The sequence below is a fragment of the Streptomyces sp. NPDC091416 genome (assembly GCF_044756845.1).
Lineage (GTDB): Bacteria > Actinomycetota > Actinomycetes > Streptomycetales > Streptomycetaceae > Streptomyces.
The window spans coordinates 302,501-414,563 of sequence record NZ_JBIVTU010000008.1 but is presented as its reverse complement, the minus strand read 5'-3'; the positions used below and the strand labels follow the sequence as shown (position 1 = coordinate 414,563).

Sequence of the window (112,063 nt, the reverse complement as noted above, 5' to 3'; positions counted from 1 at the left end):
GCGAGTGGCACACCGCCACGGCCTCGTCGCCGTCCACCGTGATGTGCGGCGGGCCCACGACATGGGCGCAGCCCTGCCGGATCCACCCCTGGTGCGCGGGGGAGCGGACCATCTCACGGACGCGCTCCCGGCCCGCGAGGAAGATCTCGTCGATGTCGTACACCCCGTCCGGCGCCCACAGCGCCGCGACACCGTCCGCGTCGCCCCCGTCCACCAGCGGGCCGTACGAGGCCATCGCGCGGGCGATGTCACGCTCGTCCTCCAGTGCCCCGAGCCGTGCTTCGAGCGCGGCGAGCCGGTCCTCGCTCATGCCCGTGCCTCCGCGCCCGCAGTGAGGCCCGCGATCGCGGCGAGGGCCTCCAGCTGCTCGGCGTAATGGCTCGCCGACCCGGCCGTCAGCGAGACACCGGCCAGGGTGGCCCCGGCCTCGGACACCTTCCGCAACGCCTCGGCCGCGCCGTCCGGATCGCCCGACGGATCGAGCGGGCGGCCCGCGCTCAGCACCACCTCGAAGCCGTCGGGCAGCGAGGCGGCCCGGACCATCTCGCCCAGCCGCTCCAGCGGCAGCCCGAACGGTACCCAGCCGTCCCCGAACGCCACCGCCCGGCGCAGCGAACGCGGGGTGCGGCCACCGATCCACAGCGGTACCCGGTCCTGCACGGCGTGCGGCTCCACGACGAGGCCCGCGTAGTCGAAGTGCTCGCCGTGGTAGGCGGGTTCCCGCCGGGACAGGGACGCCCGCAGAGCCGCGAGGGCGTCGTCCGCGACCGCGCCCCGGCCCTCGAACGCGGCCCCGAGCAGCCGGAACTCCTCCTCCAGACTGCCCACACCGAGCCCCAGGACGACCCGGCCGCCACAGAGGCGGTCCAGCGTGCCGTAGCGCTTCGCGATCTCCAGCGGATGGTGGTAGCCGAGGACCAGGACCTGGGTGGCGAACCGGATACGTTCGGTCCGGGCCGCCAGATAGCCGAACGTGGAGAGCGGGTCCCAGTACGTGCCGCCGCGCTGCCCGGCGATGTCCGTGGGCACCGCGACATGCTCCGAACAGGTCAGATGGTCGAAGCCGAGCCGGTCCGCGGCCTCGGCGACCGCTCCCAGCTCCTCGATGCCGGCCGTGCGCTCCCACGGGGAATGGACACCGGGAACGGCCGTGACGACGGGACTGTTGATGCCGAGCCGCATAGGGGTACCTCTCTGGAGCGGAACGTGACGGGACGGAACGCGAGAGTTCATCCAAGTCCGCAGCCCCGACGCGCGCAGGCCCCGTCCCGCTGGGCGGGAAGCGCCTCGGACCAGGGGCTGCCGCCCGGTCCCACTCAACGGAACGGGACCCACCGGCCCCGCGCGCCGCACGGGAACATCGGCGGCCGGCGGAAGGACGTCAGCACCGTGCCCCGAACGAACTGCGAGAGAACCCCCGCGCACCCCCGCTCGCCCAAGCAGCGCCAGCGCTACGCCGGCATCCTGCGTTCCGCGGCGCACCTCGGAGCCGTACACGGCCTCGAAGGCGTGCAGATGCACGACGTGGCCCGGCGGTCCGGCGTCGCGATCGCCACCCTGTACCGCTACTTCCCGTCCAAGACCCACCTGTTCGCCGCCGTGCTGCACGACCAGGTGCGGCGGCTCGATGACGGAACCCCGCCGCCACCGCCCGGCACCGGCCCGGTGGAGGCGGTGAGCGAACTGCTCACGGGCGCGAGCCGGCAGCTCTTCGAACAGCCGCTGCTGGCCCTGGCGATGATCCAGTCGAACAACGTCTCCCACAGCGCCGACGGCGGTACCGGCCGCCACACGGACGAGATCATCGCGGACCTGGTCCTGCGCACGGCGGGGGTGTCCGACCCCTGTGACCAGGACCGGCGCGTGGTCCGCATCCTGGAACAGGCCTGGTACGGCCTGCTCACCACCGTCCTGTACGAGCGTTCCTCGGCCGAGGCGGCGCAGGACGGCATCAGGCTGGCCTGCCGCCTGCTCCTCGGCCCGGTCCTCGCCGAACGGCGCGCCTGACGGCCGGGGCCGCCCGGTCAGCGGGACGACGGCAGACGGTGCCGCGCCGGACCTCCTACGGTGCCGGGGCCAGTAGTCCCGACCCACCCGAGGAGTACTCATGCCGCGCAACGTCGTCGTCACCGGATCCGGTTCCGGGATCGGTGCCGCCCTCACCGCCCTGTTCCGCGAGCGGGGAGACCGTGTGACCGGCGTGGACCTGCGCGGCGGTGACGTCGAGGCGGACCTTTCCACACCCGACGGGCGCGCCGCAGCCGCGTCCGCGGCCGTCGAAGCGGCCGGCGGAGTGGTGGACGCGGTCGTCACGTGCGCCGGAACGTCCGTGCCGGGGACGGCGATGGTCACCGTCAACTACTTCGGCACCACCGAGTTCCTCACCGCGCTGCGCCCCGCCCTCGCGGCGGCCGAGCGGCCCCGCGTCGTGGCCATCGGCTCGATCTCCGGCACCCAGCCCCACGACCCGCAGGTCGTCGCCGCCTGTCTGGCCGGCGACGAGACCACGGCCCTGCACCATGCCGAGCTGGCCGTGGCCGACGGCCGCGCGCGGCAGCTCTACCCCTCGTCCAAGGCGGCGCTCGCCCAGTGGGCGCGGCGCACCGCCGTCGCCGAGGGCTGGGCCGACGCGGGGATTCCCGTGAACGTCGTCGCGCCCGGCATCGTCCTCACCCCGATGAGCGCGGGACTCTTCGACGACCCGGAGATGAAGAAGGTCATGGACGCGGCGGTACCCATGCCGCTCAACGGCTATCTGCGGCCGGAGGACGTCGCACGGGCCGTGCTCTTCCTGGCCTCCGAAGGAAACAGCCACATCACCGGGCAGGTGGTGTACGTCGACGGGGGCGCCGAGGCGACCCTGCGCGGGCCCGCCGGCTTCTGAGACGTACGCACGGTGCCCCGGCCGCGTCCGCGACCGGGGCACCGTGCGTGCATGCGTACGTCCGCCGGGCCGGTCAGACGCGGACCTTGGTGCGGATCACCTTGCCCGTCGCGTTGCGCGGCAGCGCGTCCGCGGTCAGCCGCCACTGCTTGGGCACCTTGAAGTAGGCCAGTTCCGCCGCCGCGAACTCCCGCAGCGTCTCCGGCGTCGTCGTCGCACCCGGCACGAGCACCACGACAGCGGCCACCTCCTGCCCGAGGTCGGGATGCGGCACCCCCAGCACCAGGCACTCCCGGACGTCCGGGTGCTCCATGAGCACCGTCTCGATCTCGGCCGGATAGACGTTCTCGCCACCGCGGATGATCAGATCGGAGCGCCGGCTGCTGAGATACAGCCGCCCCTCCCGCAACTGCCCCAGGTCCCCGGTGCGCAGCCAGCGGTCCGCGTCGATGGCACCGGCGGTGGCCTCGGGATTGCGCCAGTAGCCCAGCATGTTGAACTGGCTGCGGACGCAGACTTCGCCCTCCTCGCCCTCGCCGAGCACCCCACCGGCCGGGTCGCGGATCTCCAGCCGTACCCCGGTGACGGGCCGGCCCAGTGTGCCGGGTGCCGCCGCCAGCTCCTGCGGGTTCGCCGCCGCCACGGCCGTGCACGTCTCGGTCAGCCCGTAGCTGTCCACCAGCGAGTCCTTCGCGAACGGCAGGTTCTGTCGCAGCTGCTCCTTGAACGCGGTCGACGACGGCGCGGAGGCCAGCGCGAACGCCGTCAGCGAGGACGTGTCGTAGCGGTGCGCCCCGCCGTGTTCGAGCATCCGGTGGGCCATGGTCGGCACCGCACCCCAGTTGGTGACCCGCTCGCGCTCGACCATGCCGAGGATGGCGTCCACGTCGAACCTGCCCTGGTGCAGGGCGATCCTGCTGCCGGTGGCGAGCCTCGGCACGGCCAGATTGTGCAGGCTCGCGATGTGGAACAGCGGCAGCGTCAGCAGATAGACGCGGTCCTCGGCCGACAGCGGGTCGCCGAACTCGTGGAACAGCGCGTCGTTGAGACGGTGGTACTCGACGACGGCCAGCAGGTTGCGATGGGTGTGCACGGCCCCCTTGGGGCGGCCCGAGGTCCCCGAGGTGTAGAGGATGACGGCGGGGTCGTCCTCGGCGACACTGGCGGACGGCAACGGTGCGTCGGGGTGCGCCGCGACGAAGCGGCTGATGTCGTGCTCCACGGACAGCACAGGCACCGTGCAGTCGGCCAGCTTTTCCGACTGCCGGGCATCGGCCACGACCAGCGCCGGCTCCGCGTTCTCGATGCCGTACGCCATCTCCCGCGCCGACCACCAGGCGTTGAACCCGACGGCCACCGCGCCGATCGAAACCGTGGCCCAGAACGTCTGGATCCACTCGGGGGAGTTGGCGGCGGCGATCGCCACCCGGTCGCCCTCGGCGATGCCGTACTCCTCCCGCAGCACCTGGGCCAGCGAGGCGACCTGGACGGCGTGCTCGGCGAAGGTGATCCGCCGGTCCGCGGTGACGATGTACTCCCGGCCGGCATGGGCGAGCGATGCGTGCAGCACCTCGTGCAGAGCCCGCTGCCGATGGGTGAACACCGGCAGCCGGGTCCCCAGCACGTCGGCCTCGGACAGCTCGAAGCGGGCGCCCGGGCCGGTGAGCCGGCCCATGATCTCGGCCGCCCCGGCGGGAGCGGCCGTGGGGTGATCCGTATCGCTGGACATCAGGTGACTCCTGGTGCGTCTCGAACTCCACTGGGATCGCGGTCGAGGTCAGTGTCAGCAGTGCCGGGCTCTCTCCTCATGGCCGATTCCGGTCACTGGGACACCGTTGCACGCCGGCGACCCGGCGACAACGACGGCGACGGGCGGGCCACGGAGGCATCGCGGGGTTCCCGGTGAGTGGGATAGGTCACGTCGGCCGGATTTCGACGGCCGTAGCGTCCCCCCACCTGCTCCGGCCCCGGGCCTTCCTGCCCCGGTGCCACCTGCCTTCAGGCACCCGTCTTTCCCACCTTCCGGCACCGGTCCGACCGGCCCGGGCTCATGGAGGAAGAAATGAAGCGAGCACCACGGCCGCGAGTCCGCCTCGCCGCCACCCTGGCCGTCGCGGCGATGCTCACCTCCGCGTGCGTAGCGTCCGGCACCGGGAAGTCCGACGGCGCGAAGACGCAGAAGACCGAGCGCGGCCGCTACACCTTCGGGCTGATCGGCGACCAGCCGGACGGTGGCGCCCCCGTCGAAGGCGGCACCCTGCGCATCGCCGACTACGCCGAGGCCCGCAGCCTCAGCCCCGCCGTCACCTACGCCACCGGAGCGTCCGGGGGCTCGGCGCTCGCCGCCGTGTACGACGTACTGATGCGGTACGACACCGCGGCGAAGAAGTACGAACCCCAGCTCGCCGAGTCACTGCGCAGCAGCGACGACCTGAAGACCTGGACGCTGAAGCTCCGTGAGGGCGTGAAGTTCTCCGACGGCACCCCGCTCGACGCCGACGCCGTGACCGCGTCCATCGCCTGGTACCGCAAGAGCAAGGGCGCCGACACCGCGCTGCTCGCACCGAACGTGGCGAAGACCGAGGCGACCGACGACACCACCGTCGTCTTCACCCTCCGCACCCCCTGGGCCACGTTCCCCGCGATGCTCGCCCAGGCGCCCGGAATGATCGTGGCCCCCGCCGCGTACGCCGGGAAGACCTTCAAGCCCATCGGGGCCGGACCCTTCGTCCTGGGCACCTACGCCCCCCAGGAGGAGATGGTCCTCAAGGCCAACAAGAACTACTTCAAGGGCAGGCCCCACCTCGACGCACTCCGGTTCACCTGGCCGCAGTCCGACCGCACCAAACTGGAGTCGCTCCAGGACGGCACCGTCGACCTGACGTACATGCGCAGCCCCGATGTCGTCGACGAGGCCGTGAAGGCGGGCCACCCGGGCGAGCTGACCCTCACCGGTCTCGGCAACATGGTCGTCATCAACACCCGCGAGGGCCGGCCCGGCGCCGACCTGCGCGTGCGCAAGGCGATGGCCCTGGCGCTCGACCCGGAGCTCGACACCGAACGCGCCTACAACGGCAAGGGCCTGCCCGGCAAGGAGATCTTTCCGCCGGAATCGCGCCTGCACTCCCGGGTCAAGCCGCTGGGCGTCGACCTCGACCAGGCGAAGAAGCTGCTCGCCGAGGCCAGGAAGGACGGCTACGACGGCACGGTCACCTACATGGACGGCACCGACCCCGTGTCCCGGGCCAAGGGCGTCGTCACCAAGGCCGCGCTGGAACGCGTCGGCTTCACCGTGAAACTCGACCTGGTCTCCTCGATCGCCGACCGGACGTCGAAGACCTACGTGGAGCACGACTTCGACCTCAGCCGCGGGGCGGCGAGCATCTCCGAGAGCGACCCGTACCACCGCCTCCAGAGCGTCCTGAACTCCACGAGCTACGGCAACCCCGGCGGATACGCCAACCCGAGGATGGACGCCCTGCTGGTCCGGCTCCAGGCGGCGGACAGCGACGCGGAGACCCAGAAGATCCTCGACGAGGTCCAGACCCTGTTCAACGAGGACGTCCCGCTGGTGAACCTGGGCGCGAGCGCCGCCTTCACCGCCTGGGGCAAGAACGTGCACGGTGTCGTGCCCACCGACGAGTACATGACCCTCTTCGGCGAGGCGTGGATCGCCAAGTGACGTCCCGAGGCCCGGCCGGCCCCGCCGGTAGCCGGAGCGCTCCCGCTCACCGGGACACCGCCCTGGGCCGGCCGGACCGCCCGCCCATAGCCTCACCGCACCGTGGTGCGCATCCCGTAGACCCGTGTGCCGCCACCGGGCAGATCTGGAGGAACCCATGAGTCCCGCTGCGCTGCGCCGGCCGGCCCTCAAAGTCCTGGAACTGGCGGGCGTGCTCCTCATCGCGAGCATGGGGGTCTTCTCCCTGGTGGTCCTGCTGCCCGGCGACCCCGCCGTCGACATCCTCGGCGGCGGCCGGTCGCCCGCCGAATACGCCGAGCTCCGCACGGAACTGGGCCTCGACCAGTCGCTGGTCACCCGCTACCTCGACTGGCTGGGCGGTGTTCTGACCGGGGACCTGGGCCGGTCCGTCGTACCGCCGCAGAGCGAGGTCACCGACCGCGTCCTTTCCGCGCTGCCCGTCAGCTTCGAGATCGCCGCGCTCGGACTGCTCATCGCCCTGCTGATCGCCGTGCCGCTGGCCATGTGGTCGGCGTACCGGGAGAACTCGGCCGCCGACCGGATCATCGGCGCCGGCACCTTCGGGGTGCTCTCCGTGCCCGGCTTCCTCGCCGGGCTGCTGCTGATCATGCTCCTGGTCAACTCGGCCGGCTGGTTCCCGCGTTCCGAATGGATCCGGCTCGGCGACGGCGACCTGCTGGGCAACCTGCACCACGCCTTCCTGCCGGCACTGACCGTGGCGCTTGCCGAACTCGCCATGTTCACAAGAGTGCTGCGCGGCGACCTCATCGTGACCCTGCGGGAGGACTACATCCTGGCAGCCCGCGCCAAGGGCATGCACCCGCTGCGCATCCTGTTCACCGACGCCCTGCGCCCCTCCTCCTTCTCCCTGGTCACCCTGCTCGGCCTCAGCCTCGGCCGGCTCATCGGCAGCACCGTCGTCGTCGAGTACCTCTTCGGGCTGCCCGGCATGGGAACCCTCGTCGTCAACGCCGCGGGCCAGGGCGACTACCCGATGGTCCAGGGCGCCGTGCTCACCATCGCCGTCATCTACGTGGTGATCAACGCCGGCATCGACCTCTCCTACGGCTACCTCGACCCGAGGACGCGACGTGTCCATATCTGACCTCGCCCCGCGTACGCGGGCCGCCTTCCCGACGCCCCTGCTCACCGCCCTGACCCTCACCGTCGCCGGCCTCGTCCTGCTCGGGTTCGGCGCGACCACACCCCAGCTCGTGACGCCCGTCAAGGCGGCCATCGCCCTCCTGGGCCTCGGCATGGCGTTCGCCGGAGCGTCCAGGCTAGGCAGGATCTGGTCCGGCCCCGGCTTCGACCTGGTGTTCTGGTTCGGCGCGGGCTGGCTCGTCGTGCTCGGACTCGCGATCCTTCTCGCCCCGTTGCTGCCGCTCGGCGAGGACCGCGACGTCGCGAGCACCGTCCTCGAACCGGCCTTCGCCACCCCGGCGTTCACCGGGGCCAACCCTCTCGGCACGAACGCCTTCGGTCTCGACCTGCTCGCCCGGTCCCTGTACGGGGCACGGTCCTCGCTGGTCATCTCGCTGTCCGCGGTCGCCGTCGGCACGGTCATCGGCGGCGCGATCGGCATGGTGGCCGGCTACTTCCAGAAGAGCGTCGACCGGGCGGTGGGCATCGCCACCAACTCCCTGCTCGCCGTGCCCCCGCTGATCCTGCTCATCGCCCTGGCCACCGTGCTGGAGCCGCATCTGCGCAATGTCGCCCTCTCGCTGGCCCTGCTCACCATCCCCGGCATGGTCCGACTCGCCCGCGCCACCACGATGGCCTACGCCAACCGGGAGTTCGTCGTCGCGGCCCGCGCCATGGGCGCCACCCGCTCCCGCATCATGCTGCGCGAACTGCTGCCCAACGTCCTGCTGCCGCTGCTGTCCCTGGCGGTGGTGATGATCTCGGTCCTCATCGTCGCCGAGGCCTCGCTCAGCTTCCTCGGGCTCGGCATCCAGCCGCCCGAACCCACCTGGGGAAACATGATCGCGGAGGGGGAGGGGCGGGTCTTCGAGGACCACCCGCACATCGTGCTCGTACCGGGTGCGTTCCTCTTCCTCACCGTCTTCGCCTTCAACATCGTCGGCGAGAAGGCTCGCGGGCGCTGGGACTCCCGGAGCGTGAAACTGTGACGACCCCACCGCTGCCCGCCGGCACGGCACCCGACGGCCCCGGCCCGTCCGTGCTGCTGACCGCCACCGGCGTACGCACCGCCTTCCACACACCGCGCGGCCCCGTACAGGCCGTCGACGGGGTCGGCCTGTCGCTGTCCGAGGGCGAGACCCTCGGCATCGTCGGCGAGTCCGGCTCCGGCAAGTCGGTCCTCGGCCGCACCCTCATGGGCCTGATCACCGACGGCCCCGGCACCACCGTCTCCGGAACGGTCCTGCTCGGAGGCAAGGACGTCCACGCGCTGAGCCCGTCCGGCCGCAGAGCCCTGTGGGGCACCGAGGTCGCGATGGTCTTCCAGGACCCGATGACCTCGCTGAACCCGGTGAAGAAGGTCGGCACGCACCTGTCCGAGAGCATCCGCGCCCACCTCGGCCTCGGCCGCGCCGAGGCCCGGGACCGCGCCGTCGGCCTCCTCCGCCAGGTGGGCATCCCCGAACCCGCCCGGCGGGCCCGCCAGTACCCGCACGAGCTCTCCGGCGGCATGCGCCAGCGCGTCGTCATCGCCATGGCCCTGGCCTGCGGCCCGCGCCTGCTCATCGCCGACGAACCGACCACCGCGCTCGACGTCACCGTGCAGAAGCAGATCCTGGACCTCCTCCAGTCGCTCGCCCGCGACCTGAGGATGGCGACCGTCCTGATCAGCCACGACCTCGCCACCGTCGCCGGCCGGACGGACCGGGTCGCGGTCATGTACGCCGGCCGCCTCGTCGAGTACGCGCCCACCGAGGCCGTGTTCGAGCGCCCCCGGCACCCGTACAGCAGCGCCCTGATCGCCTCCGTCCCCCGTCTCGACCTGCCCCCGCACACCCTGCTGCCCACCATCGAGGGCCGCCCGCCCAACCTGCTGCATCCACCGCCGGGCTGCCGGTTCGCCCCGCGCTGCTCCCTGGCCACCGACCACTGCACCACCGAGCCGCCGCCGCTCACGGCATACGACGGTGACCAGGACGCGGGCGGCCTGGTCGCCTGCCACCACCCCCTGGGCGCCGTCGAGGAGGCCGCCGTATGACGACCACAGGAACCACGGCGAAGCCGCGCCCGCCCGCACTCACCGCGGAGAACCTCGTCGTGGAGTACCCGGCCGGCCGGGGCCGCAAGGTGCACGCCGTATCCGGCGTCTGCCTGGAGGTCGCGGCGGGCGAGACCCTGGGCATTCTCGGCGAGTCCGGCTGCGGGAAGTCCACTGTCGGGCGCTCCCTGATCCAGCTGCCGCCCCCGGACTCGGGGACCGTGCGCCTCGGCGAGGTGACCCTCACCGGCCTCGCCCCCGCGGAGCTGCGCCGGGCCCGCGCCCGGATGCAGATCATCATGCAGGACCCGGTCTCGGCCCTGAACCCGCGCCGCAAGGTCAAGGACCTGGTGTGGGAGGGGCTGTCCATCTGGGGGAGCGGCGACGACCCCCGCGACAAGGACACCCGGACCGACGACGCCCTGCGCGACGTCGGCCTCGACCCGGCGACCGTGCGCGACCGCAGACCGCACGAACTCTCCGGCGGCCAGTGCCAGCGCGTCTGCATCGCCCGCGCACTGCTCCTGGACCCGGAGGTGCTGATCTGCGACGAACCCGTCTCCAGCCTCGACGTGTCCGTGCAGGCGCAGATCCTCAACCTGCTGGAGACGGCGACGCGGCGGCGCGGGCTGAGCATGGTCTTCATCGCCCACGACGTGTCCGTCGTGAAGAACATCAGCGACCGCGTGATGGTGATGTACCTCGGGAAGGTCTGCGAGGTGCTTCCGTCCGACGGGCTGCAGGACGCGGCCGTCCACCCGTACACCCGGCTGCTGCTCGCCTCGCTGCCCGAGGCCCAGCGCGGCCCGGGCGCCGTCGGGGAGCAGGCCGCGCACGACGGTCCGGCCGCCGAACTCCCGTCGCCCCTGGACCCGCCGTCGGGCTGCCGCTTCCGCACCCGCTGCCCACTGGCCACCGACCTGTGCTCCGAGGCCGAGCCACCGCTCAGGGACACCCGTCCCGGCCACCAGGTCGCGTGCCACCACGTCTAACCGAGAGGAACCACGCGTGACCCCCACCGAGACACCCGACGTCCTGGCCCCCGCCCGGCTCGGCCCGATCGAGCTCCGCAACCGTGTCATCAAGGCCGCGACCTACGAAGGGCTCAGCCACAAGTCCCTGGTGACCCAGGACCTCGTCGACTTCCATGTCGCCTACGCGCGGGGCGGCGTCGGCATGACGACGGTCGCGTACCTCGCCGTCGCGAAGGAGGGCCGGACCGACCGGCACCAGATCCACTGGACCGACGAGGCGATGCCGGGACTCCGCGTCCTCACCGACGCCGTGCATGCCGAGGGCGCCGCGGTCTCCGCGCAGATCGGCCACGGCGGGCCCGTCGCCAACCCCAAGGGCAACGGCGCCCCCGCCCTCTCCCCGTCCAGGCACTTCCACGCCACCACCATCAGCTGGGCGCAGGAGGCGTCCGTCGACGACCTCCGGCGCATCACCGAGGCGCACGCCGAGGCCGCCCGCCGGGCCGTCGACGCGGGATTCGACGCCGTGGAGGTACACCTGGGTCACAACTACCTGGCCAGCTCCTTCCTCAGCCCCAAGGTCAACCACCGCACGGACCGGTACGGCGGCAGCCTGGAGAACCGGGCCAGGTTCGCCCGGGAGATCATGCGGGCCGTCCACGACGCGGTCGGCGGCAGGATCGCCGTCATCGCCAAGATGAACATGGACGACGGGGTCCCCGGCGGCTTCTGGCTCGACGAAGCCATCCCCGTCACGCAGTGGCTGGAGAAGGACGGCACCGTCGACGCCCTGGAGATGACCGCGGGCAGCTCGCTCCTCAACCCGATGTACCTCTTCAAGGGCGACGCCCCGCTCGACGACTTCTCCGCGATCATGCCGCAGCCCATCAAGCTCGGGGTGAAGCTGGTCGGCAAACGGTTCCTGCGCAGCTACCCGTACCGGGACGCCTACCTCCTGGAGGACGCCCGGCAGATCCGCGCAGCCGTGGAACTGCCGATGATCCTGCTCGGCGGCATCACGGACAGGCCCGCCATGGACCTCGCGATGCGCGAGGGTTTCGAGTACGTGGCCATGGCCAGGTCCCTGCTGCGCGAGCCCGACCTCGTGAACCGGATCAGGGAGGACGCCGCCACCCCGTCCCTGTGCATCCACTGCAACAAGTGCATGCCGACCAACTTCACCGGCACCCGCTGCGTACTCGTCGACCGGGGCACCACCCGGCGCGAGACCTGGGGCAAGCCCGCCGGGTACGTGGCGTGAGCGGCCCGGACGCGGTCGCCACGGCCGCCGCGGTCAGGAACGGCGAAACCGACGCCCGAACGGTCACCGAGGAGGCGATCGCACGCATCGAGAAGCACGGCCCGCGCCTCAACGCCGTGGTCCACACCCGGTTCGAGGCCGCGCTCGCCGAGGTGGCGGCCGGTCTGCCGAAGGGCCCGCTGCACGGCGTCCCCGTGCTGGTGAAGGATCTCGGCACCGAGGTGGAGGGCCTGCCGGCGACGGGTGGCAGCCGGCTCTTCGCCGACGCGACCGCCCGGCGCGACAGCGAACTGGTGGCCCGCTGCCGGCGCGCCGGAGCCGTCGTCCTCGGCACCACCAACACCCCCGAACTGGGCCTCAACGCCTCGACGGAACCGGTCCTCTTCGGCCCCACCCGCAACCCCTGGAACACCGCCCGGTCACCGGGCGGCTCCAGCGGTGGCTCGGCAGCCGCGGTGGCGGCCGGACTGGTCCCGGTCGCCCACGCCAGCGACGGCGGCGGCTCGATCCGCATCCCGGCCGCCGCCTGCGGCCTGTTCGGCCTCAAGCCGAGCCGGGGACGCGTCTCGCCCGCGCCCCGCCCCACCACCCTGTCGGGCCTGGTGTCCGGCCACCACGCCCTCACCACGACGGTCCGGGACAGCGCCCTGCTCCTCGACGTCGTCGCCGGTCCCCTGCCCGGGGACGCGTACGCGGCACCGGCCCCGGCCGCGCCGTTCGCCGAACTGGCCCGCCGCGACCCCGGGCGGCTCCGGATCGGCCTGTACACCGCGCTGCCGGACGGCCCCGACGTCCACCCGGACTGCGCGGGCGCGGTGCGCGCCGCGGCCCTGCTGTGCGAACGGCTCGGCCACGAGGTCGTCGAGACCACCGCCCGCTACCGCCCCGCCGACGTGGGCCGCACGTCCGGCGTCCTGATGGGAGCGGACCTGGTCGCCCAGATCGACGCCCGGCTCGCCGAGCTCTCCAGGCCGCTGGCCGACGACGACATCGAGCCCTTCACCCGCGTCGTGTACGACACCTACCGCGCGCTGCCCGCCGCCGACGTCAGCCGGGCGCTGCGCCGCGCGCAGGAGATCGGCTGGGAGGTCGGCGGCGCGTTCGACCGGTTCGACGTCCTGCTCAGCCCGACCCTGGCGCAGCCCACTCCGCCGCTCGGCACCCTCGACACCACAGCTCCGGAGACGGTCTACCGGCATGCCTCCGTCTACTCCGCGTTCACCAGCGTCTACAACGTGACCGGCATGCCGGCCATGTCCGTCCCCTTCGGCCACGACGGCGACGGCCTGCCCCTGGGCGTCCAGTTCGCCGCTCCGCTGGGCGGCGAGGGCGTGTTGCTCGCGCTCGCGGCCCAACTGGAGCGGGAGGCGCCCTGGGGGGCGCCGCCTGCCGTGTGACGCGGACCCCGGGGACTCCCTCCTGGACATCGGACATAAGATGTCTGATGTCTAGGAGTCCCTGAGTGAGGAGTCGCGGATGAACCCGGTAGCGGTACCCGGAGCGAAGAAGGCACATGACCCGGGACGGCGGGCCGACGAACACCGTGTGGCCCTCATCGGTGCGGGGGCCATAGCCCGCGATCACGTCACGGCCATCGCGGACGTCCCGGGACTGCGGCTCGCCCACGTCGTCGACCGCCATCCGGAACGGGCCGCCGCCCTGGCCGCGCTCGCCGAGGGGGCCACCTGGTCCACCGATCCGGCGACCGCCTGGACCGACGCCGTCGACGTCACCGCCGTGTGCACCTCCCCGGAGTCCCACGCCGATCTCGCCGTGGCCGCCCTCCGGGCCGGCCGGGCCGTCCTGCTGGAGAAGCCCGCCGCCCTGAGCGTCCCCGACACCGACCGCATCCTCGCCGAGGCGAAGACCGCGGGCCGGCCGCTGCTCGTGGCCCAGACCGCCCGGTTCCAGCCCGTCCACCTGGAGATCGCCCGGTCCGTGGCCTCGGGAGCGATCGGCACGCCCCGGCTGGCTCACCTCACCTGGTACACCGGGCACGTCTGGCCGGGCGGCTGGCGGGGCTGGCAACTCGACAGGTCGCGCTCCGGAGGCCACGTGGCCCACAACGGCGTGCACGCCCTCGACCTGCTGACCTGGCTCATGGACGACGAGCCGGTCCGGGTCTTCGCCCGGCCCTGCCGCACCTGGGCGCCCGGGATGCCGACCCCCGACAGCTTCCAGATCCTCGTCCGCTTCGCCCGCGGCGCCCTCGCCACCGTCGAGCTGTGCTACGCGCTCGTCGAACGCGGCACGTTCGTGCGCCGCCTCGTGCTCGCCGGCACCACCGGCACCCTGCACCACAGCAGCGAGGACGAGCCCCGCACGCGGTCGGCGTCGCCCGTCGCCCCCGCCTCGATCGAGGGCGCGATGACCGCGCAGACCAGGCATCTGCGCGATGTGCTGGACGGCGTCGCCGCCCCGCTGACCGCTCCGCGCCAGGTGCGCGCCGCCCTCGCCGCCGCCCTGGCCGCGCAGCTCAGCGCGGACGAATCCCGCCCCGTCGACGTCAAGGAGGTCTGCTGACATGAGGATCCTCATCGCATCCGGGGTCCGGCACGCCCGTGACTACGTGCCCCTGCTCCGCTCCCTGCCCGGCATCGAGGTCATCGGCTGCGCCGACTCCGACGACAGCCCCTTCCGCGAGGACAGCGCCGCCCTGGCCGCCGCGACCGGCATCCCGCTGCTCGACCTCGAACAGGGCCTCGCCTCCTGCGACATCGCCCTCGTGTGCAGCGAGCCCACCCGCCACACCGACCTCGCCGTGACCGCACTCGACGCGGGCCTTCACGTCATCGTCGACAAGCCGGCCGCGACCACCACCCGGGACGCCCAGCGGCTGTGGGAGGCCGCCGACCGCTCGCGCGGGCTGCTCACCGCCGTGCACCGCCTCCACTCCCCGCAGATCGCCCGCGCCCGGCGCACGGTCGACTCCGGCGCGATCGGCCTCCCCCTGGCCGTCGACGCCGAGTGGCTCGCCGCCGGAGGCCTCGACGGAGCCACCGTCGAACGCCCCGAACTCGTCTGCGACCCCGCCCTGTCCGGCGGCGGCGAGCTGATGAACTTCGGCTGGTACCCGGCCCTGGCGATCCGCCACCTCACCGGTCTGGAGGTCGAGGAGGTCGTCGCCTTCAGCAGTGCCGCGCCCCGGGCGCCGCTCTTCGACGGCCCGCACGGCGCCTACGGCGTCGAGGACGCCGCGGTCCTCTCGCTCCGCCTGCGCAACGGAGTCGTGGCGACGGTGACCGTCGCCCGCACACCCGCCGGCGTCGGCCCGGCACCGGTCTCCTCCAGCCTGCGCGTGCTCGGCTCGCACGGCCATGTGCTCGTCGACGAGGACGCCCCCGCGGTCACCGTGCGCACGGCGGGCGGCGACAGCTCCGCCCATCAGATCGCCGGACCCGCGGCGACGACGGCACTGCGCCTGCTGTTCACCGAGTTCTGCGACGACATCCGGTACGGCCGCACCCCGCTGGTGACGGCCGCCGACATCCACGCGGCGGTCGCGGTGGTCGAGGCCGCACTGACCTCCGGCCGCGAGAACGGGGCCCCTGTCGCACCCGCCGTCCGGACGGCCGGCGACGGAGCCGCGCTCCGGTGACGGTGTCGCGCCCGGGCGCTGTGCGGCGGGAGTCCGAGCCGCGGACCCGGTGGGCGGCCGCCGAGGAGTGAGGAACGCCGCCGCCCGGCGCGGACCCCGGGGGCGCCCGCCGCCGTTCCATTTCCGGGCGGCAGCGCCGTATAACCTGGCGAAATGCTGACAAATGCTGCTGTGTCCCGCTACTGCCGACCACATGCAGAATGCGCACGAACAGTACGGTCGAGTCGGCCTCCAGGACCGCGGGGCCCGTCGATCCGGCAGACAGCCGATGGGCGCGGTGCCCGGCCGCCCCGCCGGGCACCGCGCCTCGCGCGCCTGAGCCCGGCAGCGAGTGAGCGGGGTGGTGCCCGGTGCTGAGTGCCGTGCTCGGGCTGCTGGCGGTCCTGGTCCTGACCGTGGGCACCGGATACTTCGTCGCCCAGGAATTCGCCTATGTCGCGGCCGACCGTCTCGCTCTCACCCGCGAGGCGGAGGCGGGCGACAAGAAGGCCGCGAAGGCGCTGACGGTACTGGAGAGGCTCTCCTTCATGCTGTCGGGCGCCCAGCTCGGCATCACGGTGACCGGCCTGGTCGTCGGCTTCCTCGCCGAGCCCTCCGTCTCGGCCCTCCTCGGCCCCGCCCTGTCCGGCCTCGGCATCCCGGGCGCCGCCGCCACGGGAATCTCGGTCGTCCTCGCCTTCGTGCTCGCCACCGTCGTGCAGATGGTGCTCGGCGAGCTGGCGCCGAAGAACCTCGCCCTGGCCGTCCCGGAACGCCTCGCCAGATCACTGGCCGGGTCCACCGTCGCGTACCTGCGGATCGTCGGCCCGGTGGTCCGCCTCTTCGACGGCGCCGCCAACGGGCTGCTGCGCAGGGTCGGCATCGAACCGGTCGAGGAGCTGCACCACGGCGCCACCCTGGAGGAACTCAGCCACCTCATCGGCGAGTCCCACTCCCGGGGCGAACTGCCGCGCGAGGCCGCCCGGCTCCTCGACCACGCGCTCGTCTTCAATGAGCGCACGCTCCACGGAGTGATGGTGCCGCGCGCGGACGCCGTCTTCCTCCGCAAGGACGCGACCGCCGCCGAGGCCGTCGGACTGATCGCCCGGCACGGCCACTCCACCTACCCGGTCATGGGCGACCACCCCGACGACATCACGGGCGTTCTCGGCGTGGGCGAACTGGCCCGGCTGCCGCAGAGCGCGTACGGGACGACCACCGCCGCCGCGCTCACCCGCAGGCCCCTCCTGTTGCCCGACACCCTCCGACTCCCCGACGCGGTCGACCGGATGCGGGAGGCCGACGACGAGTTCGGGGTCGTCCTCGACGAGCACGGCGGACTCGCCGGCATCGTCACCTACGAGGACATCGCCGAGGAGCTCGTCGGCGACATCGCCGACGAGAGCGATCAGGAGATCCTGCTCGCCGTCCCGGACCCGGACACGGACACGGACGTGAGGGGCTGGCTGGTGGACGCGGGACGCCGGCTGGACGAGATCGCCGAGGCCACCGGCATCGCCCTGCCCGAGGAGGACGACTACGACACCGCGGCCGGTCTGATCGTGGACCGCCTCGGCCGCTTCCCCGCGATCGGCGACCGTCTCGCCATCGACCTGGCCGACGGTGACCGCGCCGCCATCGAGGTCCGCACCCTCGACCGCCACGTCCCCGAACTGATCCACCTGACCCGCAGCCCCGCCGCAGCCGACCGGGAGCCGCAGTCATGAGCTTGCCCATGGCCCTGTTCATCACGGTCCTGCTCCTCATCGGCAGCGGATTCTTCGTCGCCGCCGAGTTCGCCCTGGTCGCCGCGAAGCGGCACCGCATGGAGAAAGCGGCCGAGGCAGGCCGACGCGGCGCCGGAGCCGCGCTCGCCGGCATGCGGGAACTCTCGCTCATGCTGGCCGGAGCCCAACTCGGCATCACCATCTGTACGCTGGGTCTCGGTTCGATCTCCAAGCCCGCCATCTCGCACGAGCTCGACCCCCTGCTGCACAGCTGGGGCCTGCCCAGTGGCCTCAGCTATGGAATCTCCTTCGCCCTCGCGATGATCGTCGTGGTGTTCCTGCACATGGTCGTCGGAGAGATGGCCCCCAAGTCATGGGCCATCGCGCACCCGGAGCGCTCCGCCATGCTCCTGGCACCGCCGTTCCGTGCGGTCGTCAAGGTGGTGCGCCCGCTCATCTCCGTGCTCAACAAGGTCAGCAACGCGCTGGTGCGCCTGTGCAAGGTCACCCCGCGCGACGAACTCGCCGCGGTCCACAACCGCGAGCAGCTCACCCACCTGGTCGCCGAGTCCGAACGCCTCGGCCTGATCAGCAAGGACGACTCCGAGCTCATCACCAGCTCTCTCGTGGAGCCGCTGACGCCGGTCGGAGAGCTCCGGATCCCGGCCCACCGGATCATCTCCGTACCCGCGGAGGCGGACCCGGACGCGATCCTGGCCACGGCCGCCGCCTGCGGCCACAACCGCCTCCTCGTGCGCGACGACGCCCTGGTCGTCGGCTCCGTCCACGCACGCGACGCACTGATCGCCCGGGCCCGGGGACGCGCGGTCACGGCCCGCGAACTGGCCCGCCCGGTCCCGGAACTGAACGCGTCGGACACGGTCGGCCACGCCATCGAGCAGCTGCGCCGCCGCCGCGCGTCACTCGCCGTCGTGGGCGACGACACGGGCCGCCTGACGGGCCTGGTCACCCTGGACGACCTGCTGGCCCGGCTGACCCACCCGCAGACGGCGTAGCCGGACCCACCGCCGCTCGGCCGGCGCGGCGGGGGCCGCGTCCTCGGTGCCGGGGAGCAGGGGAGAGGCTCTCGGTGCCGGGGAACGCGAAAGAGGCTCTCGGTACAGGGGAAAGCCAGAGAGGCCGAGGCCCGGACGCCGAGTGGGCCGCGTTCCGGATGCTCTGCCGGCTCCTCGGCCCGCTCCTCCCGGAACGCGTCGTGCCGCCCCGGCCCGGCGAGCCGATCCGCGTCCATGACGTCATGGCACGGCGCCGTCCGGCCGGGCTCGGAGACTCCTCGCCGACGATCACCCTCGGTTACTATGCTCACTGCGTGCCGGAAGCCGGCAGCGAGGGGCGCGGCACCGTCGACGGTCCGCTGGGGAGCGGGTGGAGGCCGGCCCGCCGGCCGGAACTCCCCGGATTCTCCGCAACGCCGCTGACCGGTGATGCCTGCTTCTACGCCCCGGCGAGGCCGTCCGTGGTTGATGAGGCTGAAGAGATTGGTGGCCTGGGAAAGTGCTGGAAGAAGTCGTGGCGACCCGCTACGTCACGCCCCTGCGTGAGGGCGGCTCGCTCCCCGGGATCGTCGAGGCCGACGACCTGGGTACGTACGTCATGAAATTCACCGGAGCCGGACAGGGCCGCAAGACGCTGGTCGCCGAGGTGATCTGCGGGCAGCTCGGGCGGCGGCTCGGGCTGCGCGTCCCCGAGCTCGTGCAGATCCAGCTGGACCCGGTGATCGGGCTCGCCGAACCCGACCAGGAGGTGCAGGAACTGCTCAAGGCGAGCGGCGGGCTGAACCTCGGGATGGACTTCCTCCCGGGCTCCCTCGGATTCGACTCGCTCGCCTACCAGGTGGATCCGCGCGAGGCCGGACGCGTCGTCTGGTTCGACGCGCTGATCAACAACGTCGACCGCTCCTGGCGCAATCCGAACATGCTGGTCTGGCACGGCGACCTGTGGCTCATCGACCACGGCGCCACCATGATCTGGCACCACAACTGGCCGGGTGCGCAGGCTTCCGCCGCCAAGCCGTACAACGCGTCCGACCACGCGCTGGCGCCGTTCGCTCCCGACGTCGCGGCGGCCGCCGCCGAGCTCGCCCCGCTGGTCACGGAGGATCTCCTCACCGAGGTCGCGGCCGACGTGCCCGACGAGTGGCTGGTGGACGAGCCGGGCTTCGACTCGACGGACCAGCTGCGCCGCGCGTACGTGGACGCGCTGCTGCCGCGTGCCGCCACCATCCACGAACGGATCGTCCTGGACGCGCCGACCGCGTCCAAGCCCTCACAGGCTCCGGGCTGGCTCACCGAACGCCTCGCCCCGCGGCACCACCACGAGAACAGCGACAAGGGCGGCCGGCCGTGAGCAAGCGCGATGTCTTCGAGTACGCCCTCCTGCGCGTGGTGCCACGGGTCCAGCGCGGCGAGTTCTTCAACGCGGGGGTCGTGGTCTACTGCCGCGCCAAGGGGTTCGTCGCCGCCCGCACCGCACTCGACGAGGGCAAGCTCAGGGCCCTGGACCCGGGCGCCGACGTGACGGGGGTACGGGCCGCACTGCACGCCGTCGAGGGCGTCTGCCGGGGCGGAACGGACGCGGGCCAGGCGGCCGGCGACGACGCCGGGCGGCGCTTTCGCTGGCTCATCGCGCCGCGTTCGACCGTCATCCAGCCGAGCCCGGTGCACAGCGGCCTCACCACCGACCCCGCCGCCGAGGTCGAACGGCTTCTCGACCTGCTGGTGCGCTGATCACAGCCCCGTCGGCGCCGCTCCCGCCCTCGGCGGGGGCGGCGCCGTCCGGTGTGACATGCGCCGCTGCGTCCGTGGGCCGTTGACACCGGGTGCCAGGGCTTCTAGCGTCTCGTCTGCTGAAGGTACTAAGCGGTTGCTCAGTTATCGGGAACGTTCTCGCGGGCCTGCCCCGCGCCACCGTGCCGACGTCCGCTGAGCCGCGATCCAAGGGCGAGGAGAGCCAAGCATGTCCACCACCGAGCAGCGCGTAGCCATCGTGACGGGAGCCGCACGGGGCATCGGTGCCGCGACCGCGGTACGCCTGGCGGCCGAGGGCCGCGCCGTCGCCGTACTCGACCTCGACGAGGCGGCCTGCAAGGACACCGTCGAGAAGATCACCGCCGCGGGCGGCCGGGCCCTCGCCGTGGGCTGCGACGTCTCGGACAGCGCCCAGGTGGAGGCCGCCGTCGCACGGGTCGCCGCCGAGCTCGGTGCCCCGACGATCCTCGTCAACAACGCGGGCGTGCTCCGCGACAACCTGCTCTTCAAGATGAGCGAGTCCGACTGGGACATCGTGATGAACGTGCACCTCAAGGGCGCGTTCCTGATGGCCAAGGCCGTCCAGAAGCACATGGTGGACGCCAAGTTCGGCCGGATCGTCTCGCTGTCCTCCTCCTCGGCCCTCGGCAACCGCGGCCAGGCCAACTACGCCGCGGTCAAGGCGGGGCTCCAGGGCTTCACCAAGACGCTCGCCAAGGAGCTCGGCAAGTTCGGCATCACCGCCAACGCCGTGGCGCCCGGCTTCATCGTCACCGAGATGACCGCGCAGACCGCGGAGCGCGTCGGCATGGGCTTCGAGGAGTTCCAGGCGGCCGCCGCCACTCAGATCCCGGTCCAGCGCGTCGGCTTCCCGGAGGACATCGCCAACGCCATCGCCTTCTTCTCGGGCGACGACGCGGGCTTCGTCTCGGGCCAGGTCATGTACGTCGCCGGCGGACCGCTCAACTGACCCGAAGGGCTGGGGACATCATGACTGTGCAGGACAGTGGCAAGGTCGCCCTGATCACCGGTGCGAGCCGGGGCATCGGCTACGGCATCGCCGAGGCGCTCGTCGCCCGCGGCGACCGGGTGTGCATCACCGGACGCGGCGAGGACGCGCTGAAGGAGGCCGTCGAGGCGCTCGGCTCCGACCGGGTCATCGCCGTCGCGGGCAAGGCGCACGACGAGGCGCACCAGGCGGCGGCCGTCGAGCGCACGATGGAGGCGTTCGGCCGGGTCGACTTCCTGGTCAACAACGCCGGTACGAACCCGGTCTTCGGGCCGATCGCCGAGCTGGACCTCAATGTGGCCCGCAAGGTCTTCGAGACGAACGTGATCTCGGCGCTCGGCTTCGCCCAGCAGACCTGGAAGGCCTGGCAGAAGGAGAACGGCGGGGCGATCGTCAACATCGCCTCCGTCGCGGGTGTCTCCGCCTCGCCCTTCATCGGCGCGTACGGCATGAGCAAGGCCGCGATGGTCAACCTGACCCTTCAGCTCGCCCACGAGTTCGCGCCGGTCGTCCGGGTCAACTCGATCGCTCCGGCGGTCGTGAAGACCAGGTTCGCGCAGGCGCTGTACGAGGGCCGTGAGGCGGAGGCGGCCGCGGCCTACCCGCTGGGCCGGCTCGGTGTCCCGGAGGACATCGGCGGGGCCGCGGCCTTCCTCACGTCGAGCCAGTCGGACTGGATCACCGGACAGACCCTCGTGGTCGACGGCGGGATTTTCCTGAATGCCGGCGTGAGCTGAGAACGGCCTGGGCCGGTTTGGCCCTGATTGCCTCAAGTGCCCCGCCGGGCCAGCGGATTGACCCGGCGGGGCGCTGCGGTATGGTCTGCCGACCCATGGCTGATCGAGGAGCGTGCGCGTGTTCTACCGGGCCAGTCTGCAGGCTGCTGCAGCCCTTGCTTCCCTGTCTTTGCTGGCCGGCTGCGGCCTGCTCCCCGGCGGCGATTCGGACGTGGAACAGAAGCTGTCGGTCGGGACCACCAGCTCACCGTCCACACTCGACCCCGCCGCGGCATGGGACGGCTCCTGGGAGCTGATGCGCAACGTGTTCCAGACCCTGGTGAGTTTCCCCACCGGCAGTACGAGCCCCGAGCCCGACGCCGCGGACAACTGCCGGTTCACCGACAACACCAGCACCGCCTACCGCTGCGAACTCCGCGCGGGGCTGAAGTTCTCCAACGGGGACAAGCTCGACGCCGAGGCGGTGAAGTACTCCATCGACCGGATCAGGACCATCGCGGTCAAGGGCGGCCCGGTGGGCATGCTCGGCTCGCTCGACCGGGTGGAGACCAAGGGCGACGACGTCGTCATCTTCCACCTGAGCAAGCCGGACGCCACCTTCCCGTTCGTGCTGGCGACGCCGGCCATGTCCCTCGTGGCGCCCAGCGCGTACTCGAAGAACAAGATCCGCGACGACGGCAAGGTGACCGGGTCCGGTCCCTACCTGCTCGACGCCTACGAGCAGGGGGACCGTTCGGAGCTGGTGCGCAACCCCGACTACAAGGGTTTCGCCGACCGCAAGAACGACGCGGTGACCATCCGGTACTTCAAGGAGTCCGGGTCCATGGTCAGCGCGCTCAGGAAGAACGAGATCGACGCCACGTACCGCGGTCTGGGCGCCGAGGAGGTCGTGAACCTCGAGGACAACAAGGAGGCCAACAGCGACCTCCAGATCGTCGAGACGGTCGGCGCCGACATCCGCTTCCTGGTCTTCAACCCGGAGGACCCGGCCGCCGGGAACCCGGCCGTCCGGCGCGCGATAGCCCAGCTCGTGGACCGTGACGCGCTGGTGGCCAAGGTCTACCGGGGAACCGCCGAGCCGCTCTACTCCATGGTCCCCAAGGGCATCGCGGCGCACACCACGAGCTTCTTCGACACCTTCGGCGACCCGGACCGGAAGAAGGCCGAGAGGATCCTCACCAAGGCGGGCATCACCGAGCCGGTCGCCATGACGTTCTGGTTCACGACCGACCGCTACGGGTCGTCGACGGCCCCCGAGTTCGCCGAGCTCAAGCGCCAGCTGGAAGCCTCCGGGCTGTTCAGGATCACCCTGAAGAGCAAGCCGTGGAAGACGTTCCAGGAGGGCTTCACCAAGGGCCAGTACCCCGTCTTCGGGCGCGGCTGGTTCCCGGACTTCCCGGACCCCGACAACTTCATCGCCCCGTTCGTCGGCAAGGACAGCGTCACCGGCATGCCCTACGTGAAGAACGAGATCACGAACGAGCTGCTGCCCCAGTCCCGCAAGGAGAGCGACCGCGGCGCGGTCAGCAAGCAGTTCGAGCGGGCCCAGGAGATCCTGGTCGACGACGTCCGGCTGCTGCCGCTGTGGCAGGGCAAGCTCTATGTCGCCGCGGGTGAGGACATCGGCGGCGGCGAGCGCGCGCTGGACCCGCAGACGGTCATGCAGATGTGGGAGCTGTACCGCAAGGCCAGCTGGTAGCCGTCTGCGGGCCGGGCTGCCGCCCGGCCCGGAGGGCTCCGCGGAGTCCGTTGTCAGTGGCCCCCGGTAGGTTCTGGGATCAAGAACCGAATTGCCTACCGGAGGTTGTTGACGTGACCGACACCTACCCGCTGCCCGAGTCCTGGCGCGGCGTCCTCGGCGACGAGCTCGATAGCCCCTACTTCAGGGAGCTCATGGAATTCGTCGAGAAGGAGCGGGCCGACGGGCCGGTCTATCCGCCCCGGGAGCAGGTGTTCGCCGCCCTGGAGGCGACCCCGTACGACAAGGTGAAGGTCCTGGTCCTCGGCCAGGACCCGTACCACGGCGAGGGCCAGGGGCACGGACTGTGCTTCTCCGTGCGGCCGGGCGTGAAGACGCCGCCCTCCCTGCGCAACATCTACAAGGAGATGAAGGAGGAGCTCGGCCTGCCCGTCCCGGACAACGGGTATCTGATGCCGTGGGCCGAGCAGGGCGTCCTCCTGCTCAACGCGGTACTGACGGTGCGTGCCGGCGAGGCCAACTCGCACAAGGGCAAGGGCTGGGAGAAGGTCACGGACGCGGTGATCCGCGCCGTCGCCGCACGGCCCGACCCGGCGGTCTTCGTCCTCTGGGGCAACTACGCGCAGAAGAAGCTCCCGCTGATCGACGAGGAGCGTCACGTGGTGGTGAAGGGCGCGCACCCCTCGCCGCTCTCGGCGAAGAAGTTCTTCGGCTCGCGTCCGTTCACGCAGATCAACGAGGCGGTCGCGGCGCAGGGCCACCGGCCCATCGACTGGCGCATCCCCGACCTGGGCCAAGGGCGCGCCGGAGCCTGAGTGCGAATGTCCGCCCCGGCGACTAGCGTCGAACCGGCTGCAACCGGAGGGAACCGGCAGAGACCGGCAGGTTCCGTCGGGAGGTGGCCGGAGTGTGCCGGGACCGATCGGCCGGGCGTGGGCGGACAGGTGCGAGGGAGACCGCGGTGACGGAGCAGCAGGAGGCGTCGCAGGACGTCGTCATGACCAGAATCGGCCAGGCGGTCATGCTGCTCCACGGCGGTGACCGGGAGGAGGCCCGCAACCGCTTCGGCGCCCTCTGGGCGGAGATCGGCGAGAGCGGTGACGCCTGGCACCGGTGCACCCTCGCGCACTACATGGCCGACACCCAGGACGACCCCGGCGACGAACTGGCCTGGGACCTGCGGGCCCTCACCGCCGCACAGACGCTGACCGGCGACGGCACGACCGGGCACCGGGACGCGCTCGCCGTGCGCGCGTTCCGCCCTTCGCTCCACCTCAGCCTCGCGGCGGACTACGTGAAGCTCCGGCGCCCGGCCGCTGCCCGGATCCATCTGGACCGGGCGCGGCAGGCATCAGGGGTCCTGGCGGACGACGGCATGGACGACGGGTACGGGGGAGGCGTCCGGGCCGCCATCGGGCAGCTGGAGCGGCGCCTGCGGGAGTTCTGACCGCCCGCCACCGCAGGGGGCGCGGTCTCGGTGGTCCGCCAGGGGCGGACCACCGGTTGAGGTCCTGGTTCGGGGCCGCCGGGTCAGTGGCCGTAGGTGTCGTCGCAGATCCTCGACTGCGGGCTTCCCGCGGGCCAGTGCCCGTATCCCCGGCCGAGCGCACACACGTCCGCCCCGGTGACGGGCGCGGGCAAGGCCGGGGCGGGAGCGGGCGGAGCGGCCCGGCGCGGCTGCGGACGGGCCTGGCCGGGGCGGGGCTGCCGCGGGGGCAGCGGGTCGTCGCGGCGCGCTGCCGGAGGCGCCGGAGCGGCCCGGCGGGAAGCCCGGGGCGAGGGCTTCGGATCCGGTAGCGCCTCCAGCGTGTCGCGTACCGGGGGCCGGATGATCTGCGGGGCCAGGTGCTGGGCCGGCCGACTGCTCTCCGGGCGTGCCGGTGGGCCCGGTTCCGGTTGCACGGACACACACCCGGACAGGGCCGTGACGGCCACGCCGACCAGGAGCTTCGCGGTGGTTCTGGTTCGATGCACCTGATCAACTCTGCGGTGCGGGAGGCCTGACGAGGGCGGCGTGAGGCCCGGATTGGCCCGCACGAGTGACCCGGTCAGCCTGACGCCGCCCGCGTGTCGCCGGTGGCGGCGCCCTTGGTCCACTCCCTGATCCGCTCCGCCCACCTTCGACGGCATCGCCGACGGGCGGCCGCCGCAGCACACGTATGCTGCCGGGACGGACGACGCGCAGGCCCGGCCGCGGTCGGCCTCCACGGAGGAGGACCGCGACGTGCGGCGCTGAACAGCGAGAAGGAGACCCTGTGAAGGTCGGCTGCATCGGGCTCGGCGACATCGCGCAGAAGGCTTATCTGCCGGTACTCACCACCCTGCCCGGGGTCGAACTGCATCTGCAGACCCGAACCCCCGCCACTCTGGCCTCGGTCGCCGCCGCCCACCGCATCCCGGCCGCCCAGTGCCACACCGACCTCGACTCGCTGCTCGCCCAGGATCTGGACGCGGCGTTCGTGCACGCCCCGACCGCCGCGCACCCGGAGATCGTCGGACGCCTGCTCGAAGCGGGTGTCCCCACCTACGCCGACAAGCCGCTGGCCTACGAACTCGCCGAGTCCGAGCGTCTGGTGGAGCTCGCCGAGGCGCGCGGCACCAGCCTCGCGGTCGGCTTCAACCGACGGGTCGCGCCCGGCTACGCGCAGTGCGTCGAGCACCCGCGCGAACTGATCCTCATGCAGAAGAACCGGGTCGGGCTGCCGGAGGAGCCGAGGACCATGGTCCTCGACGACTTCATCCACGTGGTCGACACGCTGCGCTTCCTCGTTCCCGGGCCGGTCGAGCACACCGTCGTCCGGGCCAGGATCCGTGACGGCCTCATGCACCACGTGGTGCTCCAGCTCTCCGGCGACGGCTTCACCGCCATTGGGGCGATGAACCGGCTCAGCGGCTCCACCGAGGAACGGCTGGAGGTCTCGGGCCAGGACTCCAAGCGCGAAGTCGTCAACCTCGCCGAGATCATCGACCACAAGGGCCAGCCGAGCCTGCGGCGGCGCGGCGACTGGGTGCCGGTGGCCCGTCAGCGCGGTATCGAACAGTGCGTCCTGTCGTTCCTGGACGCCGTCCGGGCCGGAAAGCTGCTGAGCGCCCGGGACGCGCTGGAGACGCACGAGCTGTGCGAGCGCGTGCTGCGGGACCTCGACTGCGCGTAGGGCCTGCGGGCGGCGGGACGGGGCGCGCGGGGCCGGGAACGGCTCCGGATGCGTGCGCAACGGCTCCGATGCAGGCTGGACGGACGCACCGTCGGCCCGTGGAGGTGACCTCGTGAAGTCCCACCGCGAGCCGGAGGGCTGGGGCGCGCTCCAGCCGCCTCCGGGCTACTACTCGGCGGACGGGCGCCCGCCCGACGCCGCACAGCGTGCGCTGATCCTCGACTGGGCGGTCAACCAGCGGATCGCGAGCGGCTGGCGGGTGGAGTCCCGCTCCGAGACCCAGGTCGTCATGGTCCGCGGCAGGCCGCCCAACCATGTGCTGCACGCCGTGCTCACCGCCCTCACCTGTTTCCTCTGGGGCGCGGTGTGGCTGGTCCTGGGCGTGACCGGCAAGGTCGAACGGGTCGCGCTCACCGTGGACGCCATGGGCGACATCGTCACGGTGCACGGACCGGGCCGCGCCACCGTCTGACGCCCGGGCTCACTGAGGCGCCGATTCCGCCGGGGTCTCCGCGGCCGTGCGCACGGAGCCCTCCGGCGCCGGGCCGGCCGCTCCCACCCGCTCCGCCGCCTGCCCCCGCCGGCGCACCGTCCGCAGGCCCTCGAAGGCACAGAAGGCGACCAGCACTCCCAGCGCGCCGTACAGCGGCCAGTCGCCCAGCCGGACGTACAGCGTCGTGCCCCGGGCCAGCGGCACGCCGTAGACCGCCGCACCGCTCGTGCCCGTACCGAGCGGAGACCCGACGCGCTGCCCCTGAGGGCCGTACACCGCACTCACACCCGTCAGCGTGGCATGCACCATCGGACGGCCGTTCTCGGCGGCCCGCAGCGCCCCCAGCGAGGCGTGCTGGCCCGGCGCCCAGCCGTGCTGGAAGGACGACGTGGACGACTGGGCGATCAGGAGCCGGGCGCCGTCACGGGTCAGCTGCCGGCTCATGTCGGGGAAGGCGGACTCGAAGCAGACCAGCGGACCGAAGCGCAGACCGGCCGTGCCGGGCAGCGTCATCGTCACCGGGCCCGTGCCGCGCAGCCGGTCCTCGCCCGCGGCCCTGCCCATCGACGTCGCCCAGCCGAGCGCCGAGCGGGCCGGGATGTACTCCCCGAAGGGAACCAGGCGCATCTTGTCGTAGCGGTCGCCGGTCAGCCCCCGCGGACCCACCAGCACAGCGCTCTTGAAGATTCCGGTGCGCCCCGACGCGTCGGTCTGTCTGGCATCCACGTTCACCAGCACATCCGCTCCCACCAGGCGCGACAGCGCGGCGATCCTGGCAGCGACGTCGGGCCGCCGCACCGGATCGACGCCGACACTGCTCTCACCCCACACGACCAGGTCGAGGTCCCGGCCCGCCAGCGAGCGTGTCAGCTCCTCGCTGCGCGCGAACCGGCGCTGCACGCTGCCCGGCCCCTCGACGACACCGGGCTGCACGACGGCGATCCGAGCCGTCCCGGACGGTTCCGGCCGTGGCGCCCACACCCACACCGCACCCACGGCCACGGCGCCCGCCACGAGCATGCCGACGGCCGCCGCACGGGCGGCGGGGGCCGTGAGCAGCAGGGCGAGCGCCGTGTTCACCGCGACCACCAGCAGGCTCACCAGCCAGACCCCGCCCACCGACGCCAGCCGGAGCGCCGGAGGCACCTGCCACTGACTGGCCCCGAGGAGGCCCCAGGGACCGCCGAGCCCTTCCCAGGACCGGACCGTCTCGATCATCAGCCAGCCGCACGGCACCACGACCACGGCCGCCACGACGCGCGCACCGGACACCGGACCGCGCAGGAGCCGGGAGATGAGCAGCCCCCACGGGGCCCACAGCAGGCCCAGCAGGGCCGCCAGCACCACGATGAACACATGCAGGCTCGGCATCAGCCAGTGGTGGACGGCCAGCATGTAGCCCGCCCCGCCCAGCCACCCGTCGAGCGCCGCTCTGCGCCCCGTACCGGCCGACCGGATCAGCAGCAGCAACGGGACCAGCGCGACGTACGCCAGCCACCACAGTCCCGGTGCGGGAAAGGCGAGTGCGGGCAGCGCACCGGCCAGGAGCGCGGCGCCACCGCGCCACAGGGGCGAGCCGAGTACCCGTTCGCGCCGCACGCGCCCCACGATCCCGCTCGGCATACCGTGCCTCCTCGGCCTGCCAAGGGGCAGGCAGTATCCGGAATCCGTTCCCCCGCCGTGCCCCCAGTGTGGGGCAGCGGAGGCGGGCCGGGGCGGTTCACCAGGCGGTTCGCCCCGTGGATCATCCGGTGGCGAGGGAGCCCGACAGGTCCCGCCACTTCTCGTGGACCGTCACGCCCCGGATCCGCCAGCCGCCCTCGGTACGCAGCAGCTCGAAGGCGTAGCGACCGCCGGAGACGAAGTTCGGAGAGGTCGGACGGTCCGCGGGGCCGGTGTCCGGGCCCGGGGTCTCCTGCGGCCCGCTCACGAGCCGCATCGGGTTCATGTAGTCGGCCTGCAGCCGGGCACGGTCGCCCGGATAGCCGCCGAGGTCCTGAAGCGTCAGGCGCCGGTTGACGATCAGGTGCTGCCGTACGGGAAAGAGCAGCATGGTTTCACGGAGCCACTCCGCGACCTCGGCGGCCGGACCCTCGATCCCGCCCGCGGTGCGGTAGTCGGCGCGGCCGTCCGCGGTGAACAGGGCCCGGTAGTCCGTCCACGCACCGTCGTCGACCGCCACGGCGTAGCCGGTGATCACTGCATCGATGGAGAGCCGGTCCATCACGGTCGAGAGATCCACGCGCTGCGTCATCGGGTCAGTGTGGGCCCATGGGCGCCAGGGGCCAAGGGCCGTGCACCCACGGCTGTCCCGAACGGCGGGATCAGGCCTCCCGGCAGCTCGGCGGCGGCGCCGCGCAGCGGATCAGCAGGGCACCACGGCCACCGGACCCAGCGCGTGCGTGAGCGTGGTCTGAGCGACCGGCGAGAGCCCGAGCCCGAGGGACTCGCCGCCCTTGCGCCGGCCGATCACCGTCAGGGCAGCGGTCGCCGACGCGGTGACCAGGGTGCGCGACGCGGAGCCGTGGACGGGCTCCTTCACGACCTCGACCTGCGGATACCTTTCGCGCCGGCCCGCTGTCAGCTCGGCCAGCGACCGCTCCGCCGAGTCGGCCGCCGCCTCCCGGTCGAAGACGGGACCGCCGGAGAGCATCGACGAGAACATCGTCCAGCCGTGCACGATCCGCAGCCGTGCGCCGGGCCGGGCCGCCGCCGTCTCGAAGGCGAACTCCAGCACCGCGTCACTGCTCTCGTCCGCGGCCACCCCCGCGACGATGTCCAGGAAGACCTCCTGGGCGCTCCCGTCCGCTTCCTCGTGCCGTCCGCCGTTGACGACGACCACGGGGCACTTGGCCATCGCGGCGGTCGCCAGGCTGTTGGAACCCAGCATCAGGGAACGGAATCCGCCCAGTCCGCGGGAGCCGACCACCACCAACGACGCGTCGCGGCTGAGCGAGACCAGCGCCGCCGAGGGGAAGTCGAGCGGTGCGAGCGTCGTGGGGCGCAGCCCGGGAGCGACCCGGTTCACGCGCTGCACGGACCGGGCGAGCAGTTCCTCCGCTTCGCGCTGCTGCGCCTCCTGGCCGGTACGCCGGGTCAGGAGCCGGACGTGCACGATCATCAGGGGCAGCCCCCGCCCGGACGCCTCACGGGCCGCCCAGTCCAGCGCGTCGCCGCTGTGTGCGGACCCGTCGACGGCGGCGATCACGGGAAGCTCGGTTCCGGTCATGCGTGCCTCCTGAGTGCGGTGGTGCGTGCGCCTGTCCCGCGCACGCCCGCGTGGCGCCCGCAGGGCCCCCGGCCCGTTCCGCGGGACCCGGGCGGCCTGCCTCGTACGCTACGGCCGGTCGGCGCCCGTCGCAGGGGAGGCACGACGGGCCCGGTGGCCGCCGGACCGGCACGACGTACGGCGGACGCCGGTTGTCCTCGTCGGCCGGTCCGCCTGCGCCTATGCTCGCGGGATGGAGCAGAGCGAAGTCGTGAAACGTGTGATCGGCATCCTCACCGAAGCGGGCGAGATGCGCCGCCTCTTGGAGGAGGACCCGGGCCGTGACGACCCCAGCGCCGATTCGACCGTGGTGACCGCCCTCCTCAACGAGACGATGCCACGGATCGCGATCCCCGAGGACGCCACGATCGAGGACGTGGTGGCGCTGGTCGGCCGGGAGGTCGGCGGGGCGGTGGAGCAACTCGTCGGGGCGTTCACCCTGGCGTTCGCGATGCTGGCGCAGGTGCACGACTCGGGGCAGACGGACGTGTCGTCCGCCGATGTGCTCCAGGACCTGGCCCTCAGGGCCGAGCAGTTCGGTTCCGAGGGGCCCGGAGGCCCGGGGGACACGGAGGTGTAGGCGGGCGGGAGACCGGGAAGCGCGAAGGCGCGGAAGAGCCGGCCGCCGTACTCGGCATACTCGGCGTCATGCGTATCGACTTCGATCCCGCCGCCGGCGACACCGGCACGTTCTACCGGCTGCTCACCGCCGTGGTCGTTCCCCGGCCCATCGCGTGGATCTCCACGATCACCCCGGACGGCGAGACGGCCAATCTGGCGCCCCACTCCTTCTTCACGATCGCGTGCGTCAGCCCGCCCGTCGTGCAGTTCACCTCGGTCGGGCGCAAGGACACCCTGCGCAACATCGAGGCGACGGGTTCCTTCGTCGTGAACTTCGCCCCGGAACACCTCTTCGAGCAGATCAACGCCACCGCGACCGACTTTCCGCGCGGCATCAGCGAGTTCGAGGCCGTGGGCGTCGAGCGGGAGCCGAGCTTGCGGGTGAAGCCGCCCCGGGTGGCGGAAGCACCGGTCGCCCTGGAGTGCCGGCTGCACAGCACGGTCCTGCTCGGCGACTCCACCGTCGTGTTCGGGCGGGTGGTGCACGCCGCGGTCGACGAGGGCGTCATGACGGACGGGCATCCGGAAGTCACCGCGCTCCGCCCGCTGACCCGGCTGGGCAAGGACGAATGGGGCACCTTCGGAGGCGTACGGGAGATCTCCCGCATCCCGTACACCCGCTGGCAGGAGGACCGCGACGCCCGCTGAAGCGGCTGTGCAGGCGAATGGCGGACGGACCGGGCGACGGTGGCGACGACGGGGCCGGGGACAACGGATACTCTCAGCAGGCCTCGTCGGATACCGGTGCCCTGGTGGGTGTGGGGCCGGGACGGTGCCACACCCCGTCGCCGCCGCGTTCCGAGGACCGGACGGCGTCCCGGGGCCCTCACAAGCAACTGCGAAGCAACAGGAGACCCCGATGGCTGATACCCCGCCCCGCCAGGTTCAGCGGCGCTCGGACGAGAGCGCGGCGGGCTCGGTGTCCGAGGCCCCGGGCCGTACCGAGGCCGTACCGACACCGCGCTACCAGGGGCTGTTCGTCGAACCCGATCTTCCGCCCTTCGCCGAGACCGAGTGACACCACCCGCGTCGAGGCCCGCGCTGCCCCCGTACCCGCTCCGGCGGGGCGGGGGCAGCCCGACATCCGGGCCCGCCCCTCGTGGTCGCGGACGCGGCCCTCAGGCCGCCGCGAAGTCGTGGGCGGCGGCGCCCTGCCACTCGACGAGCGACGGGGTGTCCAGGGCCCGTGCGGGATCCGCCATTCCGGCGTCGGCGAGGAACACGATGACATCGTGATCGCTGTGCGCGAGCCCGAGCCGCTCCTCGCGGCCGGCGATGTGCACGGTGACGAGCCGGGCACCTGAGGGTGTCGGCCGGTGGATGACAATCGGGGGAGTAGCCATACCTCCAGCGTGGCCCCGGGCGACCGAGCCCGCATCCGAACCGGATGCGGGCATGATCGTCAGGGTCCGGCGTCCGGCTCCGTCCCCGCGGGCCGTCCGGCAGCCGGTCAGCCCGCGGACTCGCCCGCGTGCGGGCTCAGGGACCCCGCGCCGACCAGGATGAACAGCACGATGCGGTAGATCACGAACGGCATGAAGCTCTTGGTCGTGATGAACTCATGAACCACTCTGTCGGTCGAGCTCATGAGCGGCTTTGACCTGCTTTTTTCCACCAACCCTGAAGATCGAATGGGAGACGAGTGGGAGACGGGAGCGCGAGGCCTTCTCCCGAGCGGGCCATGAACCCGAGCCACCGCTTGTTGCAGCGTGTTTGCGATTTGCTGTTCCATTGGCAGCGTCACGTGCGAGTAGAGGCCCTCGACCCCCGCGACTTCGTGGCCCATGCGGGTTTCAACGGCGATCCGGCTGCGGCCGTCTTCGTCCAACCATTCTTTGCCGCCGTGCCGGAGGAGGTACAGCCGCTTGCCGGCATACGAGGTCGCTGGCACCTTGGGCAGGGGCGTCGGGAAGCGGCCGTCTGGGGTTGGCTCAGGCGAACCCGGCTGAACTGTTCGTTGGCCGATCGCCCATCGGCGACGGGGCGCCAGTAGTGGTAGCTGAAGTTGGCGTTGGCCAGCAGCCCGCCGCTGATTGCAGGGAATAGGTAGTCGTGATCGTGTGTGTCGAGGAGTGCTGCGTGTAGCTCTGCTAGGAACTGCGGGAGTACGAGATTGCGGTGGGAGTCGTACTTGGGCGGGAAGAGTTTCACCGGTCCCTTGCCGAACTCGCGTTGGAACTGCCACTCAACACGGAGTGCGGGCAGGTCGACTGGCCCGTATCGCTCTATGCCTTCCTTGCGTCGGCCTGTATCCGGACCTGAGGCTGGCCAGTTGGGATGACAGAACTCCTGGCGAAGTGCGTACAGCTCAGCCGGGCGCATGCACGTAAACGGCATGGTCAGGAAGAAGACGTAGCCAGGAAGGCCCCAGAACGCGAGAGCGTTGAGCGCGAGCTGGTGCACCTCCTCGATGAGCATGTCCCGCTTCTTCTCCCTGGGCGTCTTCTTGTAATTACCGCGCCGGGATTTCTTCTTGACTGGGGAATCGCTCCTCAAGCCGTCGTCGACAGCATCGTCCATCACCATGCTGAAGACGAGGAGGATCTCCTTAGCGTAGGACTCACCTACGTTAGGCAAACGTGCGAGCTGGAGGGTCCACGTGCGGTGATCAGATGCTTTGATCTCGCCAACGGTGTGCGCACCCCAGTAGGGGGACAATGTGGTTGCGTAGGATCTGGTAGATCTGTCGCCACCGCAGGTGGCCCACGTCCTGGGTCTGGAGCCACTTCGGGCAGTAAGCGGACATGAGAACGTTGCCGTCGCGCCTGCTGATGTACCTGATATTACGGACGTCCGATTCGCGGTCGAGGCCATGGTTGTAGGCGACTCCCTCATCGGTAAATCCGCCTTGGCTGTCGTACTCGGGTTTGCCGTTTGGCTTGATCCGGCCAGTCTTCCAACGGACCCGGCAGAAACTGCCGCGCCATTCGGTGTAGGGCATGAGGCTCTCCATACGTGCGAGGAAGGGGCATCTGGTCACGGGGCCCTACCTGATGCATGTCCGTAGTGGGTCAGTGCGCGTGCTCGGGAATGAGACAGATAGGAAGCCCGCCGAGATGGAGCTCGATGAGGTGGGAGCACGCGCCGGGTGAGGGGGAAGTCGCAGAGGTCGAGGCGGCCGGCCCCTCAGCGGGTGGAACGTTGGCGCCGCTGTGGGCAGGCGTGGGCGGCGACGCGGAGGCTGGCGGCGTGGGTCCGGTCTGAGCCGAGGGGAACGCAGATGGCTACGGCGAATGAGGGTGCGAGGACAGTGCCCGTTCAGGTTGGGATCCCGCGTGCGCGAGAGGCGACGAGGCCGACGCCCTGGACCACGTCCGCGAGGAGCTGGCCGTCTGGCAGGTCTGCCCGCAGTCCCCGGGAGCCCCGGCCGCCGAGGACCAGCAGCCCAACGACGAGGGCCAGGCGCCGGACGCCCCGTAGCCGCCACCCGCCCGAAGAGGGGTCGAGGCCACACGGCCTCGGCCCCTTCCTCGCGTCCAGCGACTTCCGCGAGCCCAGCTTTCCTGCTTTTGGTTGACCCGCCCCGGGGGCGGGTGTTCACTCGCCCCTATGGGCTTTTGGGTCGTGATTGGCTTAGTTGCGGTGGTGTGGTGGCTTGCTGCCCGTGATCCGAAGAAGGGGTCGAGGGGAGGGTCTGGGTCCGACGCCGGCATTTACAGCGAGTACGACGAGCTGTGGCCGCGGCGGGACGATTAGAGCCTCACGAGGCGCGTAGCCGGCCGGTCCCGCAGCACGCCAAGTCCGGATGGGGCCGTCGAGTATCCGCCACGTCGGCACCGGGCTACCGGTGCGAACCTGGTTGACCGCCGACGCCTGGTCGGCCGTGAAGGAATCCGCGCTGCGCGTCCATCCCGCATGCGCGGCCGTGGTGCGCGCCTGTCGTGCGAGACGGCCCCCCTGGACCACGTTCGCGAAGGGCTGGCCGTCTGGGTGGTCTGCTCGCAGTCCCCGGGCGCCCCGGCTGTCGAGGACGCCCAGCCCGAGGACGACGACCAGGCGCCCGCCGCCGAGTAGCCTCCGGCAGCCCTGTGGGGCCGCGACCACCATCCGGTCGCGGCCCCACAGGCGCTCCGGAGCCCCAGCCGACCACCTGCCACGGCTCCACACGGCTGCCTAAGCCACTCCTGGCCCCCAGCTCCCACCCCTCAAGCGGCGGCAACGAGGCGGACACAGACCCAGTCGCGCAACGACAGCCGCTCGATTCACCACCTCTCCCCCCGGCAAGTCGTTACGAGAGGCCGTGCACCGCCTTGATGAGCAGGATGATCGCGCCCGCCAGCGCGATGAGCAGCGTCAGCGTCCCCGCGAACGCCTTGGCGCCCCGGCGGCACCGGTCCGACCAGTGAGGGGCCGCGGGGTCGGGGAGTGCGGCAGCGATGCCGCCGACTATGACCGCGATGAGCAGCCCGACACCGCAGAGCAAAGCCACGATGGCCCAATCGATCACGACGCACCCGATCTTCGGCGGGGGTCGGTCGCCTCCCTGACGACTCGCCAGCCCGCCGTGCGGCATAGTCTTACTCTATATAGGGGGCTGTGTCTATCTCAACATAGGGTCAGTCCATCTCGATACAGGGTGGGTCTATCTCGATATAGCTATGTCGCGGTACGCTATGGGTATGGGTGAGCCGAGAATGACGATGGCGACGAAGGCCGTGCTGAGCGCGCTGATCGCGAAGCCGGCCGACGAGCACTACGGGCTTGAGATCAGCGACGCCGCAGGCCTCGCGCCCGGATCCATCTATCCGATCCTGATTCGGCTGGAGCAATGCGGGTGGCTGGAGAGCCGCTGGGAAGACATCGATACTCACGAGGAAGGGCGCCCTAAGCGCCGCTATTACAGGCTCAGTCAGAAGGGTGCCCAGTCCGCGACTGCAGCCCTGGCCAAGGCGAGCGGCCGGAAGCGCCGCGGGGCTGCCGCGCTTCGCCCCGAAGGTCGTGTGGCGTGAGCGGCGTTTCGGAGGCGGCGGCCATTGTCACCGCCGCGGCGACGCTAGTCCCGGCGGTCACCGAGTTGCTCCGCCGCGGCAGGGGAAGGTCGCATCGATCGTCCGAGCCGCTCCCCGGTGAATCGGTGAGTGGGAAGTCGGGTGTGACCCTGTACGGAGTGGTCAACGCGGGCGAGTCGAGGGTGAACCTCGTGGACGTCGCAGACGACCCTGAAATGTTGCTCCTCTGGGAGCTCGCGGACAAGTTCGCGGACTTGAACGGTCGCTCGCCCACTGCCCCGGAGTTGCTGGCCGTCTTCAAGGGCGAGTACGGGCCACCCGTCGAGGGCTTCCATGTAACCGTCGAAGTGGTGGTGAGGGCCCGCATGATGCGGGATCGCGTGAGCGCGAGTGCCGAGCCCACACCCGATCGCTCGACAAGGGTTGCCCAGCGCAAACTGGGCCTCGCGCTCTACTTTCTGCCGGCGAAGGAGCGTGAGCACTACCGAATCGAGTGGGGTGCCGAGATGGACTCCATGAGCCCCGCCGTGGCCGCCCAGTTCGCCGCCAACGTGCTGCTCCGCGCCCCAATCTCCGGCGTCACCCTGCGGTTCGCGAGGCTCTTCGGTCGCCAAGCGGCCTGATCCATCACACTGAGTGCGTATAGAGTGCGGTGCGTGAGCGATTGCTAGGGCTTGCCTGCAATCGTCCACACGCGCCGGTAGTGCAAACGCAGCACACCCGCCTTCCGGGCGGGAGGTCCTGGTTCAAATCCAGGCCGGCGCTCCACCCGAAGCCCTCGACCGGTACCCGCCCGGGTCGAGGGCTTCGTCGTACCGCCCTGGCCTGCACCGATGTCCCAAGGGCGGGGCCTGCCCGTCGGCTCCCATCGCCGCCCATCTCGGCAGGTCTCCCAAGGAGCGGCCCATGTTTCACGGCTCGACTCCCGCGCCCCTCCGGTCGATCACTACGAGCACGCCGGCACGTGGCCTGAGTCCGACATCTACGTCGGCTGCTCCGGGAACATGACCATCGAGCGGGTGCTGCACGAGAAGTTCGGCAGCTCACGGCCGGTGCACGGCAACGACATCCAGGCGTACTCGTGCGCTCTCGGCTGGTACCTCGCCGGTGACCCCCTGGAGTTCACCCTGCGCGAGGACTTCGAAGAGGAGCTGGGCTGGCTCCATCCATACCTGGAAGGCCGGGCGGACCTGATGGCCACGCTGATGCTCGGGACCCGGTTCCTCCAGTACGTCGGGAAGGAAGGCGTCTACTACCGGCGGATGCTGGCCGCGACCCAAGAGCAATGGCCGAGGATGCATGAGAAGACCGCGACGAAGCTGCGCGGCCTGGAGACCCGCCGCGGCTCGTTCTTCGCCGGCGGCGTCCGTGACTACCGCGACCAGGCTCCGGCCGACGCCCCCGTGGTCCTCTTCCCACCGTTCTACTCCGGGGACTGCACCAGCCAGTTCACACCGATCGACGCCGCCTTCGACTGGCCCGAGCCGACGTTCGGTGAACTGGACGAGGACGCCAAGGAACGGATCATCGAGCAGGTCCAGGACCGGCCCAACAGCGCGAAGTACGGGCGCGGGATCCCCGGCGTGCGCCTGCAGAAACGCACCGAGGCCACCCCGAAGGACTCGGGTGACGGGATCCACCGCTACCAGCTCCAGTACGGCGGCCCCCTCGGCTTCTACGACCTCGCCGGAGCCCTCGACCTGTGGAAGACCAAGCACGGTAAAGACATGCGATGAGCGACAGCGTCACCCCCCTGTTCCGGCCCCGCCTCGTCCGCCGAGACCCGCGGCTCCTCACCCGGCTGGAGGTGAACGCCCGCTTCATGCGGAAGGAGGAGTACGACCGGCAGGTGGAGAACGTCCGCCGCGACGGCTGCCTCACCTCGACCCCGCTGACCTACGCGGGCGGCGAGTACGACGAGGGCCGCGAGCTCGTCCTCTCCGGGAACCACCGCACGATGGCGTCGGTCGACGCCGACCTGGACGAGATCCGGTCGGCGACCGCGGTGAGTTCAACGTGCGTGTTGCAGTGGACTCGCCCGGAGCGAACGCCGGCGCCATCGACATCACGATCACCCGACACAGCGGTTGATCCGCCGAGTCGGGCCCTCCCGGCAAACGCAGGAAGCCACTCAGCCTTCGGCCCTTCCATCGGCAAGATCACGATCTACCGCTGGAGTACTAGCCCGGCACCGTCCAGACGCTCTACTGAGCGAGCGCTGCCCTGACTATTCTCCAGGCCATGACTGATTACGTGCAGGTCTCCACAGCAACCGAGACGAAAGCTCAGGCCGTTGAGCTTGCGGGGCTGGCGGTCCAGCAGCGCCTGGCGGCGGGGGCCCAGATCGTGGGGCCGGTGACCAGCGTGTTCTGGCACCTGGGGGAGTACGGCACCGGCGAGGAGTGGCAGTTGCTCCTGAAGACGACCCGGGACCGGTATCCGGCGCTGGAGGCGTACCTCGTGGAGAACCACCCGTGGGACAACCCTGAAGTGTGTGCTGTGCCCCTCGTTGCGGGTGCTGAGAAGTGCCTGACGTGGATCAGTGATTCTGTGGAGCAGTCCTAGCCGGCTGTGCGCTGCAGGAGTTCCCGGACAGGGCCGACGCCGGCGTGAGGACGCAGGCGGTCGAGCAACGGGAGGATTCGCTGTCGCGGCCGGATGGAGGCGACACCGGATGCGAGGTCGAGCGCGCTGCCGATGGCTTCGGCGGCCTGCTCGATCTCGCCCGCAGTGAGGTACGCGTCGGCCAGCCAGGAGAGATAGAGCGCCTTATCGCGGGCGTGATCGTCGGAGTACCCGCCGAGGGCCCTTGTGAGGACGGGGACTGCGCGCAGGGGGCGCCGCAGTTCTGTCCAGCAGCGGCCGGTCATGATGTCTAGCTCTGTGTGGTCGACCCACACCGACCAGTCAGGCTGAGGCTCGCCATCCTGCGGGTTCGCTAGAGACTCGCGCGCTGCGGCCAGCGCGGTCTCGGTGCCGGAAGGCTGGCCGTCCACGGCGCAGGCCCAGGCAAGCCGTTCGTAGAGCAGCGCGCGGACGCTTGACGGAGTGCGGGCGGTGATGGTCGCGCAGGAGTCCCGTGCGAACGTGACTGCGGTGCGCCGGTCGTCCGAGAGGGTGCCGTAGGCAAGGAACGCAAGAGAGTTGCCGTACAGGTCGGAGTCCTGTGCGTCGCGGGCATAGGTGCGGCTTTCCTCGTAGAGGGAGGTGGCGGCACGAGTGTGGCCTCCGTCGAAGGCGGCCCATCCAGCCTGCTGAGCCTGTTCGGCAAGGAGCGCTGTGAGCCGGCGGCGGGCGACGTCGGTGAACGAGCCCTGGCGCAGGATGCTCTTGGTGTACTGGACCTCGCCGAGGTATACGCGATAGGTGTCGCCTCCGCCGAGGACGTCGTCCAGGCGTCGGAGCCGGGCCGTACGTTTGCGTAGGCCATCGACGTAGGTGTCGGTGACGCGAGCGGGCGGTTCAGGTCGGTGGAGATCGGGCAGGGCGGCGGCCAGGCCGGTTGAGGTCGCTGCCTGGAGGATGGTGCGGCGGCGCAAGTTCGGTCCGTTCTCTGTGCGGGGCGACGTTCCAGCAGGAATGTCGCCCGCCTCCCACGGGCGGGGAGTGAGGCCGAGCATGTGCCCAGGGACGCGCAGAGCGTCCGCGATCTGCACGATCTTCTCGAAGGTCGTGATCCGCCCCTGGCCTCGCGCGAGAGTTCCGACTCGCTCCGCCTTGATGTCGCACTCGGCGGCGAATTTCGAGTAGCTGATCCCGGTCCGCTCGCGAGCGATCCGGAAGACAGTCCCAAAGTCGTGCTCGGCTAGGGCCCGTTGCACGGCCCCGTCGCTGAGAAGATCCCGCGGCAGGGCCGTAGGTGGCTGGTAGATCATGCGGCACTCTTCCTGCTCGCCTGAGTCTGCGCGGTGGCATTCCACGGTCTGTACCCATGATGGGTATACCCGAGGCCGGGAGGCCGGGCTTTCGTCGGAAGTCCACTCTGTACGCCGAGGCCCCGGGATAGGCGGTGGTGTCCGCGACCCGGGGCATGGACGACTGGTTAGGAGTCGCCATGATCGAGCGTACCCAACTTGCATTCAGCACAAGAGGATTCACGAGTAGTGGATGTGGGCTGTCCGAGGTAGTGCGATGAGCGACGCACGAGCTCCGATCCAGCCGAGTACGGGCGTGCTCGTGCATTCGCGGAAGGATCGCGAAAGGGCTGTGGGGCACTGGCTGCTCACCGCCGCACATGACATCGCCAAGGCCCGCGACGAGTGGGGGACGCGAGGTATTGCGCTGCTGCGCTGCGGCGGTGTCTTCACGGCCGTCCGCATCCCTGCCGACCTTGTGCAGGCCGCAGCTGGCACTCGGGAAGCTGGCCGCATCAGTACCTACCTGGGCGAAGCACTGAGCGGGCCGGTGTTCATCGACACGTCGTCCCAGCGGTACTACGCCCTCGTGCCGGCCAGCACGGCACGGCGGTGGGACAGGCGTGCGGTGCCAGGAGTCGAATGCCTCGGCTCTGGTGCCTACCTCGGAGTGCCGCGCCCGCAGCGGACCGATCCCGAGGAGGCACGTGCGTATTGGTGCGTGCCGATGGATGGCCCCGGAGATCGATGCAATCCGGTGGCGGTCCTCCAGGTCGTCACTTATGGCGCGCTCCAGCGGGAGCTTGCTGCCTGCCGGGCTGCTGAGGAGGACCACCAATGACTACCCCCGTAAAGGGGCCGTCCACTGGAGACGCCGAGTACAAAACGCTGCTCGGGCACACCTTGGTTTGTGCCCGTTGCCGTACTTCCGCTACGTGCCCGACACGGTTGCGCCTGAACCGCTCCTGGCAGGAAGCACGTCGAGGCCCGGCCTGTGCTGCCACCTGATCTTGGACACCTTGGCCTCGCCGACTGGCCATGGAACTCATGTGATTGAAACGACGGGCCGGCAGGCGGACCTGCCGGGCGGCGCGGAGGAATGGCGCTACGTACATGCGCGACCACGAGACCGTCTCCAGGACGACCAATCTGGTCGCGGACAGCCATCAGGGGTGCCTGTGCACTTTGGCCCAGCCCAGCTGCTTCGGGTTCCTCTTGTTCCTCGCCGTGTTGCTCGCAGCAAGCGGCGTTGCAGATCTCCTTTCATGACACCCGTCGGCCTGAGAAGCGCGGAGCCCCGATGAATGAGCGCGGTCACCAGGTCCTCTATGTGGTTGCCCTCGCGGCGCTACTGGGAGCCCTGTTCGTCGGCATCTCCCGCGGATAGCCAACCTGTGGAAAGGGAGTGGATCAGTGGTCGGTGCCGGCGCTGTGAAGCGGCCGACGTCCCGGTGCTGTGGCTCGGGCCCATCCAGAGCCCGGAGTACGGGGAAGCGCCCTTCTGCTGCTGTCTGCCATGCATCCGGCGGATGGAATCCCTGATCCACGCGCACCACCGGACCTGACTGCCACTTCGTGCACATCTACTGCTTTCGTCCCGTGCCGCGCGATCACCGATCACCCTCGGTGCGCGCCGTGCAGCGGACCAAGGCGGCTCTCGTTTCGCCGCCTGCCCATCACGCACCCCGAACGCGCGACGAGTACCCAGAGGAAGCGCGATCCCACAAGGAGGCGGCCGGTGACCCTCACTACGAGCGAGAAGACGGCGGTGGACGCAGCGCTGCTGCACGCCGCGAGCCAACAGATGATCACCCGGGCAGTTGAGGAGGCGTGGCCGGACAAGGATGTCGTCCTCGGCCCGCAGTGCCCGAGCGTCACGTCGTACGTCTGCCGGGTCACGGTTGACGGCGAGGAGGTGATCGCGAAGTACAGCTGGCTGGGGATGTCCCTGGTGTCGATCCTGCGAGGCGCCGGGGGGACATGGGAAGAGGTCCAGGAAGCGCAGCGTGCGTACGTCGAGAGCAGTGACCTGCTGACCGGACGCGAGGCGCGGAACCTGGACTTCCTTCGTAAGCTCGGGCGCCCTCGGGTGTGCGGGACTGCCGGGCTGCACCGCGGCGTCCTGCTCACGCGGATCGTTCCGGGCAGGCCGCTGGCCGACGAGCTGGCGTCCCGTCCGCGGGAGACGGGTGCGCTCCTCGGCGCGGTTCTCGGCGCTCTCGGCGAGCTGCACAGACCAGGCGGCGCGGAGTGCCTGCGTGAAGCGGCGCCGATCGGTGAGCGTTCCGTCGTCGGTGTGTTCCGCCGGAAGTTCAACGGCCTGAGCACGTCGGCATATCTGCGGTCGCTCGGCCAGGACTGTGGCCTCCAGGAGCACGAGCGCCAGGAGGTCATCGACCTGATGCGGACCGCAGTGCGGCGGCTGCTCCGGATGGCCGGTTCGATCTCGTCCAGCCAGGACGCCGTGGTGTTCGGGGATCTCAAGCCCGAGCATGTGTTTCTCGACGGCCCCAGCCTCACCTTCATCGACCCGGCCGTGCAGTGGGCCGCCGGGCCTGAGCCGGACATCGCGAAGCTCACCGGCCGGACGCTCCTCCTGGCCGTCGGGCACCCGGAGCCGAGGGCCGGGCGGGAGATCGTGCAGGGGGTCGCCTCCACGCTCGCGCGGCACATCGCGGGGTTGCCCGAGTACGAGCGGTCTGCACGTCTGCGTGAGGTCCTGGTCCTGTGGCTCATGGACACGGTGAGCATCTTGAGCACGTGCCTCAGCGCACCCCCAGGGCTCCCGCTGGCTCCCCATCAGCAGGCCCTCGTCGCGCAGGCCCGCACGGTCGCGGGCGTCGTGGACCGGGTGGGCGCCTTCCTCGTCGGGTCGATGGCCGGCTCCCGCCTCCTGGAAGCCGTCTTCTCCGAGGTCGAACACACCGCCGGGAGCCCGCGATGAACGGCCCGGTGGTGGGCGTCGTCGGGGCGGGTGCGGTCGGGCAGACCCTTGCCACCGGCCTCGTTGCCGCTGCACTGCCCGAGAGGCTGCTCGTCGTGGCACGCCGGGCCGGCCAGGTGCAGGGCTTGGCTGCTGACCTCCAGGACCTCGCGCTCACTGCCCGGTCCCGGTCGCGGGTAGAAGCCGGCGATGTCGCCGACCTCCACGGCTGCGACGCGGTCGTGATCGCCCTGCGGACCGACTTCAAGAACACGGCCGAGCGCGACATAAGGCGCGGTGGTGCGACCGCGAACGCGCCCGCTCTCGGTGAGCTGGCGCGGGAGCTGTGCGGGTACCGCGGTGCCGTCCTCGTCGTGACGAACCCGGTGGACCTGATGGCCCGCCGCTTCGCCGATGTGTCGGGCTGCACCCGAGTCTTCGGGATCGGCTCGAATCTCGACTCGGCCCGGTACCGGCTGCTGCTGGCCCGGTACGCCCAGGTGTCCCCCGAGCTCGTGCGCGGGCATGTGATCGGCGAGCACGGTGACCGCGCCGTCGTGTGTGCGTCGACAACCACCGTCGGCGGTCAGCCGATCGAAGTCCCGATGCGGACCGTCCTGGATGACCTCCAGCGCCGCCCGGCGCTGATCCGGAACGGGATCGGCCGTACTCGCTGTGGGCCCACCGGCGCCGTGCTCTCCGCGCTCCGCAAGGTCCTCGGCCTGGTCGACGGGGTCGAGGAGCTGTCCGTCCCGTACGGCGACGTCTACCTCGGGCTCCCGCTGCGCTTCACCGGAGGCATGGCCGCACCGTGCCTGCCTCCCCTCACCCGTTCCGAACGCCTGTGTCTGGATTCTGCGGCCAGCAGTCTCCGCGACGCCTACACCCATCTCCCCGCTCTTCCCGAGAGGATCACCGCATGATCAGCGCTACCCGACTCGAGGCCGCCACGGCGGCCGTCGCCGTACTCAGCAACCGGCCGGAGGTCACGGACTGGGCCCTGCGCTACTTCGGACCGTGGTGGAACGCCACGTCGGTGGATGGCGCCGGCGTGTGCGCCGAGGCCGTGGTGATCGCGGACGTCGACCCGGACGACTACGAGGTGACCACTCGTCTCGTCAACGACGGCCGGGACACGGAGACGGTCGACTACGCGAAGCACGAGCTGCTGGTGGCGCGGGACGGCGAGGACATCGTCGCGACGTCGCCGAGCGAGGGCATCGCGTACCGCAGCACACCGCCGTCAGGCCGACTGGTCCTTTCCGGTACCGACGTGGAGCCGCTCGCCCTGGCCGCCGCGCGCATCGCGCGGGAGGCCATCCGTGGGCAGCTCCTCCGCGACGGGTGGGCTGTGCTCCACTCGTCGGCCGTCGTGCGGCCGGATGACGGCGCCACGCTCCTCACGTTCGGCGACAAGGGCGCCGGGAAGACGACCACGGCCCTGCTGCTCGCCTCGCGCGGCTGGCAGCTCCTCGCCAACGACCGGGTCCTGGTCCGGCCGACCGGCGAGCGGGACGTCGAGGTCGTGCCGTGGCCGTCGGCCGCCGCGCTCGGCCTGGGCCTGCTGCACTCGCTCGGCTGGGACGTCACCGCGCGGGAGCACCTGCAGAAGGGAGGGAGCTTCCACCCGACTCAGCACGAGTCGGTGACCGAGGCGCTGCTGGCCGGTGACCACACGCCGCTGTGGGAGAACGTGAAGCGGGAATGGAAGGTCCAGGTGTTCCCGGACCAGTTCCCGGCGCTGTTCAGCGTGCCGCTGGCGACGGGTGGCCGGGCGGCCGGCCTCCTCTTCCCCCAGGTCGAGACCGACGCGGCGCCGGACGTCATCGTCGGCACCCGCACACTTGGTGAAGACGACTTCATGTCGGGTGCAACAGAGGACCGATACCCGGACGTCTTCGGGCAGGCGCAGGGCGTGGACGGAGGGGGCCTGGAGAGTGCGCGGGCCGAAGTCGCGGCGCGTCTCGCCGAGCTGCCGCACCGCGCGGTCCGGCTGAACCACGACGTCCCGGCAAGCTCCGCCGTGCTGTGCAAGGTCGTCGACGCGCTCTGAGCCCTGCTCAGTGCCCCGCCCCCAGCCCGCTCATGACTGCGGGCCGGGGGTGGGCTTGGTTTCGGACGCTCGGGCCTTTCGTGCGCATCGGCACAAACGGCCCGTGCGCTCACGGGCGCACCGATACGGGATGGAACGGGAACGGATGGGAACGGACGGGATGGAACGGGAACGGATGGGAACGGACGGGATGGAACGGGGAATGCAGCCCAGGTCAGGTAGGAATTGGCTGGTCAGAGGCTTGCGCGGGTCCGGTTCGAGTCCGGTTCCGAACTGTCAGTGAAGTGGCGGCGCTGCGCTCATGGAGAACGGGGCGGCGGTTTTTGCGCGGAGGAGGCTTCCTTGTCATCGCTGGCGAGCTCTGCGGCAACCGGTGTGGGCGACGGCAGGTCGCGATAGGCCCTCAAGGGGGACGCGTTGCGTTGGCGGAGCGACGGCCTGCCGGGCTGGGCCCACAGACCGCAGAGGAGGGCCCTGTGCGGGCCCTCCTCTGTTGCCATGACTTTGTTTGCATCTCGCTCGGTTGCGCTCCTCCTGGTCCTCCTGGCGGGAGGTGAGTGGGAGGAAAGTGGGAGATGCTCACGACGCGTAGATACGCGAAGGTGCCTGAAAGTGCTGGATGATGCTAGATATGGCTACTTGATCAGCCTGCGGACTCGCCCGCGTGCGGGCTCAGGGACCCCGCGCCGACCAGGATGAACAGCACGATGCCCAGAACGATGCGGTAGATCACGAACGGCATGAAGCTCTTGGTCGTGATGAACTTCATGAACCAGGCGATGACCGCGTATCCCACGCCGAACGCGATGAACGTCGCGAAGATCGTCGGGCCCCAGGACACGTGGCCCTCGCCCGCGTCCTTCAGCTCGAAGACACCGGAGGCGAGCACGGCCGGGATCGCGAGCAGGAACGAGTAACGTGCCGCCGCCTCACGGGTGTACCCCATGAGCAGACCGCCACTGATCGTCGCGCCCGACCGGGAGACGCCCGGGATGAGAGCCATCGCCTGGCAGAAGCCGAAGATCAGGCCGTCCTTGACGCCGAGCTCCTTGAGCGACTTGCGCTCCTTGACGGCCCGGTGCTTGCCGCCGGCTTCGTCGCGAGCGGCCAGCCGGTCGGCGACGCCGAGGACGATGCCCATCACGATCAGGGTGGTGGCGATCAGCCGAAGGTCGCGGAACGGACCCTCGATCTGGTCCTTGAACGTCACACCGAGCACGCCGATGGGGATCGAGCCGACGATGACCAGCCAGCCCATCTGCGCGTCGTGGTCGCCGCGCATCGAACGGTCCGTCAGCGACTTGAACCACGCCGAGACGATGCGGACGATGTCCTTGCGGAAGTAGATGAGGACTGCGGCCTCCGTGCCGATCTGGGTGATCGCGGTGAACGCCGCGCCAGGATCGTGCCAGCCGGCGAATGCCGCGGTGAGCCGCAGATGCGCGCTGGAGGAGATCGGCAGGAACTCGGTCAGTCCTTGAACGAGGCCGAGGACGAACGATTCGAACCAGCTCATGGGGCTTGGGCCATCCCGGAGTGATCATGCATCGGCCGACGGCGTCGAGCCGTCGGCGGCGTGCGGATTGCGGTCGTGTGATGACAGGGCCGCACCGGGCCCGGAGATCGTCAGTCGGTCGCGGGCAGCGTATCGCCCCCGGATGAACACGGCGACGACTACCCCCGCGCAGCCCTCCTCCTCACTGCGCCCGATCCACGCCGAGCCGGTGGCGCCGCCGCCAGGCGACGACGGCCCCGCCCGCGCCCGTCAGCACGATGAAGCCCATCGCGGCCAGGAAGGCCGGTGACGTGGGCGAGGCGGCCTCGCTCCCCGCCACGACGTACGCCGCCGTGTTCGGGATCGACCCGAGGCCCGTCGCCACGAGGAACGGCGGGTACCCCATGCGCGAGACGGCCGCGCAGTAGTTGGCCGCGGCGAACGGCACCCCGGGGAACAGCCGCAGCGCCAGCATCGAGCGGAAGCCGTGCCTGCTCAGCTGGCCGTCCGCCGCACGCATCCAGCGCCCGCGCAGCAGCGTACGCAGCGCCTCCTGGCCCAGGACCCGGCCGAGCATGAACGAGATGCCCGCGCCCAGCACCGTGCCCGCCAGGGCCGCCGCCAGCCCGGCCTGCGAGCCGAACAGTGCACCGGCGGCGAGGTTGAGCAGCGGTCTCGGGACGAAGGCCACCGTGCAGACGCCGTACGCGAGGCCGAAGAGCACGACCGCGGCGGCTCCGCCGCTCAGCTGGGCCGGCCAGCCCGAGGCCAGCAGCCGCTGGGGCTCCAGGAGCAGCATCGTCGACGCGGCGGCCAGCAGCACGGCCACGAGCAGGGAGAGCCGGGACCAGGGCGACAGCAGCACCCGCGTGCAGCGCACGGCGAGGCCACCGGCGGGCCGGGTGGCAGGAACGGGGACAGGGTCGAGCATTCGGGGAGAGTAACCGAATACCCGAGGTGATCGCCGTAATGTGACCGTGATGAGCCATGGAGCCGAACCGGCCGCGGAGCGCCCCGCACCGGCCCCCGCCCTGCCCCGCAGCGTTCTCGCCGACACGGTGCTGGAGCGGCTGACCGCGCTGTACCCCACGGCGGCCGACCCCGAACGCGCCCGGTCGGCTGCCGCGTACATGAAGCAGATCGCACCGTTCCTCGGCATTCCCACGCCCCGCCGCCGCGCCCTGTCCCGGACCGTCCTCGAAGGCACCCCGCGCCCCGAGGAGCCGGACTGCGCCGCGATCGCGCTGCGCTGCTGGGCGCTGCCCGAGCGCGAGTACCAGTACTTCGCCGTCGACTACCTGCGCCGTCACGTCGCACGCTGCTCGTCCGGATTCGTTCCGGTCCTGCGCCATCTGGTCACCACCGCGTCCTGGTGGGACACCGTCGACCTCCTGGCCGCCCATGTCGCCGGGCCGCTGGTGGCCGCCGACCCGGTACTGCGGCGGACCATGGACGAGTGGATCGAGGACGACGACCTCTGGACCATCCGCACCGCGCTGCTGCACCAGCTCCGCTTCAGGGAGGCCACCGACGCGCACCGGCTCTTCGGCTACTGCCTGCGCCGGGCGGACCATCCCGACTTCTTCATCCGCAAGGCGATCGGCTGGTGCCTGCGGGAGTACGCCAAGACGGACCCGCACGCCGTACGGGAGTTCGTCGGCGGTGCCCGGGACCGGCTGGCGCCGCTGTCCGTACGAGAGGCCACCAAGCACCTCTGAGGAGCACCGGGCCCAACCTCCGTACCGCCCGCAGAAATTCGCTCGACGGGCCGACAGCCGTCGGACATGATCGAGTCATGTTCCGGTACGCCTTCCTCGCAGCGCGGTCCGCAGTCGCGGACGCGCCGAAGGCTGCCGTGAGCCCCCTCGCAGCAGTTGACGCAGCAGCGTGCACCGCTGCCGCAGCGCCCTTCGGCGGCGCCCGAAGCTGACCCTCCCCCGACTGTCCGGCGGACCCCGCAAGGGGAGGGTCGGCCGGGCCCCGGGGTCCTCTCTCCAGCTTCGCATCCCAAGGAACTCACCATGCCCAAGACGGCATACGTGCGCACCAAGCCGCACCTCAACATCGGCACCATGGGCCACGTCGACCACGGCAAGACCACCCTGACCGCCGCCATCACGAAGGTCCTCAGCGACCGGGGCACCGGCACGTTCGTCCCGTTCGACCGCATCGACCGGGCGCCCGAGGAGGCGCAGCGCGGCATCACCATCAACATCGCGCACGTCGAGTACGAGACCGGCACCCGCCACTACGCGCACGTCGACATGCCCGGACACGCCGACTACATCAAGAACATGGTCACCGGCGCCGCCCAGCTCGACGGGGCGATCCTCGTCGTCTCCGCGCTGGACGGGATCATGCCGCAGACCGCCGAGCACGTGCTGCTCGCCCGCCAGGTGGGCGTCGACCACATCGTCGTCGCCCTCAACAAGGCGGACGCGGGGGACCCCGAGCTGACCGACCTGGTCGAGCTGGAGGTGCGTGAGCTGCTGTCCGCGCACGGGTACGGCGGCGACACCGTGCCCGTGGTGCGGGTGTCGGGCCTGCGGGCGCTGGAGGGCGACCCGCGCTGGACCGCGGCCGTCGAGGCGTTGCTCGACGCCGTCGACACCTACGTACCCATGCCGGTGCGCTACACCGACGCGCCGTTCCTGCTGCCGGTGGAGAACGTCCTGACCATCACCGGCCGGGGCACGGTCGTCACCGGCGCCGTGGAGCGCGGCACCGTGCGCGTCGGCGACCGGGTGTCCGTGCTCGGCGCGGACATCGAGACCGTCGTGACCGGTCTGGAGACCTTCGGCAAGCCGATGGAGTCCGCCGAGGCCGGCGACAACGTCGCGCTGCTCCTGCGCGGGGTCGAGCGCGACAGGGTGCGACGCGGGCACGTGGTGGCAGCTCCCGGCAGCGTGACACCGAGCAGGCGCTTCACCGCGCAGGTGTACGTCCTGTCGGGGCGCGAGGGCGGCCGCACCACTCCGGTCGCCACCGGCTACCGGCCGCAGTTCTACATCCGGACCGCCGATGTCGTCGGCGACGTGGACCTCGGGGCGGCGGCGGTCGCGCGTCCCGGCGAGACGGTCACCATGACCGTCGAACTCGGCCGCGACGTGCCACTGGAATCCGGTCTCGGCTTCGCCATCCGTGAGGGCGGCCGCACCGTCGGCGCGGGCACCGTCACCGGGGTGCTCTGAGCCGCGGGACCGCTCGGGTCCGTCTCCCGTATCCCGGGAGGCGGACCCGGGGCCGCCTCCCCAAGGGCTGTCCCGCCCTCAGGTCGGGAACAGCCCGGTCCACGCCTCACAATGGGGGAGTGAACGAGTCGATACCCGTCGTCCGCGACGTGGACCACGGCACCGCCAGGCTGCTTCCCGACGTGGACCGGGAGCGGGCCTGGCTGCTCACGGTCGACGGCGCACCCCAGTCGTACGTCGATCTGGACGCGCCGGAACACCTCGAGTTCGAGTACGCGCGCCGGCTGGCCCACGTCGTGGACTGCGCGGCCGGAGAGGGCGCGCCGCTGGATGTCCTGCACCTCGGCGGCGGCGCCCTCACCCTGCCCCGCTACGTCACTGCGACCCGGCCCGGCTCCCGTCAGGTCGTCGCCGAGGCGGACCGCGCGCTGCTCGGCCTGGTCGCGGAACACCTTCCGCTGCCCGGCCGCAGCGGAATCACGGTGCATGCCGCGGACGCCCGCAGGCAGCTGGAGGAGACGGCCCCCGGCTCGGTGGACCTGGTGATCGCGGACGTCTTCGGCGGCTCGCGGGTGCCGGCCCACCTGACGTCCGTGCCCTACGCCCGGGCTGCGGCACGCGCCCTGCGCGCGGACGGGATCTACGCGGCCAACCTGGCCGACGGAGCGCCGTTCGGCTTCATGCGCTCGCAGCTGGCGACCTTCGCGACCGTTTTCGGGGAGCTGGCCCTGATCGCCGAACCCGCCGTGCTGCGCGGGAGGCGCTTCGGCAATCTGGTCCTCGTCGCGTCGCAGGAACCCTTCGACACGGCCGCGCTCACCCGCCGTTGCGCAGCCGACGCGTTTCCGGCCCGCGTCGCGTACGGCGACGCGGTCGCCGCTTTCCTCAAGGGCGCCCGGCCGGTCGGCGACGACGAGGCGGTCGCCTCACCCGAGCCGCCCGACGGGGCTTTCAGCATCGGCTGACGCCGGCGGGACCTTGGCCAGTACCTCGGTGGACGTGGTCCGGCGGGTCAGATTGCGTACGTCCGGCACGAACAGCACCGCGCCGGTGACCAGGACGACCAGACCCGCACAGCCCCACAGCGCCTGACTGCGGCCGACCGCGGACTCCACCGGTCCGGCGAGCGCGGTGGCCAGCGGCACCATGGCGACCGAGCCGAACCAGTCGTAGGCGGCGACCCGGGACAGCTTCTCCTCCGGGATCTCCTGATGCATGGCCGTCATCCAGGAGACGCCGAACACCTCGATGGCCGCGCCGCTGACGAACATCACCAGGCAGAGGCCCTCCACCGGCAGCGGAACGGCGAGCCCCGCCGAGGGCAGGGCCAGCGGGAAGACGCAGAGCGTCCCGGCCAGCAGCAGCCGCCGCGGCTTCCACCGGACCATGAGCAGGCCCCCGGCCACGGTGCCGGCACCGAACGCGGCCAGCGCGAAGCCCCAGGGGCGGGCGCCCCCGAGCTCGTCCCGGGCGACCAGCGGCCCGTAGACCGCCTCCGCGGCCCCGACGGCGGCGACGACCACGGAGAACTGCGCGACGACGGACCAGAGCCAGGGGCGTCCGATGAACTCCTGCCAGCCGTCCCGCAGATCGGCGAGGAGGCCGCCGCCCGGTTCCCGGGCGGGGATGTGGCTGACGTCGAGGAAGGCGCGCAGTGCGCCCGCCAGGGCGAAGGCGGCGGCATCGACGGCCAGCACCCAGCCCGGGTCCATCGCGGCGATCATCGCCCCGCCGAGCGCCGCGCCGCCGATGGCCGCGCCCTGCATGGCCATCCTGAACAGGGCGAAGGCGCGGCTCGCCTGCTCACCGCTGACGCTGGACATCAGCATGCCCTCGGCCGCGGGACTGAAGAAGGCCTGGCCGGTTCCGCACAGAGCGGTCAGCAGCATCATCTGCCAGAGCTGCGGGTCACCGGCCAGCACCAGCCAGGCGAAGACGCCCTGGGAGAGACAGTTCAGGGTGTTGGCCGCGACCATCACACGGTGGCGCGGCAGCCGGTCGGCTATCGCCCCGCCGATCAGCAGGAAGAGGACCAGCGGCGCGGTCCTGGCGGCGGCCACCAGACCGACGTCCCCGCCGTCTCCGCCGGACTGCAGAACCGCGAACGCCGCCGCGATCAGCGCGCCATGGGTACCCAGGCCGGTGATGATCGCGGCGGCGGTCAGCAGCCGGTAGTTGCGGCCCGCCGGGGTGGGGCGGTCCGGGCGGGGTGCGGGGTGGGCTGCGTCAGTCACTCAGGGACTATCGCGGCAATGACCCCGTTGTGCCAAATGCGTTTCCGCCGGTCAGGACTCGGTGATCTTCACCAGCCGTACCGTGCTGAGGATCTTCTGGATCGTGGCGTCCGGCAGTTCGCCCGAGACGCCGGCCGCGGCGTACAGCACCCAGGAGGAGAAGGCGCCGCTGCTGTTCTTGAAGGTGAAGGCGAAGGTCTTGCCGTCGCTGTCGCACTTCTTCTTCTTGGTGACGTTCGGGGCGGTCGCCGTGACCAGGCTGCCCGTCAGGCCCGACGTGGTGGTGTACTGCTTGGCCTTGCTGATCTTGATGGTCTTCTTCGGCATGTGCTGGGCGTACGCGGCCCAGGCCCAGGTGCCCGCCTCGTTCCTGGCGTTCAGGGCGCCGTCCGTGGCACCTTCCGCGCCGCGGGTGCCGGTACCGGCGAGGCTGTAGTTCTCCTTGGTGCCGTCCTTGTCGAAGTCGTCGACGCACCACTTCTTCTTCAGGTCCGCCGGCGCGGAGAAGCCGATGAGCGGCGAGCCGTCACCCTTCGCGTCGTCCTCGAAGTACGAGAACGTGCCGGGCGACCCGACCTCCCAGTCGCCGGGCACGTCGAACTGTGTGCCCCACTTGGGGTTGGTCACGACCTTCCAGCCCGCGACGAGCGGCTTGGCGTCCCCGTCCTCGCCACGCGGGTTCGCCACCGGCGAGGAAGCGGCGTCGGAGGGCTTGGCGGGCGCGGACGACTTCTTGCCGTCGGCGACGTTCTTGCCGTCCTTGTCGTCGTCCTTGCCCAGCACGACGACACCGGTGACCGCCGCCGCCACCACGACCGCGGTCGCCGCGACGATGGCGATGACGGTCGTCTTCTTCTTGTCGTTGCCGGGCTCGGGCCCGCCGGGCGGACCGGGCACCGCGTACTGCGCGACGGTCGGCTGCTGGTGGTGCGGATTGGGCTGCTGGTACCCCGGCTGTCCCTGCTGCGGGTAGCCGTACCCGGGCTGCTGCCCCGGCTGGCCCTGCTGCGGATAGCCGTACCCCGGCTGCTGCTCGGGGCCGGGCTGCTGCTGGTACCCCGGCTGCTGATACGGGTTCGGCTGTTGGTACCCCGGCTGCTGGTACGGGTTCTGGTTCTGGTCCTGCGGGTTTTGCTCGCCCCCGGGCGGCTGCTGTCCTGGCCACATGGCGAGTAACGATAGAGGGGCGCCGCGCGGGCGGCTACGTCCGCCCCCGTGAGCGGACGGTGAAGGATGCGTCCGGGACGTGGGTGCTTGGCCGCGAAGCCATGGCCAAACATCTCTACCGGTGAGTAACATCGAGTTCATGAGCGCTGAACAGATGACCGCGGGCGAGAGGGTCGCCGCGTCGGTTCCGATGGTCCGGACCCTCAACCTCGAATTCCTGGAGTCCACCGCCGAACGTGCGGTGGCCCGCATGCCGGACCAGGCCGACTACCACAATCACGTCGGCGGACCGCATGCCGGAGCCATGTTCACCCTCGCGGAATCGGCGAGCGGTGCCGTCGTCATGGCCGCGTTCGGCGACCAGCTGACGCGGGCCGTCCCGCTCGCGGTGAACGCGCAGATCGCCTACAGGAAGCTGGCGATGGGCGAGGTGACCGCGACCGCCACGCTCGGCCGCCCGGCGGCCGACGTCGTCGCCGAACTCGACGCGGGCGAGCGACCCGAATTCCCCGTGGCCGTCCGGATCGAGCGCGCCGACGGTGCGGTGACCGGCGAGATGACCGTGCTCTGGACGCTGCGCCCGATCGCTTGATTCCGCACGTGCCCGCAGGGGCCGCCACGCACCCGGGAGGGAGCGGGCGGCCCCTGCGGGCGTTCAGGGACGGGCCGCCGCGTTCGGCCTGTCGGGGCCGGCAGGGCGACCGGTAGGCTTCCGCCGTGCGCCGAGGAGTTGTCCGGCGGGCGATCGGGACATCACTACGGAGGAACCGGCGTTGCACATCCAGGAGTGGCTGGAGACCGTCCCCGCGATCAGCGTGTACGTCCTGGTGGGCGTCGTCATCGGGCTGGAGAGCCTGGGCATTCCGCTGCCCGGCGAGATCGTGCTGATCAGCGCGGCGCTGCTGGCCGCGGGACACGACGGCATCAACCCGTGGATCCTGGGCGCCTGCGCCACGGCCGGGGCGGTGATCGGCGACTCGATCGGCTACGCCATCGGCCGCAAGGGCGGACGGCCGTTGCTGGCCTGGCTCGGCGGGAAGTTCCCACGGCACTTCGGCGAGAGCCAGATCGCCATGGCGGAGCGGTCGTTCCAGAAGTGGGGCATGTGGGCGGTCTTCTTCGGCCGCTTCGTCGCGCTGCTGCGCATCTTCGCCGGACCGCTCGCGGGCGTCCTGCACATGCCGTACTGGAAGTTCCTGATCGCCAACGTGTTCGGCGGGATCGCCTGGGCGGGCGGCACCACCGCCGTCATCTACTCGGTGGGCGTCGTGGCCGAGGCCTGGCTCAAGCGGTTCTCGTACCTGGGACTGGCGATCGCCGTTCTGATCGGCCTCGCCTCGATGCTGATCCTCAAGAACCGGGCCAAGAAGGCCGCCGCGCAGTCCGCCGGAACCGCGCCCGAACCCGAGGCCGTACCGGTCGCCGACTGACGAAGGCGTTCCAGGCCGCCGGCCGGCGGGGCCGGCCGGGGACCGGGCACTCGCGGACCGGCGACCGGTGAGGCCGTACCGGCCGGGGTGCGTGGGTCCGGCGAGGGCCGTACCGGCCGGGGTGCGTGGGCCCGGCCGTCCGACCGGCCCCACCCGCTCAGTCCTCGTACGCCTGTCGGTGCGCCTTGGCCAGCTCCACGTAACCGACCGCGTTGAACCTGATGCCTTCGAGCTCCTCCTCGGTCAGCTGCCGCTTGACCTTGGCGGGCACACCCGCGACCAGGGAGCCCGGGGGCACGCGCATTCCCTGCGGGACCAGGGCCTGGGCGGCGACCAGCGAACCGGCGCCGATGTGGGCGCCGTTGAGCACGGTGGCACCCATACCGACCAGGACGTCGTCCTCGATCGTGCAGCCGTGCAGGACGGCGTTGTGTCCGACCGACACCCGCTCGCCGACCGTGACGGGGAACCCGGGATCGACGTGAACACTGCAGTTGTCCTGGATGTTGGAGCCGGCTCCGATGACGATCGGCCCGCAGTCGGCCCGCAGGACCGCGTGGTACCAGAGGCTGGAGCCCGCGGCCATCGTGATCTCACCGATCGCGACCGAGGTCGGTGCGGTGAAGGCATCCGCGTCGATGACCGGCTCCTTGCCGCCCATGGCCCTGATCAACGCCTGCTCTGCCATCGCGCGTCCTCTCGTGCTCCGGTGCCGTGGGGCGGGGCCGTCCGGTCGCCGGCCGGCTGTCCCGCCCGGGAAACGGTATGCGACGGGCCGGGCTCCTCGCGGCCGGGTGGGGTGAAGATCACAGGGCCGTGCGGCGATCGCCCGCGGAGCGGCCGACTACCGTGTGCGAGTGCCGAAGAACCGAAACACGTTCTCCTCAGTGACCGCCTGGCGTCGGCGCGCCCTCTCCGGGGCCGTCCACCGCTGCTGGCGCTGGGTGCAGAGGACCGGAGCGGTCACGGCGGCGCACCCCGGCGGTCTGCGCTTCCGCCGGATCGGCGAGGGCACCCGGCTCGCCTTCCCCCAGGGCACGGTGTTCGGCGAGCCGTGGATCGAGCTCGGCAACCACTGCGTCATCGGCGAGCAGGTCACCCTGACGGCGGGGCTCATGCCCGATCTCGATCTCGGGTCCGACACCGTACTGACGCTCGGCGACGGAGTGGTGCTGGGGCGCGGCAGTCATGTCGTCGCGGACACCACGGTGACGATCGGCTCGGACACGTACTGCGGTCCGTACGTCTACATCACCTCGACCAACCACAGCTACGACGACCCGCGGCAACCCGTCGGCAAGCAGTGGCCGCGGATGGAGCCGGTGACCATCGGCCCGGGCTGCTGGATCGGCACCGGAGCGGTGATCCTTCCGGGCGCCCGGCTCGGCCGCAACGTGGTGGTGGCGGCGGGCGCGGTGGTCCGCGGAGAGGTGCCGGACCATGCCGTGGTGGCGGGGGCCCCGGCTCGTGTCGTACGGAGCTGGGACCCCGAGAAGGGCTGGCAGCCGCCCCTGCGGACACCGGCCCCGGTGCCCATCCCGGAGGGCGTGACCCCCGAACAGCTCCTGGCCGTGGCGGAGCTCGACGAGAGCTGAGGCCCGCGTCAGCCGGTCGCGAGCAGCACCGTGCCCAGCAGTGCGAGCCCGGCCCCCGCGGCCTGTACCCCGCGCAGCCGCTCCCCGAGAAGTCCGCGCGCGGCCAGGGCCGTGACCACCGGGTAGAGCGAGGCCAGCACGGCTGCCACGGTCACCGGCCCGTGCTGTGCGGCGATCGAGTAGGTGCCGTTGGCCGCGACGTCGGCGAGGCCCACGAAGGTCAGCGCCGGCAGCGCGGCGAGCACCACAGCCCTGCCCCCGTCCGCGGGCAGGGCGCGTGCGCCGCGCCGCACGGAGGCGCAGAGCGCCGCGCCGCCCACCGCCACGTTGGTGATCCGCTGGACGAAGAGGGCGAGGAAGAGTCCGGTCACCGTGCTGGAGGCCTCGGCGATGAGGGCCATCACCGCCCCGAAGCCGAACGCCGCGACGAGGGTCAGCAGGACCGCCTGACGCTGTACCGGGGCGCCGCGCAGCTGCGGTCCGCCCGCCATGACGATGCCGGCCACGGCGACGGCCACTCCGGCGCACTGCAGCAGGCCGGGACGCTCGCCGACGACCAGCCCGATGCTCACGGGCACGGCGACCCCCAGCGAACCGAGTGGCGAGACCACGCCCATCGGGCCGAGTGCCAGGGCCTTGTAGAAGCTCAGCATCGCCACCGGGCCCACCGCGCCTGCCGCGACGGCGAACCAGAGCTGTGGGCCCGCCTCGCTCCAGCCGCCGGTCATCAGCACGATCACGCCGAGCACCACCGCAGCGATCACCTGCGAGACGACCACCACGGTGAGTGCGGGGACGCGCCGGGTCAGTACCCCGCCGCCGAAGTCGGCCAGCCCCCACAGCAGGCTGGTGGCCAGGGCGAACAGTGCGGTCATGAGCGGGCCTCGCAGTACAGTGCGATGAACGGTGAGTACAGCACACCGTAGTGCAGTATTCGCGACCATGGCATCCAAAATATTGGACGGAATGTGACGGATCTCGACCAGCTGACCCAGTCCCTCGCCAGGAACCTCAAGCGCTGGCGCGGTGAGCGGGGCTTCACCCTGGACACGCTGGCCGCCCGTGCCGGGGTCAGTCGCGGAATGATCATCCAGATCGAGCAGGCCCGCACCAACCCCAGCGTCGGCACCACGGTCAAGCTCGCCGACGCCCTCGGGGTCAGCATCACGACCCTGCTGGACTATGAGCGCGGCGCACCGGTCCGCCTGGTCCCCGAGGGCCAGGCCGTCCGCCTGTGGTCCACCGAGGCGGGCAGCTCCACCACCCTGCTCGTCGGAACCGAGGCCCGGGGTCCGCTGGAGCTCTGGTCCTGGCACCTGATGCCCGGCGAGTCCAGTGCGTCCGACCCGCACCCCGAAGGCACCGTGGAGCTCCTTCACGTCACCGCGGGCACGCTCACCCTGGTGGTCGACGACGCCCCGTACGACGTGCCCGCCGGAGCCTCCGCCACCTTCGAGGCGCACCACCCGCACGCCTACCGCAACGAGGGCTCCGAGCCCGTCCGCATCATGATGGCCGTGTCGATCCCGCCCGTCAGATGAGACGCTCAACCAGCAACGGGCCAGGGGCTGTTAGCGTGGCGCGCATGCGCGCCCCCATCGGCTCCTTCGAGGATGCCAGCCCTGCTGCCGACCGTCTCGAACTGCTCACGGCCCCGGTGGCCCGAGCGGTGGGGGAGGGCTGGGGCGGATTTCCCGCCGAGCAGATCATCCACGTCGACACGGACCCGGAGATCGCCGACACGGCGGCTTTCGTCGCCCACCACGGGGCCGATCTGCTGCGCCGGTCCGCCAACTGCGTCGTGGTGGCCGGCAAACGTGCGGGCGAGGTCACCCTGGCCGCCTGTCTCGTCCTGTCCCACTCCCGCATCGACACGAACGGTGTCGTGCGCAAGCATCTCGGTGCCCGCAAGGTCTCGTTCGCCCCGATGGAGGCGGCGATCGGAGAGACGGGAATGGAGTACGGCGGCATCACGCCGGTCGGACTCCCCGGCGACTGGCCCCTGTTGATCGACTCCGCCGTGGCCGACGAGGAGTGGGTCCTGATCGGCAGCGGTACCCGCCGGGGCAAGCTGATCATGCCCGGCAAGGCGCTGGCGGCGCTGCCGGGCGCGGTCGTCCTCGAAGGCCTCGGAGTCTGACCGAATCGTGTCTCGGGAGCCGGTGCTCTTTGTGCATCATCTGGTCCCCGCCCCCGCTCTGCGGGAGGCTGGGCCCGGTGTGCCCCGAACCCGGTCCGGGCTGGGCCGGGCGGGTCACTGCTTCATCCGTTCGGGGGGTGCGCGTGAACGCGACCGCAACTGCGGGGCCCGTGCGCGCGTTGTGGTGCGCAGCGCCCCCCGTGTGTCGCAAGTGGCTGTCTTTGAAGATTTGTCCTATTTATAGGGAAAGACGGGGATTTCTTCCCTGTTCGTTTCGGGGTTCGCAGCGATCGTGGACGTCCTCAACATGAAGGGCTTTAAATGAAAACTACTCTCGTCTCGGCGGCCGTCCGGCCGGGGATCCTTCCCCGCAGCCAGGCCGTGCCCCGGGTGCCGCTCGCTCAGCGAGCCGCTGTCCAGGGCGGCGGGGCCCTGCCCGCATCGATCAGTCGACTCCTGTCGACCGACGCCGGGGCGAGTCCGTTGGTGATCGCAGCCTTTCAGTCGTCCGTCTGAGCAGCCGAACAGATACTCGTCATGGACCGGCCACCCCCTTCTTTGAGCCAATTCGTGCTGAAGATGCACAGCCGCTGTGATCTCGCCTGCGATCACTGCTACGTGTACGAGCACGCGGACACGAGCTGGCGTGGCCGGCCCCGGGCAGTCACCGGTCAGACCCTGGCCAGGGCGGCGGACCGCATCGCCGAACACGCCCTGGCACACGGTCTTCCCATGGTCCACGTGGTCCTGCACGGCGGGGAGCCGCTGCTCGCGGGCCCCGAGAGGATCCGGTGCGCGGCCGAGGAACTCACCCGCGCACTCGACGGGATCAGCGCACTCGATCTACGCATCCACACCAACGGCGTTCTGCTCAACGAGGAGTTCTGCGAGCTCTTCGCCGAACTGGGCATCAAGGTCGGGGTGTCGCTAGACGGCGACAGAGCCTCCAACGACCGTCATCGCCGCTACGCGGACGGACGCACCAGTCACCCCCAGGTCCTGCGCGCGGTCGCGCTGCTCAACCGTCCGGGCTACCGGAGACTCTTCGCCGGACTGCTCTGCACCATCGATGTCGAGAACGATCCGGTCGCCGTGTACGACGCCCTCGTGGCCCTCGACCCGCCGCGCATCGACTTCCTGCTCCCGCACGCGACCTGGGACGTGCCCCCGCCCCGTCCGCACGGTTCCGCGACGCCCTACGCCGACTGGCTCGACGTGATCCACCGGCGGTGGACCGCGGCCGGGCGGCCGGTGCCGGTGCGGATCTTCGACTCCGTACTGCGGACGCTGCGCGGCGAGAGCAGCCTCACCGAGTCGCTGGGCCTGGCGCCGGCGGACCTCGTGGTCATCGAGACGGACGGTACGTTCGAACAGGCCGACAGCCTCAAGACGGCCTACGACTCGGCACCCGCCACGGGGATGAACCTCGTCGATCACAGCCTCGACGACGTGCTCGCCCATCCGGGCATGCTCGCCCGCCAGCAAGGGCTGGAGCAGCTCAGTGACGAGTGCCGGGCCTGCCCGGTGGTCAGCTCGTGCGGAGGCGGTCTCTACGCACATCGCTACCGGACCGGAAGCGGCTTCCTCAACCCCTCGGTCTTCTGTCCCGATCTGATGAAACTGATCACGAACATCCGCGACCGGGAGGCGGCGGTGCCCATGGCGAATGCCCCGGAACCGCTCGACGCGGCCGGACTCGACGAGTTGGCCTCGGGCTTCGGCGGCGCCGCGACCGTGGGCCGGCTCGCGGCGGCCCAGGCGGAGATCAACCACGAACTGCTGGCCGCCGTCGGCGAGCGCGCCCCGCGCGGCGACCGCACGGCGATGCAGGCCTGGGAACTGCTCATCGACCTCGACACCGGAGCTCCCGAGGCGCTGGACGCGGTGCTGGCGCACCCGTACACCCGCCCCTGGGCCTTGCGTGTGCTCGAAGGCGGGCCGCCGTGGTCCGCCGCCGCGGGTCTGGCCGAGATCGCGGCCGCCGCCGCGCTGCGGGCCGGCCGCGGTGACACCGTCGCCGTCCCCGTGAGGGAAGGGCTGCTCCGCCTTCCCGGCCTGGGCGCGGTGACCCTGCCCGTCGATGCGGCGCTCGCCGAAGTGTCCGCGGACGCCGAAGGGTTCTCGGTACGCGCGGCGGGCCGGCATGTGCGGATCGACCGGGAGGACGGTGTGGACGGGCTCACTCCGCACTGGCAGCCGGTGCGGGTGGTCGAACCTGCGGGCTGGTCGGTTGCGCTGGAAGACACCGACCCCCTGCGCGACCGCCATCAGTGGCCCGTCGCCGGGCGGCTCTCGGTCGGCGAGGCCAAGCTGTGGGCGCAGGACCTGGCCCAGGCCTGGGCGCTGATCCAGGACGAACTTCCCGCGTACGCCCCGGGAGTGTCGGCCGGTCTCCGGGTCGTCACGCCGCTGCACGCGCCGGGCGGCAGCGATGTCAGTGCGGCCTCCCGGGACGCGTTCGGGGCGATCGGGGCGGCCCGGCCCGAAACTCCCGAACTGCTGGCCCTGTTGATCGTCCACGAGTTCCAGCACGTGAAGCTTGGCGCGGTCATGGACAGTTTCGATCTGCATCAGCCCGTCGACGGCGGCAGGCTGTTCTACGCACCCTGGCGACCCGATCCGCGCCCCCTCGACGGCCTGCTCCAGGGCACGTACGCCCACATCGCCGTCACGGACTTCTGGCGGGTGCGCCGGCGGTCCGCGCAGGGCGCGGCGGCCGACATGGCCGAGGCGCAGTTCGCCCGGTGGCGGGAGCAGACGACGCGGGCCGTGCGGGTGCTGGCCGGATCGGGGCTGCTGACCCCTCTCGGAGAGCGTTTCGTGGCCGGAATGGGCCATACGGCCGAGGCATGGGAGACGGAAGCGGTCTCCGCCGCGGCCCTGGACCGGGCGCGGAGTGCGGCCGAACGGCACCGCGCCGACTGGACGGCCCGCAATCCGGTGCACGCCGCGCAACTCGGCTCTTGATCCTTTTCGGGAATTGGTGGTTATGGCAGCAATTGATTGTCCCGTACCGAAAGCGGAGGGGTGGGCTCAATAAATAGGCGCGTTCCTGCCGTTCCGTCGAAGATTCGATACTTCCTAGACTGAGGACCCACACGGGGACCGGGGGAGACGTTGGATCTTGAAGCTGCCGGAGCACAGGGAGATGAGCCGAGACCGTACTTCTTCCTCAGCTATGCGCATACACCCAGGAATGATCCGAAGGACAAAGATCCGAATCTCTGGGTCGAGAGATTCTACCGAGACCTGTGCGCCCACGTTCTTCAGCTGACGTCCCTGCCCGCCGGGGTGCCGGCCGGGTTCCTGGATCAGCAGATGCAGCCCGGGGAGGGGTGGCAGGAGCGCCTCTCCGAATCCCTGGCGTACTGCAAGGTCTTCGTGCCGCTCTACTCGCCGCGCTATTTCCTGAGCGAGCAGTGCGGCCGGGAGTGGTACGCCTTCTCCAGCCGCGCGGTGCACTATCAGGCGGCCCGCAGCAACGGCGGCCAGATGTCCGGCATCGTGCCCGCGCTCTGGGTGCCCGTACCGCCCGGGCAGCTGCCGCAGCCGGCGGAGCGGCTGCAGTTCAACCATGCCGCCTTCGGTGAGGAGTATGCCGACGAGGGCTTCTACGGGCTGATCAAACTGCGCTATCTGCGGGACCAGTACGAAAGAGCCGTATATCTGCTGGCCAAGCGGATAGTGAAGGTCGCGGAGCAGAGCCGGATGCCCGAAGGGGACCCGCAGCAGGACTACGCGGCGGTGCCGAGCGCCTTCGGGCCGCCCGGCAGGGCGAGGCAGATGGAGATCTCCGTCCTCGCCTGCTCCCGCTCCGATCTGCCCCCGGGCCGCGCGCCGGACTGCTACGGACCGGCCCAGCGCGACTGGAATCCGTACCATCCCAAATCGTCGAGGCCGCTGGCCGATCACGCCGTCGATCTCGTGCGCAATCTCGACTACCAGGTGCGGGTGGGAGAGTTCGAGGCGGAGTCCGAGCGCCTGCTCGGCACCGAGAAGCCCCAGGGGCCGGGTCTGCTGCTGCTGGACCGGTGGTCCCTGGACACCCCGCACCGCCAGGAACTGCTGAGACGGCTGAGCGAGAACAGCCGGCCCTGGATCAGCGTCATGGTCCCGTGGAACAGGGACGACCCCGACTCCGGCCACCGCGAGGCAGACCTCCGTGCCGTGTTGGAAGGGGTGCTCGGATCCGGGCCCGCGGCCGAATTCGGTCACCGGTCGCACAGCGGAGGCGTACCGACCCTGGAGGCCTTCAGCCAGGAACTCCCGGGAGCGGTGAAGGCCGCGGAGCGCCACTATGCCGCCCACGCCGAGACATTCCCGCCCGAGGGTTCGAGCGGCGCGATGCCGCGACTGCTGATCGACGGCGTGGGCTACGGAACCAGCAATCCCGCTCCACCTGTCACCGGCACGGACCACGACACGGGCGATCCCGGCGACGGTGACGCCCCCCGAGGGGGAGGACCCAGCAGATGACCGAGAACCGTGGCGGTACCGTCGTCACCTTCTACTCCTACAAAGGCGGAACCGGCCGCACCATGGCGCTGGCCAATACCGCCTGGATTCTTGCCGCGAACGGCTATCGCGTACTCGCCGTCGACTGGGACCTCGAAGCCCCCGGTCTGCACCGCTTCTTCCACCCCTTTCTCGATCTTTCCGACCTGGCCGCCACGCCCGGGCTGATCAATCTGATCACCGAATACCAGGAAGAAGCCCGCCGGCCTGCGGCACGTGATCCGGAATGGCACCGCGAATACGCGCGTGTGAGGCCGCACGCCACGTCACTGAACTGGTCCTTCCCGCGAGGCGGAAGCCTCGATTTCCTGTCCGCCGGACGCCGTAACCGGGACTATTCCTCGACCGTGGGCCGGATGGACTGGGACGACTTCTACGAACGCTACGGCGGCGGTCACTTCTTCGACGCCATGCGGGCCGACATGCAGAAACACTATGACTTCACCTTGATCGACAGCCGGACCGGGCTGAGTGACATCGCGGATATCTGCACCGTGCAGATGCCCCAGGTACTGGTGGTCTGCTTCACCCTCAGCGACCAGAGCATCGAAGGCGCATCCGCCGTGGCCCGCGACATCGAGGAGCGGTTCCACGACCAGCACATCCGGATCCTTCCTGTTCCGATGCGCATCGACGACGGGGAGAAGGAGAAGGCGGACGCGGGACGCGCACTGGCCAGAGAGAGCTTCCCCGGCTTCCCCAGCGGCCTCTCCAGCGACGAACTGGCGGCCTACTGGGGCACGGTGGAGATCCCCTACCGGCCCTTCTACGCCTATGAGGAGATCCTCGCCACGTTCGGTGACGCCCCGAACATATCGAGCTCCATGCTCACGTCCTGCGAACGGCTGACCGCGGTGCTCACCGAGGGCCGGGTCACCACGCTGCCCGCGATGGACGAGGCGGAACGGCTGGCCTACGTGGCCGCCTACACGCGTCGCAGGCCCGTCCCGCCGTCCAACATCGTCCTCACCCACGTGGCGGAGGACCAGATGTGGGCGGACTGGCTGGAGTCGGTCCTCACCCGTGCCGGCTTCCACGTCATGCCCGTGGACGTGCGCAGCTCCCACAAGGCCTGGAACGACGCCGAATGGGCGGCTGCCGGTGCCTTCCGCGTCGTCCCCGTGGTCTCCCAGGCCTACCAGAACTCGCGGCGCGCCCGGAGCCTGTGGGAGTCCGCGCTGGGGCTGGATCCATCGGGCAGCCGGCGCCAGCTCGTCCCGGTGCGGATCAGCGATGTCCGGCTGACCATGCCGCTCAGCAGCAGGGGCATCGTCGATGTCGCCCGGCTGGACGAACGCGAGGCCACCGCCGCCGTACTGACGGCGCTGGACCGGCCCGAAGCCCTCGACGCGATGCCGGCCGCGCCGGGGGGCCCGCGATTCCCCGGCACGGTCCCCGGGGTGTGGAACGTACGGCCCCGGCACACCGAGTTCACCGGCCGCGGATCCGTACTGGTGCGGCTGCGCGACCAGTTGCGGGGCAGCAGCCTCTCCACGCAGCATCTCCCGCAGGTCCTCTACGGGCTCGGCGGGGTCGGGAAGACACAGGTGGCCCGGGAGTACGCGCACCGGTTCCGGGCCGACTACGACCTGGTGTGGTGGGTCGAGGCCGAGCAGCCCGACCGGGTGGTGTCGTCCCTGGCGGAACTCGCGGAGAAGATGGGCCTGCGCGCGGGCGAGGTGGTCGCCGAGGCGGCCAGGGCGGCGCTCCAGGCGCTGCGCGGCGGATCGCCGTACGCGCGCTGGCTGCTCATCTTCGACAACGTCGAGGACCTCGACAAGGCGCTGGAGCTCTTCCCCGACGAGACCGGACCGCTGATGACCGGTCTCTACGGTCACATTCTCGCCACCTGCCGCAACAAGCCGATCTCCAGCCGCGTGGAGCCGGTCGAGGTCGAGGTCTTCACCCGCTCGGAGAGCGTGGAGCACCTGTGCCGCAGGGTGCGCAAGCTGCCGGCCAGGGACGCGGAACGGGTGGCGGAGGCCGTCGGCGACCTGCCGCTGGCGGTGGAGGTCGCCGCCGCCTGGCTGGCCGAGACCGCAACCCCCGTCGAGGCCTACGTCGAACAGCTCAGGGAGCAGAGCACCAAGGTCCTCTCCCTCGGCCGTCCCGAGGACTACGCCCTCCAGATCGGCGCCACCTGGAACATCTCCATCGCCCGGCTGCGCAAGGAGTCCAAGGCCGCGGTCCGGCTGCTGGAACTGTGCTCGTTCTTCTCCGCCGAACCGATATCGATGACGCTCATCGGCAGCGACTCCATGTTCCGGTCGCTCCTGCCCTACGACGCGGACCTGCGCGAGAGGTACATGCTGGGACGGGTCATCCAGGCGCTCAACCGCTTCGCGCTGGCCAAGGTGGAACCCGCCGACAACAGCATCCAGGTCCACCGGCTCGTCCAGGCCGCCGTCCGTGCCGGGCTGTCGCCCGAGGAACGGGACACGGCCGTCCACGAGGTGCACCGCATCCTCGCCGAGGCCCGGCCTCCGCAGAGCGCGGACCAGGACAACCCGGTGAACGACCCCAGGAGCTGGCCGGCCTTCGAACTCATCTGGCCGCACCTGGGGCCGTCGGGTGTCGCCGACTGCGATGAGGCCGAGGCCCGTCAGCTGATGGTCGACCGCATCCGCTACCTCCTCAAGCGCGGCGAACTGGAGGGCGCCAGGGTGCTGGGCACCCAGCTCAACAAGACCTGGACCCAGGAACTGGGCGAGGACGATCTTCAGACACTGAACCTGCGCTTCGAACTGGCCAACGCCCTGCGCGCCCAGGGCAGGTACACGGACGCCCGCCGGATGGACGAGGACACCCTCGCCCGGCAGACCCGCCTGCTGCGCAGGGACCATCCCAGTCTGCTGATCACCACGGGCAGCCTGGCGGCGGACCTGCGCGCCCTGGGCCGGTTCGACGAGGCACTGGAACGGGACCAGAAGATCCACCACGTGATGCGCGAGACCTTCGGGGACAACCACCCGCGCACCCTCGTCGCCGCCCACAACCTCGCCATCGACTACCGGCTGACCGGCGACAGCGAAGCGGCGCGCAGGCTCGACGACCTCACTGTGGAGCGCCGCAGCACGCTGCTCGGCGAGGACCACCCGTACACCCTGACGACCAAGGGGCACCTGGGGCGCGACCTGCGGGAGACCGGGGAGTACGAGTCCTCGGTGCAGATCCTCCGTGAGGTCAAGGCATCCTTCGAACGGGTCCTCAACGCGGACGTGCCCGAAGCGCTGCGTACGGCCAAGAGCCTCGCCGTATCGCTGCGCAAGGCGGGCCATCCGCACGAGGCGAAGCTCCTGACGGAGGAGACGTACAACCGCTACCGGGAGCGGTACGGCACCAAGGTGCCCGACGCGCTCGCGTGCGGGCTGAACCTCGCGGCGGACTTCTCCGCGCTCGGCGACAAGCAGGCCGCTCTGGACCTGGCCCAGCAGGCCCTGGACGGCTACCGGGCCACGCTGGGCGATGACCATCCGTTCACCCTGGCGTGCCGCAACAACGTCGCCATCTACCTGCGGGGCATGGGTGCGGCCCAGTCGGCGGCGGAGGCCGGCGAAGAGGTCAGGGCCGCACTGGAGAGCAGCCTGGGAGCCCAGCACCCCTTCACACTCTGCGCCGCCATCAACCTGGCCAACGCCTACGGTGACCTGAACCGGCTGCAACTGGCGGAGCGCTGGGAGCGGGCCGCTCTCGAAGGCCTGCTGGACCGGTACGGTCCGGCCCACCCCGACGTGCTGGCCTGCCGCTCCAACCTGGCCGTCACCCTGCGTTCCATGGACCGGGAGAGGGAGGCGGAGCGGTTGCGGGCCGAGGTCGTGCCGCTGGCCGTCGAGCATCTGGGCATGGACCATCCGGTCGCGGTCGCGGCCCGCGCCTGGCGGCGCATCAACCGTGATCTGGAACCGCAGCCGGTCTGATCCCGCTCAGACGGCGGGGCGGCAGGCCGGTACGGGCCGGCCGCCCCGCGTGCGGTGGGCGCGGCCGGCGGTCATCTGGTGACCCAGCCGAGTACGCGGGTGAGGACGCGCAGCGCGCCGAAATGCGCGGCACCGCGCTCCACCACCGTCTCCGCGCCAGGTATGCGCTCGCCGAGCCAGCGGGTGTGCTGGGCCGGTGCGAACACGTCGTCCTCGCCGTGCCACAGGAGCACGGGCGAGGCGATGTCCTCGGGCCGGAAGCCCCAGGCGCTGCTGAAGGACATGACGTCGTCGACCCAGCCGTCGGCCGAACTGCGCAGTCCCTCCGCGAAGTTGCGTACCAGCATGGCGCGGATGCCGGTGTCGGACACGATCCCGCGGTCGGACGCCGACAGCCCGCGGTGCATGTCGACGACCGAGCCCATCGGGTCCGCCCGGATGGACGCCGATCTGCGTTCCAGGGCGGCGGTCAGTCTGCCCCGCCCCGCTGCGGCGTTGATGTACTCACGGACATTGGACTCGGTCATGCCCTCGAACCAGTCGAGCCCCTGCGCATCGCGCGGCGCCAGCCCGACCAGCGCAGCCGTGCGCGCGGCGCGGCCCCGGAGCAGCGCGGCGCACGCGAGTGCGTGCGGCGCCCCGCCCGACCGTCCCACCACCGCGAACTCGCCGATGCCGAGGGCGTCGGCGATGGCCGCGACGTCGGCGGCGACATGGGCGACGGAGCGGCCGGGCAGCCGGGTGGACGAACCGTAGCCGGGACGGTCGTACGCGATGAGGCGGATGCCCAGCCGGTACAGCACGGACCCGCGCGGGGCCGGACCGAGCCGGCTGCCCGGGGTGCCGTGGAGCAGGAACACCGGTCTGCCGTGCGGATTTCCGAAGCTTTCCACGGCCAGGTCCCGGCCGTCCTCCGTGCGGATCAGCTGCGCCATCCGGTGCCTTCCCCTCGGGGCCGATACGCGGTAAGTATGAGTGCCACGAGGGAAGTTGGATATAGATGCACCGGCCAGGAGGTTGCCGCGCAGGCGCGAAGCGCCGTCAGAAGTGCGCCCCCCTGTGCGCCGTCAGCCATCCCGTGGCGAACGAAACGGCTGCCGGGAGGCGGAACAGGCGGCCGGTGGCGGAGCCCACCGGGGCGGCGCGGACCGCCGCACCGCGGTCGGACCGTTCGAAGTCCGCGCCCAGCTCGTCGAAGTCGCTGTCGTCCAGCGCCACGTCCTCGTACTCCCACCACCGGCGCCGGCCGCCGTCCCGCACCACACAGCGGTAGGTGCGGCGGGGCGGTGACGGCACGCGGTACTCGGCGAGGTGGAACGCGGTGCAGGAGCCGAAACCGGTGCCGAGCAGCAGGATCTGGGCCCGCAGCCCATGCAGGCGGGCGAGGGGGGAGTGCTCGCCCAGGTGGCAGTCGGGCCGATGGTCCGCCACCACATGGCCGGCCTGCGGCCCCACGGCGGCGAAGGAGGTCTGCGGGTGCGCGCTGCGGGCGGCGCCGGGCAACCGGCGCACCGTCTCGGAGAGCCTGCCCATCGACGGGGCCGCCGTGCTGCCCGGATCGAACGCGGGCATCGCCGCCCGGACGGCCTCGCGCTCCCGCTCGTCGAGACCCCGGACCCGGGCGTGGTACTGGGGGGAGGTGTCGGAGTTCTCCGGGGTGAAGGACGGGACGACCAGTGTGCCGCCCGGCCCCAGCGCCTCCCGCAGCGCGGCGGCGACCGCGTCCGCACCGCCGTCCACCGCTCCCACGGCGCTCAGTGACGCGTGCACCATCAGGACGCCGCCGTGCTCGACACCGAGCGAGGCCAGCTGTCCGGCCAGGCCGGCCCGGCTGTGCGGAACAGTCGACACGCTCACGGCGCGGGCAGCAGTCACAGCCGGTCATTCTTCCAGCCCGGGACGGAGTGTGACACCCCGCACATACGACCGCCCGGCGCGCTCAGCCGCTCAGCGCGGGTATCTCGATGGCGGGGCAGCGGTCCATGACCATGTCGAGCCCGGCCGCCCTCGTGCGCCCGTACGCCTGCTCGTCGATCACGCCGAGCTGGAACCAGACCGCCGAGGCACCGACCGCCACCGCCTCGTCCGCCACCGCCCCGGCCAGCTCGCTGTTGACGAAGACGTCCACCACATCGACCGGGAACGGGATGTCCGCCAGCGAGGCGTAGCCGTCCTCGCCGTGCACCCGCTCCGCCTTGGGGTGGACGGGCACCACCCGCTTGCCGAAGCGCTGGAGCACCTCGGCCACCCTGTAGGCCGCGCGCGAACGGTTGCCGGACAGCCCCACCACCGCCCAGGTGTCGCCCGTGTCCTTGAGAATCCTGCGGATCGTCTCCGTGTCTGCGTACATGATCCGCACAACGGGCGGCCGCCCCGGACCATTCCCGCGGCTGCGCATAGGCTGGCCGGATGCAGGAGCAGTACCGGACAGTCGCCCGCGCGGGTGAGCACGAGACCGAGGTCAACCGATCGCGCTTCATCTGCGCGCTCGCCCCCGCCGCCACCGAGCAGGACGCCCAGGAATTCGTCGCACGCGTCCGCAGGGAGCATCCGACCGCCACGCACAACTGCTTCGCGTACGTGATCGGAGCCGACGCCTCCGTACAGAAGGCCGGCGACGACGGCGAGCCGGGAGGCACCGCCGGCGTCCCCATGCTCCAGATGCTCACCCGTCGTGAGATGCGCTACGTCGTCGCCGTCGTCACGCGCTACTACGGCGGCGTGAAACTCGGCGCCGGCGGACTGATCCGGGCCTACGGGGGCGCGGTCGGCGAGGCCCTCGACGCGCTGGGCACGCTCACCCGGCAGCGGTTCCGGATCGCGACGGTCACCGTCGGACATCAGCGGGCCGGCCGGCTGGAGAACGAACTGCGGGCCACCGGACGCACCGTGCGCGAGGTCCGTTACGCGGAGGCCGTGAGCATCGAGATCGGGCTGCCGGACGCCGAGGTCGAGGACTTCCGGCGCTGGCTGGCCGACGCCACGTCGGGCGAGGCGGAACTGGAACTGGGCGACGAGGCGTACGGGGACGCCTGAGCGGACCGGCGGCCTCGGAGAGCGCCCGGGGCCGTCTTCGCGGCTGCGGCCCCGGGGAAGCCCCCGGTGGTGGGAGACTGTGGTGCGTGAGGGAACAGGGGCAGGGTCACGCAGACGGGGCGGACACCGGTACCTGGGCCCCGGGCAAGGCCGATGCACGGCAGGGCGGGGCTCGGGGGACGAGGAAGCGAAACATGCAGGTCGGAGCCGGCTCTTGAGGATTTTGCACACATCGGACTGGCACCTGGGCCGCTCCTTCCACCGGGTCTCCCTGCGCGAGGCCCAGGCCGCCTACCTCGACCACCTGGTGACCACCGTGCGCGAGCACGAGGTTGACGTCGTGCTCGTGGCGGGTGATGTGTACGACAGGGCGGTTCCGCCGCTCTTCGCCGTGGAGCTCTTCGACGAGGCACTGCACCGGCTCGCCGCCGCCGGTGTGCCCACCGTGATGATCTCCGGCAACCACGACTCGGCCCGGCGGCTGGGTGTCGGCGCCGGGCTCATCGGGCAGGCCGGCATCCACCTGCGGACCGACCCGGCCCACTGCGCCACCCCGGTCCTCGTCCCGGACGCGCACGGCGACGTGGCGTTCTACGGCCTCCCGTACCTCGAACCCGCCCTGGTCAAGGATGTGTTCAAGACGGAACGGGCCGGGCACGAGGCCGTGCTGACCGCCGCCATGGAGCGCGTGCGCGCCGATCTCGCCGAGCGGCCGGACACCACCCGGTCCGTGGTCCTCGCCCACGCCTTCGTCGCGGGCGGCGAGCCCAGCGACAGCGAACGCGACATCACCGTCGGCGGAGTCGCGGCCGTCCCGGCCGGGGTCTTCGACGGCGTCGACTACGTGGCACTGGGCCACCTCCACGGCTGCCAGACCGTTGCCGAGCGCGTCCGGTACTCCGGCTCCCCGCTCGCGTACTCCTTCTCCGAGGTCCACCACCGCAAGACGATGTGGCTGATCGACCTCGACGCCGCCGGGGCGATCGCCGCGGAGCGGATCGACTGCCCCGTGCCCCGCCCACTCGCACGGCTCCGCGGCCGGCTCGACGACCTCCTCGACGACCCCGCACTCGACCGGCACGAGCACTCCTGGGTCGAGGCCACCCTCACCGACCCGGTCCGCCCGGCCGACCCGATGGCCCGGCTCGCCGAGCGCTTCCCGCACACACTCAGCCTCGTCCTCGAACCGGACCGGGCACCCGACGACCCGCACACCTCCTACGCCCAGCGGCTGCGGGGACGCGACGACCAGAGCATCGCGGAGGACTTCGTGGCCCACGTCCGGGGCGGGTACGGCACCGACGAACAGGAGCGCACGGTCCTGCGCAGCGCCTTCGACCACGTCCGGGTCGACGCCTCCGCACGCGAGGTGGACCGATGAGACTCCACCGGCTCGACATCACCGCCTTCGGCCCCTTCGGCGCCACCCAGGAGATCGACTTCGACGCGCTCTCCGCGGCCGGGCTCTTCCTGCTGCACGGACCGACCGGCGCCGGCAAGACCTCCGTCCTCGACGCCGTCTGTTACGCCCTGTACGGGGCTGTGCCAGGAGCCCGGCAGAGCCCCGGAACCTCGCTGCGCAGCGACCACGCACCCGCGGACCTGCCCACCGAGGTCCGGCTCGAACTCACCGTCGGCGGGCGCCGCCTGGAGATCACCCGCCGCCCCGCCCAGCCCCGTCCCAAGAAGCGGGGCGGCGGCCACACCACGGAGAAGGCGCAGAGCCTGCTGCGCGCGTACGACCCCGGGCAGGGCTGGCAGGCGCAGAGCCGCTCGCACCAGGAGATCGGTGAGGAGATCACCCAGCTCGTCGGGATGAGCCGGGAGCAGTTCTGCCAGGTGGTGCTGCTGCCGCAGGGCGACTTCGCCCGCTTCCTGCGGGCCGACGCGGAGGCGCGGGGCAAGCTGCTCGGCCGCCTCTTCGACACCCGTCGTTTCGCCGCCGTCGAGGAGCGCCTCGCCGACCTCCGCCGCACGGCCGAGAGCCGGGTCAGGGCCGGCGACGACCAGATCCTCGCGCTCGCCGAGCGGATCGCCCAGGCCGCGGGCCCGGCCGGGGCGGAATTCCCGATGCCGCAGCTCCAGCCGGGCGAGCCCGGGCTCGCGGACGCCGTCATGGAGTGGGCCGCGGCAGCCCGCAGCAGCGCCCGGGAACGGCTCGACATCGCGGCCGAGGCGCTGTCCGCGTCCGAGACCCGTCACGCCGCCGCCAGGTCCGCGCTGGACAGCGAACGGGAACGGGCCGCACTCCAGCAGCGCTACGCCGAGACCCGGCGCCGAGCCGCCGCGTCCGAGGCGGGCCGGACGGGGCACGACGAGGACCAGGAACAGCTGCGGCGCGCCCGCAGGGCGGACCGTGTCGCCCCGGCACTGGAGCTCCGCGACGAAGCCGAGCGGGCGTACCGGCGGGCGAGAGCGGCCCGCGACCACTCCCGGAGCCGGCTGCCGGGCACCCTGGCCGACGCCGGTGCCGAACAACTGGCGGCTCTGGAACACGGACTGCGCGAGGAGCTCGGAGGCCTCGACGCCGGGCGCCGTGCCGAGCGGCGGAGCGCGGAGATCGACAGCGAACGCACCGCGCTGGAGCGCCAGGCCCGGGCGGACGACGAACTGATCCGTGAGGCCGAGGGCTGGCTGGCGGGCTGGGAGGACACCCGCACCGGTCTGCTGGCCCGTATCGAGGAGGCACAGGACGCCGCTACCCGGGCCGAGTCGCTGGCCGGCCGGCGGGACCCGGCCCGGCGGCGGCTGGAGGCGGCCCGTCGGCGGGACACCCTGGCGGCCGAGGCGGTGGGCGCCGGGAACCGGCTGGGCGAGGCCCGCGAGCACGCCCTGGCCACCCGTGAACACTGGCTCGATGTGCGCGAGCGGCGGCTGCGGGACATCGCGGCCGAGCTCGCGCGGGAACTGGTCGAGGGCGAGGCCTGCGCGGTCTGCGGCTCAGCCGACCACCCGCGCCCGGCCCGTGCCGGGGACGGACACGTCGGCCAGGCGGCGGAGGACGCGGCGGAGGCCGCCCACCACCGCGCCGAGCAGGCGCGCACGGAGGCGGAGCACGCGCTCGGAGCCGTACGCGAGCGGTATGCGGCAGCCCGGGCGGAGGCCGTGGAGGGCGCGGAGGCGCCCGGCTCCGAGGGCGCGGCGGGCGACCCGACGGCCGAGGCGCTCGCCGCCCTCGTCGACTCGCTGACCCGTGAACACGCGCAGGCGTACCGGACCGCGGCCGGGATGCACACCGCGCGCGAGGCCCTGGCAGCGGCCGAACGGGAGCAGGCGCAGCGCGCCGAGGACCGGCGGCAGGCCGAGCGGCGGGTGTCGGCCCGCACGTCGCGCCGCGAGGGCCTCGACCGTGAACAGGCCTCCCTGGCAGAGGTGCTGGTACAGGCGCGCGGTGAGTCGGGCAGCGTCACGGAACATGCCGGCCTGCTGCAGAGCCGGGTCACCCTGCTGGCCGGGGCGGCCACGACGGTGCGGGAGGAGGAGAGCGCGGCAGCACGGCTGAAGGAGGCCGACGACCGGCTTGCCGACGCCGCGTTCCGGGCCGGCTTCGACACGCCACAGGCCGCGGCGGACACCGTGCTCGCCGACTCCGCGCAGCGCGCGCTCCAGCACCGCGTCGACGCCTGGCAGGCCGAGGCGGCCGCGGTGGCCGACCGGCTCGCCGAGACCGGCGCCCGCGCCGCCGCGGACCGTACCCCGGCCGATCCGGACGCCGCGCGGCAGGTGAGCGACACGGCGGAGCGCCTGCTGCGGGACGCGTCGGCGGCCCTCGCGTCGGCACGGGAACGCTGCGCCGAACTCGGCGGGCTCTCCCGCCGCGCGGCCGAGGAGGTCCGTGGACTGGGACCCGTGCGCGAGGAGCACGAGCGGGTCGCGCGGCTCGCCGGGCTCACCGCCGGCACCTCGGCGGACAACGAACGCAAGATGCGGCTGGAGTCGTACGTGCTCGCGGCCCGGCTCGAACAGGTGGCGGCGGCCGCCACCGCCCGGCTCCGGCGGATGTCCTCCGGCCGCTACGAGCTGGTCCACTCCGACGCCCGGACGGGAGGCCGCCGGGCCGGCCTCGGCCTGCATGTCATCGACGCCTGGACGGGACGCGAACGCGACACGGCCACGCTCTCGGGCGGCGAGACGTTCTTCGCCTCGCTCGCCCTGGCGCTGGGCCTCGCCGACGTGGTCACCGACGAGGCGGGCGGCGTTCGGCTGGACACCCTGTTCATCGACGAGGGGTTCGGCAGCCTCGACGAGCAGACCCTCGACGAGGTGCTCGACGTGCTGGACTCGCTGCGCGAGCGGGATCGCAGCGTCGGCATCGTCAGCCACGTCGGCGACCTGCGCCGCCGTATCCCCGCCCAGCTGGAAGTGGTGAAGGAGCGGGACGGGTCGGCCGTACGGCACCGGGTGGCCGACGGGATCAGCGACTGACCGCCCGCCTCGGCAGCGGCGAGGAGTAGACCACGCTGGTGGTGACGGATCCGAGGGCCCCGATCTTCCCCGAGACCGCCTCCAGATGCCGCATGGAACGGGCGGTCACCTTCAGCACGAAGCAGTCGTCGCCGGTGACGTGATGGGCCTCCACGATCTCCGGTGTGGTGTCGAGGAGGTCGTGGAACGGCTTGTAGTTGCCGTTCGGATAGCGCAGCCGTACGAAGGCGAGAACCGGCAGGCCGAGGCGTTCCGGATCGACCACCGCCGCGTAGCCGCTGATGATTCCGGCCTCCTCCAGCCGGCGCACGCGCTCGGTCACGGCGCTCGACGACATGGAGACGGCGCGCGCGAGCTCCGCGAACGTCGCGCGTCCTTCGCGCTGCAGGACGTCGAGAATGCGCCAGTCGGTGTCATCCGGGGAATAGTCGGTCATGGGAAGAGGAAACAGGGGAATCCCTGGCAGATCAAGGGGTGTGCCGGGGATCTCGTCTTCCGTCGCCGGACCGGCGCTCATAGGTTTTCACCATGACCACACAGACCGCCGCCACCCACGCTCCGAACGCCGTACTGCGCGTGCCGCCCGCCGCTCCGGCCGTGGCCGCCGCCTACTTCGGCGCCTCGCTCGCCTTCCACGCAGACGTCTCGGACGTCGCCGCCGCACTGGCGTCCGGCGCCGACCCCGGCTTCGTACTCCTCGACTCCCGCTCCACCGAAGCCTGGGACCAGGGGCACGTCCCCGGGGCCGTCCACCTGCCGACGGCGCTCATCGCCGGACAGGCACGGCAACTGCTCGACCCCGCCGTGCCCCTCGTGACCTACTGCTGGGGTCCCGGCTGCAACGGCGCCACCCGTGCCGCACTGGCCCTCGCCGAGCTCGGCTACCAGGTCAAGGAGATGCTCGGCGGATTCGAGTACTGGGTGCGCGAGGGCTTCGCGTTCGAGACCTGGCAGGGGAGCGAGCGGCGCACCGCCGACCCGCTCACCGCGCCGGACGCAGCCGCCGACTGCGGGTGCTGACACCGGCCGGCCCCGGGCACCACGCCCGGGGCCGGCCGGCCTCACGGTCAGAGCCTGGACAGCTCGTCGACCAGGTCGTCCAGACCCAGCGGCCCCTGTGACAGGGCGGCCATGTGCCAGGACTTCAGGTCGAAGGCGTCCCCGTGCGCCGCGCGGGCGTTCTCGCGGCCGAGCAGCCAGGCGCGCTCGCCCAGCTTGTAGCCGATGGCCTGACCGGGCATCGAGAGATAGCGGGTCAGCTCGCTCTCCACGAAGTCGGCGGGCCGGCCGCTGTGGTTGCCGAAGAACTCCTGGGCCAGCTCCGGCGTCCACCGCTCACCGGGATGGAACGGCGAGTCGGCCGGGATGTCCAGCTCCGCGTGCATGCCGATGTCCACGATCACCCGGCAGGCCCGCATCATCTGGGCGTCCAGGTAACCCAGCCTGCGCTCGGCGTCGGGCAGGAAACCCAGCTCGTCCATCAGCCGCTCCGCGTACAGCGCCCAGCCCTCGGCGTTGGCGCTGACCATGCCGATGGAGGCCTGGTAGCGCGAGAGGCTCTCGGCGACATGGGCCCACTGGGCGAGCTGGAGGTGGTGACCGGGCACGCCCTCGTGGTACCAGGTGGAGACGAGGTCGTACACCGGGAAACGGGTCTCGCCCATCGTCGGCAGCCAGGTGCGGCCGGGGCGCGAGAAGTCCTCGGACGGACCCGTGTAGTACGGCGCGGCGGCGCCTCCGGGCGGAGCGATCCGGGACTCCACCTTGCGGACCCGCTCGGCGAGTTCGAAGTGTGTGCCGTCCAGGGCCTCGATCGCCTCGTCCATCAGGCCCTGAAGCCACGCCTGGACCTCGTCGACGCCCTCGATGTGCTTGCCGTGGACGTCGAGGTGGGCCAGCGCCTCCCAGGGGCCCGCGCCCGGCAGCACCTTCTCGGCCTCGGTCCGCATCTCGGCGAGCAGCCGGTGGTACTCCGACCAGCCGTACGCGTACGCCTCGTCGAGATCCAGGTCGGTGCCGTTGAAGTAGCGCGACCAGCGGGCGTACCGCTCGCGGCCCACCGTGTCCGGCTCGCCCTCGACCGCGGGGGCGTACACCTCCCGCATCCAGTCCCGCAGCTCCTCCAGCGACCGGGTGGCCCGCGCCGCGGCGGCGTCCAGCCCGGTGCGCAGCGCCTGCGGGCCGGCGGCGGCGAAGTCCTGGAAGAACCCCGTCGTCCCGTCCCCGACCCACTCGTCGAGCTGGCCGATGAAGGTGGTGGTGGCGCGCGGACCGCCGTACAGCTTCCGCTCCAGACCGAGCGCGAGGGACTCGCGGTAGCCGGACAGGGCGTCCGGAACCGCATTGAGCCGCTCGATGACCGCCGCCCAGTCCTGGTCCGTCTCGGTGGGCGTCACCGTGAACACCTCACGGATCGCGTGGGCCGGGGAATGCAGGTTGGAAACGGCTCGCAACGCCTCGTCGGCCGCGTGCACGGCGAGTTCGGCCGTCAGGCGCTCACGCAGGAGACGGCCGCAACGACGCTCGGCGTCATCGGCCGCGCCGGGCAGCTGCTCCGCGCGGTCGAGCCGTGCGAGCGTGGTGCGGGCCAGCGCGGCCAGGGCTTCCTGGCCGGCGGGGGAGAAGTCGGGAAGGCGGCGCGAGCTCTCCGCGACACCCAGGTAGGTGCCGGAGATCGGGTCGAGTTCGATGAACGCGTCGACATAGGTGTCGGCGACCTGGCGGGGCAGCGCGCTGCTGGGAGTGTCTGACATGTGGACATCCTCGTACGGGGAGGGCCTCCGCGTCACTACCGATCGGCGGTACGGGCCTGACCCCGGCCGTCCTCGGCCGCCTTGGCCGAGGGCGGCAGCAGCGGACCGCATTCCCACTGCTGGAATATCAACCGGGTCTCCACACGGGCCACTTCACGCCGAGAGGTGAACTCGTCCAGGACCAGGCGCTGGAGATCGGCGGTGTCCGTCACCGCCACGTGGACCAGATAGTCGTCGGGGCCGGTCAGATGGAAGAGCGCACGCGACTCGGGCAGTGTCCTGATCCGGTCGACGAACGGACCGATGAGCTCCCGGCGATGCGGCCGGACCTGTACGGAAAGGAGCGCCTCCAGACCGCGGCCCAGCCTGGCCGGGTCCAGCCGCAGCTGATGGCCGAGGATGACGCCCGTGCGGCGCAGCCTGGTCACCCGGTCCAGGCAGGTCGACGGGGCGACCCCGACCTCGGCGGCGAGCTCGCGGTACGTGGTCCGGGCATCGTTCTGCAGGAGTCGCAGAATCTGCAGATCCACCGTGTCGAGAGCGACGGAATCGGTCATTCGCCGAACGTAGCACGATGGTTCTCCGGTTCGTCCCGGGCCTTGTTCAGAGTGAGGTCATGGACAACGAATCCTCGATGGCGCCCCCGACGACACTCCCGTTCCGGGCGCAGGCCACCGAAGCCGTGCACGCGGGACGCGACGACCTCGCGGCCCTCGGTCTGCACGCCCCGCCGATCGACCTGTCCACCACCTACCCCTCGTACGACTCCAGGGGTGAGGCGGAACGGATCGACTCCTTCGCCGCGACCGGTGCCCGGCTCGACGGGCCGCCGGTCTACGCCCGGCTCGACAACCCGACCACCGCACGGTTCGAAACAGCCCTGGCCCGGCTCGAAGGGACCGCGAGCGCCGTGGCGTTCGCCAGCGGGATGGCCGCGCTCACCGCCGTTCTGCTGGCCCGCGCGAGTATCGGACTGCGGCATGTGGTGGCCGTCCGCCCGCTCTACGGCTGCAGTGACCATCTCCTGGGCGCCGGGCTCCTCGGCACCGAGGTGACCTGGACGGATCCTGCGGGCATCGCCGAGGCGATCCGCCCCGACACCGGGCTGGTGATCGTGGAGACACCTGCCAACCCGACCCTCGCCGAGGTCGACATCCGGGCGGTCGCGCACTCCTGCGGATCGGTCCCGCTGCTGGTCGACAACACCTTCGCCACGCCGGTCCTCCAGCGGCCCGTCGAGCACGGGGCGCGGATCGTGCTGCACAGCGCAACGAAGTACCTGGGGGGCCACGGGGACGTGATGGGCGGAGTCGTGGCCTGCGACGAGGAGTTCGCGGCCCGGCTGCGGCAGGTCCGCTTCGCCACCGGCGGGGTACTCCACCCGATGGCCGGCTATCTGCTGCTGCGCGGTCTCGCCACGCTCCCGGTGCGGGTCCGGGCCGCCTCGGCGAACGCCGCGGAACTCGCCCGCCGGCTCGCCGCCGACCCGCGGATCGCCCGCGTCCACTACCCGGAACTGGGCGGTGCGATGGTCTCCTTCGAGGTGCACGGGGACCCGCACGGGGTGATCGCCGCCGTACGGCTGATCACGCCCGCGGTCAGTCTCGGCAGCGTGGACACCCTGATCCAGCATCCGGCCTCCATCAGCCACCGCATCGTGGATGAGGGAGACCGGCAGTCCTCCGGCGTCGGCGACCGGCTGCTTCGCATGTCGGTCGGGCTGGAGGACGTCGAGGACCTGTGGGCCGACCTGTGTCAGGCGTTGAGCGGCGAGGAGTCCGTGCGGCGGACGGTCAGTGCTTCGCCCGCTCGTACGGCGGCAGGGAGCGCGCCGCGGCCGAGCCCAGCCGGGCGGTGATCACGAGCGTGCCCTCCTCGATCTGGTAGTCGAGCGGCAGCGAGAGCGCGCGCATGGCGGCGACCATCCCGGTGTTCGACGCCTGGGTGACGGCGTAGACGCTCTCGCAGCCGGCCTCGACGGCGAGCGCCACCAGACGGCCGAGCAGTTCGGAGCCGATGCCGCGGCGCTGCCAGTCGTCCTCGACGAGCAGCGCGACCTCCGTCTCGTCGCCGTCCCAGAGGAGATGGCCGAGAGCCACCGTCCGGCCGGAGGCCGTCTGCACGGCGAGGGTACGTCCGAAGCGCGGGCTCAGCAGGTGCTCGAGATAGCGGTCGGCGTCACGGACCGGTCCGTGGTAGCGCAGCCGCAGGGTCTGTTCCGAGCAGCGGTCGTGCATGGCCCGGGCCGCTTCGAGATCGCCCCGGTCCGCCCGGCGCACCGTGATCGCGTTGCCCTCGGGCAGGGTCAGTACGTGCTCGCTGCGCGGGATGCGGGGGCCGAGCCGCGCATCGAGCTCGACCAGGGCGCGCGCCCTGGCGAACTCCGTGGGGGTGAACGGCAGATAGGGGCGCTCGACGGTGATGACGCCGCCCGAAGGATCGCGCAGCCGCATCACCGTCTCCTCCAGCACTCCTTCCACGGGTGCGCTCTCCCCGGTGGCGCGTCCGGTGACGGATACGGCCGGAAGCGAGTGGATGGTGCAGCGGCCGAGCAGCTGGCGCAGGGCGAGCGGGAGTTCGGCCGCGTCCAGGGCGGTGCGGGTGGCGAGGCCGAGCACCCGGGTCGGGGCGTCCACCAGTTCGTGGGCGTCGGCGCGCTCGATCCAGGTGGAGCTGCCGCCGGCGTCCGAGACGGCGCGGGTCAGCTGGGCGGCGGGCAGCGAGGCGGGGGCGCGCAGCAGGAACTCGTCGACGGTGCCTTCGGCGAGCGGGTGGGTCTGCAGGGTCAGGATGTCGATCCGGTGACGGGCCAGCACGATGCAGAGTGCGGCCAGGCTGCCGGGAGCGTCCCGGACCGTCGTCCGCATCCGCCACAGCACCGTCTCGGCGGCTGCGGAGCCCGGCGACGCGTCGGCCGCTGCGGCCGGGGCGTCCGAAGCCGAGAGGTCCTCGGCATCCGGAGGTGGGGCGTGACTGTGCCGGCGTGCCCACCAGGTGTGGAACGTGGCGGTGGCGGTCAGCGCCACCGCCGAGGCGATGAGCAGGTAGGGGCCGTCGGGCTGGTGCCCGATCAGGTTGGCGATCGCGTCGGCGACGGCGACGGCGGTGAACAGGGCGGCAAGCTCGATGAGGTCCCGCCGCCAGTGGTGGGGGCGGCGGGCACTCTTCGCGGAGGTCACATCAGTCATGACTTCACTGTGACCGAGCGGTGTTGCCTGATCACGAACGCCTTGTGACCGATGGGTTAAGTGTGGATCTAGTCGCCTATCATCTGTTTTTGGCCGGTTGGCAAGTCGATTTTGAGCAAGAATCGGGCCCCGGTGACAGGTCCGGGCCGGGAACGGACGCCCGGTACCCCGCTCCGGCGCCGCCGTCAGCCCGGGCCGCCCGGCTCACTGCCCCACGTGCCCCGGCTGGAGCACCTTGCTGAACAGGACGGATCCGCCCTGTTCCCGAAGGCGTACGGTCAGCTCCCCGCTGTCACCGTCGATGTCGACCTCGCCGAAGAGCGCAGGTGTCTCCATCGGTGAGACGTTCGCCCGGTCAGGAGCCTGGACGAACACCTGGTCGGGTCCGAACGTGCCGTCGAGCGCGTTCGACGGGAACTGACCGGCCGCCAGCGGTCCCGTGACGAACTCCCAGAAGGGCGCGAAGTCCTTGAACGCCGCCCGCTCGGGCGCGTAGTGCTGTGCCGAGGTGTAGTGAACGTCCGCCGTCAGCCACACCGTCCCGGTGATTCCGCGGTGCTTGATGAACCGCAGAAGTTCGGCGATCTGCAACTCGCGGCCGAGCGGGGCCCCCGGGTCGCCCTGCGCCACGGCCTCGAAGTTCGTCGCACCGTCGGCGACCACCAGCCCCAGCGGCATGTCCGCGGCGATCACCTTCCACACCGCCCGGGACTTCGACAGTTCCCGCTCGAGCCAGGCCAGCTGCTCGGCGCCGAGGATTCCGGTGGTGTCGTCGGGCTGCCGGCCGGGGGAGTTGGCGTTGCGGAACGTCCGCATGTCCAGGACGAACAGATCGAGCAGCGGACCGTGCCGCACCACCCGGTGGACCCTGCCCCCGCCCGCGGGGCCGTGCAGGGTCGACACCGGGAAGTACTCGCCGAAGGCCCGCATCGAGCGAGCCGCCAGCACGTCCACGTTCTTCTCGGTGTACCGGGCGTCGTCGAGGATTTGCCCGGGATACCAGTTGTTGCGCACCTCGTGGTCGTCCCACTGGATCACCGACGGCACCTGCGCGTTGAACCTGCGGAGATGCTCGTCCAGCAGGTTGTAGCGGAAGTTTCCCCGGTACTCGGCGAGAGTCTCGGCGACCTTCGCCTTCTCCTCGGTCGTGACGTTGCGCCAGACACGCCCGTCGGGCAGCGTCACACTCGGCTCGATGACCCCGTCCGCGTAGATGTTGTCCCCGCTGCAGAGGAAGAAGTCGGGGTCGAGGCGGCGCATCTCGTCGTAGACCCGGTAGCCCCCGATGTCCGGATTGATGCCCCACCCCTGGCCCGCGATGTCGCCGGACCACAGGAACCGCACCCCGTCGCGCCGGCGTGCGGGCGCGGTCCGGAACGTGCCGTACACCGGTTCGCCGGTACGGCGGGGGTCGTCCAGGGCGGCGAGCGTCACCCGGTAGTGCACCTGCTCGCCGGGCGGCAGCCCGTACAGAGGCGTCGTTCCGGTGAAGTCCGTGCCCGCACCCAGCAGCGGGCCGTGCCAGGTGCGGGCGCGCCGGAACGACTCGGTCGCCGACGTCTCCACCACCATTCGGGCCGGCCGGTCGGAACGCACCCACACCAGGGCGGAGGACGAGGTGACGTCGCCGACCTGCACACCCCAGGCCGCGTCCGGACGGCCGGACCGCGCGAAGGCAGGGGCGACCGCGCCTGCCACGGGGAGGGCGAGAGCGGCCGTGGCCACCAGCGAACCTCGCAGCACGGTACGGCGGTCGGGGGACGGGATTCGCGGACGGTACGGCATCGGGAGGCCTCCGGCGGGTCGGACATGCGGACTGCTGAGCGACCGGCCCACCCTCGCGCCCGACGGAGGCGGACACACCAACACCAGGTGAATACCGGCCCGTCCCCGTGTCCGACGGACGCGGATCCGCCAACACCGGGTGAAGACCGGCCCGCCTGCCCGGGAGCCCGGTCGGCGCCTGCCTCGGAGTCCGGCGGCCTGCCCCGTCCGGAGTCCCTTCAGCGTCCGCCTCGCCGGCATGCCGCGAGGAGTTCGACGCCGTGGGTGATATCCGCCGGCGGCAGGTGCGCGTAGCCGATCACCAGGCTCACCGCGGTCTCGGCGGACGGCACGTCGCGACAGTCGTCGAGGGGCCGCAGGGCGATCCCGGCCTCCGCCGCCCGGCTCACGAACTCGGCCTCGGGGCCGTACCGTCCGGGCAGACGGGCGATGACGTGCAGTCCTGCCGCGATACCGCTGACCTCGGCGCCCGGGAAGTGGGCGGTGAGCGCGGTCGTCAGTACGTCACGACGCTCCCGGTAGGCGCGCTGGCAGCGGCGCAACTGCCGGTCGTAGCCTCCCCGGACGATGAAGTCGGCGAGCACTGCCTGGTCGACGGCCGGATTGCCCATGTCCATGGTCCGCTTGCGGTCGACGAGCTCGTCCGTCATCGACGCCGGTGCCAGCAGCCAGCCGAGCCGCAGACCGGGCGCCAGGGACTTGCTCACCGAACCGGTGTACGCGACATGGTCGGGATCGAGGCCCTGGAGAGCGCCGACGGGCGCGCGGTCGTAGCGGAAGTCCCCGTCGTAGTCGTCCTCGACGATGACGCCGTCCGTCTCCCTTGCCCAGTCCAGCAGCCGGCTGCGACGAGCGGCGGAGTACGCGATTCCGGTAGGGAACTGGTGGGCCGGAGTGGTCACGACGGCCCGTACGCCGGAGCGCACGAGCGGTCCGATCGACAGCCCTTCGTCATCGAGCGGCAGCGGCGCCGTGGCCAGGCCCGCAGACGAGAAGAGGGCGGCGTGTTCGGGGCTCCCGGGATCCTCGACGCCGACGGTGGCCAGCCCGCGTCCGTGCAGGACGAAGCCGAGCAGCGTACTCGCCTGGGCGACGCCGGAGCAGACCAGCAGGCGCTCAGGGTCGGCCACCACCCCTCGGCGCCGTGTCAGCAGCGCGGCCAGGGCGTCCCGCAGTTCCGGCAGTCCGCGCGGATCCGGATAGCCCAGTGCGCTGTGCGGCAGCCGTCCGAGAACCGAGCGGTGGGCGGCGGCCCAGGCGCTGCGCGGGAAGAGGGAGAGGTCCGGTGTGCCCGGTCTGAAGTCGACGCGGGTGCCGGGGGCACGGGGAGCGAGATCGCGGGCGCCGCCCCTGGCCGCCCGCACCGACCCGCTCACCCAAGTCCCCGCCCCGTGCCCGCTGCGCAGGTAGCTCTCGGCGGTCAGCTGTTCGTAGGCCTCGGTGACCAGGCCGCGCGAGACGCCGAGATCCGCCGCGAGCGCGCGGCTCGACGGCAGCCGTGTTCCCGGTGCCAGGCGGCCGGAGCGGACCGCTTCACGCAGCGCGGACTGCAGCGCCCGCCCGCGCCCACGGGCCGGAGCCGAAGCGGCCGGGAGCAGCAGCTCCCAGGCAGCCGAGACGGATTCCCGGGCACCGCCGTCCGGAGCGGGCGTCGAAGTGGTCCCCGAAGACGTCATAAATGTGGACCTTAAACCGGACCGCCCAGCCGCCTAGCGTCGAAGCCATGAATGTGACCTATCTGCGTGGCGCGTCTCTCGCCGCCTTCGCCTCCGTCCTCGTAGGTGCCTCCTTCACCGCCAACAGCGTCCTCGGCGACTATCCGTACGCAGGCGGTCAGGCGCTGCGCTACGGCCTCGCCGCCCTGCTGCTCCTGCCCCTGCTGAACCGGGCCGGTGAGCCACGTCCGGCCGACGTGCTCCGTGGGCTCGCCGTCAGGCAGTGGGGCCGGCTGGCCCTGCTCGCCGCCGTGGGAATGATCGGCTTCAACCTCGCCGTCCTGGCGGCCGAACGGTCCGCGGAGCCGGCTGTTCCGGGCGTGTTCGTCGGATGCGCACCGATCCTCGTGGCCGTCCTCGTGCCACTGGCGGCCGGGCGCAGGCCGACCCGCGCCGTTCTCGGCGCCGCGGCGCTGGTCGCGATCGGCGCGTTCACCGTTCAGGGCTGGGGGCAGACCGACACGGCCGGCATCGTCTTCTCCGTCGGCGCGCTCGCCGGTGAGGTCGGCTTCGCTGTCATCGCCGTGCCGGTGCTGCGCCCCCTGGGGCCCAAGCTGCTGTCCGCCACGGTGTGCGCGATCGCCGCGGTGGAGTCCACGGTCCTGGGGCTGCTGGTCGACGGCACGGGATTCGTGCGTGTGCCGACGACCGGCGAGGCGGTCGCGCTGCTCTGGCAGGCCGCTGTGGTGACCGTGATCGGGTTCGTCTGCTGGTACCGCGGGATGCAGCGCATCGGAGCCGAGCGCGCCACGCTGTTCTCCGGGCTCATTCCCGTCGCCGCCGCGCTCACCGCCCCGCTCGTCGGCTCCGGCTCGTACGGCCTGGCGCAGGCGGCGGGCAGCTGCCTGGTCGGGGCCGGAGTGGCGATCGGCTCGGGTGCCCTGAGCCGGCGGGGCCGTGAGCCGGTTGCGGACTCAGCGGCTGGTGTCGAGGATCACCCGCGCCACCAGAGCCGGGTCGTCGTTCATCGGGACGTGACCGCAGCCGGGCAGTCGGACCAGCCGGGCACCGGGGAGGGTGTGCTTGGCCCGGATGCCCTGGCGCCGCAGGAGGAGCCGGTCATGGCCGCCCCAGGCGATGGTCACCGGTAGTCCCGGCACGTCGTCGGCGAACCGGACGTTCCTTCCGGCGCTCAGCGTCCGGTGGAAGCCGGTCGCCTGGCGCAGGGCGAGGGTCTCGGCCACGGCGGCATCCGGCGAGCGCCGCCCGGGCCGGGCGTAGATGGTGCTGGTCAGGACGGTGCGACCGGCGGCGGTGCGGGACAGCCGCTCGATGAGGGGCAGCGGCATCGACTCGGCCGCGAGCCGCATGGCACGAAGCGTTCCGAACGCGTACCGGCGTTCGGGATCCGTCCAGAAGCCGGCGGGCGAGAGCGCGGTCACCGAGCGCACGAGCTTCTCGCGGCCCAGCTCCAGCGCCAGCAGCCCGCCGAGCGAGTTGCCCGCCACGTGGGGACGGTCCACCCCGATCGCCTCGCAGAAGGTCCCGAGCAGCGGCGCGACGGTCGTCAGGTCGTACGCCACGTCGTCGGGCAACCCCGGCGAGGCACCGAAGCCGGGCAGGTCCACGGCGATGACATCGCGCTCCAGGGCCAGAACCGGGATCACCGGGTCCCAGGCCTGACGGTGGTGGCCGATTCCGTGGAGCAGCAGCAGCGGCTCACCGGAACCCGACCGCTCGTACGCCACGGACACGGTCCGCGGTCCTCGGGCTGACTCGACGGTGAAGGAGACCGTGGTGGCCATGGAGCTGCTCCCGGGTGAGACGGCACGTGGGGTCCGTGCCAAGCGGCTTAGACATTCCGTCAGCAACAATTACCGCCAGGTAGCTTGTAGTTCAAGAGGGCGGCGGGGCGAACTGGACGCGCGGCGGCAGGCGGGCCGGTGCTTCGCGCCCCAGGCAGAGGTGCGGGATGAAGCGGACCAATATGCAAATACCCGCTGCAATTCTGACGAAATCGCCGCACTGGTCGGCCAGTAGCCGATCGGCCGCCTTTCCCGGAGGCAGTTCCCGGCCGCCGGCCCCGGATCGTCGCCCAGTCAGCGGCGAAGCCCCCCGCGCACCCTCCCGGACGTGGGGCTTTGTGCTGTCCGCGCGCCGCCTTCCGCGAACGTCCTGTGAACGCTGCACGGCGTATCGCCGGTTCGCGGCCCCCCGGCCCGAGGATTGGTCTTGACCAAGGGGGTGCGCCGTCCTATGGTCTCAACGTTAAGACAGGAACCTTTAATAAATAACGTCGCGGAAAAGCCGCTGGGCGATTGCGGAGGACAGGGTGGGGACCACGCAGCTGGAAACGGTGCAGGAGCCGAAGTACTGGCACCTCAAGACCGTGCTCAGTGAGGCACTCGACTCGGACTTTGCGGTGGGGGAGATCCTTCCCAACGAGCGCGAGCTCGCCGCCCGGTTCGGCGTCGCCCGGGCCACGCTCCGGCAGGCCTTGGAGCAGCTCGAACTCGAAGGCAGACTGCAGCGCCGCCGCGGTGTGGGCACCACCGTCGCCCCGCCGCGCGTGGGTGTCGCCGTCTCCACCGCCCAGCACGACTGGACGGGGGGCGGGGCGGGCGAGGCCTGGCAGTCCGTCGACTGCCGCACGGCAGCCGCACCGGCCGCCGTGGCCGGGATGCTCGACGTGTCGGGCGACGAGCCCGTCCACATCGTGCGCAGGATCCGTCTCACGCACGGACAGGCGGTCGCGGCGGAGCTGTTGTACGTACCGGCGGCCTCCGTTCCGGATCTCTCGGCGATAGAGACCCCGTCCGGTCCCGCCAGGGCCCGCAGCGTCGTACGTGAACTGCACCGGCTCGGCCTCGACGGGCAGGACCGTTCCGTGGAGCTGGGCTCGGCGCGCGCGGACGATGCCAAGGAGCTCGACCGGCTCCCCGGTGCGCCCGTCCTCGTCGTGACGACCCGCTACCTCGCTGCCGGCGGCACGGCCGCCGTCTCCGTCGCCACCTACCGTGCGGACACCTGCCGGCTCACCTTCAGCGACTCGGGCGATCTGGAGATCAGCCACGACGACCGGACCCAGCAGGCATCCTGACCGGACGACCGCGCGCCCCTGGCGTGCACCGAACGGCCCGTCGCGTTCAGCGGCGGGCCGTCACCGTTCCCTCCACGGCGAAGAGCTGCTCCTCGACGTGGTCGAGCGCCAGCCGCAGTGCACCCGTTGCCACGGCGGCCTCCCCCAGCAGCGACAGGGTCACCCGAGGGGGCCGCAGACAGTAACGGGCCAGCTCACCGCGGAGCGGATCCAGCACCCCGTCCAGTCCGGCGGCCCAGCCACCGATGACCACCAGCTCCGGATCGAGCGCCAGGACCAGTGCCGCCACGTCGTGGACCAGGCGCTGGATGAACCGTTCGACGGCGGCCTGGGCCTGCTCGTCACCGCGCCGCGCCTTGGCGAACACCGCGGCGACCGCATGCTCGTCGAGCGGGTCCAGGGGCGTATCCGTCGTCGACAGCAGTCTTTCCGGCGTGACGTCACGACCGAGGAGGTGCAACGCACCGATCTCGCCGGCCGCGCCGCCGAAACCCCGGTGCAGCCGCCCGCCGATGAGAGAACCCGCCCCCGGGCTCAGACCCGCCAGTACGAACACGATGTCATCGGACTCCGTGGCCGCACCCTTCCAGTGCTCGGCGACCGCTGCCGCGTTCGCATCGTTCTCCACGAGTACAGGGCAGCGGAACGAGCGCCTCAGGCGCTCACCGAGCGCCAGCCCCGTCCAGTCCGGCAGCGCGGTCCCGAGCCGGACGGTTCCGTCGGCTTCCACGATGCCGGGGCTGCCCACGCCGACGGCCCGCAGACTGCTGCGGGCCACGCCGGTCCGCCGCAGGACGTCGGCGACCACGGTCCGCACCTTGTCGAGGCGGTCGTCCGCGCAGGCGGTCTCCGACACCTCGCGCGAGCCGGCGCCGATGATCCGGCCGTCCAGCCCCGACAGCAACGCCGAGACCCGATGCGGGCCGATCTCGATGCCGAGGAGGTGTCCCGCCTCGGCCCGGAACCGGAACCGGCGGGCCGGACGTCCCTGACGCCGCGCCTCGGCCCCGTCCGGGGCGGACTCGACGACCAGTCCGGCCTCGAACAGTCCCTCCACGACGCCCTCGACCGTGGGCCGGGACAGACCCGTGATCCGGGTCAGGTCCGTAAGCGTCGGGGATTCCGCTCCTCGGAGGGCGTGCAGCACCACCGCGGAATTGATCCGTCGCAGCAACGACGGGTCCCCACCGGTCAGCCGGCCCACGGTGTGTCCTCCCAGCTCGTGCGCATGTCAGGCGGATCGTACTCGGTGCCCGGGGACTGGGCGACCGTGGGCGGTGCGGCAGACCGAGAGGCAGTCCCCGAGGCAGGTCGTGAGGGGGCCTGGAGGAGTCCACGAGGGTCCGTGAGGAGTCCACGAGGTCGACCCCGAGGAGTCCATGAGGCAGTCCCGGAGGAGTCCGTGCGCCAGCCCGGGAACGCCCGGCATCAGCTCGGGAACGCCCGGCATCAGCTCGGAGTGACGAATCCGGACTCGTAGGCGGCGATGACCGCCTGTGTGCGGTCCCGGGCACCCAACTTCGCCAACACGGCGCTGACATGGGACTTCACCGTCTCGACGCCCACCACGAGCCGGGCCGCGATTTCGGCATTGGACAGCCCGCGGGCCATCAGGCGCAGGACAGCCTCCTCGCGCTCGGTGAGGGAAGCCCGCTCCATGACCTCCCGCGCCTTGCTCGTACCGTACTCGGCTGCCAGCTGCCGTACCGCGGTGGGGAAGAGCAAGGACTCGCCCTCCGCCACCAGCCGCACCGCGTGCACGATCTCGGCCGGCCTGGCCCGCTTGAGGAGAAAGCCGTCCGCGCCGGCCCGCAAGGCCTCGTAGACGTACTCGTCGTTCTCGAACGTCGTCACCACCAGGATCTTCGGCGGCGCGGGCACGGTCCGCAGCACCAGGCGAGTCGCTTCGATGCCGTCCATCAGTGGCATCCGGACGTCCATCGCCACCACGTCGGGCCTCAGCTGACGAACCAACGGGATCACCGCGGCGCCGTCACCCGCCTCACCGACCACCTCGATGTCGGGCTGGGCTTCCAGCACCGCGCGCAGTCCCGCGCGGACCAGGGGTTCGTCGTCGACGAGAAGAACGGTAACCGGCATCCGGTCAGGGTATGCGGTACAGAGGAAGGCTCGCGTGCACCCTCCATTCCCCCTTGTGCGGTCCCGTTCTGGCAGTGCCGCCCAGCAAGGCCGCTCTTTCCCGGATGCCCCTCAGTCCGCTTCCGGCCCCCATGGCATCGGTTGAACCTGCGAGAGGAGTATCTGCCGAACCCATGAGCGGATTCGTCACCACCAGCTCGAGCCGGCCGTCGGCGACGGCGATGCGGACCCGGACCGCGACAGATCCGGAATGGCGCAGGACATTGGTGAGGGCCTCCTGGAGGATGCGATATCCCTCGCGGGACACCGACGCCGGAACCTGTTCCAGCGGACCGGACAGGTCAGCATCGACCTCGGCTCCGGAACCGCGCGCGGAGTCCAGCAGCCGGGCCGCCTCGCTCAGTGACGGCTGCCGCCCCGACGGCTCACCTGATTCGCGCAGCACTCTCAGTACCCGTTCCAGATCATCCAGCGCATCACGGCCCGTCTCCTCGATCGCCAGCAGCGCCCGCTCCGTGAACTCCGGGTCGTGTGCCGCCCGGGCGGCACCTGCCTGAACGACGGCGATCGTCAGGGCGTGCCCGATCGAGTCGTGGAGCTCGCGCGCTATCCGGTTGCGTTCGAGCAGTTGCTCCGTGCGCTCCTCCAACGCTGACATCCGCTGCTTCCGGCTCGGCCCGAGAAGCCACCGGGCAGCAGCGGTGATGAGTTCTCCGCAGCTCACGATGATGGCGATCAGCATCAGCAGGGGAACCGGAGCGAGGAGTGCGGCCCACCAGTGCGTGCCCAGGCCGGCGGCGAACCATTCGGCGCTCGGTTCCGAACCGACCGCCGAGCGGATGAGATCGACCGCAGTGGCCAACAGCCACACCGTCGCCATGCCGGCCAATGCGGCACAGAGCAGGCGGACCTCCAGCCAGAGAGATGTCCGCCAGCGTTCGGACCACGACGTGGAGGGAGCGACCGAAATCGATGCAGCGGGGTCACCCCGCTCCCCGGGAGTGAGCAGCAGCTGTGCCTGGATGCCCTCGGCGAGGCGCATGCCGGGAATCAACCCCACCAGAGCTGCGAGGACGACGGGTACCCAGGGTGTGTCCGTCGAAATGAACAGCCAGACACTGACAGCGGCGCCGGGCAGGAGCAGATGCAGCCACCGGGTGTAGGTGACCGGCGTGGTCAACGGGCGGAGGAAGCTGGACATGCAGCCATCGTGCCAGCGAGCCCTGCGGGACGGCTCCCCCGCGCGAGGGAGATGATCCACACCGGCGGGGGAGGGGCGCCGCCGGCGCTGCGGCCAGGCTGAGGACATGACCAGCATCGACGTCAACGAACTCACCAAGGACTATGGTGCGACCCGCGCCGTGGACCGCCTCACGTTCAGCGTGCGGCCCGGCCGGGTCACCGGCTTCCTCGGGCCGAACGGGTCGGGCAAGTCCACCACCATGCGCTTGGTCCTGGGTCTGGACCGGCCGACGGGCGGCACCGCCAAGATCGGCGGGCGCGCGTACACGGATCTGGACGATCCGCTCCGCCGCGTCGGCGTGCTGCTCGACGCGCAGGCCGCCCACGGCTCTCGGACGGCACGCGACCACCTGCTCACTCTCGCCGTGAGCAATGGCATGGGACGGGCACGGGTCGAGGAAGTCCTGGATGAGGCCGGACTCGGTCGCGTCGCGGGCCGGCGGGTCAAGACGTTCTCCCTCGGGATGCGCCAGCGCCTCGGCATAGCTGCGGCGCTGCTCGGTGACCCGGAGGTGATCATGCTCGACGAGCCGTCGAACGGGCTGGATCCGGAAGGCATCATCTGGGTCCGGGAGTTGATGAAGCGGCTGGCGCGGGAAGGCCGCACCGTGCTGGTCTCCAGCCATCTGATGAACGAGACATCGTCGTTCGCCGACCACCTGATCGTCCTCGGACAGGGACGCCTGCTCATCGACATGCCGATGCAGGAGTTCCTCGACTCCCGGAGCAGGCCCCGCGTGCGCGTACGGGTGAACACGACTGAATCGGCTCGGTTCAGCGATGCCTTGACACGCAAGGGGCACCGAGCCAGGCAGGGCGAGGACGGGCTATGGACCGTTGAAGGGGCGAGAGCGGCTGAAATAGGTGCGCTCGCAGCCGCGGTAGGCATTCCCGTTCTTCAGTTGGTGGACGAGCAGGCCACGCTGGAACAGGCCTACCTGGATCTCACCGCGGGGGCCGCGGAGTTCAAGTCCGCAGCAGCCGCCCTCACCACTCGAAAGGAAGGCTGATCATGACGGTCGGAGCAGTTCTGCGTTCCGAATGGATCAAGATCAGATCGGTGCGCTCCGTAGCCGGATCGCTGACGGCCATCTTCCTCGCCACGATGGCTGTCACCGTCCTCAGCTTCGCCACCGTCGGCCAGGCCGAGGCGGACAACGCGGACGCGGATCTCGTCTTCGGTGCGTTCTACGCGCTGAACTTCGGTCAGATCGCGGCCATCAGTTTCGGAGCCACGGCGATATCGTCCGAGTATGTCAACGGTGCACTGCGCCTGTCGCTTGCTGCGGTTCCGCGCCGGACACTCCTCTACACAGTCAAGATGTCACTCATCGGGGCAGCAGCGCTTGGCGTAGGGCTGGTCACCAGCTTCAGCTCGTTCCTTGCCGGGCAACTGTTCATGGGGGACTACGCCATCGGGCTGGGAGAACCGGGAGCGCTGAGGGCTGCTGTCGGCAGCGGTGTGTATCTCGCGCTGATGACTCTCTTCGCCGCAGGACTGACCGTCCTGTTGCGAAGTGCCGTCGCCGTGCTCAGCCTGCTCATTCCCTTCATTCTGATTGCCTCGTTCGTCGTCGGCGACGTGGCGGGCGGCGTCGCCGACTATCTTCCCGACCGGGCCGGACAGTTGGTGCTGCACCAGCACCCGGAGAGCAGTATCGGGCCCTGGACAGGCCTTGCCGTGACCGCCGCCTGGGCGGGGCTGGCATTGCTGGGCGGATGGTGGGCGCTGCGACGCCGAGATGTCTAGGACGACGTGAGCCCGGGGAGGCGCGTAGGACGTGGCCGGGGGGAAGCAAGAAGTGACGCTGGGGATTTGCACAGGACGTGACACCGGAAAGATTCCATGAACGCGTTGCACCCGGTGAACCCGTTGCACTCATTGAATCCACTGGACCCACTGGACCCACTAGGCTCATTGGACCCATAGGACTCATAGGGCCTATTAGGCCCACTGGATCCAATGGACCTGTTGAAGTCCTCAATGCTCACCGAAGACGGGGGCAGGCGGGGGCGGTGGGGCGCTGATGGGGAGGAGATGGATGCGGTGACTGCGGTTGAGAGTGGCTGAAAACCCCTCAAAGCGCAGGGCGAGGCTTTCGTTGTCAGTGCCGGACGGTTTACTGACGGCATGACCACCGCACATCACCTCCGCCTCATCGACGGGATGCGCACCCGAGAGTTCCCCGCGGATCGCATCCGATCGGGTTCGGGAGTCAGCGGCCCCGGCTACCACACGGCGTCCCTGCACGCCGACGACGATCACTGGGACGACGACGAGGCGGGGCGGCTGGAGCACCGTGTGCAGTGCTTGGCGGAGCACGAGGCGCTGGTTACCGTGCTTGGCGCACGCTGGGGGGAGCCGCAGCTGATCAGCCTGTGGAGCGCCCAGGAGCGAATGATGTCGGGCGAGGAGATACCTGACCCGTGGGCCGAAACCGTTGCGGGGTGCGAGTACCTCCGGCTCTGGTACATCGAGGCTCGGTGGATCGCCCTCGCGCTGTACCTGGAGGAAGAGGGCCCCGGGTGCGAGCTCGGTGTGGTGGTGACCGAGATCGATCCTCCGTGAGGCCCGCCCTGGGGCGGACGGGCACAGGGGCGGTATCACCGGGAGGGCCTGTTCCGTCGTCAGGGCTCAGGGCTCAGGGGGCAGGGCTCTTTAGGCCTCAGGGGCGGGGATCGCGGTTTCCGAGTCGACGGCTGACCGGAGGCGCCCGTACTCGTCGGCCATGGAGGCCACGGACCAGTGGGCGTTGAGGCCACTGGGGTTGGGCAGCGCCCAGACGCGGGCCCCGCCGATCAGCCGGTCCTGCGGCCCGATGTGTGCCTGACGCTCGCCGAATGCCGTCCGGTAGGCGGTGATCCCGACGACGGCCAGCCATTGGGGGCGCAGCTCCTCGACCTTCGAGGTGAGCACCCGGCCCCCGGCGCGGAATTCCTCGGCGGACAGTTCATCGGCCCGGGCCGTGGCCCGGGCGACCACGTTGGTGATTCCCAGCCCGTAGCGGAGCAGTTCGGACTGTTCGCAGGGCTTGAGCTGCCGCGGAGTGAAACCCGACCGATGAAGCACCGGCCAGAAACGATTTCCGGGAAAGGCGAAGTGGTGGCCCGTGGCACCTGTCATCAGGCTTGGGTTGATGCCGCAGAACAGTACGCGCAGGCCGCCCGTGACCACATCGGGAACAATGCGGTCACGGGCGGCCAGGAGCTCCTCGGGCGTCATCGGCCGACGGCCCGGCGCATCAGAGGATCGAGCCCGGCGTGTAACCGGCCGCTTCCGGGTGCTGCTTGGTGATCTCCTCGATCCGGCGGACCAGCGTCGTGACCTGGTCGCCCGCCGCACCGGTGAAGGAGAGCTTGTCGGCCATGAGCTCATCCAGCTGCGCGCGGTCGAGCGGGATGCGCTCGTCCGCTGCCAGCTTGTCCAGCAGCTCGTTGCGTTCCGTGCCCTGTTCACGCATGGCGAGAGCGGACGCGACCGCGTTCTCCTTGATGGCCTCGTGGGCGACCTCACGGCCGACACCGGCGCGGATCGCGCCCATCAGCACCTTTGTCGTGGCGAGGAAGGGCAGGTAGCGGTCCAGCTCGCGGGCGACGACGGCGGGGAACGCACCGAATTCGTCGAGCACCGTCAGGAAGGTCTCCACCAGACCGTCGAAGGCGAAGAAGGCGTCCGGCAGCGCTACCCGGCGGACCACGGAGCAGGACACATCGCCCTCGTTCCACTGGTCGCCGGCCAGCTCACCGGTCATCGACGCGTATCCCCGAAGGATGACCATCAGACCATTGACGCGCTCGCACGAGCGGGTGTTCATCTTGTGCGGCATGGCGGACGAGCCGACCTGGCCGGGCTTGAAGCCCTCGGTCACCAGCTCGTGGCCGGCCATCAGCCGGATGGTCTTCGCCACCGAGGAAGGCGCCGCAGCCAGCTGGACCAGCGCGGTCACCACGTCGTAGTCGAGCGAGCGCGGGTAGACCTGGCCGACCGAAGTGAAGGCCTGAGCGAAGCCGAGGTGCCCGGCGATGCGCTGCTCGAGCTCGGCGAGCTTGCCGGCGTCTCCACCGAGGAGGTCGAGCATGTCCTGGGCGGTGCCGACGGGGCCCTTGATCCCGCGGAGCGGGTAGCGGCCCAGCAGGTCCTCGAGCCGCCCGTAGGCCACCAGCAGCTCGTCCGCCGCCGTGGCGAAGCGCTTGCCGAGCGTCGTGGCCTGCGCCGCGACGTTGTGGGACCGGCCCGCGATGACCAGTTCGCGGTACTCGCCGGCGAGCCGGCCGAGCCGGGCCAGGACCGCCACCGTGCGATCGCGCATCAGTTCCAGCGACAGCCGGATCTGGAGCTGCTCGACGTTCTCGGTCAGGTCGCGGGAGGTCATTCCCTTATGGACGTGCTCGTGGCCGGCGAGGGCGTTGAACTCCTCGATGCGGGCCTTGACGTCGTGCCGGGTCACCTTCTCGCGCTCCGCGATCGAGGCCAGGTCGACCTGATCGATGACGCGCTCGTAATCGGCGAGGGCCGCGTCGGGTACCTCGATCCCGAGGTCCTTCTGGGCGCGCAGCACCGCCAGCCACAGCTGACGTTCCAGCTTCACCTTCTGCTCGGGGGACCAGAGGACGGCCAGCTCCGTAGAGGCGTAGCGGCCGGCCAGGACATTGGGGATGCGAGGCTTCGCAGACACAGCAGTCACGTGTGCAGATTCTACTGGCGGTTTGTGCAGGTCGGCGCCGCCCCCGGTTTGTGCGTTGCTACGAGGAAGGGTGCCGGGACCGAAGCGGCGGCAGAGGGGTCTGGGGCGGGCTCGCAGCCGCGCCCCGCGGGTCGGCTACTCGCCCTCGTCGACCCGTCGCCATGCAGTCACGGGACCCGGGGTCCCGGCGTTCACGGGCGTGACCCAGAAGGCCCGTCCCTGCTCCGCGCTGAACTGTGCTCCCGTGCGCCCGTCGCCCGAGGAGCGCCCGGTCAGACGCCGCCCTATCCAGGGGAGCAGGTGCCGGCGGGCGAAGCGCACGTCGGCCACGCGCCGGGAGGACCAGTGCGGCGGGGCTGTGGCCGCCGGGACTGCCTGCCAGTCGTCTTCCGGCGGCAGCCCCAGCGTCTGCCAGACGGCCTCCGCCACCCTGCGATGACCTTCGGCGGTGAGGTGCAGCCGGTCCACGTCCCACATCCTGGGGTCGCCCAGCACCGGTGCGCCGTACAGGTCGGCGACCTCCGCACCGTGCCGCGCGGCAAGGTCGTCGATCAGGGCGAACAGCTCCTCCATCCGCGGCCGGAAGCGTTCCATCACCGGCCCGTTACGACCGGGGCTGCGCATCAGGACCAGCGTCTTGCACGAGGGTGCGAGACGCTCCACGGCCTCTTCCAGCCGGCCCCGGACCATGCCCATGTCGCACTTGGGCCGCAAGGTGTCGTTGAGACCGCCCACCAACGTCACGACGTCCGCCTGCATGGCCGCCGCCACGTCCACCTGCTCGTCCACGATCTGGCCGATGAGTTTTCCGCGCACGGCCAGATTGGCGTACCGGAATCCGGGGGTGCGGGTGGCCAGCCGGGTGGCGAGAACGTCGGCCCAGCCCCGGTACGAACCATCGGGCAGCAGGTCCGACATGCCCTCAGTGAACGAATCGCCTACTGCGACGAGACTGGTGTATTCAGCATTCATTTCCATGGCCCTGCGATCGTATCGCGGTGCGGCCACCCCTCTCCCGATCCTGGAGCCATGCGGGCCATGCGGGCCATGCGGGCCATGCGGGCCATGCGGCGTCCCGCACCCCGGGAAGGGGGCGGGACGCCGCACGGCGGGCGGGGCTCAGCGCGGCTGGGGCCGGCCCACCAGCTCGCGGAGCACATCCTCCATCGTCACCATGCCGGCCAGCCGGTCGTCGTCGTCGAGGACGGCCGCCAAGTGCGTGCGGCTGCGCCGAAGCGCGGTCAGCACGTCGTCGAGCGGTGTCGCCGCCCGCACCCTGGCGATCGGCCGCATCGCCGTCACCGGGAAGGGCACGTCGCGAGGGGTGACGTCCAGGGCGTCCTTCACATGCAGGTAGCCCAGGATCCGCTGCTCGCTGTCCATTACCGGGAACCGCGAGAAGCCGGTCTCGGACGAAAGGCGCTCCAGTTCCTCGGGCGTCGTCCCGACCCGCGTGTACATCACCCGGTCCACCGGCAGCACCACATCGCGCACCGGCCTGCGCCCCAGCTCCAGGGCATGGTGCAGCCGCTCGGCCGCGCGGTCGTCGACGAGCCCGGCGTCGCCGGCGTCCTTGACGAGCCGGGCCAGCTCGTCGTCCGAGAAGGTGGCGGACACCTCGTCCTTCGTCTCCACCCTCAGCAGCTTCAGCAGTGTGTTGGCGAAGGCGTTGATCGCGAAGATCACCGGACGCAGCGCCCGGGCCAGGGTGACCAGCGGCGGTCCGAGCAGCAACGCGGTCTTCACGGGTTCGGCCAGCGCGATGTTCTTCGGCACCATCTCGCCGAGCAGCATGTGGAGGTAGGTCGCCACCGACAGCGCGATCACGAACGAGATCGGGTGGACCAGTCCGTGCGGCACGCCCACGGCGTCGAAGACGGGTTCCAGCAGATGGGCGATGGCGGGTTCGGCGACGATACCCAGGACCAGGGTGCACAGCGTGATGCCCAGCTGGGCCGCCGCGAGCAGCGCCGAGACGTGCTCGAGACCCCAGATGACGCTGCGCGCCCGCCGGTTCCCGGCCTCGGCCTGCGGTTCGATCTGGCTTCGCCGCACGGAGATGAGAGCGAACTCCGCACCGACGAAGAAGGCGTTCACGACCAGGGTCAGCAGACCGATGAAGAGCTGTACGGCGGTCATCGCTCGTCCTCCGACGGCTCGTCGGTACCGGGCAGCGGCGCGTGCAGCAGCGCCCGGGCGGCGCGCCGCCCGGAGGCGTCCACCACGTCGAGACGCCAGCCGGCGAGCTCGATCGAATCACCCACGGCCGGGATGCGGCCCACCTCGGTGGCCATCAGCCCGGCGAGGGTCTCGTACGGTCCGTCCGGCACGCGCAGTCCGATCCTCTCCAGCTGGTCGGTACGGGCAGCGCCGTCGGCCGACCAGAGGGTGCGTCCGTCGGCGTCCTCGCCGGCCGGCGCCAGATCCGGCGTCTCGTGCGGATCGTGTTCGTCCCGCACCTCGCCGACGACCTCCTCGACGATGTCCTCCAGCGTCACGACACCCGCCGTGCCGCCGTACTCGTCGATGACGACCGCCATCGCGAGTTTGCCGGAGAGGCGGTCCAGCAGTCGGTCGACGGTCAGGGTCTCCGGCACGAGCAGCGGCTCGCGCAGCATGTCCGAGACGCGCTTTCGGGGGCGCTGTTCGGCGGGGATCGCCAGTACGTCCTTGATGTGGGCGACGCCGACGACGGTGTCGAGGCTGCCCCGGTACACGGGGAACCGGGACAGTCCGGTGGCCCGTGTGGCGTTGGCGACGTCCTCGGCCGTCGCCTGCACCTCCAGTGCGGTGACCTGTACCCGCGGCGTCATCACGTTCTCCGCGGTCAGCTCCGCCAGATTGAGGGTGCGCACGAAGAGCTCGGCCGTGTCGGCCTCCAGCGCGCCCGCCTTGGCGGAATGCCGGGCCAGGGCCACCAGCTCCTGCGGGCTGCGGGCGGATGCCAGCTCCTCGGCCGGTTCGAGCCCGAAGCGGCGCACCAAGCGGTTGGCCGTGTTGTTGAGATGGCTGATGAAGGGCCGGAAGAGCGCGGTGAAGGCCCGCTGCGGGGTGGCCACCGTCTTCGCCACGGCGAGCGGCGAGGAGATGGCCCAGTTTTTCGGCACGAGCTCGCCGACCACCATCAGGAACACGGTGGACAGGGCTGTGCCGATGACCAGCGCCACGGACGACGCCACGCCCGGTGACAGTCCGAGAGCCTCGACCGGGCCACGGATCAGTTTCGCGATGGACGATTCGGAGAGCATGCCGACGACCAGGTTGGTGACGGTGATGCCCAGCTGGGCCCCGGAAAGCTGGAAGGTGAGGCTGCGTACCGCCTTCATGGCGCTCGCGGCGCCGCGTTCCTCCCGCTCGACGGCTCGCTCGAGCTGGCCGCGTTCGACCGTGGTCAGGGAGAACTCCGCCGCGACGAAGGCGCCGCAGGCCAGCGAGAGCAGTACGGCCACGAGGAGCAGAAGCACTTCGGTCATCGGTTCACCTCCGTCCCATGATCAGTCAGGGAAGGGAGGATCGCTCGATCTCGGCGATATCGGCTACTGGGAGGCTCGCCCATGGACGGACGCTCACACCTTTCAACAGGAATCGACAGGGGAAGCACCCATAGTAAAGGATCGGCAAAGTGGTGAGGCGGGGAAGGTGCCCGGACTCCCGGACTTCGATACCGGATCCTGCAGCTCCCCGCCCCGCCCGCTGTCAGAGCGGCTTCACCCAGCGGCGCCAGTGGTCCTCCCGGTGGTAGCCGGCGGCAGCCCAAGCGTGCTGTGCGCGTTCGTTGGCCTCCAGGACCATGGCGTCGGCCCGGCGGCCGCCGAGCGCGGTGAAGCGGGCGTCCGCCGCGTCCAGCAACGCCGTGGCGATGCCCTGCCTGCGGAACGCGGGATGCACGGCCAGCCGGTAGACGTGGCACCGCCAGCCGTCGAACCCCGCGATGACGGTGCCCACGAGGCGGCCGTTGCGTTCCGCCAGCAGCAGGGCTTCCGGATCCCGGACGACCAGCCGGGACACCCCGTCGCGGTCGTCGCTGATGCTCGTTCCCTCTGCCGCCTCGGGCCAGAACCGCAGTACGCCGTCGATGTCGTCGAGGCCGGCGCAGCGGATGTGAAGATCGCTCATGGGGCGAGCCAAGCAGAGCGTCATCCCGGCGGGCGAACGAATTTCGAGTCCCTTCGTACGTGCGCGGGAGCGCTCCGCGTCAGCTCGGGTCCGCCGGGAGTGAGTTGCCTCAGCTCAGGTACACCGGAAGCGTCTCGATGCCGTAGACGATCGACAGCTTCCGGAAGCCGAGTTCCTGCGGCGGGACGGCGAGCCGCATGCCGGGAAACCGCCTGGCCAGTGCCGGATAGGCGACGCGCAGTTCCATGCGTGCCAGCTCGGCACCGATGCAGCGGTGGATGCCGTGGCCGAAGGCGAGATGACCGGACGGGGTGGCGCGGTGCGGGTCGAAGCCCCCTTCGTCCGAGACGTACGCCGGATCGCGGTTGGCGCCGCTCAGGGAGCAGAGCACCATGTCGCCGCGCGGAATGACCACGCCGGCTATCTCGATGTCCTCACGGGCGAACCTCGGAAAGGCCATCTGGACCGCGGAGAGATATCTGAGGACCTCCTCGACGAAGGGTGCGGTCATTGTGTCGTCCTTGCGCAGCCGTTCGAGGACGTCCTCGTTCTGCAGCAGGACCAGCGAGCCCAGTGCGATCGTGCTCGCCGTCGTCTCGAAGCCGCCGGTGAGCACTCCGTCGGCGAGACCCGCGAGTTCCTCGTCGTCGACGCTGTCGCCGTGCTCCCGCACGATCATGCCGAGCAGTCCGTCCCCCGGGTTCCGTCGTTGCGCCTTGACCACCTCCCTGAAGTAGTCCAGCGACGCGGACATGGCGCCGAAGGGGGCGGTCGTCCCGCCGAAGAGATCGAAGCGGTCCATGGCCAGTTGCTGGAAGTCGTGCCGGTCGGCGTACGGCACGCCCAGCAGTTCGCAGATGGTGAGCGAGGGGACGGGCAGCGCGAACTCGTGCACCAGGTCGACCGGGCCGCGGGCATCCTCCATCGCGTCGAGGCGTTCCTCGACGATGGCTTCGATCCGGGGCGCCAGACGTCGCAGCCGGCGCATCGTGAACTCCGGCGTCAGGATGCGGCGCAGCCGCGTGTGTACCGGCGGATCGCTGAACCCGAGCCCGCCGGGGCTCTGCTCCGCGGCGATCCCGGCGTTGCCGGCGAGGTTGGCGAAGTCCGTGCTGAACCCTTCGGCGGAGCCGAGCACGGCCTTCGACTCCTCGTAGCCGGTGACCACCCAGGCATCCATGCCGAACGGCAGCGAGACCCTGGACACCGGGGCACTCGTCCGCGTCGCGGCAACCCGGCGCACGGGATCGAGGCCGTCGCGGCGCAGGAGCATGAGCAGCTCCTCCGGCAGCAGCTTGATCGTGGAGGAGCCGATTCCGTGCCGTTGGATCCTGGCCAGGTAGGTGCGCCCGAGCCGGGCGGTGATACGGGAACGGAACGTCGTACTCAATGTGCACTCCATGAGTCGTCGCGAGATCTGGTCGGTTGGCAGGCATTCGCAGGTATTCGCAGGCGTTACGGGCGTTCGCCGCCAGGACGTGGCCGACTGCGCGGACTTCGGCTTCCTGACCAGGAATTATGACCACTTGTTCGGAGAAGGGGGCGGCCGGGTGGGGTATCCGTCGCTCATCTTTCGACGGTACGGCTGCCGGCGCCCACGTGCCCGGTCCGGCCTGCTGCGTCGATATGCCGGAGAGCGGGAGTTCGGCGGGCTCGCGGGCGGCCCGGAGGAGGGTGGCGGAAGCCGGCCCGGGGTGCCGCCGGGCCCCGTTCCCCTTGCCGGTGCTAGCGGTCCCGCGCTAGCGTGAGGGAGTGCCCAAGACGCAGCTGAACGTTCGAGTGGACGAGGCCACCGCCGAGGCCGCGCGGCAGCGCGCGCTCCAGAGGGGGATGAGTGTGAACCGCTACATAGAAGAGCTCGTCAGACAGGACGCGGGCGAGGTCGGACACACCTTCGTCGAGGCCGCCGCCGACTTCATGAAGCAGTACGAATCGGTGTTCGCCGAGGAGTTCGGCCCGGAGCGCAAAGGCAGCCGTTGAATCTCCGGATCCACCTTTCCTGGCTGCTCATGCTCGCCGAGCACAAGACACCCGGCGACCCTCAGGTCACCGACTGGGGCGCGCTGGTCGCCGCGGTCGCGCGGCACGAGGCGGAGATCTTCGGCAGCCCGGTCTACAGCGACCCCCACTCCAGGGCCGCGGCTCTGCTCCAACTGCTGCTGCACGTGCCCGCGCTGGAGCGTTCCAACGCGATGTTCGCGTCGGCCGTCGCCTACGGCTATCTCGTAGCGTCGGGCTTGAAGGTCATCACCTCCCCGGAACAGGTGCGCGATCTGGCCCTGCTGGTCAAGGAGGGCAAGGCCGACGTCCGGGCCATCGCTGACGAGCTGCGTCAGTGGAGTCTGTGACGGGTCTGGGTCGGCTCTGACGAGCTGCGTCAGTGGAGTCTGTGACGGGTCCGGGCCGTCCCCGACGAGCTGCGTCAGTGGAGTCTGTGGCAGGTCCGGGCCGTCCCCGACGCGCCGCGTCAGCGGAGCCTGTGACAGGTTTGGGTCGGCTACGACGAGCCGCGTCAGTGAAACCTGTGGCAGGTCTGGGCCGTCCCCGACGAGCCGCGTCAGCGGAGCCTGTGGCAGGCCGGGCCGTCTCCGACGCGCCGCTGGGCCAGTGGCGCGTCGGAGACGTCCGGGACCCTATGACGTGGCGCGTGGAAACCCGCGCCCGCCGGGGTTCGGGGGGCGCGATGCCGGGCGCCCGGGCGGCGGTCAGTGCAGCCCTTGCGGCCCCCGGTCCACCACTGCCGACCGTCGGGCGACGCCCAGCACGCACGAGGACGTGGGAAGCCTGATGCCGCCCTCCGGCATATTGACCTTCCGGTACGTCTCCACCACGAACCCGGCCGCCTCGATGGAGGCGAGCGCGTCGCGCGAGGTGTGACAGCCGCCTGCCACCAGCGGCCAGAACGTGCCGTCCAGCGCGCGCTGGGTGGCTGCCATGGCCCGGCCGTCGGCCCGTACATGCTCGAAGAAGCGCAGCTCCCCGCCCGGGCGCAGCACCCGCCGGATCTCAGCCAGTGACTGCTGCACATTGCGTACGGTGCACAGCACAAGCGAGGCGACGGCTCCGTCGAATGCCTCGCTCTTCACCGGCAGCGCCTCCGCCGTACCCGGCACGACGTCCACCGGGATCCCGGCGCGCAGGGCGGATCGCACCGCCAACTGCCGCAGCGTGCGCTCGGGTTCGATCGCCACCACCTCGGACACCGCGGGCGGGTAGTGAGCGAAGTTCAGGCCGTTGCCCGCTCCGATCTCGATGACCCGCCCGGACAGTCCCGACAGGAGCTCGGCCCGTACCCCTGCCATGCCCGCAGCGGATTCCGCGGCCACGCTCATCCGGGCATAGAACCGGGCGAAGACAGGGTGGTGCACCGCGTCCTTCGGGATCTTCGTGCTCCGCAACCGCATGACGGACCTCCTCGACAGGCACCGGTCCGCGCGGGCCGGGTGACGGGTGACGTCCCGTGGGGCCGCTCGGCCGGAAAGGTTCGGCTACTTCGATTCTGCCCCCTGAGGCGCACCCCGTCCTGTGCCGTACGCCTTTCAGTCCTGCGGCCGGCTGCCGCCCAGCCGCTCGGTCAGCCAACTCCCGGCACGGGCACGGAAGTCCGCGGGGGCGAGAGCTCCCGCGCCCGCCGGAACCACACCCAGCAGCGGGGCGCCCGCCGCAACCGGAAGGTCCGACAGGTTGCACCGATCCGCCAGATCCGGCTCGGCGGGCATGCTGCCGACCACCACGCCGAGACAGTCCAGTCCCCGGGACCGGAGCGCCTCCGAGGTCAGCGCCGTGGAGTTGAGCGTGCCCAGCCCGGCAGGTGCCACCACCAAAACCGGAGCCGCCAGCAGCCGTGCGGCGTCCGCCAGGGTCGCGCCGTCGTCGTCGAACCGTACGAGCAGGCCGCCCGCACCCTCCACCAGCACCAGATCGTGGTCCGTTGCCAGCTTCTCGGCCGCCTCGGCGATCTCGTACGGGCGGACCGGTGCCATCCGGGCCCGGCGAGCGGCGGTCGCGGGTGCCAACGGTTCCGGGAAGCGGGCCAGTTCGACCGCGGTCACATGACGGCCGGCCAGCCTCACCACCTCGGCGGCATCACCCGGCTCGCCCGGCTCAAGGCCCGTCTGGGCCGGCTTGAGCACGGCCACCCGACGGCCCGCGGCCGCCGCCGCGACCGCCGCGGTCACGATGGTCTTGCCGATCTCGGTGCCCGTGCCGGTCACCACCAGAACGCTCATCTCAGCCCTCCCGCGCCGCAGCGCACACGGCACGGCAGATCCGCGCCACGTCGTCGTCGCCCGTGACGTACGGCGGCATGGTGTAGACGAGATCGCGGAACGGCCGCAGCCACACGCCCTCGCGCACCGCCGCCCGGGTCGCGGACTCCATGTCCACCTCGTGATCGAGCTGCACGACGCCGATCGCGCCCAGGACCCGCACGTCGCGGACCCCGGGCAGTTCCGCGGCAGGGGCCAGGCCGTCCCGGAGACCGGCACCGATCCGCTTGACCTCCTGCTCCCAGTCCTGGCCGAGCAGGAGCTCGATCGAGGCGCAGGCGACCGCGGAGGCGAGCGGGTTCCCCATGAACGTCGGCCCGTGGGCGAGCACCGGCACCTCGCCGCGCGAGATCCCTTCGGCCACCGCGGTCGTGCACAGGGTCGCCGCCATCGTCAGATAGCCGCCGGTCAGCGCCTTGCCCACACACATCACATCGGGCGAGACCCCGGCGTGCCCGGCTGCGAACAGTCTGCCCGTACGTCCGAAGCCGGTGGCGATCTCGTCGAACACCAGCAGGACGCCGTGTGCGTCGCAGGCCTCCCGCAGGACCCGTAGGTACGCGGGGGAGTGGAAGCGCATGCCGCCCGCACCCTGCACCACGGGCTCCACGATCACCGCGGCGAGCTCGTCGGCGTGGCGCGCGATCAGCTCGCGCAGATGCGTCGCGTACGCGGCGTCGGGCTCAGCGTCGAAACCGGCCGGCGGCTCGTCCGCGAAGACCTGCCGGGGCAGCGCCCCCGACCACAGCTCGTGCATGCCGCCCTCGGGGTCGCACACCGACATCGGCTGCCAGGTGTCACCGTGGTACCCGCCGCGCCAGGTCATCAGGCGCTGCTTGGCCGGCCGCCCGGCGGAACGCCAGTACTGGAGGCACATCTTCACGGCCACCTCGACCGACACCGAGCCGGAGTCGGCGAGGAAGACATGCTGCAACGGTTCCGGGGTGATCTCGACCAGCTGGGCGGCCAGCCGCACGGCGGGCTCGTGGGTGAGCCCGCCGAACATCACATGACTCATCCGGTCCAGCTGGCCGCGCGCCGCCTCGTTCAGTACCGGGTGGTTGTACCCGTGCACAGCCGACCACCACGACGACATTCCGTCGACCAACTCGTGTTGCCCATGAACCGGTTCGGCCAGCCGGAGCCGTACACCGGACGCGGACTCCACGATCAGCGGCTCCTGCCGGCCCGGCATGGGGCCGTAGGGATGCCAGACATGGGCCCGGTCCAGCGCGCGGAGTCCGGCAGGAGTGAGCGGCTCAGGCATTGGGAGCGAGGTCCGTACCGGCGCCGCGACGGCGGACCGTCACCAGGTCCGTGCGCGCCGCCCGGTCCGCGGCGGCTTCCGCGGGAGCGGTCACCGGGGAAGCCGCCTCCGCCGGAGCAGCCTCCGCGAGAACCGCCTCCGTGGGAGCGGTCTGCGCCGGGCCGTCGCCGCAGGGGGCACAGCCGCCTGCGTGGGAACCACAGCCAGAGCCCGCGTCCACGCGGTGGCCGGGCAGCGTCGTCGTACCCGCACCCTCCACCTCGAAGCCGGCGTCCGCGATCATGTCGAGGTCGGTCTGTCCGGCCTGGCCCTCGCTGGTCAGATAGTCGCCCAGGAAGATCGAGTTGACGAGGTGCAGGGCCAGCGGCTGCATCGAACGCAGATGCACCTCACGGCCGCCCGCCAGCCGGACCTCCACGTCCGGGCAGACGAACCGGACCATGGCCAGGATGCGCAGACAGCGCTGCGGCGTCAGGTTCCATTCCTTGGCGAGCGGAGTGCCCTCGAACGGGATCAGGAAGTTGACGGGCACCGAGTCGGGGTCCAGCTCACGCAGGGCGAAGACGACATCGACCAGGTCGGCGTCGCTCTCCCCCATGCCCGCGATCAGCCCGGAACAGGCGGAGAGACCGGCGGCCTGCGCCTGGTGGACCGTCTCCACCCGGTCGGCGTAGGTGTGGGTGGTCGTGATCTCCCCGTACGTTCCCTCGGACGTGTTGAGGTTGTGGTTGTAGGCATCGGCGCCCGCCGACCGCAGCCGGTCGGCCTGGCCGTCGGAGAGCAGGCCGAGGCACGCGCACACCTCGACGCCCTCGTTCTGTTCCTTGATGGCCTCGATGGTCTGCGACACCCGGTCGACGTCCCGGTCGGTCGGCCCCCGGCCGCTCGCGACCAGACAGACGCGCTTGGCGCCACCCGCCACTCCCGCCGCCGCGGCCTTCGACGCCTCGTCGGGCTTGAGCCAGGTGTACTTCAGGATCTCGGCCTTGGAACCCAGCCGCTGGGAGCAGTACGAGCAGTCCTCGGGACAGAGCCCCGACTTGAGATTGACCAGATAGTTCAGCTTCACCCGCCGTCCGAACCACTGACGGCGCACCTTTCCGGCCGCGGCCACCACATCGAGCAGTTCGTCGTCCGGGGTCGCCAGTACGGCGAGCGCTTCTTCACGGGTCGGCAGCTCGCGCCGCAGCCCCTTGTCCACCAGCGTGTTCAGGAGGTCCATGGCGATGATCCTGGCGCACGGCACCGCTCCGAGCCAAGGAGGAACCGGACAATAGAGCCCGCTGAGGGTGTGTGCATGGCCACACCATGTCCGGGTGCGCCCCCGGTTAGGGTCTGTGAGCTGCCTACAAAAGGGACCCGCTCATGTCCTTCGCCCCGTTCGACTGGATCGACGAGGAGGCGTGCCGCCGCGCGGACGCCGGACTCGTCCGTACGCTCCGGCCGCGGCCCGCCGAACCGGAACTGCTGGACCTCGCGAGCAACGACTACCTCGGCCTCACCCGGCATCCGGAGGTGACCGCTGCCGCGGCCGACGCGGCAACCCGCTGGGGCGGCGGCGCCACCGGATCCCGGCTGGTGACGGGGTCCACCGCGCTGCACGCCGAGCTCGAGGACGAACTGGCCGATTTCTGCGGTTTCGAAGCGGCCCTGGTCCTGTCCTCCGGCTACGCCGCCAACCTCGCGGCGCTCACCGCCCTGACCGGCCGCGGCTCGCTGATCGTGTCGGACGCGGGCAACCACGCCTCGATCGTCGACGGGTGCCGGCTCTCGCGGGCCGAGACCGCCGTCGTGCCGCACGCCGACCCCGAGGCCGTGCGCAAGACCCTGCACGCGCACCGGGGCAGGTCCCTCGCCGTCACCGACTCGGTCTTCTCGGTCGACGGCGACGCGGCGCCGCTGTCCGAACTGGCCGAAGCCTGCCGCGCGGAGAACGCCGCACTGCTCGTCGACGACGCGCACGGCCTGGGAGTGCTCGGGGACGGCGGACGGGGTGCGCTCGCCGCGGCCGGCCTGGCGGGCGGCGACGGCGTCGCCGCGACGCTCACCCTCTCCAAGTCCCTGGGCAGCCAGGGCGGAGCGGTCCTCGGCCCGGCCCGGGTGATCGACCATCTGGTCAACACCGCCCGTACGTTCATCTTCGACACCGGGCTGGCCCCGGCCGCCGTGGGTGCCGCGCTCGGCAGCCTGCGGCTCCTGCGCCGTGAACCGGAACGTGCGGCCAGGGCCCGTACGGTCGCCACCGCCCTGTACGGGCAGCTGACCGCGGCCGGTCTGACCGCGGTGAGGCCCGACGCGGCCGTGGTCTCGGTACGCGCCCCTTCGGCGGAGACCGCTGTCCGCTGGGCGGCCGACTGCCGTGCCGCCGGTATCGCCGTGGGGTGCTTCCGGCCGCCGTCCGTGCCGGACGGTGTCTCCCGGCTGCGACTGACCGCTCGTGCCGACCTGACGGACGAGCAGATCGCCCGTGCGGTGGCCATCGTGCGGCGGACCGCCCCGGAGGGCTGACCCTCCGGGTGTCGCCGGCCGACGGCGCACGGCCCCGGGGTCAGCGGACGGAGCCGCCGTTCAGGGCGGTGACGAAGGACGTCCAGGCCGTCGCGGTGAACTGCAGAGGCGGCCTGGACAGGTCTTTGGAGTCGCGCACCGCCAGCCGCCGGCCACCGAACGGCGCGGTCTCCACGCAGTTGTTCATTCCCGTGCTGCGGCTGCTGCGCCGCCAACGTAACGCGTGCTGTGCGAGGCAATCCGACATGACGCTCCCTCGGGCAGTCCGGGTTCACTGACCGTCGCGGTCGATCGCGGCGATCAGATCCAACGAGTGCTCCGGCGACAGCGCGTGTGCCTGCAGGGTGCGGAAGGCCGAGCTGTACGCCTCGAGGTCTTCTTTCCGCTCCAGGTAGAGGCTACTCGTCAAGTGGTCTAGAACGACCACATCCAGATCAGAAGTGGTCGGAAAGGAGAAGATAACGAAAGGTCCGGTGAGGCCCACATAGCCGCCGACCGAGAACGGCAGCAACTGGAGCTGAACATGCGGAAGTTGGGCAACCCTGCTGAGATGGCGCAACTGCTCCCGCATCACCCCGCGGCCGCCGACCTCCCGCCGCAGCACCGCCTCGTCCAGCACCGCGCTCAGCCTCAGCGGCGGGTCGCTCCGCAGCACCCCCTGCCGCGCCAGCCGCACTTCCACGAGTGAGTCCAGCTGTCCGACGGGCAGCCCGTCGAGCGAGGCCCGGGTCACCGCACGGGCGTACCCGGCGGTCTGCAAGAGGCCCGGCACCACCGACGTCTCCAGGGTTCGGGCGGTGCGCGCCTGTGATTCCAGACTGATGAAGTCGCGGTACTGCGGCGGGATGAGGCCGCGGTAGGCGTGCCACCATCCCGCGCCTCCGCCGCCCGCCGAACCCGCGAGCGCCTCCAGGACCTCGCGCAGCTTCGGGTCGTCGGTGCCGTAGGTGTCGAGCAGCCGGGTCACGTCACCGGGTCGCACTCCGCTCACGCCGGTCTCGATACGGCTGACCTTCGACTGGTGCCAGCCGAGCAGACGAGCCGCGTCCCGGCTCGTGAGTCCTGACGCATGGCGCAGACTCCGCAGTTCCTCCCCGAGCTTGCGGCGTCGCACCGCAGGGCCGTGCTGCATGTGGTGCCTCCCTCCCACTCCCTGTCGAGCGGACAGTGTGGCGCCCTTACGGGACATCCGGGGCAGAGTTCACCGCTTCGAGCGACAGATATATGCATATCTTGGTGGATCGCCGTTACAGCGGGCAGCATCAGTGGCAATCTGGCGCGAAGCACAACCCGGAACCATCGATCGCGGGGTCGCTTCCGGGTGGGAAAGGGACGGCTCGCCATGGCAGACCATCAGGAAGCACGTGTCACCCTGCCGAGCGAGCCGGTATCGGTCTCCGCGGCCCGGCGCTATGTCGCCCGGGTGCTGGCCGAATGGGGACTGCCCGACGGCACGGACACGGGCGAGACCGTCCGGCTCATCGTCTCGGAACTCGCGACCAACGCGGTCCAGCACACGTTCGGGCAGTCTCCCACCTTCACCGTGGACCTCCGGCTGGAGCGGGAGGAGCAGCTGAGCCTCGGAGTGACGGACAGTCACCCCCGGTGGCCCCAGCGGCTGCCGGCGGCCGTACAGCAGGACAACGGCCGCGGCATGGTGATCATCCGTTCGCTGGCCAAGGAGTACGGTGGCCGGCTCACCGTCACGCCCACCCCGGACGGCGGGAAGACCGTCTGGATCGCGCTGCCGTGGCAGGTTCCCGTCCAGCACTGACTTCCCCGGCCGCGTGCGTGGGTCACCCGGGCGCGATGGTCGCCGTGGCCGTGGTCACCGTGATCCCCGGCTGCGCGCGTGGGTCACCCGGGCACCGCTGCCCGCCCGAATCCGCTGCGCAGCAGCGCCCGAAGTGTCGAAGCCGCCGGGCTCGCGCGGTCACCGCGATGGACCACCGAGATCGTCCGGCGGAACGAGGCCGGCTCCAGCCGCCGGACGGACAGGGGCGTCGGCGACATGGCGGCGACCATCTCCGGCACCACCGCCATCCCGATGCCCGCACTGACCAGGGCGCACACCAGCGCGTAGCCGGGCGACTCGCAGACCACCGCGGGCAGCGCCCCCGCTTCGGTGAGCGCGCTCTCCACCCCGCGGCGCGGCGGATGCGTGGGCGCGCTGCTGATCAGGGGGCGGCCCGCCAGCTCCGTCACCGGGAGCCGCCCGCTGCCGTCCGCCAGGATCTGGCCGACGGCCGTGATCAGGACCAGTTCCTCGACCAGGACCGATTCGGCCAGGACACCTGACGGCGGCGGCGTCACGGGACCCGGCTCGTAGTCGTGGGTCAGCGCCAGATCCACCTCGCCCGCGGCCACCGCGGCCACCCCGCCCGGCGGCTCGTACTCGGTGACGGCCAGCTCCACGTCCGGGTGGGCCCGGCGGAACGCGCTCAGTACCGGAGGCAGCAGATGGATGCCCGCGGTGGTGAAGGTGCCGACGCGCAGACGGCCGCCGGAGAGTCCGGCGAGGCGGGCCAGTTCGTGGCGTGCCTGCTCCATCTCGTCGAGGACCCGCCGGGCGCGTCCGGCGAGGAGCTCGCCCGCCGCGGTCAGCCGGGCGCCCCGGTGATGGCGCACCAGCAGCGCCGCCCCCGCCTCCCGCTCCAGCTTGGCGAGCTGCTGGGAGAGTGCCGGGGCGGTGTATCCCAGGCGGGCGGCGGCCCGGGTGATCGAACCGGCCTCGGCGACCGCCACGAGCGCCGCGAGCCGTGTCGGGTCGTACATTAAGCGTTCCTTTTGGCAGACCCAGAAGATTGCAAGTACACGCTAAAGGCTCCGGCGGTCCAGGGTTGACCCATGGACGCACAACTGACCGCCTTCGTCGGGGTCGCCTCCGCCATGGTCGCGCTGCCCGGCGCGGACTTCACCGTCGTCGTACGCAACGCCCTCGCCTCGCGCGCGACAGGAGTGGCGACCGCGCTCGGGGTCGCCGGGGGCCTCCTCCTCCACACCGCGCTCGCCGTCGCCGGTCTGGCCGCCGTGCTGGTGGCGGTGCCCGTGCTGTTCCGGACCATTCAGCTGCTGGGCGGGGCCTATGTGCTCTACCTGGGGATCAGCGCCCTGTACGCGGCCAGGAGCGGCGCCGGACGGACGGCGGACCCCCGGCCGGATGAGGCGGACAGCGGGCGGGCGGGCATGGGAACCGGTCGCGCACTGCGCCAGGGATTCCTGACCAATGCGCTGAACCCCAAGGCGCCCGTGCTCTTCCTCAGCCTGCTGCCGCAGTTCGTGCCGGCCGGGGCCGCGCCCCTGCCCAGAACGCTGCTGCTCGCCGCGATCGTCGTGCTCCTGGCGCTGATCTGGTTCCCGGTCGTGGCGCTCCTGGTGGACCGCCTCGGCCGGTGGCTGCGCCGGCCGCGTGCCGCCCGGGTGATCGAGGGCGGCAGCGGCGCGGCACTCACCGCGCTGGGCCTGGCCCTGGTGACGGGCCCGCTGCTGCGCTGAGGCGGGAGAGCGGGCCGGGACGCGGGAGAGGCCTCAACGGACGCGTCCGTAGGAGACGCTCTTCGTCCAGATCTTCTCCAGGCGGACCACGGCCCCTGTCTTGGGCGAGTGCCAGATCCTGCCGCTGCCCGCGTAGATGCCCACGTGGTAGATGCTGCGGCCGGAGCGGAAGAAGACCAGATCGCCGCGTTGCCGCTTGGACGACGAGATGTGGCGGGTCTTGTTGTACTGCTGCTGGGCCGTGCGCGGGAGCTTCTTCCCGGCCTTCTTGAAGGAGTAGAGCGTCAGCCCGGAGCAGTCGAATCGGCTGGGCCCGGTGGCACCCCACCGGTAGGGCGCGCCCTTCTTCGACGCGGCGATGGTGAGGGCCTTCATCGAATGAGTGGCGGCCTGGGCGTCGGTCACGGCGCCGGGCACGAACAGCGTGCCGCCGACGGCGGCGAGAGTCATCACCGAGGCCGTACCGGCCCGGGTGAGCAGAGACGGGACATGAACCTGCGCAGTCATGCGCAACCCTTCGTCAGCCGCCTGTGAAGGATGACCTGTCGGGTTCGGGCCGGCGAAGTCGCCCGGCCGCAGTCGCGGCTTCACCCCGAGGGTCAACCGGAAGTCCGGTCGGCCCGTTGTGCTGGGTCCTCCACTCCTGCCGATCCACTCCTGTCGACCAGGCATCCGGGCGGCGGCAGGACTCGGCGTCCGCCCGGACCGCCCCGCCGCGGTGGCGGGGGCTTGTCGTCCCAGGGATCTTGACTCACCGAGTGACCGATTTCCGAGGTGAAACGGTGATATGTGAGGCTCATCACGAATGATCCGTTCGGGTGGGCAGGTGACGTTGCGGCAAACCGCAGGGTCTCGCCGACCGGTGCCGCACCAGCTACGGAACGGGAGATTTCACCCATCGTCCACTTCGGGAACGCAAATCGAGTTGTCCCTCGTGCGAAGTAACGCCTACGCCGAACGAGCGAGAAAATCCGGGCCGCACGTCGGGCGTGTCGGCCGGTCGGGCTGATCAACTCGGCGGGTCGGGCGGCACGGTGACCCGCCCGGAGCGCCTTTCGCCGTCGAGGACGCGCAGGGCCCGGGTCAACGTGGCCGCGTGGATCCGGTCTTCGCCCCGCTCGTGCATCGACGTGAGCGCGTCCCGCAGTGCGGCCGCGTAGGAGGTCAGCGCCTGGGCGGCACGCAGGGCGCCGTAGGTGTCGCCGCCGTGGGCCGGATTGATCCGGCCCACCTGGTCGAGGACTTGCAGGTAGCGGTCGATGAACTCGCCCTCCGCGCGGGTCAGGGCGGGCAGGGGTGCGAACTCCGGTGGCTGCATCGCGGGTTCACCTCACGGGGTGCGCGGACAGCGACGGTCCGCGGCGTCGCACGATGTGGTCGACCAGTCCGTAGTCCTTGGCGCCCTCGGCGTCGAGGATCAGATCGCGCTCGGTGTCGGCGGCGATCTGCTCGGCGGCGCGGCCGGTGTGACGGGCCAGCATGCCGGTCAGCGTGTCGCGCATCCGTGCCAGTTCCCGCGCCTCGATCTCCAGGTCGGAGGGCTGCCCCTGTACCGGCTCGGGGAGTTCGGGCTGCTGCACCACCACGCGGGCACCCGGCAGTGCGTGCCGCTTGCCCGGGGCGCCCGCCGCGAGCAGTACGGCCGCGGCGGCGCCCGCCTGGCCGAGGCAGAAGGTCTCCACCTCGCAGGTGAGGTAGGCCATCGTGTCGTAGAGGGCGGTCATGGCGCCGAAGGAGCCGCCGGGGGAGTTGATGTAGAGCGAGATGGGCCGGTCGGGAGCGTCGTGTTCCAGGTACATGAACTGGGCGACCAGATCGGTGGCGGCCGTGTCGTCCACGGGCGTGCCGAGGAACACCACCCGTTCGGCGAGGAGCTTGGAGTAGGGGTCGAGCGTGCGCGCCCCCTGGGACGTGCGTTCC

At 71.2% G+C, this 112,063-nt stretch carries 108 protein-coding genes, 1 tRNA gene, 2 pseudogenes and 1 riboswitch (2 of these 112 cut by a window edge); of the genes and pseudogenes, 62 read left to right on the top strand and 49 right to left on the bottom strand.

Annotation, left to right across the window (positions count from 1 at the left end):
* Nucleotides 1-310: the 5' portion of a nuclear transport factor 2 family protein gene (locus tag ACIQMX_RS25190; RefSeq protein ID WP_402481280.1), read on the bottom strand. The gene continues 182 nt to the left of window position 1, outside the view; 310 of the gene's 492 nt are visible here — the first part of the coding sequence; its start codon is at nt 308-310; its stop codon lies off the left edge, out of view.
* Nucleotides 307-1,182 (bottom strand): TIGR03619 family F420-dependent LLM class oxidoreductase, encoded by an 876-nt coding sequence (locus ACIQMX_RS25185; RefSeq protein ID WP_402481277.1) that lies wholly within the window; start codon nt 1,180-1,182, stop codon nt 307-309. The genes ACIQMX_RS25190 and ACIQMX_RS25185 overlap by 4 nt, the downstream gene beginning before the upstream one ends.
* Before the next feature lie 207 nt (nt 1,183-1,389).
* Between ACIQMX_RS25185 and ACIQMX_RS25180 the strand changes: the two genes are divergently transcribed.
* On the top strand, nt 1,390-2,007 hold the full coding sequence (locus tag ACIQMX_RS25180; RefSeq protein WP_363070721.1) for a TetR family transcriptional regulator: 618 nt from the start codon (nt 1,390-1,392) through the stop codon (nt 2,005-2,007).
* 100 nt (nt 2,008-2,107) lie between these two features.
* On the top strand, nt 2,108-2,884 hold the full coding sequence (locus tag ACIQMX_RS25175) for an SDR family oxidoreductase (protein WP_363070723.1): 777 nt from the start codon (nt 2,108-2,110) through the stop codon (nt 2,882-2,884).
* Nucleotides 2,885-2,957: 73 nt separating this feature from the next.
* Here the strand turns inward: ACIQMX_RS25175 and ACIQMX_RS25170 are convergent, their stop codons facing one another.
* Nucleotides 2,958-4,613 carry a class I adenylate-forming enzyme family protein gene (locus ACIQMX_RS25170; RefSeq protein WP_402481273.1) on the bottom strand — a complete coding sequence of 552 codons (1,656 nt, stop codon included), beginning with the start codon at nt 4,611-4,613 and terminating at the stop codon, nt 2,958-2,960.
* A gap of 333 nt (nt 4,614-4,946) precedes the next feature.
* Here ACIQMX_RS25170 and ACIQMX_RS25165 point away from each other — a divergent pair, with 333 nt between their 5' ends.
* The 18 genes from ACIQMX_RS25165 (at nt 4,947) to ACIQMX_RS25080 (ending at nt 24,967) form a co-directional block, all read left to right on the top strand.
* Nucleotides 4,947-6,566, top strand: a complete 1,620-nt coding sequence (locus ACIQMX_RS25165; RefSeq protein WP_402481270.1) for an ABC transporter substrate-binding protein — start codon at nt 4,947-4,949, stop codon at nt 6,564-6,566.
* A gap of 157 nt (nt 6,567-6,723) precedes the next feature.
* Complete coding sequence (locus ACIQMX_RS25160; protein ID WP_363070729.1) at nt 6,724-7,692, top strand: ABC transporter permease; 969 nt, start codon at nt 6,724-6,726, stop codon at nt 7,690-7,692.
* Nucleotides 7,679-8,719: an ABC transporter permease gene (locus ACIQMX_RS25155; RefSeq protein ID WP_402481267.1), complete on the top strand. Its 1,041-nt coding sequence runs from the start codon at nt 7,679-7,681 to the stop codon at nt 8,717-8,719. The genes ACIQMX_RS25160 and ACIQMX_RS25155 overlap by 14 nt, the downstream gene beginning before the upstream one ends.
* Entirely contained in the window at nt 8,716-9,768 is a 1,053-nt protein-coding gene (locus tag ACIQMX_RS25150; protein WP_402481264.1) for an ABC transporter ATP-binding protein, read from the top strand. Before ACIQMX_RS25155 ends, ACIQMX_RS25150 begins: the two co-directional genes overlap by 4 nt.
* Nucleotides 9,765-10,760: an oligopeptide/dipeptide ABC transporter ATP-binding protein gene (locus ACIQMX_RS25145; RefSeq protein ID WP_402481262.1), complete on the top strand. Its 996-nt coding sequence runs from the start codon at nt 9,765-9,767 to the stop codon at nt 10,758-10,760. Before ACIQMX_RS25150 ends, ACIQMX_RS25145 begins: the two co-directional genes overlap by 4 nt.
* A gap of 16 nt (nt 10,761-10,776) precedes the next feature.
* Entirely contained in the window at nt 10,777-12,003 is a 1,227-nt protein-coding gene (locus ACIQMX_RS25140) for an NADH:flavin oxidoreductase (RefSeq protein WP_363070737.1), read from the top strand.
* Nucleotides 12,000-13,400: an amidase gene (locus ACIQMX_RS25135; protein WP_402481258.1), complete on the top strand. Its 1,401-nt coding sequence runs from the start codon at nt 12,000-12,002 to the stop codon at nt 13,398-13,400. Before ACIQMX_RS25140 ends, ACIQMX_RS25135 begins: the two co-directional genes overlap by 4 nt.
* A 79-nt stretch (nt 13,401-13,479) precedes the next feature.
* Nucleotides 13,480-14,526: a Gfo/Idh/MocA family oxidoreductase gene (locus ACIQMX_RS25130; protein WP_363070741.1), complete on the top strand. Its 1,047-nt coding sequence runs from the start codon at nt 13,480-13,482 to the stop codon at nt 14,524-14,526.
* Between the two features lies 1 nt (nt 14,527).
* Nucleotides 14,528-15,601 carry a Gfo/Idh/MocA family protein gene (locus ACIQMX_RS25125; RefSeq protein WP_402481254.1) on the top strand — a complete coding sequence of 358 codons (1,074 nt, stop codon included), beginning with the start codon at nt 14,528-14,530 and terminating at the stop codon, nt 15,599-15,601.
* A gap of 353 nt (nt 15,602-15,954) precedes the next feature.
* Nucleotides 15,955-17,307: a hemolysin family protein gene (locus ACIQMX_RS25120; protein WP_402481423.1), complete on the top strand. Its 1,353-nt coding sequence runs from the start codon at nt 15,955-15,957 to the stop codon at nt 17,305-17,307.
* The gene (locus ACIQMX_RS25115; RefSeq protein WP_363070745.1) at nt 17,304-18,323 is read left to right on the top strand and encodes a hemolysin family protein; all 1,020 of its coding nucleotides are present in this window, start codon (nt 17,304-17,306) and stop codon (nt 18,321-18,323) included. The genes ACIQMX_RS25120 and ACIQMX_RS25115 overlap by 4 nt, the downstream gene beginning before the upstream one ends.
* A gap of 499 nt (nt 18,324-18,822) precedes the next feature.
* Nucleotides 18,823-19,674, top strand: coding sequence for a HipA family kinase (locus ACIQMX_RS25110; RefSeq protein ID WP_402481251.1), 852 nt, complete (start codon nt 18,823-18,825; stop codon nt 19,672-19,674).
* Complete coding sequence (locus ACIQMX_RS25105; RefSeq protein ID WP_352126187.1) at nt 19,671-20,054, top strand: DUF3037 domain-containing protein; 384 nt, start codon at nt 19,671-19,673, stop codon at nt 20,052-20,054. The genes ACIQMX_RS25110 and ACIQMX_RS25105 overlap by 4 nt, the downstream gene beginning before the upstream one ends.
* 229 nt (nt 20,055-20,283) lie before the next feature.
* Complete coding sequence (gene fabG, locus ACIQMX_RS25100) at nt 20,284-21,045, top strand: 3-oxoacyl-ACP reductase FabG (RefSeq protein WP_219567929.1); 762 nt, start codon at nt 20,284-20,286, stop codon at nt 21,043-21,045.
* Between the two features lie 20 nt (nt 21,046-21,065).
* The gene (locus ACIQMX_RS25095) at nt 21,066-21,821 is read left to right on the top strand and encodes an SDR family oxidoreductase (RefSeq protein WP_363070749.1); all 756 of its coding nucleotides are present in this window, start codon (nt 21,066-21,068) and stop codon (nt 21,819-21,821) included.
* A gap of 118 nt (nt 21,822-21,939) precedes the next feature.
* Nucleotides 21,940-23,520, top strand: a complete 1,581-nt coding sequence (locus ACIQMX_RS25090; RefSeq protein WP_363070751.1) for an ABC transporter substrate-binding protein — start codon at nt 21,940-21,942, stop codon at nt 23,518-23,520.
* 113 nt (nt 23,521-23,633) lie between these two features.
* Complete coding sequence (locus tag ACIQMX_RS25085) at nt 23,634-24,335, top strand: uracil-DNA glycosylase (RefSeq protein WP_363070753.1); 702 nt, start codon at nt 23,634-23,636, stop codon at nt 24,333-24,335.
* A gap of 146 nt (nt 24,336-24,481) precedes the next feature.
* The gene (locus ACIQMX_RS25080) at nt 24,482-24,967 is read left to right on the top strand and encodes a hypothetical protein (protein ID WP_363070755.1); all 486 of its coding nucleotides are present in this window, start codon (nt 24,482-24,484) and stop codon (nt 24,965-24,967) included.
* 83 nt (nt 24,968-25,050) lie between these two features.
* Here ACIQMX_RS25080 and ACIQMX_RS25075 read toward each other — a convergent pair whose 3' ends face one another.
* Nucleotides 25,051-25,494: a hypothetical protein gene (locus ACIQMX_RS25075; protein ID WP_363070757.1), complete on the bottom strand. Its 444-nt coding sequence runs from the start codon at nt 25,492-25,494 to the stop codon at nt 25,051-25,053.
* A 281-nt stretch (nt 25,495-25,775) separates the two neighbouring features.
* Here ACIQMX_RS25075 and ACIQMX_RS25070 point away from each other — a divergent pair, with 281 nt between their 5' ends.
* Together ACIQMX_RS25070 and ACIQMX_RS25065 are read left to right on the top strand one after the other, a co-directional pair.
* On the top strand, nt 25,776-26,675 hold the full coding sequence (locus ACIQMX_RS25070) for a Gfo/Idh/MocA family oxidoreductase (protein ID WP_363070759.1): 900 nt from the start codon (nt 25,776-25,778) through the stop codon (nt 26,673-26,675).
* A 112-nt stretch (nt 26,676-26,787) separates the two neighbouring features.
* Nucleotides 26,788-27,147, top strand: coding sequence for a hypothetical protein (locus ACIQMX_RS25065; RefSeq protein ID WP_363070760.1), 360 nt, complete (start codon nt 26,788-26,790; stop codon nt 27,145-27,147).
* Between the two features lie 9 nt (nt 27,148-27,156).
* Here ACIQMX_RS25065 and lnt read toward each other — a convergent pair whose 3' ends face one another.
* The 3 genes from lnt to ACIQMX_RS25050 form a co-directional block, all read right to left on the bottom strand.
* Nucleotides 27,157-28,791 carry an apolipoprotein N-acyltransferase gene (gene lnt / locus ACIQMX_RS25060; RefSeq protein WP_402481243.1) on the bottom strand — a complete coding sequence of 545 codons (1,635 nt, stop codon included), beginning with the start codon at nt 28,789-28,791 and terminating at the stop codon, nt 27,157-27,159.
* 121 nt (nt 28,792-28,912) lie between these two features.
* Nucleotides 28,913-29,422 carry a nuclear transport factor 2 family protein gene (locus ACIQMX_RS25055; RefSeq protein WP_402481240.1) on the bottom strand — a complete coding sequence of 170 codons (510 nt, stop codon included), beginning with the start codon at nt 29,420-29,422 and terminating at the stop codon, nt 28,913-28,915.
* A 111-nt stretch (nt 29,423-29,533) separates the two neighbouring features.
* Nucleotides 29,534-30,397: a universal stress protein gene (locus tag ACIQMX_RS25050; protein WP_363070766.1), complete on the bottom strand. Its 864-nt coding sequence runs from the start codon at nt 30,395-30,397 to the stop codon at nt 29,534-29,536.
* Nucleotides 30,398-30,629: 232 nt separating this feature from the next.
* Between ACIQMX_RS25050 and ACIQMX_RS25045 the strand changes: the two genes are divergently transcribed.
* The 3 genes from ACIQMX_RS25045 to ACIQMX_RS25035 all read left to right on the top strand — a co-directional run bounded on the left by ACIQMX_RS25045 (nt 30,630) and on the right by ACIQMX_RS25035 (nt 32,075).
* Nucleotides 30,630-31,016 carry a hypothetical protein gene (locus tag ACIQMX_RS25045; protein ID WP_363070768.1) on the top strand — a complete coding sequence of 129 codons (387 nt, stop codon included), beginning with the start codon at nt 30,630-30,632 and terminating at the stop codon, nt 31,014-31,016.
* Between the two features lie 68 nt (nt 31,017-31,084).
* Nucleotides 31,085-31,705: a flavin reductase family protein gene (locus ACIQMX_RS25040; RefSeq protein WP_402481236.1), complete on the top strand. Its 621-nt coding sequence runs from the start codon at nt 31,085-31,087 to the stop codon at nt 31,703-31,705.
* Between the two features lie 211 nt (nt 31,706-31,916).
* The gene (locus ACIQMX_RS25035) at nt 31,917-32,075 is read left to right on the top strand and encodes a hypothetical protein (RefSeq protein WP_219567915.1); all 159 of its coding nucleotides are present in this window, start codon (nt 31,917-31,919) and stop codon (nt 32,073-32,075) included.
* Nucleotides 32,076-32,175: 100 nt separating this feature from the next.
* Here ACIQMX_RS25035 and ACIQMX_RS25030 read toward each other — a convergent pair whose 3' ends face one another.
* The 4 genes and pseudogenes from ACIQMX_RS25030 to ACIQMX_RS25015 all read right to left on the bottom strand — a co-directional run bounded on the left by ACIQMX_RS25030 (nt 32,176) and on the right by ACIQMX_RS25015 (nt 33,998).
* Nucleotides 32,176-32,400 (bottom strand): hypothetical protein, encoded by a 225-nt coding sequence (locus ACIQMX_RS25030; RefSeq protein ID WP_136326307.1) that lies wholly within the window; start codon nt 32,398-32,400, stop codon nt 32,176-32,178.
* A gap of 107 nt (nt 32,401-32,507) precedes the next feature.
* Nucleotides 32,508-32,618: pseudogene (locus ACIQMX_RS25025) on the bottom strand (undecaprenyl-diphosphatase); the annotation flags it as partial.
* Between the two features lie 179 nt (nt 32,619-32,797).
* The gene (locus tag ACIQMX_RS25020) at nt 32,798-33,583 is read right to left on the bottom strand and encodes a hypothetical protein (RefSeq protein ID WP_402481232.1); all 786 of its coding nucleotides are present in this window, start codon (nt 33,581-33,583) and stop codon (nt 32,798-32,800) included.
* Between the two features lie 82 nt (nt 33,584-33,665).
* Nucleotides 33,666-33,998 (bottom strand): hypothetical protein, encoded by a 333-nt coding sequence (locus ACIQMX_RS25015; RefSeq protein WP_363070775.1) that lies wholly within the window; start codon nt 33,996-33,998, stop codon nt 33,666-33,668.
* A gap of 914 nt (nt 33,999-34,912) precedes the next feature.
* Here ACIQMX_RS25015 and ACIQMX_RS25010 point away from each other — a divergent pair.
* On the top strand, nt 34,913-35,071 hold the full coding sequence (locus ACIQMX_RS25010) for a hypothetical protein (RefSeq protein ID WP_363070777.1): 159 nt from the start codon (nt 34,913-34,915) through the stop codon (nt 35,069-35,071).
* Nucleotides 35,072-35,285: 214 nt separating this feature from the next.
* On the opposite strand, the gene ACIQMX_RS25005 is transcribed toward ACIQMX_RS25010, so the two are convergent.
* Nucleotides 35,286-35,504, bottom strand: coding sequence for a hypothetical protein (locus ACIQMX_RS25005; RefSeq protein ID WP_363070779.1), 219 nt, complete (start codon nt 35,502-35,504; stop codon nt 35,286-35,288).
* A 172-nt stretch (nt 35,505-35,676) separates the two neighbouring features.
* Here ACIQMX_RS25005 and ACIQMX_RS25000 point away from each other — a divergent pair, with 172 nt between their 5' ends.
* The 6 genes from ACIQMX_RS25000 (at nt 35,677) to cutA (ending at nt 38,571) form a co-directional block, all read left to right on the top strand.
* Nucleotides 35,677-36,006, top strand: a complete 330-nt coding sequence (locus ACIQMX_RS25000; RefSeq protein WP_363070781.1) for a helix-turn-helix transcriptional regulator — start codon at nt 35,677-35,679, stop codon at nt 36,004-36,006.
* On the top strand, nt 36,003-36,629 hold the full coding sequence (locus ACIQMX_RS24995) for a hypothetical protein (protein WP_363070783.1): 627 nt from the start codon (nt 36,003-36,005) through the stop codon (nt 36,627-36,629). Before ACIQMX_RS25000 ends, ACIQMX_RS24995 begins: the two co-directional genes overlap by 4 nt.
* 71 nt (nt 36,630-36,700) lie before the next feature.
* Nucleotides 36,701-36,774, top strand: a tRNA-Gly gene (locus tag ACIQMX_RS24990).
* Between the two features lie 236 nt (nt 36,775-37,010).
* The gene (locus tag ACIQMX_RS24985; RefSeq protein ID WP_402481227.1) at nt 37,011-37,742 is read left to right on the top strand and encodes a hypothetical protein; all 732 of its coding nucleotides are present in this window, start codon (nt 37,011-37,013) and stop codon (nt 37,740-37,742) included.
* Nucleotides 37,739-38,233, top strand: a complete 495-nt coding sequence (locus ACIQMX_RS24980; RefSeq protein WP_402481224.1) for a hypothetical protein — start codon at nt 37,739-37,741, stop codon at nt 38,231-38,233. Before ACIQMX_RS24985 ends, ACIQMX_RS24980 begins: the two co-directional genes overlap by 4 nt.
* 14 nt (nt 38,234-38,247) lie before the next feature.
* A complete protein-coding gene (gene cutA / locus ACIQMX_RS24975; RefSeq protein ID WP_363070789.1) occupies nt 38,248-38,571 on the top strand; it encodes a divalent-cation tolerance protein CutA in 324 nt (107 codons plus the stop codon).
* On the opposite strand, the gene ACIQMX_RS24970 is transcribed toward cutA, so the two are convergent.
* Entirely contained in the window at nt 38,568-39,881 is a 1,314-nt protein-coding gene (locus ACIQMX_RS24970; RefSeq protein ID WP_402481222.1) for an XRE family transcriptional regulator, read from the bottom strand. The genes cutA and ACIQMX_RS24970 overlap by 4 nt on opposite strands.
* Nucleotides 39,882-40,137: 256 nt before the next feature.
* Between ACIQMX_RS24970 and ACIQMX_RS24965 the strand changes: the two genes are divergently transcribed.
* From ACIQMX_RS24965 to ACIQMX_RS24950, 4 genes are all read left to right on the top strand, one after another.
* On the top strand, nt 40,138-40,701 hold the full coding sequence (locus ACIQMX_RS24965) for a hypothetical protein (protein WP_402481219.1): 564 nt from the start codon (nt 40,138-40,140) through the stop codon (nt 40,699-40,701).
* An 897-nt stretch (nt 40,702-41,598) separates the two neighbouring features.
* Complete coding sequence (locus tag ACIQMX_RS24960) at nt 41,599-42,804, top strand: phosphotransferase (RefSeq protein ID WP_402481216.1); 1,206 nt, start codon at nt 41,599-41,601, stop codon at nt 42,802-42,804.
* Nucleotides 42,801-43,706, top strand: coding sequence for an NAD(P)-binding domain-containing protein (locus ACIQMX_RS24955; protein ID WP_402481215.1), 906 nt, complete (start codon nt 42,801-42,803; stop codon nt 43,704-43,706). Before ACIQMX_RS24960 ends, ACIQMX_RS24955 begins: the two co-directional genes overlap by 4 nt.
* Complete coding sequence (locus ACIQMX_RS24950; protein WP_402481212.1) at nt 43,703-44,836, top strand: hypothetical protein; 1,134 nt, start codon at nt 43,703-43,705, stop codon at nt 44,834-44,836. The genes ACIQMX_RS24955 and ACIQMX_RS24950 overlap by 4 nt, the downstream gene beginning before the upstream one ends.
* 643 nt (nt 44,837-45,479) lie before the next feature.
* On the opposite strand, the gene ACIQMX_RS24945 is transcribed toward ACIQMX_RS24950, so the two are convergent.
* Both ACIQMX_RS24945 and ACIQMX_RS24940 read right to left on the bottom strand, forming a co-directional pair.
* Nucleotides 45,480-46,352: an undecaprenyl-diphosphate phosphatase gene (locus ACIQMX_RS24945; protein WP_363070801.1), complete on the bottom strand. Its 873-nt coding sequence runs from the start codon at nt 46,350-46,352 to the stop codon at nt 45,480-45,482.
* Nucleotides 46,353-46,533: 181 nt separating this feature from the next.
* The gene (locus ACIQMX_RS24940; RefSeq protein WP_363070803.1) at nt 46,534-47,262 is read right to left on the bottom strand and encodes a TVP38/TMEM64 family protein; all 729 of its coding nucleotides are present in this window, start codon (nt 47,260-47,262) and stop codon (nt 46,534-46,536) included.
* A gap of 49 nt (nt 47,263-47,311) precedes the next feature.
* Between ACIQMX_RS24940 and ACIQMX_RS24935 the strand changes: the two genes are divergently transcribed.
* From ACIQMX_RS24935 to ACIQMX_RS24925, 3 genes are all read left to right on the top strand, one after another.
* Nucleotides 47,312-48,049, top strand: a complete 738-nt coding sequence (locus ACIQMX_RS24935; RefSeq protein ID WP_402481209.1) for a DNA alkylation repair protein — start codon at nt 47,312-47,314, stop codon at nt 48,047-48,049.
* Between the two features lie 303 nt (nt 48,050-48,352).
* Entirely contained in the window at nt 48,353-49,522 is a 1,170-nt protein-coding gene (tuf, locus tag ACIQMX_RS24930) for an elongation factor Tu (RefSeq protein WP_363070807.1), read from the top strand.
* A gap of 119 nt (nt 49,523-49,641) precedes the next feature.
* On the top strand, nt 49,642-50,487 hold the full coding sequence (locus ACIQMX_RS24925; protein WP_402481207.1) for a spermidine synthase: 846 nt from the start codon (nt 49,642-49,644) through the stop codon (nt 50,485-50,487).
* On the opposite strand, the gene ACIQMX_RS24920 is transcribed toward ACIQMX_RS24925, so the two are convergent.
* Together ACIQMX_RS24920 and ACIQMX_RS24915 are read right to left on the bottom strand one after the other, a co-directional pair.
* Nucleotides 50,449-51,756: an MFS transporter gene (locus ACIQMX_RS24920; protein ID WP_363070811.1), complete on the bottom strand. Its 1,308-nt coding sequence runs from the start codon at nt 51,754-51,756 to the stop codon at nt 50,449-50,451. The genes ACIQMX_RS24925 and ACIQMX_RS24920 overlap by 39 nt on opposite strands.
* Nucleotides 51,757-51,807: 51 nt before the next feature.
* Nucleotides 51,808-52,923 (bottom strand): hypothetical protein, encoded by a 1,116-nt coding sequence (locus ACIQMX_RS24915; RefSeq protein WP_402481204.1) that lies wholly within the window; start codon nt 52,921-52,923, stop codon nt 51,808-51,810.
* Between the two features lie 154 nt (nt 52,924-53,077).
* Here ACIQMX_RS24915 and ACIQMX_RS24910 point away from each other — a divergent pair, with 154 nt between their 5' ends.
* Nucleotides 53,078-53,515: a DUF4442 domain-containing protein gene (locus ACIQMX_RS24910; protein WP_363070924.1), complete on the top strand. Its 438-nt coding sequence runs from the start codon at nt 53,078-53,080 to the stop codon at nt 53,513-53,515.
* Between the two features lie 181 nt (nt 53,516-53,696).
* A complete protein-coding gene (locus ACIQMX_RS24905; protein ID WP_363070815.1) occupies nt 53,697-54,353 on the top strand; it encodes a DedA family protein in 657 nt (218 codons plus the stop codon).
* 157 nt (nt 54,354-54,510) lie between these two features.
* On the opposite strand, the gene ACIQMX_RS24900 is transcribed toward ACIQMX_RS24905, so the two are convergent.
* Nucleotides 54,511-55,041: a gamma carbonic anhydrase family protein gene (locus ACIQMX_RS24900; protein WP_363070817.1), complete on the bottom strand. Its 531-nt coding sequence runs from the start codon at nt 55,039-55,041 to the stop codon at nt 54,511-54,513.
* Nucleotides 55,042-55,210: 169 nt separating this feature from the next.
* Here ACIQMX_RS24900 and ACIQMX_RS24895 point away from each other — a divergent pair, with 169 nt between their 5' ends.
* Nucleotides 55,211-55,948 (top strand): acyltransferase, encoded by a 738-nt coding sequence (locus ACIQMX_RS24895; RefSeq protein WP_363070819.1) that lies wholly within the window; start codon nt 55,211-55,213, stop codon nt 55,946-55,948.
* An 8-nt stretch (nt 55,949-55,956) separates the two neighbouring features.
* Here the strand turns inward: ACIQMX_RS24895 and ACIQMX_RS24890 are convergent, their stop codons facing one another.
* Entirely contained in the window at nt 55,957-56,823 is an 867-nt protein-coding gene (locus ACIQMX_RS24890; RefSeq protein ID WP_363070821.1) for an EamA family transporter, read from the bottom strand.
* Between the two features lie 93 nt (nt 56,824-56,916).
* On the opposite strand from ACIQMX_RS24890, the gene ACIQMX_RS24885 reads away from it, so the two are divergent.
* The 5 genes from ACIQMX_RS24885 to fxsT all read left to right on the top strand — a co-directional run bounded on the left by ACIQMX_RS24885 (nt 56,917) and on the right by fxsT (nt 66,520).
* Nucleotides 56,917-57,489: an XRE family transcriptional regulator gene (locus ACIQMX_RS24885; protein WP_363070823.1), complete on the top strand. Its 573-nt coding sequence runs from the start codon at nt 56,917-56,919 to the stop codon at nt 57,487-57,489.
* A gap of 44 nt (nt 57,490-57,533) precedes the next feature.
* Nucleotides 57,534-58,088, top strand: a complete 555-nt coding sequence (locus ACIQMX_RS24880) for a YbaK/EbsC family protein (protein WP_363070825.1) — start codon at nt 57,534-57,536, stop codon at nt 58,086-58,088.
* A 537-nt stretch (nt 58,089-58,625) separates the two neighbouring features.
* Entirely contained in the window at nt 58,626-61,055 is a 2,430-nt protein-coding gene (locus ACIQMX_RS24875) for an FxsB family cyclophane-forming radical SAM/SPASM peptide maturase (protein WP_402481198.1), read from the top strand.
* Between the two features lie 150 nt (nt 61,056-61,205).
* Nucleotides 61,206-62,564, top strand: coding sequence for a TIR-like protein FxsC (locus ACIQMX_RS24870; protein ID WP_363070829.1), 1,359 nt, complete (start codon nt 61,206-61,208; stop codon nt 62,562-62,564).
* Nucleotides 62,561-66,520, top strand: a complete 3,960-nt coding sequence (fxsT, locus tag ACIQMX_RS24865) for an FxSxx-COOH system tetratricopeptide repeat protein (RefSeq protein ID WP_363070831.1) — start codon at nt 62,561-62,563, stop codon at nt 66,518-66,520. The genes ACIQMX_RS24870 and fxsT overlap by 4 nt, the downstream gene beginning before the upstream one ends.
* Before the next feature lie 71 nt (nt 66,521-66,591).
* Here fxsT and ACIQMX_RS24860 read toward each other — a convergent pair whose 3' ends face one another.
* From ACIQMX_RS24860 to ACIQMX_RS24850, 3 genes are all read right to left on the bottom strand, one after another.
* Nucleotides 66,592-67,455, bottom strand: coding sequence for an alpha/beta fold hydrolase (locus tag ACIQMX_RS24860; RefSeq protein ID WP_402481194.1), 864 nt, complete (start codon nt 67,453-67,455; stop codon nt 66,592-66,594).
* A 106-nt stretch (nt 67,456-67,561) separates the two neighbouring features.
* Nucleotides 67,562-68,395, bottom strand: coding sequence for an aminoglycoside N(3)-acetyltransferase (locus ACIQMX_RS24855; protein WP_402481191.1), 834 nt, complete (start codon nt 68,393-68,395; stop codon nt 67,562-67,564).
* 64 nt (nt 68,396-68,459) lie between these two features.
* The gene (locus tag ACIQMX_RS24850) at nt 68,460-68,870 is read right to left on the bottom strand and encodes a CoA-binding protein (RefSeq protein WP_363070835.1); all 411 of its coding nucleotides are present in this window, start codon (nt 68,868-68,870) and stop codon (nt 68,460-68,462) included.
* 59 nt (nt 68,871-68,929) lie between these two features.
* Here ACIQMX_RS24850 and ACIQMX_RS24845 point away from each other — a divergent pair, with 59 nt between their 5' ends.
* From ACIQMX_RS24845 to ACIQMX_RS24835, 3 genes are all read left to right on the top strand, one after another.
* Nucleotides 68,930-69,556, top strand: a complete 627-nt coding sequence (locus ACIQMX_RS24845) for a YigZ family protein (RefSeq protein WP_363070837.1) — start codon at nt 68,930-68,932, stop codon at nt 69,554-69,556.
* Between the two features lie 214 nt (nt 69,557-69,770).
* Nucleotides 69,771-70,937: an exonuclease SbcCD subunit D gene (locus ACIQMX_RS24840; protein ID WP_363070839.1), complete on the top strand. Its 1,167-nt coding sequence runs from the start codon at nt 69,771-69,773 to the stop codon at nt 70,935-70,937.
* Complete coding sequence (locus ACIQMX_RS24835; protein ID WP_363070841.1) at nt 70,934-73,981, top strand: SMC family ATPase; 3,048 nt, start codon at nt 70,934-70,936, stop codon at nt 73,979-73,981. The genes ACIQMX_RS24840 and ACIQMX_RS24835 overlap by 4 nt, the downstream gene beginning before the upstream one ends.
* Here ACIQMX_RS24835 and ACIQMX_RS24830 read toward each other — a convergent pair.
* The gene (locus tag ACIQMX_RS24830; protein WP_219570135.1) at nt 73,971-74,417 is read right to left on the bottom strand and encodes an Lrp/AsnC family transcriptional regulator; all 447 of its coding nucleotides are present in this window, start codon (nt 74,415-74,417) and stop codon (nt 73,971-73,973) included. The genes ACIQMX_RS24835 and ACIQMX_RS24830 overlap by 11 nt on opposite strands.
* A gap of 92 nt (nt 74,418-74,509) precedes the next feature.
* Between ACIQMX_RS24830 and ACIQMX_RS24825 the strand changes: the two genes are divergently transcribed.
* Nucleotides 74,510-75,001 (top strand): rhodanese-like domain-containing protein, encoded by a 492-nt coding sequence (locus tag ACIQMX_RS24825; protein ID WP_363070843.1) that lies wholly within the window; start codon nt 74,510-74,512, stop codon nt 74,999-75,001.
* Nucleotides 75,002-75,048: 47 nt separating this feature from the next.
* On the opposite strand, the gene ACIQMX_RS24820 is transcribed toward ACIQMX_RS24825, so the two are convergent.
* Both ACIQMX_RS24820 and ACIQMX_RS24815 read right to left on the bottom strand, forming a co-directional pair.
* Complete coding sequence (locus tag ACIQMX_RS24820) at nt 75,049-76,734, bottom strand: DUF885 domain-containing protein (protein ID WP_363070845.1); 1,686 nt, start codon at nt 76,732-76,734, stop codon at nt 75,049-75,051.
* A 35-nt stretch (nt 76,735-76,769) separates the two neighbouring features.
* Nucleotides 76,770-77,291, bottom strand: coding sequence for an Lrp/AsnC family transcriptional regulator (locus tag ACIQMX_RS24815; protein WP_363070847.1), 522 nt, complete (start codon nt 77,289-77,291; stop codon nt 76,770-76,772).
* A gap of 59 nt (nt 77,292-77,350) precedes the next feature.
* Here ACIQMX_RS24815 and ACIQMX_RS24810 point away from each other — a divergent pair, with 59 nt between their 5' ends.
* The gene (locus ACIQMX_RS24810; protein ID WP_402481184.1) at nt 77,351-78,592 is read left to right on the top strand and encodes a trans-sulfuration enzyme family protein; all 1,242 of its coding nucleotides are present in this window, start codon (nt 77,351-77,353) and stop codon (nt 78,590-78,592) included.
* Here the strand turns inward: ACIQMX_RS24810 and ACIQMX_RS24805 are convergent.
* From ACIQMX_RS24805 to ACIQMX_RS24795, 3 genes are all read right to left on the bottom strand, one after another.
* Complete coding sequence (locus tag ACIQMX_RS24805) at nt 78,528-79,922, bottom strand: GNAT family N-acetyltransferase (RefSeq protein ID WP_402481182.1); 1,395 nt, start codon at nt 79,920-79,922, stop codon at nt 78,528-78,530. The genes ACIQMX_RS24810 and ACIQMX_RS24805 overlap by 65 nt on opposite strands.
* 204 nt (nt 79,923-80,126) lie before the next feature.
* On the bottom strand, nt 80,127-81,707 hold the full coding sequence (locus tag ACIQMX_RS24800; RefSeq protein ID WP_402481180.1) for an alkaline phosphatase D family protein: 1,581 nt from the start codon (nt 81,705-81,707) through the stop codon (nt 80,127-80,129).
* A 218-nt stretch (nt 81,708-81,925) separates the two neighbouring features.
* Nucleotides 81,926-83,383 carry a PLP-dependent aminotransferase family protein gene (locus tag ACIQMX_RS24795; protein WP_402481177.1) on the bottom strand — a complete coding sequence of 486 codons (1,458 nt, stop codon included), beginning with the start codon at nt 83,381-83,383 and terminating at the stop codon, nt 81,926-81,928.
* 2 nt (nt 83,384-83,385) lie between these two features.
* Between ACIQMX_RS24795 and ACIQMX_RS24790 the strand changes: the two are divergent.
* Nucleotides 83,386-84,279: pseudogene (locus tag ACIQMX_RS24790) on the top strand (DMT family transporter); the annotation flags it as partial.
* Between the two features lie 57 nt (nt 84,280-84,336).
* On the opposite strand, the gene ACIQMX_RS24785 reads toward ACIQMX_RS24790, so the two are convergent.
* Entirely contained in the window at nt 84,337-85,167 is an 831-nt protein-coding gene (locus ACIQMX_RS24785) for an alpha/beta fold hydrolase (RefSeq protein WP_402481176.1), read from the bottom strand.
* A gap of 527 nt (nt 85,168-85,694) precedes the next feature.
* On the opposite strand from ACIQMX_RS24785, the gene ACIQMX_RS24780 reads away from it, so the two are divergent.
* A complete protein-coding gene (locus ACIQMX_RS24780) occupies nt 85,695-86,462 on the top strand; it encodes a GntR family transcriptional regulator (RefSeq protein ID WP_402481173.1) in 768 nt (255 codons plus the stop codon).
* 46 nt (nt 86,463-86,508) lie between these two features.
* On the opposite strand, the gene ACIQMX_RS24775 is transcribed toward ACIQMX_RS24780, so the two are convergent.
* The 3 genes from ACIQMX_RS24775 to ACIQMX_RS24765 form a co-directional block, all read right to left on the bottom strand.
* Nucleotides 86,509-87,666: an ROK family transcriptional regulator gene (locus ACIQMX_RS24775; protein ID WP_219570972.1), complete on the bottom strand. Its 1,158-nt coding sequence runs from the start codon at nt 87,664-87,666 to the stop codon at nt 86,509-86,511.
* Between the two features lie 245 nt (nt 87,667-87,911).
* On the bottom strand, nt 87,912-88,562 hold the full coding sequence (locus ACIQMX_RS24770; RefSeq protein WP_363070860.1) for a response regulator transcription factor: 651 nt from the start codon (nt 88,560-88,562) through the stop codon (nt 87,912-87,914).
* 4 nt (nt 88,563-88,566) lie between these two features.
* Entirely contained in the window at nt 88,567-89,763 is a 1,197-nt protein-coding gene (locus tag ACIQMX_RS24765; RefSeq protein ID WP_402481170.1) for a sensor histidine kinase, read from the bottom strand.
* A 106-nt stretch (nt 89,764-89,869) separates the two neighbouring features.
* Between ACIQMX_RS24765 and ACIQMX_RS24760 the strand changes: the two genes are divergently transcribed.
* The 3 genes from ACIQMX_RS24760 to ACIQMX_RS24750 all read left to right on the top strand — a co-directional run bounded on the left by ACIQMX_RS24760 (nt 89,870) and on the right by ACIQMX_RS24750 (nt 92,373).
* Entirely contained in the window at nt 89,870-90,814 is a 945-nt protein-coding gene (locus ACIQMX_RS24760) for an ATP-binding cassette domain-containing protein (RefSeq protein ID WP_402481168.1), read from the top strand.
* Between the two features lie 2 nt (nt 90,815-90,816).
* The gene (locus tag ACIQMX_RS24755) at nt 90,817-91,554 is read left to right on the top strand and encodes an ABC transporter permease subunit (protein ID WP_363070866.1); all 738 of its coding nucleotides are present in this window, start codon (nt 90,817-90,819) and stop codon (nt 91,552-91,554) included.
* 381 nt (nt 91,555-91,935) lie between these two features.
* On the top strand, nt 91,936-92,373 hold the full coding sequence (locus tag ACIQMX_RS24750; protein WP_402481164.1) for a hypothetical protein: 438 nt from the start codon (nt 91,936-91,938) through the stop codon (nt 92,371-92,373).
* A 90-nt stretch (nt 92,374-92,463) separates the two neighbouring features.
* On the opposite strand, the gene mug is transcribed toward ACIQMX_RS24750, so the two are convergent.
* From mug to ACIQMX_RS24715, 7 genes are all read right to left on the bottom strand, one after another.
* On the bottom strand, nt 92,464-93,027 hold the full coding sequence (mug, locus tag ACIQMX_RS24745) for a G/U mismatch-specific DNA glycosylase (RefSeq protein WP_402481161.1): 564 nt from the start codon (nt 93,025-93,027) through the stop codon (nt 92,464-92,466).
* 19 nt (nt 93,028-93,046) lie between these two features.
* Nucleotides 93,047-94,489, bottom strand: a complete 1,443-nt coding sequence (gene purB, locus ACIQMX_RS24740; protein WP_363070872.1) for an adenylosuccinate lyase — start codon at nt 94,487-94,489, stop codon at nt 93,047-93,049.
* Nucleotides 94,490-94,624: 135 nt separating this feature from the next.
* The gene (locus ACIQMX_RS24735; protein ID WP_402481158.1) at nt 94,625-95,467 is read right to left on the bottom strand and encodes an SGNH/GDSL hydrolase family protein; all 843 of its coding nucleotides are present in this window, start codon (nt 95,465-95,467) and stop codon (nt 94,625-94,627) included.
* A gap of 141 nt (nt 95,468-95,608) precedes the next feature.
* Nucleotides 95,609-96,628: a hemolysin family protein gene (locus ACIQMX_RS24730; protein WP_363070876.1), complete on the bottom strand. Its 1,020-nt coding sequence runs from the start codon at nt 96,626-96,628 to the stop codon at nt 95,609-95,611.
* On the bottom strand, nt 96,625-97,962 hold the full coding sequence (locus ACIQMX_RS24725) for a hemolysin family protein (RefSeq protein ID WP_402481155.1): 1,338 nt from the start codon (nt 97,960-97,962) through the stop codon (nt 96,625-96,627). Before ACIQMX_RS24725 ends, ACIQMX_RS24730 begins: the two co-directional genes overlap by 4 nt.
* A 223-nt stretch (nt 97,963-98,185) precedes the next feature.
* Complete coding sequence (locus tag ACIQMX_RS24720) at nt 98,186-98,605, bottom strand: GNAT family N-acetyltransferase (protein ID WP_363070880.1); 420 nt, start codon at nt 98,603-98,605, stop codon at nt 98,186-98,188.
* Between the two features lie 109 nt (nt 98,606-98,714).
* Complete coding sequence (locus ACIQMX_RS24715; protein ID WP_363070882.1) at nt 98,715-99,995, bottom strand: cytochrome P450; 1,281 nt, start codon at nt 99,993-99,995, stop codon at nt 98,715-98,717.
* Nucleotides 99,996-100,357: 362 nt separating this feature from the next.
* Between ACIQMX_RS24715 and ACIQMX_RS24710 the strand changes: the two genes are divergently transcribed.
* Nucleotides 100,358-100,585 (top strand): antitoxin, encoded by a 228-nt coding sequence (locus tag ACIQMX_RS24710; RefSeq protein WP_363070884.1) that lies wholly within the window; start codon nt 100,358-100,360, stop codon nt 100,583-100,585.
* Nucleotides 100,582-100,953, top strand: a complete 372-nt coding sequence (locus ACIQMX_RS24705; protein WP_363070886.1) for a fic family toxin-antitoxin system, toxin component — start codon at nt 100,582-100,584, stop codon at nt 100,951-100,953. Before ACIQMX_RS24710 ends, ACIQMX_RS24705 begins: the two co-directional genes overlap by 4 nt.
* 357 nt (nt 100,954-101,310) lie before the next feature.
* Here ACIQMX_RS24705 and ACIQMX_RS24700 read toward each other — a convergent pair whose 3' ends face one another.
* The 4 genes from ACIQMX_RS24700 to bioB all read right to left on the bottom strand — a co-directional run bounded on the left by ACIQMX_RS24700 (nt 101,311) and on the right by bioB (nt 105,362).
* Nucleotides 101,311-102,009 carry a class I SAM-dependent methyltransferase gene (locus ACIQMX_RS24700; protein WP_402481151.1) on the bottom strand — a complete coding sequence of 233 codons (699 nt, stop codon included), beginning with the start codon at nt 102,007-102,009 and terminating at the stop codon, nt 101,311-101,313.
* 135 nt (nt 102,010-102,144) lie between these two features.
* A complete protein-coding gene (gene bioD / locus ACIQMX_RS24695; RefSeq protein ID WP_402481148.1) occupies nt 102,145-102,834 on the bottom strand; it encodes a dethiobiotin synthase in 690 nt (229 codons plus the stop codon).
* 1 nt (nt 102,835) lies between these two features.
* Nucleotides 102,836-104,140, bottom strand: coding sequence for an adenosylmethionine--8-amino-7-oxononanoate transaminase (locus ACIQMX_RS24690; RefSeq protein ID WP_402481145.1), 1,305 nt, complete (start codon nt 104,138-104,140; stop codon nt 102,836-102,838).
* A complete protein-coding gene (gene bioB / locus ACIQMX_RS24685; RefSeq protein ID WP_402481142.1) occupies nt 104,133-105,362 on the bottom strand; it encodes a biotin synthase BioB in 1,230 nt (409 codons plus the stop codon). Before bioB ends, ACIQMX_RS24690 begins: the two co-directional genes overlap by 8 nt.
* Before the next feature lie 143 nt (nt 105,363-105,505).
* On the opposite strand from bioB, the gene ACIQMX_RS24680 reads away from it, so the two are divergent.
* Nucleotides 105,506-106,648, top strand: coding sequence for an 8-amino-7-oxononanoate synthase (locus tag ACIQMX_RS24680; protein WP_402481140.1), 1,143 nt, complete (start codon nt 105,506-105,508; stop codon nt 106,646-106,648).
* 40 nt (nt 106,649-106,688) lie between these two features.
* Here the strand turns inward: ACIQMX_RS24680 and ACIQMX_RS24675 are convergent, their stop codons facing one another.
* Nucleotides 106,689-106,895, bottom strand: coding sequence for a DUF397 domain-containing protein (locus tag ACIQMX_RS24675; RefSeq protein ID WP_363070898.1), 207 nt, complete (start codon nt 106,893-106,895; stop codon nt 106,689-106,691).
* A 24-nt stretch (nt 106,896-106,919) separates the two neighbouring features.
* Entirely contained in the window at nt 106,920-107,780 is an 861-nt protein-coding gene (locus tag ACIQMX_RS24670; protein WP_363070900.1) for a helix-turn-helix transcriptional regulator, read from the bottom strand.
* 210 nt (nt 107,781-107,990) lie between these two features.
* On the opposite strand from ACIQMX_RS24670, the gene ACIQMX_RS24665 reads away from it, so the two are divergent.
* Nucleotides 107,991-108,422, top strand: coding sequence for an ATP-binding protein (locus ACIQMX_RS24665; RefSeq protein ID WP_363070902.1), 432 nt, complete (start codon nt 107,991-107,993; stop codon nt 108,420-108,422).
* 83 nt (nt 108,423-108,505) lie between these two features.
* Here the strand turns inward: ACIQMX_RS24665 and ACIQMX_RS24660 are convergent, their stop codons facing one another.
* Nucleotides 108,506-109,423 carry a LysR family transcriptional regulator gene (locus tag ACIQMX_RS24660; protein ID WP_363070904.1) on the bottom strand — a complete coding sequence of 306 codons (918 nt, stop codon included), beginning with the start codon at nt 109,421-109,423 and terminating at the stop codon, nt 108,506-108,508.
* A 72-nt stretch (nt 109,424-109,495) separates the two neighbouring features.
* Here ACIQMX_RS24660 and ACIQMX_RS24655 point away from each other — a divergent pair, with 72 nt between their 5' ends.
* Complete coding sequence (locus ACIQMX_RS24655) at nt 109,496-110,143, top strand: LysE family translocator (protein ID WP_402481136.1); 648 nt, start codon at nt 109,496-109,498, stop codon at nt 110,141-110,143.
* A 33-nt stretch (nt 110,144-110,176) separates the two neighbouring features.
* Here ACIQMX_RS24655 and ACIQMX_RS24650 read toward each other — a convergent pair whose 3' ends face one another.
* From ACIQMX_RS24650 to ACIQMX_RS24640, 3 genes are all read right to left on the bottom strand, one after another.
* Nucleotides 110,177-110,650 (bottom strand): C40 family peptidase, encoded by a 474-nt coding sequence (locus ACIQMX_RS24650; RefSeq protein WP_363070908.1) that lies wholly within the window; start codon nt 110,648-110,650, stop codon nt 110,177-110,179.
* Between the two features lie 3 nt (nt 110,651-110,653).
* A riboswitch (cyclic di-AMP (ydaO/yuaA leader) is annotated at nt 110,654-110,848 on the bottom strand.
* A 304-nt stretch (nt 110,849-111,152) separates the two neighbouring features.
* Nucleotides 111,153-111,461, bottom strand: a complete 309-nt coding sequence (locus tag ACIQMX_RS24645; protein WP_402481133.1) for a hypothetical protein — start codon at nt 111,459-111,461, stop codon at nt 111,153-111,155.
* Nucleotides 111,462-111,468: 7 nt separating this feature from the next.
* Nucleotides 111,469-112,063, bottom strand: partial view of an ATP-dependent Clp protease proteolytic subunit gene (locus ACIQMX_RS24640; RefSeq protein WP_402481130.1) — the 3' portion only. The gene runs 41 nt beyond the window's last position; only the last 595 of its 636 coding nucleotides appear in the window; the start codon falls outside the window, past its right edge; its stop codon occupies nt 111,469-111,471.

Coding starts and splice junctions, on each gene's coding strand:
- ACIQMX_RS24910 (WP_363070924.1), top strand. CDS start 53,078: ATGACCGCGGGCGAGAGGGTCGCCGCGTCGGTTCCGATGGTCCGGACC.
- ACIQMX_RS24665 (WP_363070902.1), top strand. CDS start 107,991: ATGGCAGACCATCAGGAAGCACGTGTCACCCTGCCGAGCGAGCCGGTA.
- ACIQMX_RS24945 (WP_363070801.1), bottom strand. CDS start 46,352: ATGAGCTGGTTCGAATCGTTCGTCCTCGGCCTCGTTCAAGGACTGACC.
- cutA (WP_363070789.1), top strand. CDS start 38,248: ATGACTGATTACGTGCAGGTCTCCACAGCAACCGAGACGAAAGCTCAG.
- ACIQMX_RS25185 (WP_402481277.1), bottom strand. CDS start 1,182: ATGCGGCTCGGCATCAACAGTCCCGTCGTCACGGCCGTTCCCGGTGTC.
- fabG (WP_219567929.1), top strand. CDS start 20,284: ATGTCCACCACCGAGCAGCGCGTAGCCATCGTGACGGGAGCCGCACGG.
- ACIQMX_RS25115 (WP_363070745.1), top strand. CDS start 17,304: ATGAGCTTGCCCATGGCCCTGTTCATCACGGTCCTGCTCCTCATCGGC.
- ACIQMX_RS24875 (WP_402481198.1), top strand. CDS start 58,626: ATGGACCGGCCACCCCCTTCTTTGAGCCAATTCGTGCTGAAGATGCAC.
- ACIQMX_RS24980 (WP_402481224.1), top strand. CDS start 37,739: ATGAGCGACAGCGTCACCCCCCTGTTCCGGCCCCGCCTCGTCCGCCGA.
- ACIQMX_RS24810 (WP_402481184.1), top strand. CDS start 77,351: ATGGACAACGAATCCTCGATGGCGCCCCCGACGACACTCCCGTTCCGG.
- ACIQMX_RS24965 (WP_402481219.1), top strand. CDS start 40,138: ATGAGCGACGCACGAGCTCCGATCCAGCCGAGTACGGGCGTGCTCGTG.
- ACIQMX_RS24825 (WP_363070843.1), top strand. CDS start 74,510: ATGACCACACAGACCGCCGCCACCCACGCTCCGAACGCCGTACTGCGC.
- ACIQMX_RS24660 (WP_363070904.1), bottom strand. CDS start 109,423: ATGTACGACCCGACACGGCTCGCGGCGCTCGTGGCGGTCGCCGAGGCC.
- ACIQMX_RS24940 (WP_363070803.1), bottom strand. CDS start 47,262: ATGCTCGACCCTGTCCCCGTTCCTGCCACCCGGCCCGCCGGTGGCCTC.
- ACIQMX_RS24970 (WP_402481222.1), bottom strand. CDS start 39,881: ATGATCTACCAGCCACCTACGGCCCTGCCGCGGGATCTTCTCAGCGAC.
- ACIQMX_RS24860 (WP_402481194.1), bottom strand. CDS start 67,455: ATGGCGCAGCTGATCCGCACGGAGGACGGCCGGGACCTGGCCGTGGAA.
- ACIQMX_RS25035 (WP_219567915.1), top strand. CDS start 31,917: ATGGCTGATACCCCGCCCCGCCAGGTTCAGCGGCGCTCGGACGAGAGC.
- ACIQMX_RS25095 (WP_363070749.1), top strand. CDS start 21,066: ATGACTGTGCAGGACAGTGGCAAGGTCGCCCTGATCACCGGTGCGAGC.
- ACIQMX_RS24935 (WP_402481209.1), top strand. CDS start 47,312: ATGAGCCATGGAGCCGAACCGGCCGCGGAGCGCCCCGCACCGGCCCCC.
- ACIQMX_RS25050 (WP_363070766.1), bottom strand. CDS start 30,397: ATGACCGGAACCGAGCTTCCCGTGATCGCCGCCGTCGACGGGTCCGCA.
- ACIQMX_RS24985 (WP_402481227.1), top strand. CDS start 37,011: ATGACCATCGAGCGGGTGCTGCACGAGAAGTTCGGCAGCTCACGGCCG.
- ACIQMX_RS24755 (WP_363070866.1), top strand. CDS start 90,817: ATGACGGTCGGAGCAGTTCTGCGTTCCGAATGGATCAAGATCAGATCG.
- fxsT (WP_363070831.1), top strand. CDS start 62,561: ATGACCGAGAACCGTGGCGGTACCGTCGTCACCTTCTACTCCTACAAA.
- ACIQMX_RS24785 (WP_402481176.1), bottom strand. CDS start 85,167: ATGGCCACCACGGTCTCCTTCACCGTCGAGTCAGCCCGAGGACCGCGG.
- ACIQMX_RS24750 (WP_402481164.1), top strand. CDS start 91,936: ATGACCACCGCACATCACCTCCGCCTCATCGACGGGATGCGCACCCGA.
- ACIQMX_RS25145 (WP_402481262.1), top strand. CDS start 9,765: ATGACGACCACAGGAACCACGGCGAAGCCGCGCCCGCCCGCACTCACC.
- bioB (WP_402481142.1), bottom strand. CDS start 105,362: ATGGACCTCCTGAACACGCTGGTGGACAAGGGGCTGCGGCGCGAGCTG.
- ACIQMX_RS24950 (WP_402481212.1), top strand. CDS start 43,703: ATGATCAGCGCTACCCGACTCGAGGCCGCCACGGCGGCCGTCGCCGTA.
- ACIQMX_RS24760 (WP_402481168.1), top strand. CDS start 89,870: ATGACCAGCATCGACGTCAACGAACTCACCAAGGACTATGGTGCGACC.
- ACIQMX_RS24830 (WP_219570135.1), bottom strand. CDS start 74,417: ATGACCGACTATTCCCCGGATGACACCGACTGGCGCATTCTCGACGTC.
- ACIQMX_RS24795 (WP_402481177.1), bottom strand. CDS start 83,383: ATGACGTCTTCGGGGACCACTTCGACGCCCGCTCCGGACGGCGGTGCC.
- ACIQMX_RS25160 (WP_363070729.1), top strand. CDS start 6,724: ATGAGTCCCGCTGCGCTGCGCCGGCCGGCCCTCAAAGTCCTGGAACTG.
- ACIQMX_RS24820 (WP_363070845.1), bottom strand. CDS start 76,734: ATGTCAGACACTCCCAGCAGCGCGCTGCCCCGCCAGGTCGCCGACACC.
- ACIQMX_RS24650 (WP_363070908.1), bottom strand. CDS start 110,650: ATGACTGCGCAGGTTCATGTCCCGTCTCTGCTCACCCGGGCCGGTACG.
- ACIQMX_RS24800 (WP_402481180.1), bottom strand. CDS start 81,707: ATGCCGTACCGTCCGCGAATCCCGTCCCCCGACCGCCGTACCGTGCTG.
- ACIQMX_RS24655 (WP_402481136.1), top strand. CDS start 109,496: ATGGACGCACAACTGACCGCCTTCGTCGGGGTCGCCTCCGCCATGGTC.
- ACIQMX_RS24645 (WP_402481133.1), bottom strand. CDS start 111,461: ATGCAGCCACCGGAGTTCGCACCCCTGCCCGCCCTGACCCGCGCGGAG.
- ACIQMX_RS24720 (WP_363070880.1), bottom strand. CDS start 98,605: ATGAGCGATCTTCACATCCGCTGCGCCGGCCTCGACGACATCGACGGC.
- ACIQMX_RS25020 (WP_402481232.1), bottom strand. CDS start 33,583: ATGGTGATGGACGATGCTGTCGACGACGGCTTGAGGAGCGATTCCCCA.
- ACIQMX_RS25165 (WP_402481270.1), top strand. CDS start 4,947: ATGAAGCGAGCACCACGGCCGCGAGTCCGCCTCGCCGCCACCCTGGCC.
- ACIQMX_RS24835 (WP_363070841.1), top strand. CDS start 70,934: ATGAGACTCCACCGGCTCGACATCACCGCCTTCGGCCCCTTCGGCGCC.
- ACIQMX_RS24890 (WP_363070821.1), bottom strand. CDS start 56,823: ATGACCGCACTGTTCGCCCTGGCCACCAGCCTGCTGTGGGGGCTGGCC.
- ACIQMX_RS24690 (WP_402481145.1), bottom strand. CDS start 104,140: ATGCCTGAGCCGCTCACTCCTGCCGGACTCCGCGCGCTGGACCGGGCC.
- ACIQMX_RS25130 (WP_363070741.1), top strand. CDS start 13,480: ATGAACCCGGTAGCGGTACCCGGAGCGAAGAAGGCACATGACCCGGGA.
- ACIQMX_RS25030 (WP_136326307.1), bottom strand. CDS start 32,400: ATGGCTACTCCCCCGATTGTCATCCACCGGCCGACACCCTCAGGTGCC.
- ACIQMX_RS25170 (WP_402481273.1), bottom strand. CDS start 4,613: ATGTCCAGCGATACGGATCACCCCACGGCCGCTCCCGCCGGGGCGGCC.
- ACIQMX_RS25000 (WP_363070781.1), top strand. CDS start 35,677: ATGGGTGAGCCGAGAATGACGATGGCGACGAAGGCCGTGCTGAGCGCG.
- ACIQMX_RS24850 (WP_363070835.1), bottom strand. CDS start 68,870: ATGTACGCAGACACGGAGACGATCCGCAGGATTCTCAAGGACACGGGC.
- ACIQMX_RS24700 (WP_402481151.1), bottom strand. CDS start 102,009: ATGCGGTTGCGGAGCACGAAGATCCCGAAGGACGCGGTGCACCACCCT.
- ACIQMX_RS24725 (WP_402481155.1), bottom strand. CDS start 97,962: ATGACCGAAGTGCTTCTGCTCCTCGTGGCCGTACTGCTCTCGCTGGCC.
- mug (WP_402481161.1), bottom strand. CDS start 93,027: ATGACGCCCGAGGAGCTCCTGGCCGCCCGTGACCGCATTGTTCCCGAT.
- tuf (WP_363070807.1), top strand. CDS start 48,353: ATGCCCAAGACGGCATACGTGCGCACCAAGCCGCACCTCAACATCGGC.
- ACIQMX_RS24900 (WP_363070817.1), bottom strand. CDS start 55,041: ATGGCAGAGCAGGCGTTGATCAGGGCCATGGGCGGCAAGGAGCCGGTC.
- ACIQMX_RS25175 (WP_363070723.1), top strand. CDS start 2,108: ATGCCGCGCAACGTCGTCGTCACCGGATCCGGTTCCGGGATCGGTGCC.
- ACIQMX_RS24675 (WP_363070898.1), bottom strand. CDS start 106,895: ATGTCGGATTGCCTCGCACAGCACGCGTTACGTTGGCGGCGCAGCAGC.
- lnt (WP_402481243.1), bottom strand. CDS start 28,791: ATGCCGAGCGGGATCGTGGGGCGCGTGCGGCGCGAACGGGTACTCGGC.
- ACIQMX_RS24955 (WP_402481215.1), top strand. CDS start 42,801: ATGAACGGCCCGGTGGTGGGCGTCGTCGGGGCGGGTGCGGTCGGGCAG.
- ACIQMX_RS24765 (WP_402481170.1), bottom strand. CDS start 89,763: ATGTCCAGCTTCCTCCGCCCGTTGACCACGCCGGTCACCTACACCCGG.
- ACIQMX_RS25010 (WP_363070777.1), top strand. CDS start 34,913: ATGCGCGGCCGTGGTGCGCGCCTGTCGTGCGAGACGGCCCCCCTGGAC.
- ACIQMX_RS24880 (WP_363070825.1), top strand. CDS start 57,534: ATGCGCGCCCCCATCGGCTCCTTCGAGGATGCCAGCCCTGCTGCCGAC.
- bioD (WP_402481148.1), bottom strand. CDS start 102,834: ATGAGCGTTCTGGTGGTGACCGGCACGGGCACCGAGATCGGCAAGACC.
- ACIQMX_RS24735 (WP_402481158.1), bottom strand. CDS start 95,467: ATGGAAATGAATGCTGAATACACCAGTCTCGTCGCAGTAGGCGATTCG.
- ACIQMX_RS25055 (WP_402481240.1), bottom strand. CDS start 29,422: ATGACGCAGCGCGTGGATCTCTCGACCGTGATGGACCGGCTCTCCATC.
- ACIQMX_RS25125 (WP_402481254.1), top strand. CDS start 14,528: ATGAGGATCCTCATCGCATCCGGGGTCCGGCACGCCCGTGACTACGTG.
- ACIQMX_RS25045 (WP_363070768.1), top strand. CDS start 30,630: ATGGAGCAGAGCGAAGTCGTGAAACGTGTGATCGGCATCCTCACCGAA.
- ACIQMX_RS24680 (WP_402481140.1), top strand. CDS start 105,506: ATGTCCTTCGCCCCGTTCGACTGGATCGACGAGGAGGCGTGCCGCCGC.
- ACIQMX_RS24730 (WP_363070876.1), bottom strand. CDS start 96,628: ATGACCGCCGTACAGCTCTTCATCGGTCTGCTGACCCTGGTCGTGAAC.
- ACIQMX_RS25015 (WP_363070775.1), bottom strand. CDS start 33,998: ATGCCCTACACCGAATGGCGCGGCAGTTTCTGCCGGGTCCGTTGGAAG.
- ACIQMX_RS25040 (WP_402481236.1), top strand. CDS start 31,085: ATGCGTATCGACTTCGATCCCGCCGCCGGCGACACCGGCACGTTCTAC.
- ACIQMX_RS24815 (WP_363070847.1), bottom strand. CDS start 77,291: ATGACCGATTCCGTCGCTCTCGACACGGTGGATCTGCAGATTCTGCGA.
- ACIQMX_RS24670 (WP_363070900.1), bottom strand. CDS start 107,780: ATGCAGCACGGCCCTGCGGTGCGACGCCGCAAGCTCGGGGAGGAACTG.
- ACIQMX_RS24770 (WP_363070860.1), bottom strand. CDS start 88,562: ATGCCGGTTACCGTTCTTCTCGTCGACGACGAACCCCTGGTCCGCGCG.
- ACIQMX_RS24845 (WP_363070837.1), top strand. CDS start 68,930: ATGCAGGAGCAGTACCGGACAGTCGCCCGCGCGGGTGAGCACGAGACC.
- ACIQMX_RS24805 (WP_402481182.1), bottom strand. CDS start 79,922: ATGACTGATGTGACCTCCGCGAAGAGTGCCCGCCGCCCCCACCACTGG.
- ACIQMX_RS24915 (WP_402481204.1), bottom strand. CDS start 52,923: ATGTGGCCAGGACAGCAGCCGCCCGGGGGCGAGCAAAACCCGCAGGAC.